This window comes from Clostridium sp. YIM B02506 (assembly GCF_022324845.1).
GTDB classification, from domain to species: domain Bacteria; phylum Bacillota; class Clostridia; order Clostridiales; family Clostridiaceae; genus Clostridium_T; species Clostridium_T intestinale.
Window position 1 is genome coordinate 57,672 of sequence record NZ_JAKGTG010000007.1, and the last position, 104,620, is coordinate 162,291.

Annotated in this window: 96 protein-coding genes and 1 pseudogene (1 of these 97 running past the window's edge); 30 read left to right on the top strand and 67 right to left on the bottom strand. The window is 30.1% G+C overall.

Features of this window, described 5'->3' with window-relative positions; all coding sequences use genetic code 11:
* The 3 genes from L1S49_RS07725 to L1S49_RS07735 all read left to right on the top strand — a co-directional run.
* A protein-coding gene (locus L1S49_RS07725; RefSeq protein WP_238903366.1) for a glycyl-radical enzyme activating protein crosses the window boundary here: on the top strand, positions 1-435 show its 3' portion. It extends 468 nt beyond the left edge of the window; only the last 435 of its 903 coding nucleotides appear in the window; the start codon falls outside the window, past its left edge; the stop codon is at positions 433-435.
* 5 nt (positions 436-440) lie between these two features.
* Entirely contained in the window at positions 441-2,834 is a 2,394-nt protein-coding gene (locus L1S49_RS07730; protein WP_238903367.1) for a glycyl radical protein, read from the top strand.
* 96 nt (positions 2,835-2,930) lie between these two features.
* The gene (locus L1S49_RS07735; RefSeq protein WP_238903368.1) at positions 2,931-4,304 is read left to right on the top strand and encodes an MATE family efflux transporter; all 1,374 of its coding nucleotides are present in this window, start codon (positions 2,931-2,933) and stop codon (positions 4,302-4,304) included.
* Positions 4,305-4,499: 195 nt separating this feature from the next.
* Here the strand turns inward: L1S49_RS07735 and L1S49_RS07740 are convergent, their stop codons facing one another.
* Together L1S49_RS07740 and L1S49_RS07745 are read right to left on the bottom strand one after the other, a co-directional pair.
* Positions 4,500-5,174 (bottom strand): hypothetical protein, encoded by a 675-nt coding sequence (locus L1S49_RS07740; protein WP_238903369.1) that lies wholly within the window; start codon positions 5,172-5,174, stop codon positions 4,500-4,502.
* Positions 5,167-5,715, bottom strand: coding sequence for a sigma-70 family RNA polymerase sigma factor (locus tag L1S49_RS07745; RefSeq protein WP_238903370.1), 549 nt, complete (start codon positions 5,713-5,715; stop codon positions 5,167-5,169). Before L1S49_RS07745 ends, L1S49_RS07740 begins: the two co-directional genes overlap by 8 nt.
* A gap of 247 nt (positions 5,716-5,962) precedes the next feature.
* On the opposite strand from L1S49_RS07745, the gene L1S49_RS07750 reads away from it, so the two are divergent.
* Positions 5,963-8,260, top strand: coding sequence for a collagen-like protein (locus L1S49_RS07750; RefSeq protein ID WP_238903371.1), 2,298 nt, complete (start codon positions 5,963-5,965; stop codon positions 8,258-8,260).
* A 262-nt stretch (positions 8,261-8,522) separates the two neighbouring features.
* Here L1S49_RS07750 and L1S49_RS07755 read toward each other — a convergent pair whose 3' ends face one another.
* Complete coding sequence (locus tag L1S49_RS07755) at positions 8,523-8,750, bottom strand: DUF4177 domain-containing protein (protein WP_238903372.1); 228 nt, start codon at positions 8,748-8,750, stop codon at positions 8,523-8,525.
* A 234-nt stretch (positions 8,751-8,984) separates the two neighbouring features.
* Between L1S49_RS07755 and L1S49_RS07760 the strand changes: the two genes are divergently transcribed.
* Positions 8,985-9,458: a MarR family winged helix-turn-helix transcriptional regulator gene (locus L1S49_RS07760; protein ID WP_238903373.1), complete on the top strand. Its 474-nt coding sequence runs from the start codon at positions 8,985-8,987 to the stop codon at positions 9,456-9,458.
* A gap of 469 nt (positions 9,459-9,927) precedes the next feature.
* Here L1S49_RS07760 and L1S49_RS07765 read toward each other — a convergent pair whose 3' ends face one another.
* From L1S49_RS07765 to L1S49_RS07790, 6 genes are all read right to left on the bottom strand, one after another.
* Entirely contained in the window at positions 9,928-10,083 is a 156-nt protein-coding gene (locus tag L1S49_RS07765; RefSeq protein ID WP_238903374.1) for a hypothetical protein, read from the bottom strand.
* Positions 10,084-10,337: 254 nt separating this feature from the next.
* Positions 10,338-12,377, bottom strand: coding sequence for a TniQ family protein (locus tag L1S49_RS07770; protein ID WP_021800258.1), 2,040 nt, complete (start codon positions 12,375-12,377; stop codon positions 10,338-10,340).
* A gap of 52 nt (positions 12,378-12,429) precedes the next feature.
* Positions 12,430-14,214 carry a TniQ family protein gene (locus tag L1S49_RS07775; protein ID WP_181601582.1) on the bottom strand — a complete coding sequence of 595 codons (1,785 nt, stop codon included), beginning with the start codon at positions 14,212-14,214 and terminating at the stop codon, positions 12,430-12,432.
* A 22-nt stretch (positions 14,215-14,236) separates the two neighbouring features.
* A complete protein-coding gene (locus tag L1S49_RS07780; protein ID WP_021800256.1) occupies positions 14,237-15,157 on the bottom strand; it encodes a TniB family NTP-binding protein in 921 nt (306 codons plus the stop codon).
* Positions 15,158-17,206, bottom strand: coding sequence for a Mu transposase C-terminal domain-containing protein (locus tag L1S49_RS07785; protein ID WP_021800255.1), 2,049 nt, complete (start codon positions 17,204-17,206; stop codon positions 15,158-15,160).
* On the bottom strand, positions 17,193-17,945 hold the full coding sequence (locus tag L1S49_RS07790) for a TnsA endonuclease N-terminal domain-containing protein (protein ID WP_238903375.1): 753 nt from the start codon (positions 17,943-17,945) through the stop codon (positions 17,193-17,195). The genes L1S49_RS07785 and L1S49_RS07790 overlap by 14 nt, the downstream gene beginning before the upstream one ends.
* Before the next feature lie 501 nt (positions 17,946-18,446).
* Between L1S49_RS07790 and L1S49_RS07795 the strand changes: the two genes are divergently transcribed.
* Positions 18,447-19,133, top strand: a complete 687-nt coding sequence (locus tag L1S49_RS07795) for a TIGR01906 family membrane protein (protein WP_021800253.1) — start codon at positions 18,447-18,449, stop codon at positions 19,131-19,133.
* Positions 19,134-19,241: 108 nt separating this feature from the next.
* On the opposite strand, the gene L1S49_RS07800 is transcribed toward L1S49_RS07795, so the two are convergent.
* Positions 19,242-19,535: a hypothetical protein gene (locus L1S49_RS07800; RefSeq protein ID WP_238903376.1), complete on the bottom strand. Its 294-nt coding sequence runs from the start codon at positions 19,533-19,535 to the stop codon at positions 19,242-19,244.
* Between the two features lie 287 nt (positions 19,536-19,822).
* On the opposite strand from L1S49_RS07800, the gene L1S49_RS07805 reads away from it, so the two are divergent.
* Positions 19,823-21,640, top strand: a complete 1,818-nt coding sequence (locus L1S49_RS07805) for a sulfite exporter TauE/SafE family protein (RefSeq protein ID WP_238903377.1) — start codon at positions 19,823-19,825, stop codon at positions 21,638-21,640.
* A 166-nt stretch (positions 21,641-21,806) separates the two neighbouring features.
* On the opposite strand, the gene L1S49_RS07810 is transcribed toward L1S49_RS07805, so the two are convergent.
* The 7 genes from L1S49_RS07810 to L1S49_RS07840 form a co-directional block, all read right to left on the bottom strand.
* Positions 21,807-22,208: a NusG domain II-containing protein gene (locus tag L1S49_RS07810; protein WP_238903378.1), complete on the bottom strand. Its 402-nt coding sequence runs from the start codon at positions 22,206-22,208 to the stop codon at positions 21,807-21,809.
* A gap of 224 nt (positions 22,209-22,432) precedes the next feature.
* Complete coding sequence (locus L1S49_RS07815) at positions 22,433-22,648, bottom strand: copper ion binding protein (protein WP_021800249.1); 216 nt, start codon at positions 22,646-22,648, stop codon at positions 22,433-22,435.
* A gap of 37 nt (positions 22,649-22,685) precedes the next feature.
* Positions 22,686-25,148 carry a heavy metal translocating P-type ATPase gene (locus L1S49_RS07820; RefSeq protein WP_238903379.1) on the bottom strand — a complete coding sequence of 821 codons (2,463 nt, stop codon included), beginning with the start codon at positions 25,146-25,148 and terminating at the stop codon, positions 22,686-22,688.
* A 31-nt stretch (positions 25,149-25,179) separates the two neighbouring features.
* The gene (locus tag L1S49_RS07825) at positions 25,180-25,446 is read right to left on the bottom strand and encodes a metal-sensing transcriptional repressor (RefSeq protein ID WP_021800246.1); all 267 of its coding nucleotides are present in this window, start codon (positions 25,444-25,446) and stop codon (positions 25,180-25,182) included.
* A 114-nt stretch (positions 25,447-25,560) separates the two neighbouring features.
* Positions 25,561-26,280 carry a hypothetical protein gene (locus L1S49_RS07830; RefSeq protein ID WP_238903380.1) on the bottom strand — a complete coding sequence of 240 codons (720 nt, stop codon included), beginning with the start codon at positions 26,278-26,280 and terminating at the stop codon, positions 25,561-25,563.
* A 156-nt stretch (positions 26,281-26,436) separates the two neighbouring features.
* Positions 26,437-27,798 (bottom strand): ATP-binding protein, encoded by a 1,362-nt coding sequence (locus L1S49_RS07835; protein WP_238903381.1) that lies wholly within the window; start codon positions 27,796-27,798, stop codon positions 26,437-26,439.
* Positions 27,799-28,518 (bottom strand): response regulator transcription factor, encoded by a 720-nt coding sequence (locus L1S49_RS07840; protein WP_238903382.1) that lies wholly within the window; start codon positions 28,516-28,518, stop codon positions 27,799-27,801. It abuts the gene before it with no gap.
* 163 nt (positions 28,519-28,681) lie between these two features.
* On the opposite strand from L1S49_RS07840, the gene L1S49_RS07845 reads away from it, so the two are divergent.
* The 7 genes from L1S49_RS07845 to L1S49_RS07875 all read left to right on the top strand — a co-directional run bounded on the left by L1S49_RS07845 (position 28,682) and on the right by L1S49_RS07875 (position 36,936).
* Positions 28,682-30,496, top strand: coding sequence for a sulfite exporter TauE/SafE family protein (locus L1S49_RS07845; RefSeq protein WP_238903383.1), 1,815 nt, complete (start codon positions 28,682-28,684; stop codon positions 30,494-30,496).
* A 150-nt stretch (positions 30,497-30,646) separates the two neighbouring features.
* Entirely contained in the window at positions 30,647-31,363 is a 717-nt protein-coding gene (locus L1S49_RS07850) for a response regulator transcription factor (protein WP_238903384.1), read from the top strand.
* Positions 31,360-32,748, top strand: a complete 1,389-nt coding sequence (locus L1S49_RS07855) for a HAMP domain-containing sensor histidine kinase (protein WP_238903385.1) — start codon at positions 31,360-31,362, stop codon at positions 32,746-32,748. The genes L1S49_RS07850 and L1S49_RS07855 overlap by 4 nt, the downstream gene beginning before the upstream one ends.
* 382 nt (positions 32,749-33,130) lie before the next feature.
* The gene (locus tag L1S49_RS07860; protein WP_238903386.1) at positions 33,131-34,831 is read left to right on the top strand and encodes a HAMP domain-containing methyl-accepting chemotaxis protein; all 1,701 of its coding nucleotides are present in this window, start codon (positions 33,131-33,133) and stop codon (positions 34,829-34,831) included.
* A 304-nt stretch (positions 34,832-35,135) separates the two neighbouring features.
* The gene (locus L1S49_RS07865) at positions 35,136-36,404 is read left to right on the top strand and encodes a hypothetical protein (protein WP_238903387.1); all 1,269 of its coding nucleotides are present in this window, start codon (positions 35,136-35,138) and stop codon (positions 36,402-36,404) included.
* A gap of 145 nt (positions 36,405-36,549) precedes the next feature.
* Positions 36,550-36,705 (top strand): hypothetical protein, encoded by a 156-nt coding sequence (locus L1S49_RS07870; protein ID WP_156337802.1) that lies wholly within the window; start codon positions 36,550-36,552, stop codon positions 36,703-36,705.
* Positions 36,706-36,771: 66 nt separating this feature from the next.
* The gene (locus L1S49_RS07875; protein ID WP_156337801.1) at positions 36,772-36,936 is read left to right on the top strand and encodes a hypothetical protein; all 165 of its coding nucleotides are present in this window, start codon (positions 36,772-36,774) and stop codon (positions 36,934-36,936) included.
* Between the two features lie 979 nt (positions 36,937-37,915).
* Here the strand turns inward: L1S49_RS07875 and L1S49_RS07880 are convergent.
* The 4 genes from L1S49_RS07880 to L1S49_RS07895 form a co-directional block, all read right to left on the bottom strand.
* The gene (locus L1S49_RS07880; RefSeq protein ID WP_238903389.1) at positions 37,916-38,980 is read right to left on the bottom strand and encodes a YncE family protein; all 1,065 of its coding nucleotides are present in this window, start codon (positions 38,978-38,980) and stop codon (positions 37,916-37,918) included.
* A gap of 211 nt (positions 38,981-39,191) precedes the next feature.
* A complete protein-coding gene (locus L1S49_RS07885; protein WP_238903391.1) occupies positions 39,192-39,581 on the bottom strand; it encodes a hypothetical protein in 390 nt (129 codons plus the stop codon).
* A 101-nt stretch (positions 39,582-39,682) separates the two neighbouring features.
* A complete protein-coding gene (locus L1S49_RS07890) occupies positions 39,683-39,814 on the bottom strand; it encodes a FeoB-associated Cys-rich membrane protein (RefSeq protein WP_238903394.1) in 132 nt (43 codons plus the stop codon).
* 27 nt (positions 39,815-39,841) lie between these two features.
* Positions 39,842-41,065: a C40 family peptidase gene (locus tag L1S49_RS07895; protein ID WP_238903396.1), complete on the bottom strand. Its 1,224-nt coding sequence runs from the start codon at positions 41,063-41,065 to the stop codon at positions 39,842-39,844.
* A 483-nt stretch (positions 41,066-41,548) separates the two neighbouring features.
* Here L1S49_RS07895 and L1S49_RS07900 point away from each other — a divergent pair, with 483 nt between their 5' ends.
* The gene (locus L1S49_RS07900) at positions 41,549-42,178 is read left to right on the top strand and encodes a recombinase family protein (protein WP_238903397.1); all 630 of its coding nucleotides are present in this window, start codon (positions 41,549-41,551) and stop codon (positions 42,176-42,178) included.
* Positions 42,179-42,347: 169 nt separating this feature from the next.
* Here L1S49_RS07900 and L1S49_RS07905 read toward each other — a convergent pair whose 3' ends face one another.
* From L1S49_RS07905 to L1S49_RS07965, 13 genes are all read right to left on the bottom strand, one after another.
* Positions 42,348-42,848 (bottom strand): GNAT family N-acetyltransferase, encoded by a 501-nt coding sequence (locus tag L1S49_RS07905; protein ID WP_238903398.1) that lies wholly within the window; start codon positions 42,846-42,848, stop codon positions 42,348-42,350.
* A 76-nt stretch (positions 42,849-42,924) separates the two neighbouring features.
* A complete protein-coding gene (locus tag L1S49_RS07910) occupies positions 42,925-43,548 on the bottom strand; it encodes a class I SAM-dependent methyltransferase (protein WP_238903399.1) in 624 nt (207 codons plus the stop codon).
* Between the two features lie 19 nt (positions 43,549-43,567).
* Entirely contained in the window at positions 43,568-43,708 is a 141-nt protein-coding gene (locus tag L1S49_RS07915) for a hypothetical protein (protein WP_238903400.1), read from the bottom strand.
* 13 nt (positions 43,709-43,721) lie between these two features.
* Complete coding sequence (locus L1S49_RS07920) at positions 43,722-44,159, bottom strand: MarR family transcriptional regulator (RefSeq protein WP_238903401.1); 438 nt, start codon at positions 44,157-44,159, stop codon at positions 43,722-43,724.
* Between the two features lie 157 nt (positions 44,160-44,316).
* Complete coding sequence (locus tag L1S49_RS07925) at positions 44,317-44,721, bottom strand: arsenate reductase ArsC (protein WP_238903403.1); 405 nt, start codon at positions 44,719-44,721, stop codon at positions 44,317-44,319.
* A 92-nt stretch (positions 44,722-44,813) separates the two neighbouring features.
* A complete protein-coding gene (locus L1S49_RS07930) occupies positions 44,814-45,308 on the bottom strand; it encodes an arsenate reductase ArsC (RefSeq protein ID WP_238903405.1) in 495 nt (164 codons plus the stop codon).
* An 83-nt stretch (positions 45,309-45,391) separates the two neighbouring features.
* Entirely contained in the window at positions 45,392-47,044 is a 1,653-nt protein-coding gene (locus L1S49_RS07935) for an FAD-dependent oxidoreductase (RefSeq protein ID WP_238903407.1), read from the bottom strand.
* 36 nt (positions 47,045-47,080) lie between these two features.
* Positions 47,081-48,151, bottom strand: coding sequence for an ACR3 family arsenite efflux transporter (gene arsB, locus L1S49_RS07940; protein WP_238903410.1), 1,071 nt, complete (start codon positions 48,149-48,151; stop codon positions 47,081-47,083).
* A 106-nt stretch (positions 48,152-48,257) separates the two neighbouring features.
* The gene (gene arsB, locus L1S49_RS07945; protein ID WP_275299549.1) at positions 48,258-49,334 is read right to left on the bottom strand and encodes an ACR3 family arsenite efflux transporter; all 1,077 of its coding nucleotides are present in this window, start codon (positions 49,332-49,334) and stop codon (positions 48,258-48,260) included.
* Positions 49,335-49,457: 123 nt separating this feature from the next.
* The gene (locus L1S49_RS07950) at positions 49,458-49,685 is read right to left on the bottom strand and encodes a DUF4177 domain-containing protein (RefSeq protein ID WP_238903412.1); all 228 of its coding nucleotides are present in this window, start codon (positions 49,683-49,685) and stop codon (positions 49,458-49,460) included.
* Between the two features lie 93 nt (positions 49,686-49,778).
* A complete protein-coding gene (gene arsA / locus L1S49_RS07955) occupies positions 49,779-51,521 on the bottom strand; it encodes an arsenical pump-driving ATPase (RefSeq protein ID WP_238903414.1) in 1,743 nt (580 codons plus the stop codon).
* A 21-nt stretch (positions 51,522-51,542) separates the two neighbouring features.
* Entirely contained in the window at positions 51,543-51,929 is a 387-nt protein-coding gene (gene arsD, locus L1S49_RS07960; RefSeq protein WP_238903416.1) for an arsenite efflux transporter metallochaperone ArsD, read from the bottom strand.
* 19 nt (positions 51,930-51,948) lie between these two features.
* Complete coding sequence (locus tag L1S49_RS07965) at positions 51,949-52,284, bottom strand: metalloregulator ArsR/SmtB family transcription factor (protein WP_238903418.1); 336 nt, start codon at positions 52,282-52,284, stop codon at positions 51,949-51,951.
* Between the two features lie 352 nt (positions 52,285-52,636).
* Between L1S49_RS07965 and L1S49_RS07970 the strand changes: the two genes are divergently transcribed.
* Complete coding sequence (locus L1S49_RS07970; protein WP_238903420.1) at positions 52,637-53,128, top strand: hypothetical protein; 492 nt, start codon at positions 52,637-52,639, stop codon at positions 53,126-53,128.
* A 278-nt stretch (positions 53,129-53,406) separates the two neighbouring features.
* On the opposite strand, the gene L1S49_RS07975 is transcribed toward L1S49_RS07970, so the two are convergent.
* The 4 genes from L1S49_RS07975 to L1S49_RS23400 all read right to left on the bottom strand — a co-directional run bounded on the left by L1S49_RS07975 (position 53,407) and on the right by L1S49_RS23400 (position 54,689).
* Entirely contained in the window at positions 53,407-53,694 is a 288-nt protein-coding gene (locus tag L1S49_RS07975) for a helix-turn-helix transcriptional regulator (RefSeq protein WP_238903422.1), read from the bottom strand.
* Positions 53,695-53,922: 228 nt separating this feature from the next.
* Positions 53,923-54,207 (bottom strand): DUF4158 domain-containing protein, encoded by a 285-nt coding sequence (locus tag L1S49_RS07980; RefSeq protein ID WP_238903425.1) that lies wholly within the window; start codon positions 54,205-54,207, stop codon positions 53,923-53,925.
* Between the two features lie 3 nt (positions 54,208-54,210).
* Positions 54,211-54,321, bottom strand: a complete 111-nt coding sequence (locus L1S49_RS23395) for a helix-turn-helix domain-containing protein (protein ID WP_343073971.1) — start codon at positions 54,319-54,321, stop codon at positions 54,211-54,213.
* Between the two features lie 92 nt (positions 54,322-54,413).
* Positions 54,414-54,689 carry a recombinase family protein gene (locus L1S49_RS23400; protein ID WP_343073973.1) on the bottom strand — a complete coding sequence of 92 codons (276 nt, stop codon included), beginning with the start codon at positions 54,687-54,689 and terminating at the stop codon, positions 54,414-54,416.
* Positions 54,690-54,838: 149 nt separating this feature from the next.
* On the opposite strand from L1S49_RS23400, the gene L1S49_RS07990 reads away from it, so the two are divergent.
* From L1S49_RS07990 to L1S49_RS08005, 4 genes are all read left to right on the top strand, one after another.
* Positions 54,839-54,958 (top strand): ferredoxin, encoded by a 120-nt coding sequence (locus L1S49_RS07990; protein ID WP_238903427.1) that lies wholly within the window; start codon positions 54,839-54,841, stop codon positions 54,956-54,958.
* A gap of 385 nt (positions 54,959-55,343) precedes the next feature.
* Positions 55,344-55,574, top strand: coding sequence for a heavy metal-associated domain-containing protein (locus tag L1S49_RS07995; RefSeq protein ID WP_238903429.1), 231 nt, complete (start codon positions 55,344-55,346; stop codon positions 55,572-55,574).
* A gap of 85 nt (positions 55,575-55,659) precedes the next feature.
* Complete coding sequence (locus tag L1S49_RS08000; protein WP_343073972.1) at positions 55,660-58,023, top strand: heavy metal translocating P-type ATPase; 2,364 nt, start codon at positions 55,660-55,662, stop codon at positions 58,021-58,023.
* A 228-nt stretch (positions 58,024-58,251) separates the two neighbouring features.
* Positions 58,252-58,617: a metalloregulator ArsR/SmtB family transcription factor gene (locus tag L1S49_RS08005; RefSeq protein WP_238903431.1), complete on the top strand. Its 366-nt coding sequence runs from the start codon at positions 58,252-58,254 to the stop codon at positions 58,615-58,617.
* A 104-nt stretch (positions 58,618-58,721) separates the two neighbouring features.
* On the opposite strand, the gene L1S49_RS08010 is transcribed toward L1S49_RS08005, so the two are convergent.
* The 3 genes from L1S49_RS08010 to L1S49_RS08020 all read right to left on the bottom strand — a co-directional run bounded on the left by L1S49_RS08010 (position 58,722) and on the right by L1S49_RS08020 (position 63,062).
* On the bottom strand, positions 58,722-59,081 hold the full coding sequence (locus tag L1S49_RS08010) for an IS66 family insertion sequence element accessory protein TnpB (protein WP_238903433.1): 360 nt from the start codon (positions 59,079-59,081) through the stop codon (positions 58,722-58,724).
* A gap of 439 nt (positions 59,082-59,520) precedes the next feature.
* Positions 59,521-62,493 (bottom strand): Tn3 family transposase, encoded by a 2,973-nt coding sequence (locus L1S49_RS08015; protein WP_238903435.1) that lies wholly within the window; start codon positions 62,491-62,493, stop codon positions 59,521-59,523.
* A 23-nt stretch (positions 62,494-62,516) separates the two neighbouring features.
* Entirely contained in the window at positions 62,517-63,062 is a 546-nt protein-coding gene (locus L1S49_RS08020) for a recombinase family protein (RefSeq protein ID WP_238903437.1), read from the bottom strand.
* A gap of 258 nt (positions 63,063-63,320) precedes the next feature.
* Between L1S49_RS08020 and L1S49_RS08025 the strand changes: the two genes are divergently transcribed.
* Positions 63,321-63,950, top strand: a complete 630-nt coding sequence (locus tag L1S49_RS08025; RefSeq protein WP_021800234.1) for a recombinase family protein — start codon at positions 63,321-63,323, stop codon at positions 63,948-63,950.
* Between the two features lie 60 nt (positions 63,951-64,010).
* Complete coding sequence (locus tag L1S49_RS08030) at positions 64,011-64,739, top strand: hypothetical protein (RefSeq protein WP_181601588.1); 729 nt, start codon at positions 64,011-64,013, stop codon at positions 64,737-64,739.
* A gap of 17 nt (positions 64,740-64,756) precedes the next feature.
* On the opposite strand, the gene L1S49_RS08035 is transcribed toward L1S49_RS08030, so the two are convergent.
* Complete coding sequence (locus L1S49_RS08035; RefSeq protein ID WP_021800232.1) at positions 64,757-65,059, bottom strand: helix-turn-helix transcriptional regulator; 303 nt, start codon at positions 65,057-65,059, stop codon at positions 64,757-64,759.
* Between the two features lie 389 nt (positions 65,060-65,448).
* Here L1S49_RS08035 and L1S49_RS08040 point away from each other — a divergent pair, with 389 nt between their 5' ends.
* Positions 65,449-66,138: a helix-turn-helix domain-containing protein gene (locus tag L1S49_RS08040; protein ID WP_021800231.1), complete on the top strand. Its 690-nt coding sequence runs from the start codon at positions 65,449-65,451 to the stop codon at positions 66,136-66,138.
* Between the two features lie 107 nt (positions 66,139-66,245).
* Here the strand turns inward: L1S49_RS08040 and L1S49_RS08045 are convergent, their stop codons facing one another.
* The 13 genes from L1S49_RS08045 to L1S49_RS08105 form a co-directional block, all read right to left on the bottom strand.
* Entirely contained in the window at positions 66,246-66,401 is a 156-nt protein-coding gene (locus tag L1S49_RS08045; RefSeq protein ID WP_021800230.1) for a hypothetical protein, read from the bottom strand.
* A 152-nt stretch (positions 66,402-66,553) separates the two neighbouring features.
* Positions 66,554-68,380 carry a glutamine--fructose-6-phosphate transaminase (isomerizing) gene (gene glmS / locus L1S49_RS08050; protein ID WP_238903439.1) on the bottom strand — a complete coding sequence of 609 codons (1,827 nt, stop codon included), beginning with the start codon at positions 68,378-68,380 and terminating at the stop codon, positions 66,554-66,556.
* Between the two features lie 519 nt (positions 68,381-68,899).
* A complete protein-coding gene (gene ilvC / locus L1S49_RS08055; protein WP_238903441.1) occupies positions 68,900-69,907 on the bottom strand; it encodes a ketol-acid reductoisomerase in 1,008 nt (335 codons plus the stop codon).
* Between the two features lie 19 nt (positions 69,908-69,926).
* Positions 69,927-71,597, bottom strand: a complete 1,671-nt coding sequence (gene ilvB, locus L1S49_RS08060) for a biosynthetic-type acetolactate synthase large subunit (RefSeq protein ID WP_238903443.1) — start codon at positions 71,595-71,597, stop codon at positions 69,927-69,929.
* A gap of 19 nt (positions 71,598-71,616) precedes the next feature.
* The gene (gene ilvD / locus L1S49_RS08065) at positions 71,617-73,275 is read right to left on the bottom strand and encodes a dihydroxy-acid dehydratase (protein ID WP_238903445.1); all 1,659 of its coding nucleotides are present in this window, start codon (positions 73,273-73,275) and stop codon (positions 71,617-71,619) included.
* Positions 73,276-73,280: 5 nt separating this feature from the next.
* Complete coding sequence (leuB, locus tag L1S49_RS08070) at positions 73,281-74,363, bottom strand: 3-isopropylmalate dehydrogenase (protein WP_238903448.1); 1,083 nt, start codon at positions 74,361-74,363, stop codon at positions 73,281-73,283.
* A gap of 101 nt (positions 74,364-74,464) precedes the next feature.
* Positions 74,465-76,057 carry a citramalate synthase gene (gene cimA / locus L1S49_RS08075; RefSeq protein WP_181601593.1) on the bottom strand — a complete coding sequence of 531 codons (1,593 nt, stop codon included), beginning with the start codon at positions 76,055-76,057 and terminating at the stop codon, positions 74,465-74,467.
* A gap of 35 nt (positions 76,058-76,092) precedes the next feature.
* Positions 76,093-76,608, bottom strand: a complete 516-nt coding sequence (ilvN, locus tag L1S49_RS08080; RefSeq protein ID WP_073021422.1) for an acetolactate synthase small subunit — start codon at positions 76,606-76,608, stop codon at positions 76,093-76,095.
* 701 nt (positions 76,609-77,309) lie between these two features.
* Positions 77,310-78,659, bottom strand: coding sequence for a phosphoglucosamine mutase (glmM, locus tag L1S49_RS08085; protein ID WP_021800222.1), 1,350 nt, complete (start codon positions 78,657-78,659; stop codon positions 77,310-77,312).
* A gap of 148 nt (positions 78,660-78,807) precedes the next feature.
* The gene (locus L1S49_RS08090; protein ID WP_238903450.1) at positions 78,808-79,641 is read right to left on the bottom strand and encodes an AIM24 family protein; all 834 of its coding nucleotides are present in this window, start codon (positions 79,639-79,641) and stop codon (positions 78,808-78,810) included.
* Between the two features lie 10 nt (positions 79,642-79,651).
* A complete protein-coding gene (locus L1S49_RS08095; protein WP_238903451.1) occupies positions 79,652-81,421 on the bottom strand; it encodes a M3 family oligoendopeptidase in 1,770 nt (589 codons plus the stop codon).
* 84 nt (positions 81,422-81,505) lie between these two features.
* Positions 81,506-82,732, bottom strand: coding sequence for an ABC transporter permease subunit (locus L1S49_RS08100; RefSeq protein WP_238903452.1), 1,227 nt, complete (start codon positions 82,730-82,732; stop codon positions 81,506-81,508).
* Entirely contained in the window at positions 82,732-83,643 is a 912-nt protein-coding gene (locus L1S49_RS08105) for an ABC transporter ATP-binding protein (protein ID WP_238903453.1), read from the bottom strand. The genes L1S49_RS08100 and L1S49_RS08105 overlap by 1 nt, the downstream gene beginning before the upstream one ends.
* Positions 83,644-83,957: 314 nt before the next feature.
* Here L1S49_RS08105 and L1S49_RS08110 point away from each other — a divergent pair, with 314 nt between their 5' ends.
* A complete protein-coding gene (locus L1S49_RS08110; RefSeq protein ID WP_238903478.1) occupies positions 83,958-84,317 on the top strand; it encodes a YmaF family protein in 360 nt (119 codons plus the stop codon).
* Positions 84,318-84,367: 50 nt separating this feature from the next.
* Here L1S49_RS08110 and buk read toward each other — a convergent pair whose 3' ends face one another.
* From buk to cdaA, 5 genes are all read right to left on the bottom strand, one after another.
* Positions 84,368-85,438 carry a butyrate kinase gene (gene buk, locus L1S49_RS08115; protein ID WP_238903454.1) on the bottom strand — a complete coding sequence of 357 codons (1,071 nt, stop codon included), beginning with the start codon at positions 85,436-85,438 and terminating at the stop codon, positions 84,368-84,370.
* Positions 85,439-85,457: 19 nt separating this feature from the next.
* Positions 85,458-86,363 carry a phosphate butyryltransferase gene (ptb, locus tag L1S49_RS08120; RefSeq protein WP_238903455.1) on the bottom strand — a complete coding sequence of 302 codons (906 nt, stop codon included), beginning with the start codon at positions 86,361-86,363 and terminating at the stop codon, positions 85,458-85,460.
* Positions 86,364-86,591: 228 nt separating this feature from the next.
* Positions 86,592-88,190 (bottom strand): FAD-dependent protein, encoded by a 1,599-nt coding sequence (locus L1S49_RS08125; RefSeq protein ID WP_238903456.1) that lies wholly within the window; start codon positions 88,188-88,190, stop codon positions 86,592-86,594.
* A gap of 16 nt (positions 88,191-88,206) precedes the next feature.
* Positions 88,207-89,424, bottom strand: a complete 1,218-nt coding sequence (locus tag L1S49_RS08130) for a CdaR family protein (RefSeq protein WP_238903458.1) — start codon at positions 89,422-89,424, stop codon at positions 88,207-88,209.
* Positions 89,391-90,248: a diadenylate cyclase CdaA gene (cdaA, locus tag L1S49_RS08135; protein WP_021800212.1), complete on the bottom strand. Its 858-nt coding sequence runs from the start codon at positions 90,246-90,248 to the stop codon at positions 89,391-89,393. Before cdaA ends, L1S49_RS08130 begins: the two co-directional genes overlap by 34 nt.
* A 158-nt stretch (positions 90,249-90,406) precedes the next feature.
* On the opposite strand from cdaA, the gene L1S49_RS08140 reads away from it, so the two are divergent.
* Positions 90,407-91,318, top strand: a complete 912-nt coding sequence (locus L1S49_RS08140) for a hypothetical protein (RefSeq protein WP_238903461.1) — start codon at positions 90,407-90,409, stop codon at positions 91,316-91,318.
* A 71-nt stretch (positions 91,319-91,389) separates the two neighbouring features.
* Positions 91,390-92,001, top strand: a complete 612-nt coding sequence (locus L1S49_RS08145; RefSeq protein WP_021800209.1) for a cell wall hydrolase — start codon at positions 91,390-91,392, stop codon at positions 91,999-92,001.
* A 23-nt stretch (positions 92,002-92,024) separates the two neighbouring features.
* Here L1S49_RS08145 and L1S49_RS08150 read toward each other — a convergent pair whose 3' ends face one another.
* The 6 genes from L1S49_RS08150 to ptsP form a co-directional block, all read right to left on the bottom strand.
* Positions 92,025-92,882 (bottom strand): NAD(P)/FAD-dependent oxidoreductase, encoded by an 858-nt coding sequence (locus tag L1S49_RS08150; RefSeq protein ID WP_238903463.1) that lies wholly within the window; start codon positions 92,880-92,882, stop codon positions 92,025-92,027.
* Between the two features lie 18 nt (positions 92,883-92,900).
* Positions 92,901-93,212 carry a thioredoxin gene (trxA, locus tag L1S49_RS08155; protein ID WP_021800208.1) on the bottom strand — a complete coding sequence of 104 codons (312 nt, stop codon included), beginning with the start codon at positions 93,210-93,212 and terminating at the stop codon, positions 92,901-92,903.
* 83 nt (positions 93,213-93,295) lie between these two features.
* A complete protein-coding gene (gene iadA / locus L1S49_RS08160; protein ID WP_238903465.1) occupies positions 93,296-94,474 on the bottom strand; it encodes a beta-aspartyl-peptidase in 1,179 nt (392 codons plus the stop codon).
* Between the two features lie 17 nt (positions 94,475-94,491).
* The gene (locus tag L1S49_RS08165; RefSeq protein WP_181601602.1) at positions 94,492-95,715 is read right to left on the bottom strand and encodes a tetratricopeptide repeat protein; all 1,224 of its coding nucleotides are present in this window, start codon (positions 95,713-95,715) and stop codon (positions 94,492-94,494) included.
* 165 nt (positions 95,716-95,880) lie between these two features.
* Positions 95,881-97,176 carry a homoserine dehydrogenase gene (locus tag L1S49_RS08170; RefSeq protein ID WP_238903466.1) on the bottom strand — a complete coding sequence of 432 codons (1,296 nt, stop codon included), beginning with the start codon at positions 97,174-97,176 and terminating at the stop codon, positions 95,881-95,883.
* Positions 97,177-97,432: 256 nt separating this feature from the next.
* Positions 97,433-99,049, bottom strand: coding sequence for a phosphoenolpyruvate--protein phosphotransferase (ptsP, locus tag L1S49_RS08175; RefSeq protein ID WP_238903468.1), 1,617 nt, complete (start codon positions 99,047-99,049; stop codon positions 97,433-97,435).
* Between the two features lie 368 nt (positions 99,050-99,417).
* Between ptsP and L1S49_RS08180 the strand changes: the two genes are divergently transcribed.
* Positions 99,418-101,421, top strand: a complete 2,004-nt coding sequence (locus L1S49_RS08180; RefSeq protein WP_238903470.1) for a sigma 54-interacting transcriptional regulator — start codon at positions 99,418-99,420, stop codon at positions 101,419-101,421.
* Between the two features lie 49 nt (positions 101,422-101,470).
* Here the strand turns inward: L1S49_RS08180 and L1S49_RS08185 are convergent, their stop codons facing one another.
* The gene (locus L1S49_RS08185) at positions 101,471-102,055 is read right to left on the bottom strand and encodes a DUF1836 domain-containing protein (RefSeq protein ID WP_238903472.1); all 585 of its coding nucleotides are present in this window, start codon (positions 102,053-102,055) and stop codon (positions 101,471-101,473) included.
* Between the two features lie 219 nt (positions 102,056-102,274).
* Between L1S49_RS08185 and L1S49_RS08190 the strand changes: the two genes are divergently transcribed.
* The 3 genes and pseudogenes from L1S49_RS08190 to L1S49_RS08200 all read left to right on the top strand — a co-directional run.
* On the top strand, positions 102,275-102,922 hold the full coding sequence (locus tag L1S49_RS08190) for a hemolysin III family protein (RefSeq protein WP_238903474.1): 648 nt from the start codon (positions 102,275-102,277) through the stop codon (positions 102,920-102,922).
* Positions 102,923-103,084: 162 nt separating this feature from the next.
* A complete protein-coding gene (locus L1S49_RS08195; RefSeq protein WP_238903475.1) occupies positions 103,085-104,344 on the top strand; it encodes a hypothetical protein in 1,260 nt (419 codons plus the stop codon).
* Positions 104,345-104,373: 29 nt separating this feature from the next.
* Positions 104,374-104,502: pseudogene (locus L1S49_RS08200) on the top strand (alanyl-tRNA editing protein AlaX-L); the annotation flags it as partial.
* Positions 104,503-104,620 lie beyond the last annotated feature (118 nt).

Genomic DNA, 104,620 nt, shown 5'->3' on the forward strand with positions numbered 1-104,620 from the left:
ACTACCCTAGAAACTACTGGGTTTGGAGATACAGATAAATTAAAAACTTTAAGTTTGTACACAGACCTTTTCCTATTTGACTTAAAACATGTGGATAAGTATACCCATAAAACTCTTACTGGAGTGGATAACTCTCTTATCTTAAAAAATCTTCAGCTTTTAAAAGATTTAAATAAGGAAGTTATTATTAGAATTCCTTTAATCACTAATCTAAATGACAGTATAGAAAATATTCAAAACTCCATAAATATAGCTAAAGAAAATAATATAAAAGAAATTCACCTTCTGCCTTATCATACTCTAGGTCTTGATAAATATAGACGACTTCAGAAAAATTATAATCTAGACCATATTGATAAGCCTATACCTGAATATCTTAATAAGCTTAAAACTCTCATAGAAGAGTCAAAAATAAAATGTATTATAGGGGGATAAGTATTATGAAACAATATGAAATTAAAAGTGAAAGAATAAAAAAACTAAGAGAATCCGTACTTTCACAAACTCCGATGGTATGCATAGAAAGAGCTAGATTTGTTACAGAAGCCTATAAAGAAAATGAAGCTGAGCCTGTATATATTAAAAGGGCTAGAGCTTTAGAAAAAACTTTAAAAAACATGCACATATATATTAAAGAAGGAGAATTAATAGTAGGAAATCAAGCTTCAGAGGAAAGAACAGCTCCAGTATTTCCAGAGTATGCTGTTGATTGGATGGAAAAAGAACTTTTAGAAAAAGGTAATTTCAACTCAAGAGATGGTGATAATTTTTATTTGCCAGAACAGTATAAAGAGGAACTTTTAGAAATCATACAATATTGGAAGGGAAAAACCTTAAAGGATAAATGTATGGCGATTATGCCAGAAGAGGTTAAAGTAGCATCCGAAATAAAGGTTATCCACGGAGAAGGAAATATGACTTCAGGAGATGGACATATAGTTCCTGATTTTGAGAAGGCTTTAAGATTAGGTTTAAGTGGAATCATAAAAGAAGCTGAAGAAAGATTATCTAGGGTTGATATAAGTGAAAATGATGCTTTTAGAGAAATTGCTTTCCTTAAATCTATTGTTATAGTTAATAAAAGTATCATAGAATTTGGAGAAAGATATTCAGCTCTTGCTTATGATTTAAGTTTAAAAGAGAAGGATGAAAATAGAAAAACTGAACTTCTTAAAATATCAGAAGTCTGCAAAAATGTTCCTAAAAATCCTCCTAAAAACTTCTATGAAGCTGTGCAGATGATATGGTTTGTGCACTTAGCAATTCAAATAGAAAGTAATGGTCACTCTGCTTCTTTAGGAAGAGTGGATCAATATCTCTATAAATATTATAAAAATGATAATTTAGATAAGGACTTTGCAAAAGAACTTCTTCAATGTCTATGGATAAAGCTCTACTCCATACTTAAAATAAGATCAACCTCTCATTCAGGTTATGGAGCTGGATACCCAACTTATCAAAACGTGACTATAGGTGGTTCTAATCCTGATTATTCAGATGCTGTAAATGAATTAAGTTTTCTAATTCTAGAAAGTGTGGGCGAAGCAAAACTTACTCAACCTAACCTTTCTGCAAGAGTTCATTTAAACACTTCTGAGAAATTTTTAAGAGAATGTACTGAGGTAATTTCAACTGGTTTTGGTATGCCTGCCCTTCATAATGATGAGATTATAATTCCTGCTTTATTAAATAAAGGAGTAAGCTTTAAAGATGCCTTCAACTATACTATGGTTGGATGTGTTGAGGTTGCCGTTCCAGGAAAATGGGGATATAGATGTACTGGAATGACTTTTTTAAATCTTCTAAAAGCCTTTGAACTTACTATAAATGATGGTTTAGATAAAAGAACTGGCTATACCCTTTTAAAGGGAAATGGAAGTTTAAAAGATTTTATTGATTATTCTTTCCTATGGAAAGCATGGGAAAAGAATATTGAATATTATACTAAACTTTCTGTAGTATCAGATAAAATAGCAGATACTATGCTTTTAGAATATCCAGATATCTTTTGTTCTTCCTTAATAGATGACTGTATAGAAAGAGCTAAAACTGCCAAAGAAGGTGGCGCTGTTTATGATATAGTATCAGGACTTCAGGTTGGACTTTCTAATGCCGCTAACTCTTTTGCCGCCTTAAAGAAAGTTGTGTACGAGGATAAAACTCTTACCTTAGAAGAGGTCATAAATGCTATAGAAACTGATTTCTCAGGACCTAAAGGAGAAAAGATACGAACCTTATTAGAAAATGCTCCTAAGTACGGAAATGATATTGACTATGTTGATTCCATAGCTTCAGATATTTATGATACCTATATTAATGAAATTTCTAAGTATAAAAATACTAGGTTTGGAAAAGGTCCTATTGGCGGTAATTATGGTTTATCAACCTCTGGTATTTCCTCAAATGTTCCTATGGGTTGTGTTACAGGAGCTACCCCTGATGGAAGAAAAGCATGGACTCCAGCTGCTGAAGGTTGTTCTCCAGTTCAAGGAACAGATATTAAAGGACCAACATCAGTGCTTAAAACTATATCAAAACTTCCTAATATTCTAATGACAGGGGGGCAATTATTAAATGTAAGATTCTCACCTGACTTAATAAATAACGATATAGGATTTCAAAAATTTCTTATGTTTATCAAAAGCTTTATAGCTATAAAAGGATGGCATATTCAATTTAATATAATGTCAACTGAAACTTTAATAAGCGCTCAAAAGAACCCTGAAGAGTATAGAGATATAATCGTAAGGGTTGCTGGATACTGTGCACAATTTATAACTTTAGATCCTACTACTCAAAACGACATAATAAGCCGAACTCAGCAGAGATTCTAATCTATATCCCCTAGAGGCGCTCTCTCATAGTTCAATGAGGCTTAACTAACTTTGATAATATTCTACTTAAGTATATAATTAATATGAGATTAAAATATGCTACGGAAGGATATTATTGAAGGTGCAAAAATGAAGTTTATTCGAAAAGATGTTATTAGCTTAACCCTACCAATATTGGCTGAACAATTATTCGTAATGTCCATGGGAATGATTAACACAATGATGGCTGGTCATATAGGAAAAGAGGCAGTTTCTGCAATTGGTATGGTTGATTCCATAAACAATATAGTAATTGCCTTTTTCTCTGCCCTTGCAGTTGGTGGAATGGTAGTTGTTGCTCAATTCGTAGGACAATCTAACATAAAAAAAGCAAATGCCTCCATGAAGCAAGCTCTTTACTCTTCTATACTTATATCAATATCTATTACTCTACTTATGTTTATCTTTAAGAAACTTATTCTTTCTTTCCTATTTGGCTCTGCTGAAGCTGAAGTTATACGTTCAGCAAATATATATTTATCTATTACTCTATTGACCTATCCCTTAATCACAATGGATCTTATTTGCAACGGAATCTTAAGAGGTGCTGGTGACACTAAAACTCCTATGAAGATAACCATATTTATGAATGTAATGAACGTTGTTTTTACTTTTGCATTTATAAATATTTTTAACTTTGGAATAATAGGCGCTGCTTTAGGTATAGCACTAGCTAGAAGCATAGGTGCCTTTATTGTTCTTGGCGTATTATTAAGAGGTTCAAGTATACTTAAACTAACAGAACTTAAAAAATTTAAATTTGATTTAGCTCTACTAAAACCAATTTTTTCAGTGGGTGTACCCGCTAGTATAGAATCTTTAGTGTTTAATGGAGGTAAGTTAATAACTCAAGTATTTATAGTAGGCATGGGTACAGCTTCTATTGCTGCAAATACTATAACTAGCTCTATTGGTGGAATGCTTAATATTCCTGGAAATGCTTTATGTATAGCCGCTACAGCTTTAGTTGGTCAACATATGGGTAAAGGTGAAACCGATGAAGCAAGCGATACTTTAGGTTATATAACCAAGCTATCAACTGTTTCTTTAATTGCTATGGCTTTAGCATTTTTACCTTTCTCAGGGTTACTTCCTAGATTATATACAAGTGATCGAGAAATAATTAACTTAGCAAGACGTGTGTGTATACTATATTCACTCTGTATTCCTATGTGGTCTATCTCCTTCGTCCTTCCTGCTGGGTTAAAAGGAGCTGGAGATGCAAAATACACAATGGTTACTGCCCTTATAGGAATGTGGTTATTTAGAATTACTCTTGGTTATTTTTTAGGAATCACCTTAAATCTTGGACTTATAGGAGTTTGGAGCGGAATGTTTATTGATTGGACTGTAAGGGGAACTCTCTACTTTGTAAGATTTAAAAGAGGTAAGTGGAAAGAGAAGCTAGTAATAGCAAGACTAGCCTGCTAATAGAAAAAGCTGTCATACTAAACAATTAGTAGGCAGCTTTTTCTATTACCCTAAGGAATATATATTTCTATCAATATAAGAATTTAAGAATATAACAATAAAAGAATATAAGAATATATAGTATTTATGCACCTTGCAAGGAATCTCAATTATAAATTTACTTTTAATATCAGAGTAAATATAATATCAACTTTACTAAGGTATGTTCCTTAAACTCTCCATAAATAATTTAAATGCATCAATCCCTATTCCAATAAAAGCTGCTAGGGCTATAACCGCCATTATCCATAAAAATATTCCAACCTTTGGTCTTTTTATTTCCTCAAAAGAGGAGTTTGTTCTTTCTCTTAAATACTTTATCATATCTAGAAAAATTTCTTTATTTTCTTTTTCAAAAGGTCTTGGAAACACATTTTTTCCATCTTTAAAGTTTAAGGAAATTGTGTCGCACTTCTCCCATAAATCAGTAAAGCTCTCTAAATTATTTATATCATTACTATACTCCTCTAAAACTTCGTAGAAATGATCCAACCTAAAAACAAAAATTCTCTTATTAGTTACAAATAAGCCCATATAAATAGCTACCTTGCCACCCCAATCACCTACATACCTTGCAAATATTTTTTTCTCAAGATAACTTTGAAGAACCATCATTTTATATTTAATACTCTCATCTTTTTCTAAATAACTTTTAACCTTTCTTTCTAATTCTATAAAAGCTATATTTCTTAACACCTTATCATTTTTTATTTTATATAAATCCTCTCCAATAGAATTACTTCTACTAATAGCTTTTTCTTCTAATTTTTTAATTTCTTCTTCACTATATTCAACAGAGTTTAAAAGTTCTAATACCTCTCTATCATTCATTAATCTCACCAACTATCTTTTTTAATTTTTTCCTAGCCCTAGATATTCTAGTATAGATATACTCTTCCGAGTAACCTGCTTCCTTAGATATTTCCTTAATTGAATCTCCTCTAAAATATCTTTTAATAAATATACTCCTATCTTTCTTGTCTAGTGTATTTAGAAGTTCATTAATCAACTCCAAATTTTCTATTCTTTCTAATTCATTTTCCTGATTGCTTACTAACTCATCATCATATTCTAGACTCTGATTATGATTTAAATTTTTCTTCTTAATGTCTATTGCCTTATATCTAGTTATGGCGATTATCCAATTCTTAAAACTGCCTTTGTCTAAGTTAAAACAATCTATATTAAACCAAATTGCTGTAAATACTTCATTATAACAATCTTCTATACTTTCCCTTTCGTAAGGCTCTATTAATATAGTTCCTGCTATATAATATATCAACTTACCATAGATATCCATCAGCTTCATAAGACTTTCTTTATCTCTTTTAATTATTCCATTTATAAGAGCACTTTCATGGTCGTATTTCACTATCATCACCTCTTTTAATGTCCTAATTTCCATTTCATTTATTTATTCTTTAATTAATACACTAATCTGTCATCTATAATAAAATATACACATATATCTTAATTCAAAATCAATATATGTGCATATTTTTTTAAGCAATAAATGTGTATATTTTATTTCACAATCAGTTAAATAAAAACATAATATAACAAGATGATATATTTTTTTTAATAGTATATCTTAATTTTTTAATATTCGGAGGAATACCATGAGTAATATAGCTTTACAAATTGAACGTTTAGCTGGGGGAAATGTAGATTCTGGATCAAGTGTTATATTTGATAACATTGTCTATAGTTCTGGAAATATTTCATATAACTCAGGTACTGGAGTAATAACCTTCAATGAAGCTGGACGATATGTTTTAGATTGGTGGGTAGCCACTCAAACATCTACTAGTCCAAGTTTTGTTGTATTTACAGCAGTTTCATCGCAAGGTGATAATCTTGAAGGAAATTCTCCTACCAAAACTGGAGAGGTTGTTGGAGTTGGTATTGTTGATGTAGTATCTGCACCTGTCACATTAACACTGGATTATACAGGTTCAGGAACTGTTATTCTTGGCACATCTGTGCCTGTTAAGGCAACTTTAGTTATAATACAAGATGATATTGTTGCTACAAGTGCTACCGGTGCTACTGGTATAACTGGTGCTACTGGCGAAACCGGCGCTACTGGCGAAACCGGCGCTACAGGGGCTACTGGTGCTACAGGGGCTACTGGTGAAACTGGCGCTACTGGTGAGACTGGCGTTACTGGTGCTACAGGTGCTACTGGCGAAACCGGCGCTACTGGGGCTACTGGTGAAACCGGAGTTACTGGGGCTACTGGCGAAACCGGCGCTACTGGTGCTACAGGGGCTACTGGTGAAACTGGCGCTACTGGTGAGACTGGCGTTACTGGTGCTACAGGGGCTACTGGTGAAACTGGCGCTACTGGTGAGACTGGCGCTACTGGTGAGACTGGCGCTACCGGTGAAACTGGAGCTACTGGTGAGACTGGCGCTACTGGCGCTACCGGTGTTACTGGTGCTACCGGTGAGACTGGCGCTACCGGTGCTACTGGGGCTACCGGTGAAACTGGCGCTACTGGCGCTACTGGTGAGACTGGCGCTACTGGCGCTACTGGTGAGACTGGCGCTACTGGCGCTACCGGTGCTACTGGCGCTACCGGGGTTACTGGTGCTACCGGAGAAACTGGTGCTACTGGTGTTACTGGTGAAACTGGAGCAACAGGTACTACTGGCGTTACCGGTGCTACCGGAGAAACTGGGGCTACCGGTGAGACTGGAGCTACTGGTGAAACTGGAGCAACAGGTACTACTGGCGTTACCGGTGCTACCGGAGAAACTGGTGCTACAGGTGTTACTGGCGCTACCGGTGCTACTGGGGCTACCGGGGCTACTGGCGAAACCGGAGCTACTGGTGAAACTGGCGCTACTGGGGAGACTGGGGCTACTGGCGAAACTGGGGCTACTGGGGCTACTGGGGCTACCGGTGAGACTGGAGCCACTGGTGAAACTGGTGCTACCGGAGTTACTGGTGCTACCGGCGTTACTGGAGAAACTGGGGCTACCGGTACTACTGGGGCAACGGGCGCTACAGGAGAAACCGGCGTTACTGGTGTTACCGGCGAAACTGGGGCTACCGGTACTACTGGGGCAACCGGAGAAACCGGCGCTACTGGGGCTACCGGTACTACTGGAGCAACGGGCGCTACAGGAGAAACCGGCGTTACTGGTGTTACCGGCGAAACTGGCGCTACTGGTGTAACCGGTGCTACTGGCGCTACTGGTGTTACTGGAGATACTGGCGCTACCGGTGCTACTGGGGCTACTGGCGCTACAGGAGAAACCGGCGTTACTGGTGTTACCGGCGAAACTGGTGTTACTGGAGCTACTGGGGCTACTGGTGCTACTGGCGCAACTGGTGCTACTGGTGAGACTGGTACTACTGGTGAGACTGGGGCTACTGGTGTTACTGGCGCTACCGGCGCTACTGGTGAAACTGGGGCTACTGGGGCTACTGGGGCTACCGGCGCTACTGGGGCTACTGGGGCTACTGGGGCTACTGGGGCTACCGGCGCTACTGGGGCTACTGGGGCTACTGGAGATCCCGGGTTATTATTCAATCAAAATGCAGGATCAATTGCTGTTTTTCCTCCATTAAATACGGAAGTTACAGTAAATACCCTTGCTGTACCTGTAACGATTGGAGAAAATTTGAAAATTGATCTCGCTGTTTCTATTGAAGCCGTTACTACTGCAAATTCTTCACTGACCTTTGAAGTAAGACTATATAGGGATGCAACTTTGATAAGCACAAGAACAATTCAAAGAAATATTTCAGCTGCTGGAACTCAAAGGTTCCCTATGGCTAACACCTTTGTAGATACTGCTGTAGCAACTACTACAAGCACTTATCAAGTTAGAGTAATCTTCACAACTGCAACTAATGTTACTTCGGCAACTGCTCTTAATAGGAATATCAATATAATTACTTTCTAATTTTTCTTAAAATATTAGCGTTCTTTAGTATCAATTACTAAAGAACGCTTTTTTATTTTATAAAACAAAATTTATATTTATGTAGTCTTATCTATTAATTCCTCTTGCTTTAATCTATAAAATCAATGTTAGAAATATTCCATAAACTTTTCCTAATAATAAAAACTCACATACTTCCTTTAGGAGAAAATATGTGAGTTTAGACTTATTATAACCTTTTAACTTATAGGCGAAATTAAATGCATAATTTATAAGTAACAAACTAATTATAGTTATTACTTTTTAAATTAAATAACTGCTTTTTTAATACAACAGAGTCTTCAGGTAATTTTGATGAATTTCCTAAAGATTGAGTTTTCTTCGGCATAATTCCAACTAATTCCCATCCATCTTTACCGTATTCATTTAATTTATCTTCAATAGTTGCTCCATTACCTGCATTTATGAATTCATCAACTGTAAAAACTTTGTATTGCCATTCAGCATTCATAATATCACTCCTTTTTATTTCATATTTATATTTTAATTAAATTTAAAAACTTTCCACTATACTTTATTTTAAAATTATAATAATATTTATTAATTAATATTTATTATTATATACTATTATTGTATTTTATTTCAAGCTTTTATTGTATTATTCCCATAAAAAAATCCATTCATTCCTTAATATTTTAATTTATGATGACTTGACAAAAGCGTATAGCAACCATATACTATTGACATGGATAAATTTATAAATAATAAACATGAAATTGCATATAATTCTCTGAATTTAGCGGTAGCCTTGACTGATCTTGATAAAAAAACTCGCTACTTTGGAACCGATGTACCGATTTTTCACTCTGAAATACATGTAATAAAGGTCATTGCCGAGAATCCTGGCATTCATGTAGGTGGACTGGCCGAGATTCTAGGAGTAACTAAAGGGAGTGTTTCCGAGATTCTTAAAAAGCTAGAGAGAAAGGCTCTGGTTATAAAAGAAATTGATGATCTTAATTTATCTAGATATTCGTTAAGTTTGACTGAAAAAGGTAAAAAAGCTCATAACAACCATATGCTTTATCATTCTGTTGTAAATAATATGGTTGAAGATGGACTACAAAATGCCTCAGAACATGAATTGGAATTTTTGTCAAACTTTTTGTCGACCCTAATAAACAAGGTTAAATTTTTTAGTGAAAATCTTGATGAATAAAATTTTTATGCAAGTGTATGGTTGCTATACACATTCTATTATATTTTAGTTAGGAGGTGTTAACATCAAAAGAAAAAAATCATCAAAGCCATATACAGCTTCTGATAATATTGAAGTGAGTGAGCAGAGATATAAACAAATACTTGAAGCTGATGAAAAGGCTTTATGGGTTATCTATAATTCTTTAGCCTCATGCGTTCCATTGGGTTTTTATCCATATGAATATCCAATATTTCCACCAGCCAACTCTTTTAATAAATAATAAGTTTAAAAATAATAAAATTTATAAATGCTTAAAAAAGTAATATGAATGAACAGTTTTACTTAAGTGTATAGTAACCATACACATTTTACCTATAATTTATTTAACTTTTTTCAACTTCTCTTGCAATAAATTCACTACAATATAAAAAACCACATACTCTCAGTATCTTGAGAATATGTGGTCTATCACCTTATAGTTTCAATATTAACCTATTAATTTTTCTAAATCAGCTATTATTACATTAACTTTTTCAAGTTTGCCTATAGCATAATCTTTTTCTATTAACCATTCAATGCCCATTTCTAAGCATCTTTTTTCCTCTTTATATTCATCTAATAATTCTACTAACTTATTACTCATAAACTCACCCCATATGAATATTTTTTAAATACTTTACACTAATAATACTAATGAATAAAAGTCATTATATTTGACAAAACTTATTGTAATAATAATTATTTATCTTATTTTACAATTCAAGTATTTATTTTATAATTGTGAATTATAATTATAAATGTCACTTAAATTAATGAAAAGCTATAAAATTATAATATTAATTTGACATAAATTATATTTCAAGTTGTCATAAACAGTTTAATTTATAATATCAACTGTCACTTCTTGTATAAATCATTACTTTCTAATAGTTTTCTTGTAAAAGAACCTAACTTTGTCTTACTAGAAATAAAATCACAATTTTTTCCTAATTTTATAGATATACTTCTGATTGTTTCTATTTCTCCATTTTCTTTGCTATGTAGGCAAATACTTTCTATTTGTCTTTTATAGTTTTCAATTTTTAATACTTTCTCGTTTTTATTATGTATATTAATTTTCTGTATTATAGCCTTTTTAAAATTAGGATAATGCCTTTTTATAAAAGAATTTTTTATTTCACAATAGCTGAATACTTCATGTATAGCCACCGCTTTATCCCAGTTTTTGTCTAGGTAATCTTTAAGTCTCTTAATTACATAAATATAATAATCCAGTTTTCTTTTATTTTTTTGAAGCATTATAGATATTTTGACAACTTTAATCAATTCATGTGTTTTTAAAACTTCATATGAAATTCCGGATTCTTTTCTTATGTTTTCATAATTTATATCAATATTATTTATCCAAAAATAATCTATTGTCTTTAGTAACTCTTTCTTCCAATCTTTCTTTTCCGGTCTATATGGTCGTTTTTTTAATGTATTAGTTTTTTCTCTTTCCATTAAAAAATTTTGTACTTCTGGTAACCAAAAATAATAATAAAATTGAAAATAACTCCATCCAAAAATCTTACTAGCTTTTCTACTAGTTAAACAACCCTTATTTAATAAAAATTCAATTTCATCTCTTATATTGTTGGGTACAATAATAGGTTTATTCAATTGAATGTCATCATTAAGTAAATTATTTATAATCAAATATGGAAAAATTTTTGTACATAAATCAGTACTAATACCTAGTAAATTAGCTATTTCTTTTTGATTTTTATTCTTTAAAACTAATTCTCTAACTTTATCTATATTATTAAATAAGTTTTTATTTAAAGGTTCCAGTATATTTTCTGCTAGATTATACCCAAATTTCATATAACACTGAGTACAAATAAATTTTCGAACTACTCCAGTATACTTTGACCGATATTTTCCTAGCATAACAATTTTATTGTTTTTACCAAAATAGTTACACCAGGGTGATAAGCATATAAATGTCTTTATTTTTGTATCTTCTTCTTTAATTAATGAATCAATATATAAACTAGGTATATTCATATTAGGCAAATCGCTCAGCAATATATTATTATTATTTGTTATTTTTCTTAAACTACTAAACGAAATTTTTGTTCCACTTTCATTAGTATTTATGAATTTAATAATATTATCAATTGTTCTTGGATGAAATTCACTTATATTATTTAAGCAAAATTTCTCTTCTTGCTTTTGAGCTATATATAACATAATTATTGCTAGTGACTGTTCAAAATTATATCCTGGGATTAATTTAACTAGTTTATTTCTATAGGTAAGTAAGAATTCCCAATTTTTATATGCAACTTCTTGTTTATCTAAACTTTTAAAATCTTCTTGCTTATTTTTTGACTCCCACAATAATGAATTACAATTATTACATCTATGATACTCCAATGAAGGACCAAAGTATCTTTGTTTTGTATTGCAAATACTACAATTGTTAATTAATTTTATTCTATGTATCTCACAAACCTCAATTTCTCTAATCTGCCAAATCAATTTGTAAATTCCATTCTCTTTTAGACATAATGGACAAAATCTTCTTGCCTCTTTAACTAAATCCCTATTAACATATATTTTATAAGGATTTATATTTGTATCAAAATTTATATTTAGTACATCAAATATATTTTTAAATGTCGCACTTTCAATTTCCTCTCTTGATTTATTAAATAAAAAACATATATCTTTTTCATTTAATATTCCAAATGGATAAATATCAATATTTGCTGCTATCTTGAAATAACTTGCTCTAGTATCTTTTATTTTATAGTGAATATTATAGGTTAATACTAAATATTTTAAAAATTCTCTGCAATCAATATTCATAGCTCTTGCTGATCTCATAATATATCCACTAAACGACTCTCCATTAATAATATTTAATCTTACTGGTAACCTTACATCCATAAAACTCCTCCCACTAAAAATTATTTTAGTTATATATATAACTAAAAAATTATTATTTCTGTATTGATTTATTATGCTCACTAATCTTATTAGTTATATATGAAGTAAGTTCAGGATAATTTCTCCATAGTATACTTCTTTGGATTTTTATATATTCATATACATTTTTAGTATTAATAGTCCCTGTTTCATGATTTTTCATAAATTCTTCTATTTTATCTCTTATAATTTCTCCCTTTTTTAATATCATCTCACTTTTCTGTTTACTTTTATAATCTGAAATTAACTTATTACATTTCCATTGTCTAATTGTTTCTGGAGATACTTTTAAGGTTCTACAAACTTCATTTAAAGTTATTATTGTATTATCTCTTAATAATTTTTCTAATACCTGAGTAACCTTCTTATTTCTACTTTCCATTGAAATCTTTTTATTATGTGTTACCTTTTTCATGTTAATATTCAACATTACTTCTTTATGAAATCTATAAAGTAAATATTCCCTATAATTGTCCCAATATTTTAATTGCATTACTTCTTTTAGGCTACTTCCTTTTTTTATTTCCTTAATAAATACATTTATTAAGTCGTCTTTTAAAATAATTGAGTTTTCATTTTTTAAATACATTCCTCTTGTATTAAAATATGCTAATAATCTTTTTAACTTATCTTTAGTAATACAGTTTTTATGTGCAAGATTCCCTAATGATAACTCTTTGCTCCAAGTATTACTCAATCTATTAAATCCATCAATAAACTCAGTTCTTTCAACTAACTTTCCTTTTTTGTCATATGCGTATTCACATCCACATACAGAGCAATACATATAGTATAAAAGTACATTATCATTTATAGATTTCTTATAACTTGTATTTGTCTTAATTAGACTACCTTCTACTTTATAATTTCCGCACCAAGGAGCCATACAACTTGCAATCGATAATTTAGTTTGTTTTGTATTTTCTATTGAGTCCATGAATTTTTTAGGTACATTTAAATTCAAAAAGTCTTGAATATTGATTTTATATTCCAATAATATCTTTATAACGGTAGATATATGTAATACTCTCCTATTCTTAGTAGTACCACGTGCATATTGCAATAACATAGGTATGAAAAACTTTTGTCTGCTTTCACTTTTAAGTATTTCTCTACTTAAATTTTTTTCTTTATTATTTATAATATATAAGATTTTATATGCTATTTCTTTTGAATTCATTTTATCGTATTCACCATATATAAGCGTGTTCCAAATTTTATATAAACAAACTTGTTCTTGCAAGAATTTGCTGTCGAGTTTTTCTATATCTATTCTTGCACTAATCTTATGCCCACATTTATTACAAATTCCCGCACTAATTACATCTTCATACGTGATTTTACTATTGCATTTAACACATTTACTTATAAGAGTACATCCATGTTTATCGCAAATTTTTATTTCACTAATTTTCCATATTAGTTTATAATACATTTTTTCTTTCAAGCATTTAGGACAAAAAGAAAACTCATTCCTTATGCTACCTGATATAAACCTCGATCTTTCAACTTCACTCCCATCACCAAACCTTTCTATAAATCTATAGAAAGTATTTTTCAGTAATAAATCAACTTTAAAGCCCAGTAATTTTTCAAGACCATTAATGTTTATATGTTTAAATGCTACCTTATCTATAATATTTATCTCGCTTAATTGTAAATATTCATTTTCAATTTTTCTTACACTATTTAATAAGTTTATTGTATTTAAGCCATTATCATTAGAGATTCTAATAAAATAGCTTGTAAGCGATTCATCTTGAAAAGGTTTAAATCTAATAGTTAGCTTATCTATCATATATTACACTCTATCTCCTATATTAATCTAAATAAATTGCCTTCTCAAAATCATCCATATTCATATCACCTACTATATTCTTATATGCCGTATATATTGTATCTACACTGAGTTTTGCTTTTGAGATATCTTTAAAGTCGTCATTAAATACACCAACCAACCTGTACGCCTCTTGAATCGTTCTAGTTATTATAGAAACTACTCCTTTACTCATGCTATAAAAAAGTTGTGGTATTTGAGTTTCTAAATCACCTAAGCCAATATATTCTATTGGATCTATTTGTTTTTCTATACTACTGAGAAACATACAGAATTCATCATCTAACTCATTAAATCTCTCGAGTTCTATTTTAGGAAATCGTCTAAAGTATTGAAAATTTAATTTTCTTAAATTATCAACTGGTGGAGTTCCTACGCATACTAGTGAAACACTAGCTACATTTCCAATATGTTTTATGGCATCCATAGCCTCTTGGAGTTTTACATATCTGCTATTCAATATATAATCCATTTCATCAAGTATTAACATTTCAACTTGTTGCTTTTCAAGCAGTGTAAATACCTGTCTTTTTGCATCACCTATGGACGGTCTATACATTATTTGTGGAGCACCAAGAGCTCTTATTATAGATTGATATAACTCTAGTACAGTAAATGGGTCAGGTAATTCTAAATAAACCACAGGCTTTATATCATACTCTACTCCATCTTCTATTTTTGTATAACCTTTATTCATTTCAGCATACTTTTTTATCATCTTAGTCTTTCCAACTCCTGACTGTCCTAGTATAAATAAGTTAGATTGACTTTCATTCCTACCATTAAATCCTCCCAAGCATCTCATGGATGATAATATGTCATATATTCTTTGTATCCTGGGATAATTAATATGAATATTTGCTATTCTTTCTGCGAAATTCCTTGCCTCTATATAGCTAGACATCTATTCCCGCTCCCTTTCTGTTTCAATTTTTTTAGCTTTTTTAATTATATCTTCTAGTTTCATATCGTTGTTATGCTTTTTAGGATTACTTACCTCTATCTTAACTTCAAAATTTGTTCTTTTTGATTGTTTTCTTATACTTCTATTTACCTTATACTTATCAGAAATAATTTGTTGTAGCTTAGTCATAGCTCTAATAACAGAATCTGATGTAATCATACCGTTTTTCTTCTTAATTCCTTCTTCTTTAACAAGTTCTAAAATCTTTTTATAAGTATATCTATTAACATTTATTAATGTTTCGTATGGCGGAGTTACTGCTTTTAGTTCAATATATTTATTCAGTTTTGGATTCAGTATATATATATGAGAAATATCATCTATATCATATTTTATTTTATATTTCTTATCTCTTCCCCCAATAAATTGAGAGAATTCTGAAGACTTATAAATTACATTTTCTAATCTTACGCCATCTCTTGTATAAGGCTTCATATCTGTAGCCATTAATTCAATCCTATAAAAATCCTCATCACTTTTGCTAATGAACTCCGGATACCCTGCTTTCTTAATACCTTCAATAAATCTAACTATCGGTATGTTTTCATATTTAGGCAGTCCACTATGCTCCGAACAATGATAAATATCTGTAATATAAATTGTTAAAAGTTCTGTAATATCATCTAATGTTAATGCAGCTGTTTTTTCAGGATCATATTCTCCAAGTTTTTTAACATTACTTTTTCTAGTTCCCTCAAGTCTATGTATTAATTCAGCATTTATAGTTCCAAATACTCGTTCAATTACTGCACCATACCTAGGAGTTCTTACAGGTCTATACTTCACATGAGACTTTAGCGTGTCATTTATCATCCTTTTAACTTCTGCACTAGTAAAATCAGGTCCATTATCTAGGAATATAGTATTCGGTATACCGAATATATCCCACTTATTTTCTGTACCATACTTTTCATTATCTTTAATAAATATGCCATTCTCAATTGCTTTTCTTACTCTATTTGCTGAAGGGGGCTCAAATGATATATATAAGCACCAAACCATCCTACTATAAACATCAATTCCTATTGTTATCCATGGTCTACCAACCACATATCCAGTTCTACTATCCATTATATCCATATCAAGTTCAGTATGATCGATCTCTACAACATGTAATGGATATAATGCATCATTATTAGAAAATTCTCTTTCGATATCATCATATATTGCTGCTGCTTCTTTAGAATTTCTTAGTCTAGATTTCAATTGAGGATTGATTCTATCTAGTAATTTATATATTGTAATCATTTTGGGAGGAGAAATATTATCTTTAAAACATTTTATTGCTATCGAATCATATATGTTTTTTTTACTTACTTGTTTAGTTGTAAGATACTCTCTTGATATTACATCTTCAATTATAGAAATGTATACGCTGTCAATTCTAACATCAATACTATCTAAAATAACGCTTGGATTTTTAGGATTATATATGTTTAATATTTTATTATCTGCTCTACCTATATATCCATTTCCTGTTCGTGGTACTAATCCCTCAACACCACTTTTCTCTTTGATATTTTCTGCTTTTCTATATGAAGCTAGATATCTTTTTATTGTTCTAACAGAAATAGAATTCTTTTCAGATATTCTATTAATAAGATCTTCTTGTTTCAATTCTGATAATTCTTCATCTGCATTTGTAAACTCGCTATAATATTCTCTAAATTCATAAATAGCCCTAATATCTCCTTCTTTTATAGCTTCAAGAACAAGTATTGGCTTTATAATTTCTGTTCTTTTATACGCAATGTCTTTTTTATTATCTGATAATGAATCGAATGAGTTATCATTTTTATAAACAAGTGACTTACTATTCTCTTGAACCAATAATGCATTTAAAACTAATTCACAGTAACTAATCATTATCGATACTCCATCTAAATCTACTCTTTTTATAAAAACATTAGGCGGATCTATTGATACTACTACATATTTCAATCCCAAATATATGACTTCTGAATTAATTTTAATTCTATTTATTCTCATTATTGATTACCTCTTTTAGATATTTATAATAATCTATATCTTCATAAAAACTTATATTGCTAAACTCTGATATTTCTTTTTCTATATTAACGAAAATATGTCCTATAGCTATCAAATGATATATTAATGGGATTAATATAAATGGATCAATCTTATCTGAAAGACTTATTACTAATTCATTTATAATTGTTTCTTTTATGCTTTTTGACCCCTTTATAAAAATAGGAATTAATCTAACGTATTCTTTTCTTGGCTTCAAAAAACCAGTAAGAAATCTAATGTTACTTATAAACCCGGTAGGCAGTAACTTAGGATAAATTACATTATAATCCCAATCATTTTCTTTAGCATATTTATGGCACTTATTATTTATAATTTTAAATTTATCGGTATTTTTACTTTGTGGATCTTTAACCTGATACAGAGATGGTCTCATATTATCTCTAAAAACTAACACATCTGGTACATGAATCCAACTTTTCTCAATACCAGTTATATCTCTATATTTAATTTCAATTTCCATTGGTTGAACATAGTATCTAACAGTTTTCTTGTCTAATTCAAGAATAGAATAAAATATAAACTCATTTATAGACTCATATTCTATTCTTTTATTCATCTTATTACTATAAAAAGACCCTATAATATGTGGAAACTTCCAACTTGATTTGTTGTTTACTTTTCTTTTAGGTTTAAACTTTATATCATATTTATCCCATAACGCCTTATCTGAATTCATTAATATCACCCATAATCTCTTTTAATTACTCCCCTCATATTTACTAATTACATTTACAATAATATCTTTATTTTTGTTCTCTTTTTATGTAAAATAGACTTTCTCTTTAATTAGCTTCAATTCTATAGTCTATATAAAAGAAAGACACCCCTTCTAGCTATGTATATTTGGGATGTCTAAATAAATATATTCATATATTATTACTCTAATTAAATTGATTAATTCTATATTATTTCAGCTCACTACCTATTATTGCCAAATTAGGGTGATACTATTCTTCTTACTTCATAACTACATAAATACTCTCTAACTATTAATAAAAGGATTGTATGTTTAATCCCTTAAACATAATTTCCCAAAGCCTTATTTGTCAACTTCACTAGTAAATACTTTTTTTAATATTTGTATTTTATATTCTTCTCAATTGATACTTCATATGATTTTCATATTTGTTTTCTATACTGAATTATGTAAACAAAACTTATTTTATGGAGGTATAAAATGAATCATCAAAGTTATATATATCAAATTAATAAGCCTAAAAAGAAAAATCATAAACTGTTGCAAATTATGTTCTCTATTTCTTTGAGCCTATTTATCATTTCTTCAGCTGTAAAGCTAACTTTATTATTTAAACCTTTATACTATTTTGACATACAATATTTAAATATTGTTGAGAATACTGGTTATAGTAAAGAAGATATAATTAAGAATTATAATTATGTAATTAACTATTTATTAAATCCACTATCTAAAGAATTTAAACTGCCTTCTATTTCATACTCAAACTATGGACAAATTCATTTTAATGATGTAAAAAAAATTTTTACATCAATTGATATTTTATTAATTGTAACTGGTCTTTTTAATATACTATCTTTCATACTTAATTTTAAAAATAAAAATATAAACTTTTTAAAACAAACCTATTCTATTTTAATATTTCTTCCAATAATTTTATTATCAGTATTTGTTGTAGATTTTGATTCTTCATTCACTACTTTTCATAAAATATTTTTCAGAAATGATTATTGGCAATTTGATCCTAAATTAGACCCTATAATTAATATTTTGCCTCAAGAATTTTTCCTTCACTCCGCTTTATTAATAGTATCTTTAATATTTCTAAGTATACTAATTTTAAGAATAGTCTATAGAAAACTTAAAATAAAATTAGAGCCACAATAAAATATCTTTTATTGCTTTATCTAAATAAATGAAAGAGAGAGACTTTAAACTATTAAAAAGTCTCTCTCTTTCACATATCTATAATAATCCGATTATATTATTTATCTATTAGTCTACGGACTTGTCTAATTTAGATATTTCTTCTTTATTGCTATCACTACAACAACTTCTTTTTTTATCCCCACCTAGCATCATAGGTATCATTCCAAGCATCATTAAAGGACATATAAATGGAATTATTCCTGAAACAAAGACTCCTGCTCTCGGACTAAGTCTAGATATAAGTGGTAAAAATGATAAGATAATTATAGGTAATCCACAACAAAGTGCCATGTGTAACATATGTTTTAATGGGCTATGGTTGTGCTTACCTTTTCTTTTATTACTTTTATTAAAATTCATGTATACCCCTCCATTATGATTTCTAAATAACTGAAATCATCTATATTATAGTTATATTTTAAATTACCTATATAAAGATATTATGAAGAAATATCTTTCCAATCAAATATATTTTTATATAATTTGTAAACCATTTTATTTATTTTCACCTTCATATTATCAACATAATTATTTTGTATAATTTTATAGGTTTACAGTATATTCCAAACTTTTAATGTATTCTAATTATGTATATAGAATTAATTCAATCACTAAAGTAACATTATAAGTTAATTAGGAGGATCTTTATGAGTATTAGAAAAGAAAGAATTAGAGTTTATGAAATGACCTGTACATCTTGCGAAAATCGGGTTGAAAAAGCTATCATGAAACTTGATGGTGTATTTAGTGTTAAAGCAAGTTATAGTAAACAGCTTGCTGACATTGAATATGATGATAATTTATGTAATTTAAGCAAGATTAAATCTGCAATTAAAAAAGCTGGTTATAGTACGCAAAGTTCTAATGACTATAAATTTATTGGGATTTTCATCGTTACAGCAGCTATAGTTATGCTTGGATTAAAAACTAGTGGTTTTGATATGGAAGCAAAACTTCAAAATGCTTCCTATGCCGTACTCTTTATAGTAGGAATTCTTACTTCAATTCATTGTGTAGGCATGTGTGGAGGAATAATGCTTTCTCAAAGCTTATCAATACAAAGCAAAAATAAACTTCAAGCTATTAAACCTGCACTTATCTATAATCTAGGAAGAGTAATATCTTATACTATTTTAGGTGGAATTATTGGTGCACTTGGTTCAGTATTCTCACTCTCAATTACCGCTCAGGCAGGAATGCAAATATTTGCAGGTGCATTTATGATTATAATGGGCTTTAATATGGCTGGCTTTAGTGCTTTTAGAAAACTTAATATTAAACTTCCCCATTCTATATGTAAAGTAAAGAATAAATCCGGTTCTCCATTTATTGTGGGTATATTAAATGGACTTATGCCATGTGGCCCACTTCAAACTATGCAGTTATTTGCTTTAGGAACTGGAAGTGCTACAAAAGGAGCTTTATCAATGTTCATGTTTTCATTAGGTACAGTACCCTTAATGCTAACATTTGGTGCTTTATCTGGATTGTTAAGTAAGGGCTATACTAAAAGAATACTAAAATTTAGTGGAGTTTTAATTATTATTTTAGGTCTTTTTATGGGTAATAGAGGTTTTGTTTTAGCAGGTATAAATCTTAATCCTTTAACTGCACTTGCTAGTACTACAGATTTATTAAATGGTAATTCAAGCTCTTCATCTAATTCTAATATATCAATAGCTACACTTAAAGATGGTGTTCAAGTTATTAATATGACTGCAGATAACAACGGATATACACCTAATGCTTTTTATGTTCAAAAAGATATTCCTGTAAAATGGATAATAGATGGAAAACAAATAAATTCTTGTAATAATTCTGTAGTAGCACAATCATTAAATATTCAAAAGAAAATAAAAAGTGGTGAAAATATTATAGAGTTTACCCCTGAAAATAAAGATATAAACTTTAGTTGTTGGATGGGTATGATACGGGGTGTTATTAAAGTTGTCGATGATCTTAATAGTGTAGATCCTTCAAAATCAGATCCTTCTATACCTCCAGCAAGTAATGGCCCTAGCTGTTGTGCAGTACCAGTCGATGAGGATTCTGATGAAACCTCATCAGCAAGTATTTATGGTAATGATATATCACTAGTTCCAACTGAAACATTAATCAATAAATCACGAATTTTCAATAATGAGCAGATTGCTCAATTCAAGGGTATTGGTTACGAATTACAACCTTTAGTGATAGTTACAGGAAATAGCGGAAAAACAAAACTAACTTTTGATTTAAATGCTTTTGATAATGCTGATGGAGAGTATACTATTATAGATGTCTCATCATGGGAAGAAGTCACTACCTTTACAGCTAAACAAGGTCTAAATGAGATAGTATTTAGCCCCAAAAAAATCGGTGGATATGCTATTTTTAGAGATGATAGTGTCTTAGGGGTGGTTGAAGTTGTTGATAATATAGATACAGCAGATTTAGAAAGAATTCGAAATACTTACTTGAGATAATCATGTTGTTTCTAGTATATCTTTCAAAAAAACTTTATTTAATATAAATATTTAAATAGTCTGTATGAACTTCACAGGGAGATCATAATGAAGTGATTACAGACTATATATTTTCGAAAATATATCAAAAGATCTTTTAACATCTTAAATATTCTAATAAATCCATCTAAAATGTTTGTGCGTCTATAGTATCCTCCTCAACCCCTTCAATTGTAACTATAATATTATTAGGCAGACATACAATACTTTGATAAGTATTATCAATCCATCCTATATCTGAGCAAATAGAGTTAGGACAAATTTCTTTACTCATTTCTAACATTCTTACTTTACTATCTTTAACTTCAATGTAGCCTATATTATTATTAAAATCTATCTGGTATGTTATACTTTCGCTAGATTTATTTAATGGAACTTTTTTTTCAACTTTATTGTCTATCTTAATAACAATATCAGTATTTTTCCTCTCTCCTTTTACAATCATAAAAATTCCTAATGGTAAAAAACTTAGTATTAAAAGCACTACTATAATTACCTTATCCAATATTTTAAATTCTAAAATTTTCATATTCATTTCCTCTCAAAACTTTTATATTATATCACCCTATCATAGTATTAATTTACTTTTTTCCTTATAGACTTAATCTTATTTTATAATTAATTCAAAATAATAAATTACAGTGTTTCTTAGAGTTATAAAGAAATACTTCAATCACTTACCCCTTGCTTCTTAGTATAAAATAAAAAGAGTTTTGATAATAATTTACTTTTATCAAAACTCTTAATTCTATACTATAGTTCTTCTATTCCTGCTACCTCATATCCTGCATCATCAATTGCAAATTTTATATCTTCATCATTTATATCCTTAGATGCTTCTAGTACAGCTGTTTTATCATCTAAAGTAACATTTACGCTACTTACTCCCTCTAACTCCATTAATGCCTCTTTAACATGATTAACGCAATGCCCACAGCTCATTCCTTCAACTAATATCTTCTTTTTCATTTTAATTCCTCCTAAATCTTATTTAATATTTTAATAATTATCTAGCTGGTTTAAATCTTTTTAATCTTAATGCATTCAGTAAAACTGATACTGAGCTAAAGCTCATAGCAGCAGCTGCTATAATTGGATTTAAAAGTGGTCCTCCAAATATATATAGTATTCCCATGGCAACTGGTATCCCTAGCGTATTATATCCAAATGCCCAAAATAGATTTTGCTTAATATTTAATATTGTTTTCTTACTTAATTGGATTGCTGTTGGTACATCCATAAGATCACTTCTCATAAGTACAATATCTGCCGATTCCATAGCGACATCTGTTCCTGACCCAATTGCTATTCCAATATCTGCTTGAGCTAGAGCCGGTGCATCATTTATTCCGTCTCCAACCATAGCTACTTTTTTGCCTTCAGCCTGAAGTTTCTTAACCTCATTAGCCTTATCTTGAGGAAGCACTTCTGCTAGAATTCTATCTATACCAACTTGTTTTGCTATAGCTTCAGCAGTTCGTTTATTATCACCAGTTATCATTGCTACTTCAATTCCCATATTATGAAGCTTTTCAATTGCCTTTTTACTATTTTCTTTAACAGTATCTGCAACCGCAATTATACCTGCTATTCTATCATCTATAGATATATACATTGGAGTTTTACCTTCACTTGCTAATTTATGTGAGGTTTCCTCTAAGTCTTCTAATGATATGTTACTCTCAATCATAAGTTTTCTATTTCCAAGCAAAATTGCTTTACCGTCTATCTTAACTTTTATACCATGTCCCGGAATTGCTTTAAAGAAATCAAGCTTTAAGATCTTTAATCCTTTTTCATCAGCATCCTTTACTATAGCTTCACCCAATGGATGTTCTGAACCTTTTTCTGCTGATGCTGCTAATTGAAGTAAATTATTTTCAGTTATTCCATTTGAAACAACAATATCTGTAACCTTTGGTTTTCCTTCTGTTATTGTACCTGTTTTATCAAATACTATTGTTTTTATCTTATGTGCAGTTTCTAGAGCTACCCCACTCTTTATAAGGACTCCATATTCTGCACCTTTTCCTGTTCCAACCATAATAGCTGTTGGAGTTGCTAATCCTAAAGCACACGGACAAGCTATAACAAGTACAGATATAAATATAGTTAAGGCAAATACCCCAGTTTCTCCGCCAAAGAAATACCATGCTAATGCTGAAATTATAGAAATTGAAATAACTACAGGAACGAAATATCCTGAAATTATATCTGCCATTTTTGCAATTGGGGCTTTAGATCCTTGAGCATCTTCCACTAACTTAATAATTTGTGCAAGAGCTGTGTCTTTACCTACTCTTGTAGCTTTATATTTAATGGTACCATTTTTATTTATACTAGCACCTATTATTTTATCTCCTATATTCTTTTCTACTGGAATACTCTCTCCAGTAAGCATTGATTCATCTACAGAAGTATTACCTTCAACTACTTCTCCATCTACCGGCATCTTTTCACCTGGCTTAACTACTATTATATCTCCTACTTCTACTTCATCTATAGGGGTTTCTATTTCTCTGCCATCCTTAATAATAGTTGCTGTTTTAGGGGCAAGTCCCATAAGTTTTTTTATAGCCTCAGAGGTTTTTCCTTTGGTAACAGCTTCAAGATACTTACCTAATAAAATAAGTGTTATAATTACACCAGCTGCTTCAAAATATAAATCATAAGCATAGTCTATATTTCCACCGAAAATTTGTACTATAGCAAATATTCCATATAAAAATGCTGCTGAAGTACCTATTGCAATAAGTGTATCCATATTAGGACTTCTTCTTAATAAGGATTTAAATCCTACTGTAAAGAATTTATGTCCTGCTATCATTACTGGCATTACTAATATTAATTGTATTATCCCAAAGTTTCTAGGATTCTTCATTGGGTCTATAATGTCTGGTAAGTGAAACCCAAAAGGTTCTCCAAACATATGCCCCATAGTTATAATTAGTAGTGGAACTGTAAATACTGCAGATACAATAAACTTTTTCCATAATAATTTTATTTCTTTTTCTTTTCTCTCTTTATCTTTATCCACAGTTGTTGTTTCTTCTTCTAAAGCTTTATAACCAGCCTTCGCTATAGCATTTTTAATATCTGAAACTCTAACTATTGAAGAATCATAGCTTATATTTAACTTTTCAGTTGCAAAGTTTACATTAGATTCAATAACACCATTTAGCTTTTTTGTAGCTCTCTCAACAGCCTTAGCACATGCTGCACAAGTCATTCCTTCTATTTTTAATGTTTTAGTACTAGAATCAACAATTGCCTTGTAACCGGCTTTTTCAATTGCAGATTGTATATCAGGTATAGATAATTTTGTTTCATCAAAATTAATGCTTAGTTTTTCAGTTGCAAAATTTACATTTGCTTCAGTAACTCCTTGAAGCTTCTTAGATGCTCTTTCAACAGCTTTTGCACATGCTGCACAGGTCATCCCCTCTATCTTCAATGACTTTATTGCCATATAAATGTCCTCCTTGCTAATCTTTTTATAATTATTTGTCTGTTATTTTAGATAAAATATCTATTATCTCGTCTATTTTCTCTTCTCCATTGTTTTTATTTATTGCATCTTTTACACAATGGTGCATATGCTGTTTTAAAATCAACATATTAGCTTTTTTTAAAAGAGCTTGTGCTGCAATGATTTGATTGGATATATCTACACAATATCTTTCATCTTCCGCCATTTTTATAATCCCTTCAATTTGCCCTTTAGAAGTTTTTAATGCCATCAAAGCTTTATTCTTATCTTGATTCATTATTCTACTCCTTCCAATGTATGGTTATTTACTTTTAGCTATATAAATCTATTCACTAACTTAGTCTAATCTCCCTACCCCACATATCAGGGGTGGTTTTTATATAAAAAAATATTATTCCTTTATATCGTATATTCTTACTATTTGATCTGGATTTGCTCCCATTCCCATATCATCATCACTTGCTTCTTTAAATACCCATCCACTGCCTTCAAGTTTGGTCACATCTAATCCAGCACTTACTAGTGGTGCTGCATTTAAAACAAATATCATATCTGCATCATTTAGTCCTAGTTTCTCTGTCCATTGAACTTCATTACCCTCTCCAAGTTTTAGAGCATAATGTTTTTGATCTTTATGATATTTTGCACTACCTGAAGCTTCTTTTAATAGCCTTCTCATTGAATCTTCTGAACCACTCGATTTTTGTTTTTCATCACTTACATTATAAGGCAAAATAAGTCTATTAGGTAAGTCTACTCCCATTTCATCCTTGCCTGCTGGTTCATATAGCCATTCATTTGAATCAAGCTTACTAATATCTAATCCAGCTTCCACAAGTGGATCAGATAACATTACCATAGCAAAGTCGGCTTTATTTGCAGACATATCTTTGCTCCATTCAAATTTTTCTCCTGTTGGTAGTTTAAATCCCCAATGTTGAAGTGCTTCATGAAAACCTTTATTATCTGGGTAAGCTTTAACAATTTCGTTAAATGATTTTAACGCATTATCCGATTCTTCACTTCCTGTTTGAGTTCTACTACATCCAACAAATGAAGCCACCATTAATGAAAATGTAATTATAGAAACCACTTTCTTTGTACTTTTCATATTATTACAACTCCTTTAGAAATTTCTTTATTCACAGCTATATAATAAATAATTCTTATGAAGAATATATGAAGAAGTCTTTCTTATGATTATTTAGTATATTAATAAAAACTCTTTCCCACAATTAATTTAGAAAGAGTTTTTAAAAAATAGATCTTATATTTTCGTAAGTCTATTGAATTTTATTATAAAAGTCGTCCCAATATTTTCTTTGCTTTCTACATCAATATCTGCAAAATGTAACTTTAATATACTCTTGACTATTGTTAGTCCAATACCAGTACCTTCTATATGATGTCTACTTTTATCTCCTCTATAAAGTCGCTCAAAGATGAATGGAAGATCTTCTTCCTTAATTCCCATACCTGTATCTTGAATTTTAACTGTTATGTTTGTATCATCTGCATATAGATCAATTTGAATTGTATCTCCACTTCTAGAAAACTTGATAGCATTAGATATCAAATTAATAAATACTTGCTTCAATTTATCCTTGTCTCCTATCAATGTATAATTATTATTAAAATCTACATTATAAACCATCTTGATCCCTTTATCTTTTGCATGAATATAAAACTCTCTAAATATTTCCATTAAAAATTCATCTAAAACTATTACTTGAAAATTTAGTTTAATACTTTCAGATTCGAACTCTTTTAGTGTATTTAAATTATCTAATAACTTACCGAACCTAATTACTTCTTCATTTAAGTAATTTAATCTTTCTGTAGTCACTGGAAAAATACCATCTATCATTGCTTCAAGATTGTTTTGAAGTATATTTAGAGGTGTTCTGATTTCATGCGATATGTCAGAAACTAGTCGTCTCCTAAGCACATCTTGATAATTAAGCTTTTTAGCTAATATATTTGTACTATTTCTTAGATTTTCTAATTCCTCAATGTTACTTTTAGTATTAGACTTTAAATCAAAATTTCCTTTAGATAAATTAACAGACATATTAACCGCATCTTTAATTGGAGAAGAGAATTGTTTGGAAAAATATAAGCTTACTATAAAAATAATTATTACAGTAATAATACCACTTATTGCAATACTAGTATTTATAGATGTTTTAAAGTTTATGTCTTCTTCACTTAATAGTAATGAGGAGTATTGACCTATATCAACAAATCCTACTACCTTTTCGTCTATTTTTATTTCATATGTATTAGAGGTATATACTCCCTTATCTTTCCCCATACTAGTAAACCTCATGTCACTAGGATTCATACCCCAAATAACATTTCTATTCTCATCAAAAAGAGTCAAACAGTAATTCCCCATATAAGCTTCATGAATTAACTCTCCTCCAGAGGCTTCACTCCATTTTCTATCTCTTTTATATATTTCTTTAAAATAGTCTACAATTCTCTCATATCTCTTATTTTGTGTATCTAACATATATTTATTAAATTGAATATTTATATTTATATTAACAAATAACGTTATAAGAAGTATTGCCGCAATAGAGGATGTTGCAAGTAATATACTTAATTTTCTTCTAATACTCTGCACTTATCTTTCACCACCAAACTTATATCCTACTTTGGTTACTGTTATAATATATTTAGGATTTCTACTGTCTTCTTCTATTTTCTTACGAATATTTTTAATATGCACATCTATGGTTCTATCATAACCTTCAAAGTCAATCCCAAAAACTTTGTTTATAATTTGTTCTCTTGATAAGACTTTCCCATTATTTATAACTAAAGTATACAGTATATCAAATTCATTTGTAGTAATTGAAATCGCTTCTCCATTTATTTTTACTATTCTTTTTTCATAGTCTATAATTAATTTTCCTTCATTGAATGATAGATATAAGTTATTTGTATTGTCCGAATCCAATCTTCTAAATAATGCATTTACCCTTGCAACTAATTCTCTTGGACTAAAAGGTTTGACTAAATATTCATCAGCACCAATATTTAATCCTTCAATTTTATCAGCTAATGAACCTTTAGCTGTGAGCATAAAGATGTGTACATCTGAGTTATTCATGTTAAATCTGTTTACTTCGGATGTATTTCTTATTATTTTACAAATTTCCTCACCAGATATATCTGGTAACATTAGATCAAGTATTACTAAATCGAACTCTTTTTCTTTAAATATATCAAGACCGCACCTTCCATTAACAGCAGTAAAAACTTCATACCCAGCTTTTTCTAAATAAGCTTTCAGTATCTCAGCCACCTTTTCTTCATCTTCTATTATTAAGATTTTATTCATGTATTTTCCTCCAAATTTATTTTCAAATAGTATGTTTTTAAAAGTATAACAATTATTTTTAAAGATTATATGAAGACATATTTAGTCTTCATATAACTTACATAATTATTTTATATATTTTACTTATAACTTAAAATATATGAGATAGTTATTGGAGGATTTTATGAGTATTAAAAGAGAAAGACTTAAAGTCTACGATATGACCTGTACATCTTGTGAAACTCGAGTTGAGAGGTCCATACGAAAATTAAATGGCGTATTGAATGTCAAAGCAAATTATACTAGGCAATCTGCTATAGTTGAATATGATGAAGATTTATGTACAATAAGAAAAATCAAAACAGCAATACTAAATGCTGGTTATAGTACTGAAAAATCTAATGTTTATAAGATTATTGGACTTCTTATTATAGTAGCTGCTGTTGTTCTACTAGGCTTAAATACTAGTGGTTTTGATATGGATTCAAAACTTAATAATGCATCTTATGCTGTGCTCTTTATAGTTGGTATTTTTACTTCTATTCACTGTGTAGGTATGTGTGGTGGCATAATGCTTTCACAAAGCTTATTAAAAGAAAATAAAAATAAATTTCAATCTATGCAACCGGCAATGCTGTATAATTTAGGAAGAGTTATATCTTATACTATTTTAGGTGGTATAGTCGGAGCTATTGGCTCAGTATTTTCCCTTTCAATTATGGCTAAAGCAGCTCTTCAAGTATTTGCTGGAATATTTATGGTTATGATGGGATTTAATATGGCTGGATTTAGTATATTCAGAAAATTTAACATTAAATTGCCCAGTTTTGCATGTAATAATGAAAATAAAAGCAGAACTCCATTTTTAGTAGGTCTTTTAAATGGACTTATGCCTTGCGGTCCGCTTCAGACTATGCAACTTTTTGCTTTAGGTACAGGCAGCGCTGTAAAAGGTGCCTTATCTATGTTTATATTTGCCTTAGGTACAGTTCCACTAATGCTGACATTCGGGGCAATATCAGGACTTCTAAGTAAAAGTTATACAAAGAAAATATTAAAATTCAGTGGAATTCTTATAGTGGTGCTTGGTCTTATTATGGGAAACCGTGGATTATCACTAGCTGGAATAAGTATTAACCCATTAAATTTGCTTTCATCAAAGATTGAAGAAATCACAACCACTACTGGAGATTCTAGTTCATCTACTAGTAACAAAAGCTCTGCTTCTTCAGATTCCTCAAATAAAGCAACTCTAGAAAATGGAGTTCAAGTTTTAAAAATGACTGCTAGTAGTAGGGGTTATACTCCAAGTGTATCATATATTGAAAAAGGGACACCTGTTAAGTTAATTGTTGATGGAAAGCAGCTTAATTCTTGTAACAGCACCTTAGTAATTCCTTCTTTAAATAAACAATTAAAACTTAAGAGTGGCGAAAATATATTAGAATTTACTCCTGGAAATAAAGATATTAAGTTTAGTTGTTGGATGGGTATGATTGGCGGAACTATAAAGGTGGTAGATGATCTTGATTCTATATCTGGAACAAGTAGTGACTCCTCTGGTGATGCCTCCTCCAAATCTAGGTCTCAAGAGATAAAAACAAGTATCTACGGTAATGACATAAGTAAAGTGTCCACTGATAGATTAGTGAAAAAAGCTCAAATATCTAATAAAAATCAAGAGATAATAATAAAAGGAATAGGATATGAGATAGATCCACTCATTATTGTAATTAATAAAGGTATTAACACCAATCTTTCATTAGATTTGACTTCTTTCGATAACCCTGAAAGTGCCTTTTTCATAAAAGATATGTATACAGGAGATCTAGTTAAAGAATTTACAGGGAAAAAGGAAGTTGTTGAATTACAATTTACTATAGATAGCTCCGGTCCATATGGAATATTCTATGATGGCCAATTACTTGGATTAATAGAATCAGTAAGTGACATGAATTCTACAAACCTAGAAGAAATTAGAAATAAATACATTAGATAAGCTTCTTTCATACCTTAAATAATTATTCTCTCTTTCAAAAGAAAGAAAATATAAAAGCTCTTACCTTATAAAAAAACTAGGTGCTCTCCCTAGTTTTTTTATTTATATTGACTATAATAATACTATACTACCCTAATTGGAGATGATACTGTGAATAATAAATATAAAATACTTATTGTTGACGATGAACAGAATATATTAGATGTATGTAAAGTCTATTTAGAAAAAGAGGGCTTTACTATAATTACTGCAATTGACGGTGAGTCTGCATTAAATATTTATAATACAGAGACATTACACCTTATTATATTAGACTTAATGCTTCCCAAAATTTCAGGAGAAAAACTGTGTACCACTATAAGAGAATCATCTAATATCCCGATTATTATGCTTACTGCAAAGGTTGACGAGAATGAACGAATAGAAGGAATATCAATGGGTGCTGATGATTATTTAACTAAACCTTTTAGTGTTCGTGAACTTGTTGTAAGGGTAAAAGCTCTACTTAAAAGAACCTATAAGAATACAATACCTGTAAATGATGTGTTGATTTTCAATAATGGTGATTTAGAAGTTGATATAAATAAAGTTATTGTTAGAAAACAAGGTTTAACTTTAAATTTAACAACCAATGAATTTAAAGTATTAACTACCTTTATTACAAACTATAATCAAGTGCTTACAAGAGAACAAATAGTAAATAAAGCATTTGGAATGGATTACGAGGGCTTTGATAGAACTATAGATACATATATTAAAAATATTCGTCAAAAAATCGAAACTAATCCAAAAGAACCAAAATACATAATAACCATTTATGGAATGGGTTATAAATTTATTGAAAATGTTGATAAGGTGATAAAATGAGATTGTCTTTAATAAAAAAATTATCCATAGCTTTTCTTATAACAGTTTTAGGCTCACTTATTTTAACTAGCTTTATTTCCAATTATTATGTAAATAAAAACTTTCAACAGTATTTAGTTGATGAGCATAAAGAGAAGGTTTATAGCATACTAAATCTTGTTGAGGCTGTCTATAGTGAAGAAGATAAGTTTACAAAGATAAATAAAGATGAAATACAAAGATATGCTGAGGCTCATGAATTTTATATATCCATTAGTGATTTAAATAATAATATAATATATTCATCTGGAAATGCCCACCTTCAACATAGAAATATGATGCAAAATATGACGGGCTCCATGATGAATAACTTTTCTACGATGAACCTTGGAGATTACAGTGAAAATGACTATACTCTGCTTAGTAACAATACAAACATAGGAACTATAACCATTGGCTATTTTGGAACATCATATCTATCTTCTGGGTCTGTTACCTTCATAAAAACATTGAATAAGTCGTTTATATTCTCTACTATAATTGCTTTATTTTTTGGATTTGTAGTTAGTATATTTATTGCAAAACAACTTTCAAAACCTATTGTTAATATAACTCAAACAGCGCACCAAATGAGAAATGGAAACCTTAATGTAAGATCAGTTAGTTCAAATACTAAAGAAATATATGAACTCTCTGATTCTATTAATTACCTAGCAGAAACTTTAAATAATCAAGAGATGCTTAGAAAAAGATTAACCTCAGATATTTCACATGAATTAAGAACCCCACTAACTACTCTCAAAACTCATCTAGAAGCTTTTATTGATGGTATATGGGAGCCTACTACTGAAAGATTACAGATTTTTTATGAAGAAATTGAGAGATTAACAAAATTAGTAGATAATTTACGTAATTTAGCTAAGCTTGAAGAATCTAACGTTAATCTAAATAAGATTAATATTAACATATCTAAGGAATTAGATAAAATTATTGATACATTTAAACCACTATATTTCAAAAAAAATTATGAATTAACTAGTTCAATACAGCCAGGTATAATTTTGTCAGTAGACAAAGATAGTTTTATGCAAATAATGAATAATCTACTTTCAAACTCCTATAGATACCTGAAAAGTAATGGCAAAGTTGAAACAATACTAAAGAAAGAAAAAGAAAAAATAATTATAGAGGTTATTGATAACGGAATAGGTATTCCTGAAGAAGATATTCCTTATATATTTGAAAGATTCTATAGAAGTGATATATCTCGAGCTAAAAATACTGGCGGATCTGGTATAGGTCTTACTATTACTAAAAGACTTGTTGAGTCTCATGATGGGAAAATATCAGTTAAAAGTAAACTTAATGAAGGAACTAAATTTATTATAGAGCTACCACTTAAGTGATTATTTGCTTAATTCTTTATAATTTCTACATAGTTTTTTGTTAAAATATAATTGTAATCAGTTGATATTCAGTTTTATTTGATTGGTTAATAACTTTTTCATTGTAGAATTATAAATTAAGTTTCTACATTTTCAGAAGCCTATTTCCCCTATAGGCTTCTGTATTCTTACAATCTTATATAAATACAAATCCGTAATAATCCTATCAAATAAACATTTTGATAGGATTATTATTTTAAATGTATTTACATAATTTCTACATAATTATTTTATAGAATATTCTTATGTAAAATGTGGTAATTAAGATTACTTATTAATAAAATGAGGTGGTCACTTATATACCCTATTTATATAAAACTACTATTTATTGGAGGAAATACATGTGAAATATACTATAAGAAAAAAATTATTCTTTTCCTTTGGAATCACTTTAAGTTTTATGTTTCTATTAGCCACTGTAGGATTATATGATATGAAGCAAATAAATCATAATGTTGAGGATATGTATAATAAAGTATCCGATATAAATTATATAAAAGATGCTCAATATTATGTAGCCAAAGTTCAGTTAGCTGAAAAAAATGTACTTTTATCATTAACATTAGAAGAAAAACAAGAACATACTATGCATCTAGATGATGCTTATGACAATGGAATAATTGAAAATTTAAATAAGTATAAGGAATCTACTCATGCTAATAGCATAGATATAGTAGATACTATAATAGACACTGTATCTAAAGTCAGATTACAACAAAAAAATGTAATTGAGAAAAGTATGCAAAATAATACCGATGAGGCTTTAGCTCTCTCAAAGGATAATTCTAAGTTATTTAAAAGTATAGAAGAAAAGATAGATATTATAGCTCAAAATAATATCGAAGAATCAAAACAAAAGTATGAGAGCAGTATGAATATTTACTATAACGTAGTAAAAGTTGTTATGATATTCTCTATAATAGCAATAATTATAAGTGCTATACTGACTATTCTTATATCTTCATCTATTTTAAGACCACTTCAAAAAAGTATCTCTTTTGCTAAAAACATAGCTAATGGAAACTTAACCGATCAATTAAATACAATATCTAAAGATGAATTAAGCATACTTATTACTGCCTTAAATAATACTGGCAAGAACCTCAAAGACATTGTAAGTAAAATAAAATTTACTTCTACTGAAGTTAATTCAGGTAGCGATCACCTATCATACTCTATTGATAGTATAACTAATGTAACAAATGATATAGGAAAGAAGATTATTAATATTACAGACAGTATAGAAAACATATCTAAAAGCGTAGAAGAAACAAGCATAAATATAGATTCAATATCCTTAAGCTCAAGCAGTGTTTCTAAACTTGCTATTGAAGCAAAAAATAATTCACTAACCTTTAGAGATTATTCATTTAAAGGTAAAAAATCCGTTGATATTGTAGTCTCTACAATGGAAGAAATTGAAGATGCAACAAAAAAAGTTAAAAATACTATAAGTGATTTAGATAGTTTATCTAACAAAATAAGTGAAATAACTTCAATGATAACTAATATAGCTAATCAAACAAATATGTTAGCATTAAATGCTGCAATAGAAGCCGCTAGGGCTGGTGAGCAAGGTAAAGGCTTTTCTGTAGTTGCTGATCAGGTTAGAAAACTAGCAGAAGAAAGTGCTTCGGCAGCATATAATATTGAAAATATGATTTTAGATATTAAATCTAAAATAGGTATTTCTGTTAGTAATATTCAGTTAACGGAAAGTAAGGTCTATGCTGGAACTTCTGTTGCAAAAGATACTGAAAAGCAAATTAATTATATAATACAGAATATGAACATATTAACTGATAATATAGAAGAAATATCTGTACAAGCTAATAGTCAGACTAAATCGACTGATAATATTGCACAAAACATGAATCAAATAGTTAAAAATACAAAGTTATTAAACCTTACTTCTCAAGATATAAGTTCAAGCGTTCAGGAGCAAATAGCTGTTATGGAAGAAATCTCTTCAACATCTACTAACCTCACTTCAATGACAGAGGATCTAAGCTCTATGGTTGAATACTTTAAAATCAATAATTAAATATAAGTCTAAAGTATTAAAAAGTAAAATATATCTCATTTATATATTTTACTTTTTATTAATTTACTTTAGTTATTATTTTATTATATATATGAATCTTTATTGGTAATATATGATATTAATAATTACTAGTTTATAAGATCTCTATATTATTAAATATTAACTTAAATATAAGTATTCAAGCCAAATAAATACTTTTTATCAGATATATTTTTTATAATTCTCATTACCATTTCATATAAATTATTTACATTTTATGTTATTCTATATTATATCATAATGTATATTATCGGAGGCATAAATAATGAGCGATACAAAATTAATTGAAATTGTTAATCAATATAAGGTAGATTCAGAATCAGTCTATAACACTTGGTTTATACATAATGAAACTAGAATGAAAGCTTTTCGATCTATTCGTCGAGGAGTAATTGATATTATTAATTCTATTAAAACTAACTCATTCGGAAATGATTTTAAAGGTTCTCCACTTGAATTTGTTTTAAAATGTATTACTGAACAAAAACAAGTTTTTGAAGGTGCTGCTCATCCATTCTATTGGAAACCAAAACTTAGAATTCCGGATATTTATGAGAATGAAGAAAATAAAATAATATTGGGACAATTCTTAGAATCTTGTTTATCAGCTAATAGTGCAGATAAGCTAATAAAAGAAATTGTAAAACTAGATAGTTATAAAATTAAAGGTCTAGGCCCTGCTGTAGCAAATATACTTTATTTTTTGCATCCTACACTAATGCCTCCGTTTAATACAGCTATGGTAAATGGTTTTAATGCTATATTTTCTGATAAAAAGAAACTTGGTTCATGGACTGATTATTTACAAATGAGAGAAGTAATTATAAGAACGAATGAAGAACTTAATCCATTATTGTCAAAAGACTTAGGTGCAATCTCTGGATTATTATTCGATATAGGTATTGGTAAAATTTCTTTGACTGAAAACTGGGAGGTATCACTAAAATTTGAAAAAGCTAAGTTAGAGAAGGCTTTAAATAAACGCCATCTCGAAGTCCAGAATGAAATTAAAGAAGAATCTGAACATCTTAAAATGCAGTTTTTATTAACTGAGATTGGTAATTCTTTAGGTTATGATGTTTTTGTTGCAATAAATGATAGGACAAGATCTCTTAATGGTAAAAGCTTGGAGTTTATTACTATTCCTGAACTACCATCTCTATCTCTTCCCAAAGAAGTCTTAAGGACAATATCACTTATTGATGTTATCTGGATAAATAAACAATCCAATGAAATTGAATGTGCTTTCGAAGTTGAAAAAAGTACTTCTATATACTCAGGAATTCTGCGATTAATTGATTTAGGATTATCACTAGGTTCAAAAGAATCTAATTTTTTTCTAGTAGCGCCTGATTTACGAGAAAAAGAAATAATTACGCAATTAAAACGTCCATCTTTCAAAGATATAGAATGTATCACCTTAAGATATATATTGTTTTCTAACTTATATAAAAACTGTGAGTCTTTATGTACATTTGGAGATGATTATAAAATATTATATAAGATTGCAAGTAAGGTTAATTCTTGTCTTTAAAATTGCATCTAAAAAGCTTTGATAATATAAGTCTTATCAAAGCTTTTTTTACTATATTTATAGAATAATATACACCTCCATAATTCCTCCATAATTCTTTTTTATAATTAATTTATAGATAAGAAAACATAAGGAGAGAATACTAATGATGAATTTGTTACGATACTTATTTAGCAAAAAATATAGAATAAATTATTCAAAAAAAATCTTAAATAATTACAATGATGCTAATGATAAGCTTGAACAAATATATAAAGATGTTCACTACACTCAAAAAGTATCAGAAAATCTATGTACTTAAGCTTCATAAGGGTATTAATTGATATAAGATTATAAACTAACTTGTGTAAATAAAGGAGGATATTAAATGATGAATTTATTAATATATTTATTAAACAAAAATTATAGAGTGAATTATTCCAAGAAGATTTTGAGTGATTACAATGAAGCTAATAAAAAGCTTGAACAAATATATGAAGATATTTATTACACTCGTAAAGTATCAGAAAATCTATGTGCTTATGCCTCATAAGGATATTAATTGATATAAGACTATGAATTAACTAAAGAAAACAGGGGGTATTGTTATAAAACTCAAGAAAATACTTTATATTATCTCACTCTCAATTATAATTATCGTTTTATCCTTAATAACAATAATTAAAATTAGTACTTATATTAATGATAATTATAACTTAACACTAAATAATGAAGAAATAGAAGACAAAGCCTCACTTAAAATATTTGCTACACCTTATATAACTAAAGAAAAAACTGGTGAATCTGAAGAGTTTGGTTCAATTGTCAATTCTATAGCAAATACAAATTCAAAGCTAGTTGAAACAATTGTCATTGATGCAGGTCATGGAGGGTATGATTCAGGTTCTATAGGAGTTATTGGTACAAAAGAAAAGGATGTTACATTAGAAATTTCTTTAAAACTAGGTTCTATCTTAGAAAAAAGAGGTTTTAATGTTCTATATACTAGAAAAAGTGATAAAGTTACTTGGCCTTCTGACAATAAACTAGATATATCAGCACGTGCAGATATATCTAATCAGGCAAATGCTGATATTTTTATAAGTATTCACCTAAATACTTTTAAAGACAAAAATGTTACAGGTACAGAGACATATTACAGTAAACTAAGCTCAGAAGGTAAAGAATTAGCTCAGTTAATTCAAGATGAGATTATAAAAAATGTTAAGTCTAAAAATAGAGGTATAAAGACAGAAGAATTTTCGATTCTAAAAAAAGTAGAAGCTCCTGCCATACTAATTGAGTTAGGTTATATCACTAACAAAGGTGAGGAATCTTTACTTATTAATTCGAATTATCAGCACACTCTTACTGAAGCTATTGCTACAGGTCTAAATAAATATTTGACCCCATAATATCAATAGCTTTGTAAAATTAATTGCCCTCACATTATTCTTATAATTTCATATAGATACAAATCCATAATATCCCTATCAAACAAATAGTTTGATAGGGATATTATTTTAATAACTTTATTCATTAATACTTATACCATTAGGTGTACTATCAACTGAAATAGTATCTATTATATTATTTGTACTGTTATCTATAACACTAACTGTACTATCATACATATTAGTAATATATACGAATTTATTATCAGAACTTACTACTACACCATGAGCTCCCTTTCCAGTTTCTATCGTTGCAACTACTTGTTTTGTTGTTAAGTCAACTTTTGAAACAGTATTAGAAGGATTCTTTTCAGTTCCTTGATTAGCAACATATGCATATTTATTATCTGGCGATAAATAAACTTGGGCTGGCCCTACTCCTACTGTAATTTTTTCAACTTTATCTGAATTCAAATCAACTATTGCTATAGAATTTTCAGCATTTATTGCAACCACTAATGTCTTGCTATCTTCAGTCACACCTGTAGTTACTGGAGTACTTCCTACCTTTATTTTTTTTATTTCCTTATTACCTACGATATCAACTACACTTACTGTGTCTTCTCCCATGTTAGCAATATACGCATATTTACTATCTGCTGATATCCTAAAACCATGAGGTCCTTTCCCAACCGCTATATTATTAATAAGCTTATAATTTTTAGCATTAATTATAGATACATTATTATCCTCATTATTAGTTACTAGTGCGAATTCACCATTCTTTGTAAATACTATATGTGCAGGATGTTTTCCCACCTCAACTTTTCCAATCTCCTTTCTAGTTTCAATATCATAAAAAAATGCTGATCCATTCATGCTCATGGAGCCATGCTCTGTTTTTCCTTCTTCCATCTTTACTGCTGAAGTATAAGCAAAAACTTTTCCATCTGGTGAAACCTGAATATTATGTGGTGACCCTTCATCTTTTATAGTTTCAACTACTTTATTCGTAGCAAGATCTATTATAGATATACTTCCACCTTCATTAGCTGTGAATATGTATGATATTTTTTTCTTTTCAACTTGAGCTTCTGTATTAGGTGTTTTAGTTTCCTCTTTTGCTGAGTTTCCGCAAGATACTAAAGCCAATGCCAGTAGTAAAGAACTTCCTATTACTTTAAAACATTTAGATTTATACATTTTTTCCTCCATTTTAGCTTTTATTTTATTAATTGATAATCACTAATTATAAATTTAAAACTATTTATTTACCATTAGGTTATCCTATCTGTCTTACAAATATGAATTTAAAATAAAGTTATATTATGGCTTATGAGTAGACAATGCACAAATACGGGCATAAAAAATGAGAATCTCAAATCATCATGAGATTCTCATTATAATTATTAGTTTATTCTTGAGAGTCTTGTGTATTTCCTTTTCCCATCATCGAGTTATGCATATTAATCATAACTTCTTTATCTACAGATTCCATCATTCTGCCCATTGATTCATAATCGTTATTTTTCATGATATCTATCATTTTATTATATTGTTCATCGGTCACATTATTCATAAACTCACTCATATATTCAAAGTCTCTATTTTCCATAGCATCAGCAACATTTTTAAATCCATTTTCTTTCATTATATTTATCATGCTATTTTTGTTCTTTTCAGACATCATTGATAACCTAATGTTAGATTTATTAGGAGCAATGTATTCTTTTGCATATGCTATCTTTACCAAACCTATTGTTAATACGGTTGTACCAATTAACGCTAAAAATCTTTTTTTCATATCTCAGCTCTCCTTATATTTAATACTTAGTCTATATACATATTCTAAGATACATTTATGGAGAGATTATGGAGAGATTATAAAAATGTAATTTATTCATATTACTTTTTATATTTTTCCTTCAATTCATTTCCTCCTTCACAACAACATGAAGATTTTTTTCTTATCTTCTTATATATTGTAAGAACAGAAAACAATACTATACCCATAGTAATTAAAACTTCTATAATCAATAAAAATACCCACCATAGTATTTTTCTCTACATTACTCTTCTAGCTGCATAGAATGACCAAACTTTTGATACTTTTACTACATCTCCTGTCTGAGGAGCATGTATCATTTGCCCGCCTCCTACATATATACCCATATGCCCAGGACTAGTAAATACCAAATCTCCTGGTTGTAGATCAGAATAACTCACAGGAACTCCATCATTTATTTGTGTAAATGTAGTTCTAGATATAGATATACCTACTTGTTTAAAAACATACTGTGTAAATCCTGAACAATCAAATACATTAGGACCAGTAGCTCCCCAAACATATTTAGCTCCTAGTTTGCTATAAGCTATGGAAAGTAACGTTGAACTTGATGCTGAACCCGTCACAGGTGCAGCATTCCCTCCCCTACTTAATGTAGTCACTGGTGCTTGTTTTTGCTGAACCAGAGTTTTTGCTTTTTCAATTAAGTTTACTAACTCACCATCAATCTCTGAACTCTTAACATTCTTTCTTAACTCCCTCAAAGTTGAAATAGCATTATTCAAGTCATTAACTGTACTACCAGAATTATCAATTATAGTTTTAAATGGCTTATATAGTTCTCTCTCTGTTGTTGCTAAATCACTGGCAAATTTTTCATACTCTTCTTTAGCCTGATTTATGTATACCATTTGTTCTTCTTTTTTCTTATTCAGCTCATCCAATTTAACCTTATTATCCTTATTTAATAATTCAATTTCTTGAATATTACTTTCTAAGTTGGATATATGGTCATTATACTCTTTTTGTTTATCCTCAAGATCACCTATAATTTGTTTATCTAAGCTCATTATTTTTCCAACAGCTTGAGCTTTAGCAATTAAATCACCTAAACTATTAGAACTTAATAAAATTCCAATATAACTTGCTTGTCCACCAGATTTATAAAGCGCCCGCATTCTTAAGCCAAAGATTTCTTCTTTTTCTTCTAATTCTTTTTTTGTTTCTTGTATTTGTTTCTTTACGCTTTCTATTTGATTATTTGCATCTGCAATTTTCCTAAGATTTTCCTCTACAGCTATAGCTATTGGCTGTATTTGCATATCTAGCTCGTCTGCTTTATTTTGTAGTTCCGCATACTTGCTTTCAGCTTCTGATACCCTTTCGCCCTTTTCATCAAGTATTTGCTGTTGTTCTTCTGTTAAAGGTTCAGCCAATACTTGTATACCTGTTCCAAATAATAGTGAAACAATAAGTAAAGCTGATATTGCTTTTTTCTTCATAACATCATAGTATTACTATAATAAATTAGTAATACCCTTCCTCCCCTCAATTGTTTATTAAATTATCTGCAACAATAATTTTTTTATTTCTGTAATACTGTTAACTCATCTCATTTCCATTTAAGAGAATTAACTAATTACTTTTCTTAATCATACTACTCATTCTACCTATATTTTTCTTCATTTTTAATAGATAAAATTTCTTCATATAATTTTATATAAGTTTACTATTTTTATATGAAGATATAATGAAGATATAATATTCTTGAATTTTTTAAGGTTTCTTAAAAATAACTCATATAACTTTTATATTTTGTAAACTAATGTCTATAAATCAATAGATTTAATGGACACTTTTTCATATCCATATAATTAAGATAATTAGTACTAGCTATTTAAAAAAGTGTCTACAAAAAAACTATATGATTTCACAGACCATATACATAATTTATGTTATTCTATAATATATAAGGGTGTGATTATTTGATATTTGGATACGTAAGGATAAGTACAAACAAAGAAAGTCAAAAAACTGATCGACAATTAATAACACTGAGAAACTATTCTGAAGATAATAATTTTATTTTTGATAGAATTTTTGAAGAAAGAATTAGTGGTACAGTAAAAGCAGAAAACAGACCCCAGTATGATGAGTTAAAAAAACAACTAAGAAAAGACGATATAATAGTTATCACAGATATAGATCGTTTAGGCAGAAGCGCTGATGATGTTATGATGGAATTAAAGATTTTAAAATCTAAGAAAATTAAGGTCGTTGCATTAGATGTTCCTCACATGAATGAATGGAATACTATAAATAACAATAGCTTATATGATATGATAATAGACATTGTTATAACTTTAAAGGCACATATGGCACAACAAGAAAGAGAGAAAACAGTTTCTAGAATAAATCAAGGGTTGCTTGTTGCTCGAGAGAAAGGAACAGCTCTTGGAAGACCAAAGGTATCATTACCAAAAGATTTTATCAAAGAATACAATAAATTTAAAAATGGAGATTATGGAAAGATAAGTGCTAAAGGTTTTGCTAAAATGTTAGGTATAGGCAGATCCACATTATATAAATACATAAATATCTATGAAGAGATTTAACTAAAACTAGCTTTTTAACTATTAAATATACTGTTCAATCCAGAAACCTAAATACTTAAATAATAAAAAGAAAGTTATAGATATAGGATAGTTAGTATAAGTTTCTACTAATCCTATATCTTTTTATATAATTTATCAAAGTTCATCTTCTATTCGTAATTATAATCATTTAAATCATTCCGGCAATATTACTTCTTCTTTCAAGCAATACAACATCATGCCATGTTCCATTAGGCATTTTAGCAATTCTTTCTCTTGTACCAATTTCTCTGAAACCGCATTTTTTATGCATTTCTATACTTCCACAATTCTCTTTTATAATTGAACAATATAATGTCCAAATTCCATTTTCTTCACTTTGTTCAATTAAACTTTTTAGAAGACTTGTTCCTATACCATTTCCTCTATACTCCGCTTTTATATATATGCTTACTTCAACTACTCCCTCATAACAACTTCTACTAGAAGTTGGTCCTATAGACACCCAACCTAATATCTCATCATTAGAACGTGCTACTAATCTACCTATTTCAAGATGTCCTTTATCCCATGCTTCCCAGGTAGGAACTTCATTTTGAAATGTTGCTAACCCTGTATTAATCCCCTGTAAGTAAATCTCTTTAACTTGCTCCCAATCTTCTGATCTCATTTTTTCAACTTCGTAGTTCATCTCTATTCCCCTTTTTACTAAACTGAAAGTATTTAAATCTTACAAATATCCTTTTGTATTAATACTTTTTTACCTATTACTTTTCACCACAAGCAATAAAAATACTTATACTAGCTTTTTCGCATCCACAAGTTGATTCAGCACAACAATTCCCATCAATACTTCTAACCATGATATTTTCTAAACCTGCTGATGATAACCAGTTTTCAATATCATCTCTCCTAAACCCCATCCATCTATCATGATGCTCAGTTTTTAAAAATTCAAAATCATGTTCATCAAGGTCAGTAATAACTAGCTTACCACCAGGTTTAAGTATTCTTACCATTTCTTTAATTGCGAGTAATGGTTTTTCTACATGATGAAGATACATATTTGCCATAGAATAATCAACTGTATCATTTTTAATTGGTAAGTTTTCTGATTCACCTTGAAGATACGCTATTCCCTTAAAAGAATTGAACTTTTCTCTCATCTGTTCAATCATTTCTTCCGATCTATCTACCGCTATGACAGTCAATCCTTTTTTAATCAATCCTTCCGTTATAAAACCAGTGCCTGCACCAATATCAGCTGCTAGTTGTCCTACTTTTACCCCTGCAACTTCATACGCCCTATCTCTAACTTCTTCTGAAAAAAAATCTTTTCTAATAGTATCCCACTGATTAGCTACATTTTGAAAATAGACTTTACTATCCATCTACTAATCCCCCTATTAATTAACAACAAAATCTATATTTATTTTTTATATTCTTCTTACATTCAATCTCACAAAAATCACTCAATACTTTTTCTCTATCATTTTCTGAAGCTATACAATATAACAATATAGCTGCAATTACTAATCCACCTATTAACATAACTTATCCCTCCTTAATTATTAAGTTCACTTTTATTTATAGCTTCAATAAGTATATCTATACTGTCTAACACTTGTTGTCTTTTTCCTTCTGGAATCTCATCATATATCTTCTTAAAATAATTACTCATATCATTTTCAATTTCTTCAAAAATTTTATACCCTTTATCTGTAAGTGATATTGTTACATACCTTCTATCCTCAGGATCTATATCTCTCTTAGCTAAATCATTTGAAACAAGATTATTTACTGTTCTACTCATTGTGCTATTTTCTAAATTTAATAATTCAGCCAATTGATTTAAGGAAATATTATTTGCTCTCCCTATTTCTACTAAAGCATGGCATTGAGACATTGTTATTTTGCAACATGAGTATCCATTATCTTGTAAAACACCAAGTTTTCTTTCTAGTATTCTTATTGATTCTCTTAATTTTTTTGCATTAATCATAATTAACTACCTCCTACAACTATTGTACTATCTAATAGTTGTATATTGCAATTATCATTTAAAATATTTTGATAAACTAGATTTATTCTTTCTATTAATTAAAGACTCCTACAAGTATTTAATTACCATACTTATAGAAGTCTTTAGTGAAACTTTATTAAATTTCATTATTCAATATTCTAAGTTTTAAATCATCAACTTTTTCTTTTATAGTTTTAGCTGTTTTTATAAACTCTTCGTCATCTTTGCCTGTCGGATCATCTAATCCCCAATCTTCTGTATGTCTAGCAGGTAAGAATGGACAAACTACATTGCATCCCATCTTTACTACAATATCTACTTCTGGTATATCTGTTAATAGTTTAGATCTATGTGATTCATTCATATCAACCTCATACAAATCTTTTATTATTCTAACAGCATCTTGATTAATTTGATCCTTAAGTTCAGTTCCTGCTGAGTATGCTTCAAAAACGTCAGAAGCGTATAATTTACTTATGGCTTCAGCCATTTGAGATCTACAAGAATTGTGAACACATATAAATGCAACTTTTGGTTTCATAATTTTATCCTCCAAATCATCCATATTCTCCATAATAGTTTTAAAAACATATTGGAGAATATTAGCCTAGTTCATGTATATTTATATCTAAATTATTTACAACACTCTTTACCATACTCATCTTTTAATATATTATCTAATTTTTCCTTTATAGATGCTCTATCTAACTTTTCCATAGGCAAAGAAAGAAGTATGTTAACTCGTGTAATTAAGTCATTTTTTAACCTTTTATACTGTTTCAGAATCTCTTCATCAGTACCTTCAAAATATTTTGGATCAGGCAATCCCCAATGGGCTTGAATAGTATCACTACTAATGTTTGGGCATTGATTTCTCATTTTATCACATAGAGTTATTACAAAATCAAATTCTTCATCTAGAAAATTATCTACTGACTTAGTTTCGTAATTAGTTATGTCTATACCTAGTTCTTGCATTGCAAGTAGAGCATAAGGGTTAACATCCTTTGCAGGACAGCTTCCTGCACTATATGCAATAAACTCACCATTTCCCTTTGAATTTAGTATAGCTTCAGCAATTTGACTTCTAGCAGAATTTTGTGTGCAAAGAAATAATACTTTTCTCATTATAATAAGCCTCCATCAAAATTATATTTAGGTACTCTTATAGTTCTTTATTTATACTAATCCTCATAAAACTATTGTTACTATTATTCTTTCATTATTTTCGAATAGTTCTTATTTCCACCAGACAAATTATATACATTTTTGAATCCCATGTTTAATAATATATTTTGGGTAGCATTACCTGTAACACCTTTATTGCAGTAAGTTACTGTAAGCTTTTGTTTATCAAGTGAGTTTGCTTTTTCTCTTAATTCTTTGTGAGGTATATTTATTGCTCCATCTACATGTGATACCTCATATTGATTTGGTTCTCTTGTGTCTATTACAATTAGATCTTCATTATTATTTATTTTTTCTTGTAATTTATTAGGGGTAATTAACTTTCTATTGCTATTTATATCATTAGTTAATATCATTCCAGTGTACATAACTGGATCTTTTGTTGTTGAAAACGGTGGAGCATAAGCTAAATCTAGATGGAATAAATCGCTAACCTTAGCTCCAAAAGTAATGGCAGTAACAAAAACATCTATTCTTTTATCTACTCCCGCTTTTCCTACTATTTGTACTCCTAATAACTTTTCAGTCTTTTTATCAGCTACGGCTTTTATAAGCATTTCTTCACCATGATAATAGGGAGGTTTATCTGGCTTAATGTTATGGGATACACTAATATCGTAGCCTTCATTTATTGCATCTATTTCAGTTAGCCCCGTTTGAGCTACTACCATATCAAATATTTTGAATATACCTGTTCCTAAGATACCTCTAAACTCTAAATCTCCACCGGTTATTTGATCTCCAGCGATTCTTCCCATTTTGTTTGCAGTAGATCCAAGTGGTCTGTATAAGTGTTTTCCTGTAACTATTGAATAGCTTTCAACACAATCTCCACATGCATATATATCTTTAATGTTTGTTTGCATCTTATTATTTACTTTAATAGCTCCAGTTTCACCTATTTCTACTCCAGCATTTTTAGCTAGTAAAACATTGGGTCTAACACCTGTAGCTACTATTACCATATCAGTCTCTATACCTTTACCACTTTTTAAGAAAGCTTTTGTAATAACTGAATCACCTTCAAATTTTACAACTCCATCATTTAATATTACCTTTACTCCATGTTTTGCTAGATTATCTTTCAAATATAGTGATACATCTTTATCTAATGGTTTCATTAGATGATCTTCCATCTCAACTACAGTAACATCTATTCCAAGTCTTTTTAGATTCTCAACCATCTCAAGACCTATGAATCCTGAACCTACAACTAGTGCTTTCTTCGGTTTATTTTTCTCAATATAGTTCTTTATTTTATCTGCACTTATAACATTCCTAAGTACAAAAACATTATCTTTATCTATACCTTCAATTCTAGGAAATATTGGTGTCGCTCCAGTTGAGATAACTAATTTATCATACTTTTCATTAAAAACTCTATTATCTATCAAATTTTTAACTTTTAATTCTTTTGCATTTACATCTATATTTAAAACTTCATGTTGTGTAAATATATCGACATTGTACTTATTCTTAAAGAACTTAACGTCTCTAGGTACTAATTGTTCTCTCTTTTCAATTTCATTTCCTATGTAGTAAGGGAGTCCACAAGATGAATAGGATATTTCCTCCCCCATTTCAAATATTTTGATTTCTGCATTTTCATCATTTCTTCTAGCCTTAGCAGCTGCCGATGTTCCAGCTGCAACAGCACCTATTATTAATATTTTCATAAGTCATCTCCTTTTTAACTAAAGTAACTTAATATTTTAACTACTTCTAATTGGTAAACCATTTTTATCAAAATACTTTTTTTTAAATATTAATGCTAAATTCACTAATCCAATCATAACCGGTACTTCAATTAGTGGTCCTATAACGGCTGCAAAAGCTTGGTCTGAATGTATCCCAAAAACAGCCACAGATACGGCAATTGCTAATTCAAAATTATTACTTGCTGCTGTAAATGCAAGAGTAACTGTTTGATCATACTTAAATCCTGATTTATAAGACATATAAAAACTAATTAAAAACATAATTGCAAAATATATAAGAAGTGGAATAGCTATTCTTATTACATTAATAGGATTGTTTATAATTTCTTGACCTTTAGTAAGAAACATTATCATTATTGTATATAAAAGAGCTATTAGAGCTAATGGCGAGATACTAGGTATAAACTTTTCTTCAAACCAATCTAATCCTTTAGCATTTACTAGAACAAATCGTGTTAAAAATCCTGCTAAGAAAGGAATTCCTAGATAAATTAGTACACTTTTTGTCACTTCAAACATCGATATATTTATAGAAGTATTTCCCCAAGATAATCCTAACCAATTAGGAATTACGTTGATAAACAAATATATATATGCCGTATACATTAGTATTTGAAATATAGAGTTAATTGCTACTAATGCAGCACAATACTCATTATCACCTTTCGCTAAAGTATTCCAGACTATTACCATGGCTATACATCTAGCTAACCCTATTATAATTAATCCTACCGCAAATCCAGATAAATCAGGTAAAAATATAACAGTAAGAATAAACATTAAAATTGGCCCTATAATCCAATTTTGTATAAGAGATAAAATAAATACTTTTTTATCATTCTTTACCTTGCCCATTTTCTCATACTTTACTTTCGTTAATGGTGGATACATCATAATAATTAATCCTATAGCTATAGGCCATGAAATTGTACCTGTACTCATTTTTTCAATGCCTGTAGCTGTATTAGGAAACAAATATCCTAATACAACTCCTAAAAACATTGCAATAAAAATCCAAACTGTTAAATATCTATCTAAGAAAGATAGCTTACTTTTATTCTCCATTTTTACATCTCATCCTTCATATAATTATCATATATTTTTACTACATTTCTAATAGTAAGCTATAGTATATCTAATCAAATAAATTATTAATTACTTTTACTATTATCTAATTTAACAAATCACTTTTATCATTCCTCGCAGTTGGAAACCAGTGTTTTGTGCCATTGGCAATTTTAACAAGAATCAGCATAATGGGAACCTCTGTTAAAACTCCTACAGTGGTAGCCAATGCAGCAGGTGAGCTAGTTCCAAATAAAGCTATTGCTACTGCAACAGATAATTCAAAGAAATTTGATGCTCCAATCATTCCTGCAGGAGCTGCAATATTATGAGGTAACTTCAATCCCTTACATGGTAAGTATGATATAAAGAATATAAAAAATGTCTGAATGGTCAATGGTATTGCAATCAAAAGTATGTGCAATGGATTATTAAGAAATACCTCACCTTGAAATGCAAACAATAAAATCAGTGTTAGTAACAAACCGATAGTTGTTATATTATCAAATTTAGGCAAAAACTGTTTCTCAAAATATTCAATACCCTTTTTCCTTGTCATAAATATTCTTGTAATAATTCCGCCTGCAAGTGGTATTACAACGAATAATACCACAGATAAAATTAATGTATCCCATGGTACTGATACATTGCTAACACCTAAAAGGAACTTAACAATTGGTACAAAAGCAACCAGAATAATTAAATCATTAGTAGCTACTTGAACTACAGTATATGCAGGATCACCTTTTGTTAGAGTACTCCAAACAAATACCATCGCCGTACATGGTGCTGCTCCAAGAAGCACAGCTCCTGCAAGATATTCTTTAGCAAGATCTGGAGTAATAAAATTTTTGAAAATTACATAGAAGAAAAATGATGCAAAAGCGTACATTGTAAAAGGTTTAATAAGCCAATTAGCCACCCATGTAACATATAACCCCTTAGGATTTCTCCCAACATTCTTAATACTTTTAAAATCCACCTTCATCATCATTGGATAAATCATTATCCAAATTAGTATAGCTGTAGGTACTGATACCTTAGCGTATTCAAACTCATTTAAAAATGAAGGAATGCCAGGTAAAAATTTACCTATAAAAACTCCTACTATCATGCAGAAAGCTACCCAAATAGTCAAATACCTCTGAAAAAAACCGATACCTTGAATTTTTTCTTTATTCATTAAAATCACCCCTTACTGTATATATCTGCACTAATTTATACTTTATATAATTAATGATGTTTTTTATAGAACAGTTTTTGTAAATATTTATCTAATATATAAACAAATCATTTATATTAATCTTTATATATAATTGTTGCTTTTAAGCTTGTGATAGGCCTTTTTTAATATAATTGAATCGCTATCTATCCCTGATGGAACTCCTAATGATTGAGTTTGCTTGTTTATAACCCCTACAAGCTCCCATCCATCTTGACCATATTTATTTAACTTTTCTTCTAATGTTAAATTATTATCTATACTCATAAATTTATCCAGTGTAAAAACTTTATATTTCCACTCTGTATCCATAATCTCACTCCTTTTAATTTCTATCTTTGTTCAACAAAAACTGTCCTAGAATATTCAATTACTATGCTTGAAGCATAGTATTGAAAATTACTTTTAATCTAATAAATTCAAAAGTTCACTTCCTTTTATTTCTTCTGCCTTCCATTCAATCACAGCAAAATTTCCATTAGCTATTTCATTAACTTTATTAATCCAAGGAATCTCATTATTAGCTTTTGCCTTTAAAATCTCATTAGTAGTATTGGTTGCATATAAGCTTGAATTTATAATCCACCACTTGCTATTTATTCCAGCACGCTTTAAATCATCTTCTAGTCTTTTTGCTTCATAAACAGGAGTTGTTTCAGCTAATGTTACTATAACTACTTCTGTTTCAGCTTCATTTCTTAATCTAGGTAAAAGTTTTTTTACTGATTCAGGAATATCTCCTTGAGATCTTTCTATCTCTCTATGATAGCTCTCAGTTGAATCTAGCAATAAAAGAGTGTGTCCAGTTGGTGCTGTATCTATAACAACTATTTCATTTTCAGATTTCTCAACTATCTCTGCAAAAGCTCTAAATACTGCTATTTCTTGAGTACATGGAGATCTTAAATCTTCTTCAACATATTCTAAGTCTTCTTCACTCATGGTTTCTCTAGCTTTTTTTAAAACTTCTTGTGTATACTTTTCTAATTCCTTTTTCTCATCTATATTACTTAAGGTAATTCCATAACTTTCATCTAAAACAAATTTAAGATGATGAGCTGGGTCAGTAGTAGTTAAGTGTACTTTTTTACCTTTATTAGCTAAACCTAATGCTATAGCTGCAGCCATTGTTGTTTTTCCTACTCCACCTTTTCCCATAGTAAATATAACTTTCTTGTTAGAATTATATAAATCTTCTATTACCTCATTTAACTTAGGTATTTCATTAACATCTAACTTTTCATGATTATATTTTATATTATCTTCTTTTAGAAATGCTCTTAAATTCTCAATACCTGTTATATTGTATGGTCTTAAAGGAATCTCAAAGGTTTCTAAATTCTTTAAGTGTTCTGGTATATCATCTAAAGCAATTTTTTGTTTATTAAATATATTATTTGATAATTCATCATCAGGATTTTTAAGAACTCCATTTATAACAATGATTTGATTGTTTACACCAATATCCTGAAGTTCTTTTGATGCTCTTTCGGCTTCTTTAAGTGGTGAATCCTCTGGTCTAGATACTAGAATAAGAGTAGTTAAATCTCCATTTGCAAGAGTTTTAACTGCATTTTTATAAATCTCTTTTCTATCTTCAAGACCTGCTAGTTGACCTAGACATGATGCCCCATGTTTGCTTTCACTTATAAAGTTACTCCAAGCTGATGGAAGTTGTAACATTCTAAGAGTATGGCCTGTAGGCGCTGTATCAAAGATTACATGATCAAACTCATTTTTCACCTTATCATCTGTTATAAAGTTTGAGAATTCATTAAAAGCTGCAATTTCAACTGTACAGGAGCCTGATAATTGCTCTTCCATATTCTTAATAACTACATCAGGAAGTTTTCCTCTATATGGTCCTACAACACTTTCTTTATATTCTTTTGCAGCTTCTTCTGGATCAAAGTTTGCAACAACAAGGTTTGGAACTTCATCTATTTCTACCCCTTTATTGTTTAAAGTAGTACTGAAGACATCTTGTAAATTTGATGCTGGGTCCGTACTTACAAGCATGATTTTTCTCCCCTGATCAGCTAGTGTCATAGCAGTAGCACAAGCTGTTGAAGTTTTTCCAACACCACCTTTACCTGTAAAAAACAAATATTTAGTTAGTTTAATATCATTTAAATCAAATTTATTCAAATTGAAAATCCCCTTTCTATTCTAGCAACAGCCATCCTTACATCCACAGCTTTTAGGTTTAAGCTTCATCTCTGCTTTTTTAATAGAAACCTTAAGATAATCTTCTGGAATCTCTAAATGCTTACAAAATTCTTCATTTGAAAGATAACCTTTAGTTTTAACAACTTCACCATCTACTAAAGTTACAGGAAGAGTATCTACTCCATCACTATTTAAGATATCATTAATAACTTTATTATCTACAAAAGCTTGTGGATTACTAGATAAGTTATGTCTTTCAACAACTACACCATTGTTTTTTAAGTTATTTAATACAGTTGAAACTCTTAATAATTCTGGATCAACTCCTGGTCCACATACTCCAGTTGAACAACACATAGCAGGATCAAAAATAATCATTTTTTTCATAATTAGCAACTCCTTAAATTTATATTTTATCATCACATTTATTTTCATTATCTGAGTCTTTACATATGCAATCATCAGTATCGGTAATAATACCCATTAAATATAAGACTAGTTTGTTAGCACTTGAAACATCTAAAGAATAGTGACTCCATAGGCCCTCTTTTCTAGATTTAACAAGTCCACAATCAATTAATACTTTCATATGATGAGATAAGGTTGGCTGCGTAAACTCAAAATTCTCCAATATATCGCAGGCACATTTTTCACCACAAGATAAAATATCAATTATTTTTAGTCTACTGGCATCTGAAAGAGCCTTAAAAACTTTAGCATTCTCATCATAACTATTTTTCATAAAATCACTCCTTATATAGACGACTATCTATATATAATATAGACCACTATCTATATAGTGTCAATAGTATCTTTGTTAAATTTAGATTCATCTAGATATTATATTCATATTTATCTATATATAAGTATTTTATTCTTTTATTTGCTAAATGTTACAAAAATAAATAGAGTAGAAATCAATTAATGGATTTTAATAAATATTTTGGAAGAAATCATATATAAGTCTCGTTAAATTAATCTTTAATTTTAACTTACTAAAAATAATTATTCCCTTAAACTGAATAGTATAGAAGTAAAATATGATATAATTTTATAAATTAAACTGAGGTAAATGAAAGGAAATCAGATAACTTATGATCTTTCTAAATTGGTTATGGAATATAGTAACAAGTACAATATTTACAACTGTTATCATAGGAGTGTTAGTGTTTATTATTGGTCAATTTATTTTAAAATTTTTAATTGAACCTTTATCAGAGTATAAAAGATTAAAGTCAAAAATAGCATATGCTTTAGTCTTTTATGCAAATATGTATTCTAATCCTACAGAAATTACAGAGGAATTTATAAAAGATATTGAGGCTGTAAAGAACTTAGAGGAAGCAAAATTTTACATGAGAAATCTATCAGCAGAATTTTCAGGTTGGTTACAGGTTATGCCTTTTTACGGTTTTTTCAGTATTATTAGAATTATTCCTTCAAGAAAAAAAGCAGATGAAGTACGAGGATATTTAATAGGAATCTCAAACAGCTTAGCTTATTCTAAGGGAGTAAGTATGCATAATCTTATTGATGCGAATTATAAAAGACAGCAAAAAATATCTAAAATATTGAAACTTCACTAAATAGCAAATTTATATCATCTTACAAAAAGAATACTACTTAATATCTTATAATCAAAAAAATTATGAAGAAAAACTCCAATAACTTAAATATTGGAGTTTTTACCATTGCAGCATATTATAAAAAAATATATCTTAATATTTTTAATAGATTTAATTTTTATACTAAATAAATTTTCATTTTATTAATTAATCATTCTTTGAATTAATCAATAGTTTTTATTTCAATAAAATAATATTTTCTACTATATCCATTAGTATACTATCTATAATTACTAGGCTTATAAACATTCCTCTAAATTAATTTTCACTCCTAATGCGACTGTATATCTTAAAAACACATCCAATCTAACATCACTATTTATATTTTCTATCTTTGATATTACTTTTATTGGTATACCACTTCTTGATGCTATTTCTTCTTTAGTTAAATTTAAACTTTTCCTTATATCAACAAGACTTTTAATTAACTCATATTTGTTATGAAAAAAATCTGCATCTTTTTTTAAACTCGGATTTTTTTTTAATTCTTCTTCTAATGATTTTGTAAAATCTACTTCACCAAACATACGAATCCTCCTTCTATATGATTAAAGCGTTCCATCTAATCGTAATTATATTATAGGGGTCCAGAGCACAATTCGTGCAAAAGTAACGCTAAGAAAATTAGGCTTCCATAAATTACAGTATATGCATTTATGGAAGCCTTTTTACTGTCCGTTTTTGAAACAGTAATTTACTAATAGAATAATACTTTATTTTCATGTTGGAACTATTACACATTTCCATTATAAAATTTACAATAGAACGAAGTGAAGGAAAAAAGCGAGAGGATGGAATAGAATTACAAAAAAAATAGCATATGTATGCATAAAATACTTCTGTTTCGATAATTTTAAACTATTAGCATATTGTACAGCAAAACCAAGTCGGTTATAATCCCTTCTATGCCGATTAATAATTTCAATATCATTTTCATTTAGTGTATAATGCCTTGCAATTTCCCATTCACTTATATTCTGAGGTATTTGAGTAAATTCAAGTCGTTGTTCTTCCGTTAATAATATTTCAGGAGTTGCCATAGATTACACATCCTTCTCATTAATTCTTTTTTCAGTATATTTATATAAACTTGTTTTACTTATATCAGTTGCTTTTGTAATCTCTGAAATAGAATATTCTTTGCTATCATACATTTTCAAAGCTAATTCAACATCTTTATTAGGCTTTGATGGTCTCCCACCCTTCCTTTCCCTGGCTCTTGCACTTTCAAAGCTTCCTTGGTCCTCTAACTTATCAAATCTCTCTCAAACTGACTTATACCAGCAAATAATGTAAACATTAGCTTCCCTTGTGGAGTAGTAGTATCAATCCAAGTTTCCTTTAAACTCTTTAGATCAACTTTCTTTTTTTCTAACTGCTCCATAATCCCAAATAAGTCCTTTGTAGATCTACTCAAGCGAGTAAGGTCACAAACGACTATTACGTCACCAGGTCTAATATTATCAAAAAGCCTATCAATCTCAGGACGTTCTTTTTTAGTACCTGTAATTTTTCGAGAAATATTTTGTCACACCCACAAGCTTTTAATTGATCTATTCGCCTATCTAAATTTTGTTTACTTTTACTTACTCTCCCATATCCTAAAAGCATAATCTACCTCCATATTAGTTCTTTCAAATATACAAAATAATATATAAGGAATTGAATTTCATGAAGGCTTTTTTTGATAAGAATCGTTGTATTTTCTGTGGGATGTGTGGAGGAATTTGTTCAGATGTTTTTAGAGCTGATTTTGACAACAAAGCTGTAGCGTTAGATTTGAACTTATAGGAGAGCTACTCTTTTTGCACGATATGCAGAAGCAGTGTGCCCAGTTGGAGCCATATCAATTAAGGTATCACCTTAACAGAAAATAGACAATGTTAACAATAAAGAAATATAAAAGTCCTTGAATACTTAATGCGTATTTAAGGACTTTTAGTTTGTGATTTCGACGGTAATACCCTGACCAAGATCCCTCCACCACAAACAATGTTTTTTGTGCTTTATTGGGTGCAGCCCAATTCTATTGAAACCCAACAGGGCGTAAAACACCTTTATTGTATTTTTTACACAAAATTATAAATCTTATATTGACAACTGCATAGAAATATTAGACAATAATATATGAGCATATGAGCATATGGGCAAATATAGAATATTGGAGGATATCAAAATGAACGTAAAAAAGGAATTATTCTTACAAGGTTTAAATTGTGAAAATTGTGCAGGAATCATTAGAGAAAAGGTTAGTCAGCTCGAAGGTGTAAACTCAGCTAAGATAAATCTTGACGATAAAATACTTAGCATAGAAATTAATGATGAGGATGTATGGAATAACATTTTAATGACTACTAAAAATATTATTAAAGATAAAGAGCCACATGTAGTTGTTACTGAAAGATAATTAATAGATATCTAAAATAAATCAAATACTATTATAAATAGCTTATTGTTAGCTATTTATAATAATATTAATAGGAGGCGTTGTAGTGAGTACGAGTAGTAAGAAAGAATTTATTTTGGAAGGATTAGGTTGTGCAAACTGTGCAGCTAAAATGGAAGATAAAATCAAGCAACTAAATGGAGTCTCAAATGTATCGATAAATTTTATGAATAAGACATTATCCATAGAAATAGATAATTCCTCTAAGCCAAAGGATATTGTAGAAAATGTAAATAACATAGTGAAAAGTATAGAATCTCATGTAATAGTTAAGGAAAAGGAAACAGAAACAATAGATAAGAAGGTACTTTTGCTAAAGGGACTTGGTTGCGCAAATTGTGCATCTAAAATTGAAGCAGAAGCAAATAAGCTAGATTTTGTAAAAAGTGCTTCAGTAGATTTCGTTTCAACAAAACTTAACATTGAGCTCAATAGAAAAATAAATATAAATTCTATAGTAGAATCTGTAGATAGTATTGTTAAGAAAATAGAACCAGATGTAGTAGTAGTTTATGAAGAACAAGATAGGAGAAGTACCCCAAAAACTGAGGAAGAAGAAAATGGTACTAAGAAAGAGGCAATCAGGCTAGGAATTGGGGCAGCCTTTTTCATTGCAGGTAGTATTCTAAATCTTTCCTTCTGGCCCGAGTTAATTATATTTTTAATAAGTTATATTATAGTTGGTGGAGAAATAGTATTAAAAGCATTAAAGAATATAACTAGAGGACAGATATTTGATGAAAATTTCCTAATGAGTATAGCAACGATTGGTGCATTTGCTATTGGAGAGTTTCCAGAAGGGGTAGCGGTTATGCTATTCTATCAAGTAGGAGAACTATTCCAAGATATAGCAGTAAATCGTTCAAGAAAATCTATTGCAGCATTGATGGATATAAGACCTGATTATGCAAATTTAAAGGTTAGCAATGAAATTAAAAAAGTATCCCCAGAAGAAGTTAGTATTGGTGACATAATCATTGTAAAACCAGGAGAAAAGATACCACTAGACGGAAAGATTATAGAAGGAAACTCTATGGTAGATACTTCTGCATTAACAGGAGAGTCAGTACCAAGGGAAGTAGAAGTTGGAAATGACATACTGTCAGGTTGTATTAACAAAAATGGTGTATTAACTATAGAAGTAACTAAAGAATTTGGTGAGTCAACTGTTGCAAAAATACTTGATTTGGTTCAAAATGCAAGCAGCAAGAAAGCACCAACAGAAAACTTTATAACAAAGTTTGCTAGATACTATACACCAGTAGTTGTTATAGCTGCATTGCTGTTAGCAGTAGTACCACCATTAGTTGTTCAAGGAGCAACCTTCTCTCAATGGATATATAGGGCTTTAGTATTCTTAGTAATTTCTTGCCCTTGTGCCCTAGTTGTTTCTATACCTTTAGGTTTCTTTGGAGGTATAGGGGGTGCATCGAAAAACGGAGTGTTAATAAAAGGAAGCAACTACTTAGAAGCACTTAATGATGTAGATACAGTAGTTTTTGACAAGACAGGAACCCTAACAAAAGGTGTATTTAAAGTTACTGAAATAAATTCAATTAAGGGCATCAACAATGAAGAATTGTTAGAGTATGCTGCATATGCTGAAAGTTACTCAAATCATCCTATTGCACATTCTATATTAAAAGCATACGGTAAAGAAATTGACAAAGAGAAAATAGAGAATTACGATGAGATTTCTGGTCATGGAACTAAAGTGAAGTATAGAGGAAAAGAAATATTAGCAGGTAATGTAAAATTAATGAAGAAAGAAAATATTTCTTATAATCAAGAAGAATTAGCTGGTACAGTAGTTCATATGGCTGTGGATGGAAAATATGCTGGATATATTTTAATCTCAGATGAAGTAAAAGAAGATTCAGCGGCAGCTATAAAGGCACTAAAAAGTGTTGGCGTTAGAAAAATAGTTATGCTTACCGGAGATAATAAAATCGTAGGACACAAAGTTGCTAAGCAATTAGGTCTAGACGAGGTATATGCTGAATTGCTTCCAGACCAAAAGGTTGAGAAAGTAGAGATGTTAGATAAACAGAAGACACCTAATAGAAAGTTAATTTTTGTAGGTGATGGAATAAATGATGCTCCTGTACTCGCTAGAGCAGATATCGGTGTAGCTATGGGTGGACTTGGTTCTGATGCAGCAATTGAGGCAGCAGATGTTGTTTTAATGACAGATGAGCCTATGAAATTAGTAACAGCAATTAAAGTCGCTAAGAGAACTAGACGTATAGTGCTGCAGAATATTATATTTGCACTAGGCGTTAAGTTTATAGTGTTAATACTTGGAGCAATAGGTATAGCATCTATGTGGACTGCTGTATTTGCTGACGTAGGGGTTTCAGTGTTAGCTGTTATAAATGCTATGAGAGCATTAAAGGTAAATAAACTATAATATATTTTATAAGTCTGCGGTAAATAAGCTGCAGACTTATATTGTGAGTAAGTTTGTATTAAAGCATTAACTGAATAGATTAACACTAAAGTAGATAATAAGATTAAAAATATGGATATTATATTTAAGGAAACTGTACATGATGCTACTACAATTGACGCTTTGAATTTGTATTAGTATAATTATTGAATAGGACTTTTAACTTAAAGAAGAAGGGGGTGCAATTTATTGGAAAATAAGATTAATATAGATAACTGTAGTTGCACTATCATACATGAAGAAATTATTGAAAGTGTTAGAAAGAATGTATTAGGGGAAGATGTATTAAACAATCTATCGGAACTGTTCAAGTTGTTTGGAGATACAACAAGATTAAAAATACTAGATGCTCTCTTTCAGTCAGAAATGTGTGTTTGTGATATATCAGCTTTACTTGGAATAAGTCAATCAGCAATTTCCCATCAGTTACGGACATTAAAGCAAGCTAGATTAGTAAAAAACAGGAAAGATGGCAAAGTGGTATATTATTCTTTAAGTGATGATCACATAAAGCACATATTTGATGAAGGTCTAATTCATGTTAAGGAAAACTAAAAAGATAACTAAATTATAACTATAAAATTATTTGTTTATTAAATAGTCAGGTATATAAAACTGGCTTTTTTTGTGTAAATTATACTTTATCAAAACCAGATGCATCATTTAACATCTGCCATCACCCTCATAACCATGGAAAGCAATTCCTCGGAAACAGTGTTAGAGAGTTCTAGAACGTTATCTCCGATATGAATACGCATGTCTGCCACAAAAACAGACATATTCTTTGAAAAAGAACCAGCCTGAACTGGTAGTTGTACAAAATTTGACGGTCTTTTGGACTCGGTTTTTTCTAGAGCACAGTATGCCACCTCTCTGATCCGGTGCTGCCAGTAGTAGAATTGTTTTTCATTCACATTGTTTTCAATACACCAGGATTCAATAGCTCTTCCACTGTTGCGGCATTCACGTACAATTGGTGTCCATTGCGCCAAACGCATTTCATGAGTAATCTTATCCATCGACACCTCCAAAAACTAAAGAAGTCGCTTTGAAAAACTAGTAGTTTTCTGAAGCATGGATTGATTATCTCAAAAATGAATGTCAAATACGAGGTACGCAAGGTTTACCGTTTACATAGTGACATCTAAAAAGGATAGCGTAGTAAATTTAAAAGCCTATGATAATCATATTTATGATTATTGTAGGCTTTAATTTTACTTCACTCTCTTAAAGGGGGTGAAATCTATCATTTTTACAGGACAAACCCCTTAAAGGGGGTTTTGTCGGAAATGTTGGCTGCACCCCTGCTATAAACGCACAACTTAAAAAAGGAAGTGAAGGAAATAAGCCACCTATAAAATATATTAATGTATTTTATAGGTGGCTTATCATTATTTAATAAAAAAATTATTCAGGAAAAAGAACATAGGTTATGAATGCTTTATCATTTTATTTAATTTAAATATCTTTTAAAGGTCTTAAGTTATTAAAATCATACTCATTATCTGAATAAAAGTTATATTCTCCAACAAAATTAATATGCTCCCATGCTAATGGTGAAATATTCTTTAATAGTTCCTCGTTGAAAGGTTCTTTTTCTTTTAATTTCTCTATAGCTTTGGAAAGATACACTGTATTCCATAATGTGATAGCATTTATTAAAATATTTAAGGCACTGGATTTTTGTAGTTGATCTTGCATAGCTCTTTCATGAAATTGTCCATTTTTACCAAAGAAAAGTGCTCTAGCCAGTGCATTCATAGCCTCACCTTTATTAAGTCCTTTCTGAATTCTCCTTCTTAAAGATTTATTTGAAACATAATCTAAAATAAATATTGTCTTTTCTATTCTACCTAGCTCTCTTAAAGCTGTAGCTAAGCTATTTTGTCGTGAGTAAGAACCAATTTTTGACATTATTAGCGACCCTGAAACTCGTCCTTCTTTTATTGAATAAATTAATCTTAAAACATCATCGTAGTTCTCTTTAATAACTTTAGAATTTATCTTGCCTTTAAGTATTTCTTCAAGATTACTAAATTCATCTACTTTCTCTATAGCATATAACTTTGAATCAGATAAATCTCTGAGTCTAGGCGCAAATCTAAAGCCTAATATGTGAGTTAATCCAAATATCTGATCTGTATATCCAGCAGTATCAGTATAATGTTCCTCAATATTCAATTCTGTTTCATGATGAAGTAACCCATCAATTACATGAATAGCATCACGTGAATTAGTATTTATAACCGTTGAGTAAAAGCTTGAATATTGGTCGCTAGTAAACCTATATATTGTTGCACCTCTTTCAGAGCCATAGTGTGGGTTATGACTAGAATTTAGTGATGCTACGGCATTCTGAACCCTCATTCCATCAGATGATGATGTAGTACCTTGCCCCCAATATTGTGAGAGCTCTTGATTATATTGAAAATTAACAATAGTTGCCTCGGCTTTATTCATTGCATCATCATACATTCTCCAATTTGATACATTAGAAAGTTGATTATAAGATATTTTTTCTGTTGTTGCTTGTGCCATCTTATTAAGTCCTATATTTGTTCCTAATGCCATTAGTGTTGCCATTATGATTGTTTTATCATCTTCACTAGGTTCTTTACTTGTTGACGCATGGATAAATTGTTTTTCAAAATCTGTCCAATTTGATACCTCAATAAGTAAATCAGTAAGGTTTATACTTGGTACAATTGAATACAACTTAGAACTAAGCTCTTTTGCTTCATCAGGAGTTCCTTTACCTAGCCTGGATAATACAAATTTATCTTTATCAATACTTACACCTTCCAATGTTTCAATATTTTCAGATAACCATTCTAGTTTTTCATATAAGACTTGACTTCTTTCTTTTAAATACTCATCAACTGATAATGGTATTTTCATATTATGCATTGAGCTCAGCTTATACTTTTTCCATTCTTCTTTTGACATAAGATAACCTTCAAAATCCTTATATTGCCTGCTTCCAACAATAGAAATATCACCAGAACGCACTGCATTTCTAAATTCAGTAAAAGCAGCTAGTTCATAATATTGACGATTTATGTTACCATCTTCATCATAAACATGCTTTTCCCATCTCTTTGGAACAAAATCAAGAGGAGCACCCTTCGGTATTTTCTTTTTATTTGAATTATTTACTTCAGCGATAGTTTCTAAAGCATTTAGTATAGGTTTTGCAGTATTAGAGGCACTAAAATTTAAAGATTTGATGAGTACTGGAGTATATCTTCTAAGCCTTCTATATTGGGTATGTAACAAGTCTAAATAATCATATTCTTTAGGTCTTGCAACTTCTGAAGCATCATTAACTGAATTTATAAATTCAGTCCAAGACATAACCTTTTCAATTTCTTTGAATGGATCTATACCTTTTTCTTTAGCTTCAATTAATACCTTTCCTAGTTTTGCATAATGATTGATTCCTATATTTATTTTCTTTCCATTTTTCTTTAAAAGCTCTTCTTGAGCTTTTCTTCCATTAGATTGAAGTGTTGTTATTTGGGTATCATGAATATAAAAGGCTTGATCTATAAAATCTTTTTGTAAATTCAATAGATATATCACTAAAAGACCATATTTTTTGAACTCGTCAAAACGCTTAAAATCATAGGAGTCATACTTAGAAGATAACCTATATAATTCTTTTTCTTTATTGTTATGAATATCTTTTAAATCTACTTTTAAGTCTATAGAATCTATGTATTCTAATCTCTTTATTATTTCTAAAAATGTTTCTGGTGAAGCTTTACCTGGTATATCTCTAAGCCAAGATAATCTAGTCTTAATTTGCAGTTCATCAACTAAAAGAATTTTATCCAGTAGTTTTTTTTGAACATTATTTAAATATCTATGTATGTTTCTAAATATATTATGTTCTAAGTGTTTCCTAGCTTCCCAAACTATTTGTTCAATTGTTCTTATGGAGGGAAGTATTATTTTATCCTGTTTCAGAATGTTTACAACCTGATTTACAAGATAAAAACCATTATTGGTTGCTGAGGCTTTTTCTAAAGCCTTATTGAAGATAAATTCTTTAAGGCTATTATCAAATTTTCTATATCCAAAACTTTCACATATCTCATTCAAGTGATCAGATTTAGTATTTTTCCTAACTTCTGTTAAATATATCTTAAATAGTGAAAAATCCATATCTAGTTGTTTTGAAACAACTTGAATAATGTTTACTGGAATTACATCAAAATCAGATATAGACCAGCCTGAATGACGTAAAATAGTTAATTGTACAGCAAAGCCTAGCCTATTATAGTCACCCCTATGCTTATTTATTAAATCTATATCTTCAAAGGACAGTGTGTAATATTTACTTAACTCATCAGCAGTTATATTTTCAGAAAGATTCATAATCTCTAATCTTTGATTATTTGTTAATAATTCTCTTCTGTTTAAATACATTTCATGTATCCTCTCTAACTTCTTTAATTAATATATCTATATAAAGTAGCTCTTGATATATTTAATATCTTGCATATGTCTTTTATTGAAGTAGTGCTGTCATTATATAAGGTTTTAGCTATAGTTATTTTGTTCTCATCCATGATTTTAGGTCTTCCACCTAATTTGCCTCTAGCTCTGGCAGACTTCAAACCTGCATTGGTTCTTTCTCTAATAATATCTCTTTCAAATTCAGCTAAAGCGGCAAATATATGAAAAATAAGTTTTCCGCCACTAGTTGTTGTATCTATTTTTTCATGTAAACTTAAAAAACCTATATTCTTTTCACTTAACTGATTTATTATTTCTATTAACTGCTTAAGAGTTCTTCCAAGTCTATCTAATTTCCAAACCACAAGAACATCTCCTTCTCTGAGGTAACTTAAAACTTCATTTAACCCAAATCTTTCTGTATAAGCTCCGCTTGCTACATCTGTAAAAATCTTTTCGGACCCAATTTCTTTAAGAGCGTCTAGCTGTAATTCTAATTTCTGTTCTTCAGTAGATACCCTAGCATATCCTATTAGCATTTTTAATTCTCCTTTGTATTAAAAGTCATATAATTAATCTAGTTTTGATGTTTTGATTTTGAGATAAGTTTATATATATATTTTACATGAAAATTAGGTGTTTTTCTATTTTAAAACTACTGTTTCAAAAACCCTCGTTTATTAGACAGTAAAAAGGCTTCCACAAATACATATACTGTAATTTATGGAAGACTAATTTTCTTAGCGTTACTTTTGCACGAATTGTGCTCTGGACCCCTAATATAAGGATGTGATTATTTGATATTTGGATACGTAAGAATAAGTACAAACAAAGAGAGCCAAAAAACTGATCGGCAATTAATAACACTAAGAAACTATTCTGAAGATAATAATTTTATTTTTGATAGAATTTTTGAAGAAAGAATTAGCGGTACAGTAAAAGCAGAAAATAGACCGCAATATGATGAGCTAAAAAAACAACTAAGAAAAGACGATATAATAGTTATCACAGATATAGATCGTTTAGGCAGAAGTGCTGATGATGTTATGATGGAATTAAAGATTCTAAAATCTAAAAGAATTAAGGTGGTTGCATTAGATGTTCCTCACATGAATGAGTGGAATACTATAAATGATACTAGCTTATATGATATGATAATAGACATTGTTATAACTTTAAAAGCACATATGGCACAGCAAGAAAGAGAGAAAACAGTTTCTAGAATAAATCAAGGGTTACTAGTAGCTCGTCAAAAAGGGACAGTTCTTGGAAGACCTAAAGTATCATTACCTAAGGATTTTATTAAAGAATATAATAAATTCAAAAATGGAGATTATGGGAAGATAAGCGCTAAAGGTTTTGCTAAAATGTTAGGTATAGGCAGATCTACATTGTATAAATATATAAGTATTTATGAGGAAATGTAACTATATTCTTGTTCTAACAATTTAGTATGTAAATTATATGAAATAAAGTGAGGATGTTTTATGGAAGCTTTAACCTTAAAATTAGTAAATTTTATTCTATCAATTAACTTACAAAGTGTTTATTCTGTATTATTAGGTGCAATTATATCTGCTTATATTAGTTATAGATTTACTAAATGGAGAGAGAATCAAAGACTTAAAATTGATTTACAGATAAAAACTACTGATATGCTTATAGATATTATTAAAAACTTTAATACTTCAGCTTCGATTATGACTAGCAAAAATTTTGTGTTCTTTAACATTTATAATTCAACCTTAGAATCTAATAAAATTGATGATTCACTAGATAAGATTAATAACGACTTTAAAATAATTCTAATTAATCAAGCTAAAGAAAATGCTATAAATAACTTTGAAGAATATCGTGAAATATGGATCAACTATAGTAAAGCTTTTATGCCTATAATTTCTATTCTTGAATCTAGAGAAGTTATATTAAATAAGTTTGTAAATGACAAGGATGAGTTAATTGATGAATTTCAAAAGCTCATTGATCTTCAAAATGACTTTACGACATTATATTATAATGATATATCCAATAAAATACTATTTAATCAACTTATAGCTGATACTAGCTTAGAAAAAGTAAATAAATATCAACAAAAGTTTATGGATCAATGTATATATGTAAGTTGTAAAGTTTTGGATTTACAGGTTAAGTTACAAAATGAATTTTTAGGTAAATTATTTAAATATAAGGTTCAGCCTAGAAAAGAAAATAAATAAAGATGAATGTTAAAAAATTAACGTTCATCTTTATTTTCTAAATATCCTAAGTGAAGTTTTATTCCTAATGCATTTGTATATCTTAAAAACAAATCTAAGTCTACATCATTATTAATACTTTCTATTCTTGATACCACTTCTAATGGAATTTCGCTTCTAATTGCCACTTGTTCTTTAGTTAGGTTCAAGCTTTTTCTTATATTAATAAGTGATTTAATTAATTCATATTTATCACTAAAAATTTCTGCATATTTTTTTAAATCTGGATTATCTTTTAAATCCTTTTCTAATGATTCAGTAAAATTGACTTTATTAAACATGATTTATACTCCTTTATATAATTTAAACAATTTACAACTTATTTTTTATATTTTGTGTGCTATAAATTAATCTTAACTAAGTATAGTTTGCTTAATATATTATTATCTCAGCTTTCTCAAGTTTTCCTATATCATAATCCTTTTTCACCAGTCAATCAATGGCTATTTTTAAATATCCCTTTTCTTCTTTAATTTATCATTCATAAACCCATCTAATATCAATCTTAATATATATTAACTTATTTATCAGAAATACTCAGCCTTCCTACCGTTATGTCCATGACCCCTCATACGACTACATAAGCTTTAATGTTTCATGAAAATAACTCTTCCACATTCCGTTTAAACGGAATATAATTATTATAAGAATATCACACAGGAGGTTATTTATGCTTAATTCTAAAGAAAATATTGAATACGCTAAAAGATTAACAGGTTTTTCGGGTACATGCTTCGGAGATGAAGTGGTGTTGTTAGATGATAATACTAGATTTTACGTAGGTAATCCATTTTCCCTACATATAACAAATGATTTTATTAAACTATATCGTGAAATCGATGAGAAAGTCTTAGTACAAAAATTTCCTTATATTAAGGGCTCACCATTAGACCATGTATTTACTCAATCTGAAGCTGCATATCTATATAATAAGGATGAAGGTACTGTAAGGCATGCTATAATGAACGGTACTTTTGAAGATAACGAATATAAAAAATCAGGAAGAATCACACTTATAACTAAACAAGCTATGGAAAGAGTTTATAAGTCAAGAAAATCTAGTATGTTAACTGCAGATAGAGTCCTTGGATTCATTCGTGAAGACTCAAAATTAGTGGACATTATCTTTGATGAAAAGGATCTTGTTAAAATCGTTGGATCAATGTTAAAAAAATATAAAATAACTCATACTGAAGTTTGGCAAAATCCATCTATGTTTAAAAGCATACGGGTATATAATGGCCCTGAAGACCTAGTAATGATTTTTTTCTTTAAGGAGGTAAAAACTAAGCTTATAAAGAGAACTATGTATATCTTTGAAGATATTACCTTAGGTGAATCTCCTATAGAATTCTATTAAGTAGTCTTGAATAAAAGCAAAATCTTAAAAATTGTTTATTTATTAAAATAAATAAAATCATATATTCTCATATTTATGAGAATATATGATTTATTGTAGTTTAAGTTTTATAATAATAACTTTTCAAGATCCGCTATTATTATATTAACTTTCTCAAGTTTTCCAATTGCATAATCTTTTTCTACTAGCCATTCAATTCCCATTTCTAAACATCTTTTTTCTTCTTTATATTCAGCTAATAATTTTTCTAAATTATTGTTCATAAATACACCCCACATACACTTTATATAGAAAATAAATTTTCATAATTCATTTTTTATGACAATAACATTTATAACTTGTGTCAATATTAATTATATTTTATGACAATATTAATTATAACTCACAATAATATAACAATTTTATATCATAAAAACTATTCTACTGTAACTGATTTTGCAAGATTTCTTGGTTTATCAACATCAAGACCTTTATCTTTAGCTATATAATAAGCCATTAATTGGTGAGGTATAACTGCTAAAACTGGTGCTAATAAATCGCTTGTTTGTGGAATTTCTATTGGATAATCTAAAGATTCCATAATCTCTGTTTCTCCTTCATAGCAAATTCCTGCTATTTTAGCTCCTCTTGTTACAACTTCTTTTATATTACTAACCATTTTGTCTATTAACTTTCTTTGAGTTAGTGTAGTTATAACCATTGTTCCTTCTTCTATTAAAGCTATAGGACCATGTTTTAATTCTCCACCTGCATAAGCTTCTGAATGGATATAAGTTACTTCTTTTACTTTAAGAGATCCTTCTACACTTATTGCATAGTCTACTCCTCTTCCTAAATAGAATATATCTTTCTCCATATAGTGTTCTGCTGCAAATCTTTGAACTATATCTTTGTTATCTATAACTTGTTTTGCTTTCTCTGGTAAGGTAAGCATTTCTTTTTTAATTTCTTCAATCTCTTCTGCTGTTAATGTTCCTTTTAATTCAGCAATATAAAGTGCTAATATATCAAATGCTATTAACATTGTAATATAAGCTTTTGTTGATGCAACTGCAACTTCTGGCCCTGCCCAAGTGTATATTACATCATCTGCTTCTCTTGATACTGAGCTTCCTACTACGTTAGTAATAGCCATAACTCTAGCGCCTTTTTTCTTAGAGTCTCTTAATACTGCTAAGGTATCTGCTGTTTCTCCTGATTGGCTTATAACTATTAATAAAGATTTATCAGTTATTAATGGTTCTCTATATCTAAATTCAGAAGCTATATCCACTTCAACAGGTATTTTTCCCCATCTTTCTATAACTGTTTTTCCTACTAATCCTGCATTATATGCTGTTCCACAGGCAACTACAAATACTTTATCTATTTTATCTAAATCTTCTTTTGTAAGAGAGATATCATCTAGTTTAATTTTTTCACCTAAGGCAATTCTTGAAGTCATTGTATCTCTTATTGCTTTTGGTTGTTCATGAATTTCTTTTATCATGAAGTCTTCATATCCACCTTTTTCTGCTGCATCAGCATTCCAAGTTACGTGGAAAACATCTTTTTCTACTTTATCTCCATCTTCATTATATAAAGTAACTCCATTTTCATCTATTACAACAAATTCTTTATCTTCTAATAAATAAACATCTCTAGTATAGTTTAAAACTGCTGGAATATCTGATGCTATGAAGTTTTCGCCTTCACCTAAACCAACTATAAGAGGGCTGTCTTTTCTTACTGCTACTATTTTATTTGGTTCATTTTTAGATATTACTCCTATAGCATAACTACCTTCCATTTTCTTAGTAGCTTCCATAACAGCTTCTAATAAGTTTCCTTTGTAGTAGTAATCAACTAAGTTAGGTATTACTTCTGTATCAGTTTCTGAAAAGAATTTATACCCTTTACCTTTAAGCCATTCTCTTAATCTTCCGTAGTTTTCTATTATACCGTTATGAACTACGCTGATTGTTTCGCTTTCATTTGAATGTGGATGAGAGTTTACATCTGATGGTTCTCCATGAGTAGCCCATCTAGTATGCCCTATTCCTAATGATCCTTCTATAGGATTTTTTTCTAATTTATCTTCAAGATTTGCTAATCTTCCTTTACATTTACTTATTTCAATTTCTCCGTTATTTAATACAGCAACTCCTGCTGAGTCGTATCCTCTATATTCAAGTTTTGATAATCCTTCTACTAATATATCTGAAGCTTTTTTACTTCCTAAATAACCTACTATACCGCACATATTTTTCACCTTCCTTTTTGCAATCATTATAATTTTTGTATTTTTTTACTAAAAAAGGGTATAAAAATACTAGGGTCCAAAAGCCCTAGTTTTTTTGCTTTAACACCTGATAGGATTTGTGCTAGAAATTGCTCCCTAGTTTTGTCCTTTCGTTAACGGTAGTGCGATACCGTGGGGCACCCGCCGAAATATTCGATAAACCCCAACCCTCGTCAACTTAAAAAGTATATACCCGATCCCTTCTTAAGTTCTGGCGCTTGTATAAAATTTTCTTGAAACCTTGTTTTTTCTTACTCTATATACATCCCACCTTTCACAAATATATCATTACACTTTCATATTTTATCATATACACTTACAAAAGCAAGTGATTTTTTATCATATACTAATATTTATGCAAATATTAAGAAAAATGTTACTTTATATTAACAATATAAAAAGCCTAGAGACTTTATATCTTTTGGCGAAAGATTTGTGAGAGAATCAAGTTCTCTTGTCCCTAGGCTAATTAGCTATTTTTTATTGTTCTAATTTGTTTTCATTGATCCAAGACATCATTTCTCTAAGTTCTTTTCCAACTTTTTCTATTTGATGTTCTTTTTCTATTCTTCTTCTTGCATTAAATGCTGGTCTGTTTACTTGATTTTCTACTAACCAGTTTTTAGCAAATGTACCATCTTGAATTTCATGAAGTACTTTTTCCATTTCCTTCTTAGTTTCAGATGTTATTATTCTCTTACCTACTGAATAGTCTCCATATTCAGCTGTATCACTTATAGAATATCTCATCAAGCTCATTCCACCTTGATACATTAAATCAACGATTAATTTCATCTCATGTAAACACTCAAAGTAAGCATTTTCTGGAGCATATCCAGCTTCAACTAAAACTTCAAATCCTGTTTTTATAAGTTCTGAAACTCCTCCACATAAAACAGCTTGTTCTCCGAAAAGATCAGTTTCTGTTTCATCTCTAAATGTTGTTTCTAAAACTCCAGCTCTAGCTCCACCTATTCCATTTGTGTATGCTAATGCTAATTCTTTAGCGTTTCCAGTGTAATCTTGGTGTACAGCTATTAAACACGGTACTCCTGATCCTTGTGTATATGTTCTTCTAACCATATGTCCTGGTCCTTTTGGAGCAGCCATAAATACATCTACATTTGCAGGAGGAACTATCTGTCCATAATGAATATTAAATCCATGAGCAAATACTAAAGCTTTTCCTTCTGTAAGATTTGGTGCTACTTTTTCACTATATAATTTAGCTTGTTTTTCATCTGGTACTAATATCATTATTACGTCTGAAGTTTTAACCGCTTCTGCTGTATCTAAAACTTTTAATCCAGCTGCTTCTGCTTTTTCCCACGATTTACTACCTTCATATAATCCTACTACAACATCTACTCCACTTTCATGAAGGTTAAGTGAATGAGCGTGTCCTTGACTTCCATAGCCTATAACTGCAACTCTTTTTCCTTTTAATAATTCAAGATTTGTGTCCTTTTCATAATACATTTTTGCCATTTTAGCTCCCCCTTATTATTTATACATCTTCTTCATATATGATTTGATTTATAAGTGCTCCTGGCGCAACCATTGGGAACACCTTTTTATCCTCATGCACCCTATAGTCAATAACTACTGGCACTGAAGAATTGATGGCTTCTTTTAAAACAGGTTCTAATTCTTCCCTTTTTTCTACTAAGTATCCTTTTCCTCCATAAGCTTCAACAAGCTTAACAAAATTAGTCCCTCTGTTTATACTGGTATGAGAGTATCTTTCTTCATAGAAGAAATTCTGCCACTGTCTTACCATTCCTAGTGCATTATTGTTTACTATTATAGTAATTACTGGCGCTTTTTGAGCGTAGGCAGTTGCAAGCTCATTACAGTTCATTGCAAAACTCCCATCTCCAGCAATATTAATAACTAATTTATCTGGATTTCCAACCTTACTTCCTATAGCTGCCCCAAGTCCAAAACCCATAGTTCCAAGGCCTCCAGAAGTTACAAATCTTTTGGGTTTCATATGTTTATAAAATTGCGACGCCCACATCTGATGCTGACCAACTTCTGTTGTTATTATAGCTTCTCCATTTGTGAGGTCATTTATTTTTTCAAATAAAAACTCTGGAGTCAATTCTTCTTTTTTACTATTTAAATTCTTCACAGAATCCTTATATCCTTTTATTTTTTCTGTCCATTCATTATTATTTTTCTTTTCTACAAGCGGAATAAGTTTTCTTAATGTTTCCCTTACATCTCCTATTACACTAGCATCAACTTTAACATTCTTATTTATCTCTGCTGGGTCTACATCTAGATGAATTATTTTAGCTCCTTCAAGATTAGAATTAGAGCTTATAACTCTATCACTAAATCTTGAACCTATTGCTATTAATAAATCACATTCCCAAGCTCCTAGATTAGAAGCCTTAGTCCCATGCATACCTATCATTCCTGTAAATAATGGATGAGTTACTGGGAATCCTCCCATGCACATTAATGATGTAGCTGTAGGAGAATCTATCTTTTCTGCAAATTCCATCAATTCTTCCGATGCATCTGCTCTGATTATTCCTCCACCTGCATATATAAATGGTTTTGAGGATTGATTTATTAGCTTTGCTACTTCATCTAGAGCCTTATCTGTTATGAACTCAGTTTTTCTCTTAACTTTCACTGGTTCTTGTTTTATATATGCACCCTTTTGTGCACTTATATCTTTAGGAATATCTACAAGCACAGGACCTGGTCTTCCTTCTTGAGCTATTCTAAACGCTTCTCTAATAATATCAGCTAATTCATTAATATCTCTCACCATAAAATTATGCTTTGTAATAGGAAGGGTTATTCCCGTAATGTCAACTTCCTGAAAACTATCCTTACCAAGTAATGGTCTGGTTACATTCCCTGTTATTGCAACCATAGGTATAGAATCCATATAGGCAGTAGCAATTCCTGTTACTAAATTAGTTGCTCCTGGTCCTGATGTTGCCAGACAAACCCCAACCTTCCCTGTACTTCTTGCATATCCATCTGCAGCGTGAGACGCACCTTGTTCATGGCAAGTCAACACGTGTCTTATATCATCCCTGTATTTATATAAAGCATCGTATATATTTAATACTGCTCCTCCAGGATAACCAAATATAGTATCTACTCCCTGCTCTATTAGACATTGTATTAGTATCTCTGAACCATTTAATAACATTTAGCCCCCTCCTTATAAATTATTTAAATACAGCTCCTTTGCTGGCAGAACTTACAAGTTTGGCGTATCTTCCAAGATATCCATCTGTCACTTTAGGTGGTGGGCATATCCACCTGCTTCTTCTCTCAGCTAATTCCTCTTCTGTAACATTAACCTCTAATTTACCTTCTTGTATATTTATAGAGATTATATCTCCTTCTTGAACTAAAGCTATTATTCCACCTTCAGCTGCTTCTGGAGATACGTGACCTATTGCTGCTCCTCTAGTAGCACCTGAGAATCTTCCATCTGTAATAAGTGCTACAGAAGAATCTAATCCCATACCTGCTATTGCTGAAGTTGGAGATAACATTTCTCTCATACCTGGACCGCCTTTAGGGCCTTCATATCTTATTATAATTACATCCCCACTTTTAATTTTCCCTCTCCATATAGCTGCTATTGCATCTTCTTCAGAGTCAAATACTCTAGCTGGTCCTTCATGAACCATCATCTCTGGAAGTACAGCTGACTTTTTAACAACAGCTCCTTCTAAAGCAAGATTTCCTTTTAACACCTGAATTCCACCAGTTTGGCTATATGGTTTATCAATAGGTTTAACAACATCATAATCTCTAACTACTACATTTTTAATATTTTCCCCAACTGTTTTAGTAGTAGCAGTGATTCCATCTAAATACAATAGATCCTTTTTGGATAATTCATTCATAACTGCTTGTATTCCACCTGCAAAATATAAATCTTCTATATGATTATCTCCTGCTGGTGCAAGCTTACATAGATTAGGTGTTTTAGAACTTATCTCATTTATCATATCTAAATTAAGCTCTAATTTAGCCTCGTTAGCTATAGCTGTTAAATGAAGTACTGAATTAGTTGAACAGCCTAGTGCCATATCTACAGTTAATGCATTTCTTAAAGTTTTATCTGTAACTATATCTCTTGGTTTTATATCTTTTTTAACTAAGTCAAGTATTGCCATTCCAGCATTTTTAGCTAATCTTATTCTATCTGAATAAACTGCTGGAATTGTTCCATTTCCAGGAAGACCCAATCCTAGAACTTCAGTTAAACAATTCATAGAGTTAGCTGTAAACATACCTGAACATGAACCACATGTAGGACACGCACTTGACTCCATATCACATAAGTCTTCTTCACTCATCTTGTTTGCATTATAAGCTCCAACTGCTTCAAACATAGTAGAAAGAGAAACTGCTTTTCCCTTAAACTTTCCTGCAAGCATTGGCCCACCTGATATAATAACTGATGGGATATTTAATCTAAGTGCTGCCATTATCATACCTGGAACTATCTTATCGCAGTTAGGTACTAAAACTAATCCATCAAATTGATGAGCTCTTGCCATACATTCTATTGAATCAGCTATAAGTTCTCTGGTGCATAATGAATATCTCATCCCTTCATGCCCCATAGCTATACCATCACATACTCCTATAGTTGGAAATACTACTGGGGTACCTCCTGCAAGCAATACTCCACTTTTAGCACCATTCACTATTTTATCTAAGTTAACATGACCTGGAATAATATCATTTTGTGAACTTACTATTCCTATCATTGGTCTTTTCATTTCCTCATCTGAAAATCCTGCTGCTCTTAAAAGTGATCTATGAGGAGCCTTATCAGCTCCAAGTTTTATCTTATCGCTTCTCATATTAATTACTTCCCTTCTTTTATATAATTAACTACAAGTTCCCCCATTTCCTTAGTACCTATAAGTTTCATCCCTTCACTCATTATATCTCCAGTTCTATAACCTTCTTCTAAAACCTTCTCTACAGCTTTTTCTATAAGTTCAGCTTCCTCTACTAAACCAAAAGTAAACTTTAGCATCATAGCTGAAGAAAGAATTGTTGCTAATGGATTTGCAACTCCTTTTCCTGCTATATCAGGAGCTGAACCATGAATAGGTTCATACATACCAAAAGAGTTTTCCCCTAAACTAGCTGATGGTAACATTCCTATTGAGCCTGTAATCATTGACGCTTCATCTGATAATATATCTCCAAATATATTGGAAGTTAAAATAACATCAAAACCTCTTGGATTTCTAACTAATTGCATTGAGGCATTATCCACATACATATGTTCCAAAGTTACTTCTGGATAGTCCTTATGAACTTCCTCAACTACTCTTCTCCATAATCTTGAACTTTCTAATATGTTAGCCTTATCTACAGAAGTCACCTTCTTGTTTCTTTTCATAGCAGTTTCAAAAGCTATTTTTGCTATTCTCTTTACTTCAGAAGTTGAATACTTTTCAGTATCTGTTGCTATTTCCTCTTCTCCTTCTTTCCATAAAGCTCTTTCTCCAAAATAAATTCCTCCTGTAAGTTCTCTAATAACGCAGATGTCTATTCCATCTCCTATTATTGAGTCTTTAAGTGGAGAGGCATCTCTTAAGGATGAATAAAGCACTGCTGGTCTTAAGTTACAATAAAGATTTAATCCTCCTCTTAGTCCAAGTAAAGCTTGCTCTGGTCTTATTTTAGCTGTTGGATCATCCCATTTAGGACCTCCTACTGCGCCTAAAAGTACTGCATCACTATTCTTACACACTTCTAAAGTTTCCTCTGGAAGAGGTGTTCCTTTTTCATCAATAGCAATACCACCTGCTAATACATACTCATAGTTGAACTTATGAGAGTATTTACCACCTACTACATTTAAAACTTTCACTGTTTCTTCAATAACTTCTGGTCCTATTCCATCTCCTGGTATAACCGCAACTTTATATTCCATAATTAGCCCCCTAATATTTAAAAATATTTTTTATTTATTTAACTAAATTATTTATAATTTTTCCATAAACTCTAGGAATGATTCCCCTCAGCATCACTCCCTTAAAAATACATCCTTACTTTTCTTTCAATATCTTTTATTAACTTATATTCAATAGAATCTACAAGAGCTATCCAGCTTGCTTCAATAATATCTTTAGACACCCCAACAGTAGTCCAATGTTCTAGCCCATCAGTAGATTCAATTAATACTCTAACAGATGCTTCTGTAGCTGACCCTGCATCTAAAACCCTAACCTTATAATCTATAAGCCTAACATCCTTAAGCTGTGGATAGAAAATTTCTAAGGCTTTTCTTAAGGCTTTATCTAATGCATTAACTGGCCCATCGCCTTCTGCTACAGTCATTTCTTGTTTTCCTTCAACATTTATATTAATTAATGCAGTAGATGTAAAATCTCCTTTTAAAGATGGATGTTCTCCAATTACTTTAAAATTATTAAGTTTGAAGAAAGGCTTGTACTTTCCTATAACTTTTCTTATAACCAATTCTACAGTTCCTTCTGCTCCTTCAAATTGATATCCTTGATGTTCAAGTTCCTTAAGCTTATCTATAATAGTTTGTACTTCCTTACTGTCTTTAGACATATTAGGAAATATCTTTTGAACCTCTTTAAGAATTGTACTTTTTCCACTAACCTCAGAAACTAAAAATCTTCTCGAATTTCCTACAGCTTCTGGATTTATGTGTTCATAAGACTTAGACATCTTAATTACTGCATCTATATGCATTCCACCTTTATGAGCAAAAGCTGAGTTTCCTACATAAGGTGCATAGTCTTTAAGTGTAATATTGGATATTTCTGAAATTATTAGTGCTGCAGTTTTAAGCTTATTAAGTGCCCCGTCCTCTAAAACCTTCATCCCCATTTTTAGTTCTAAAGTTGGTATTATAGCACTTAGATTTGCATTACCGCATCTTTCACCTATTCCTATAAATGTGCCTTGTATATGATTTGCCCCAGCACTTGCACTCATTATAGAATTAGCTACTGCCATTCCCATATCATCATGACAGTGTATTCCAATACTTCCTCCAACAAGCTCTCTAACTTCTAAAGTTATCTTTTCAACCTCTGTTGGAAGGGTTCCTCCATTAGTATCACAAAGTACTATTACATCTGCCCCAGCTTCCTTTGCAACCTTTAAGGTTTCTAGTGAATATTGCTTATTGCTTTTATATCCGTCGAAAAAATGCTCCCCATCAAATATTACTTCTTTTCCATTCTTTTTTAAGAATTCTATAGACTCTTTTATAAGTTTTAGATTTTCTTCTAAACTTGTCTTTAATATATCTATAACATGAAAATCTGAACTTTTCCCAAATATAGTTACAGTTTCCGTATTAGCTTCTAAAAGATCTTTTAGATTTTTATCTTCCTCAACTTTAACCCCTAACCTTCTAGTACTACCAAAAGCTACTATCTTGGTGTTTTTAAGATTAAGTTCATTAACTCTCTTAAAAAACTCCATATCCTTAGGATTTGAACCTGGATTTCCAGCTTCAACATAATGTACTCCTAAATCATCTAATGCTTTAGCTATTTTTAACTTATCCTCTACTGAAAATGAAATTCCTTGCCCCTGTGCCCCATCTCTCAGGGTTGAATCTAGAATAAATACTTCATTGCTCATTGCTAAATCACTCCTAATAACAAACTTTCCCCAAATTAAGTTTCAAAATATTCAGAATGAGAGCTTATATCTTTTTCTCCTCTTTCTAGTGCTGTAAGACCAGTTCTAACTATTTCTTTTATACCATAGTCATCCATTAGTTTAATAAGTGCTGCTACTTTACTTTCATCCCCAGTTAGTTCAATAGTTAAAGTCTCCATGGAAATGTCTATAACCTTACATCTAAAAATCTTAACTATCTCATTTATAGCTGCTCTTTGATTAACATCTGCATTTACCTTTATGAGAACCAATTCTCTATAAACAGAAGAATCTGGATCTAATTCTATAACTTTTTTTACATCTTCAAGCTTAGCTAATTGATTTTTAACTTGCTCTACGATATCACTGTCCCCATTCATAGTTATAGTCATTCTAGATAACTCTGGATTTTCGGTTCTTCCTACGGTTAAACTATCAATGTTATATCCTCTTCTAGAAAATAGCCCCGCAACCCTACTAAGTACACCAGAATAATTCTTTACAACTACTGATAAAACATGTTTATCCATAGTAATCCCCCTTTTTTTGTGTAAATAAAACCCACCTTAATGATATAATCATTATAGGTGGGAATATAATCATTCTATATACCGCCTTTAGTATAATATCACTCGGTTCTAACAAACCCTTGCTTTTAACGGGGCTTACCGGAGATCGCTTACTCACTAATTAATGAAATTAGTTTTCTGGACTCTGCTCTGGAGTGATATCTGTCTAGTAAAAGTATCGGTTTTCACCAACCACCGACTCTCTGAAACTTTAAATTCCAAACAAAAGTCTCCTTCTTAGCATTTCTTTTTACTACTAAATATTAACTTAATAAATCCTTATTTTTAATTTATTGTACTCTCTGATATGAATTTAGTCAACACATTCTTTATTCTTTATTTATTTAATAATATTTATTCATTTTTCTTAATAAATTAATATCTAAAATCCACAATTTTCTTACTAATCAGAATAATCTCTTGTGAATTATTTATCTAAAGCTTTAATTTATGTTCGTAAAAACCTCTATTTTTCGTGTCTATTTTTGTCGATTTTCTTTTACTCTTATCGTTTTCTCTGTACTTATCTATTCTATCCTTAACCCCATGAGGTTATGATAATTCTACTTATTATGTTATAATATATATGACTTGATTTCATGTTTCAAGTCCCCCAATGTTAAAAGGCTGAGTTAATTTCTTAACTCAGCCTTTTAACGTTTCTAACTATTAGCTTTTTGCTCTATTAGAGCTCCTAGTTCTTTAGCCATCTTATCTATCTCTTCTTGATTTTCTCCTTCTAGCATAACTCTTACTAGAGGTTCTGTGCCTGAAGGTCTTATTAGAACTCTTCCACATCCATGAAGGGCTTTTTCTATTTTTTCTATTTCATTTTTAATTTCAGTATCTTTTTCATGAATATCTTTTTTATCATTTGGAACCTTAGCATTAATTAATACTTGAGGTAAGTCCTTCATTATCTTAGCTAACTCACTTAAACTTTTTTTGCTTCTTTTTATGGTTGAGGCTATTTGAAGTGCAGTTACTAATCCATCCCCAGTAGTATTATAATCAAGGAAAATTACATGTCCAGATTGTTCTCCACCTAATACATGACCACTCTTAAGCATTTCCTCTAATACATATCTATCTCCAACCTTAGTTATAGAAGTTTTTATCCCTTCTTTTTCGCAAGCAATCATAAGTCCTAAATTACTCATAACCGTTACAACTAAAGTGTCATCTTTTAGTCTTCCAAGTTCTTTAAGATGTTTTGCGCATATAGTCATTATGAAATCTCCATTAACAAGATTTCCTTTTTCATCTACAGCTAAACATCTATCTGCATCTCCGTCAAAAGCGAATCCAACATCACAGCCTTTCCTTACCACATAGTCCATAAGTTCTTCTGTATGAGTTGATCCACAGTTTTCATTTATATTAGTTCCATCTGGAGTATTATTTATAACATAAACATCTGCTCCTAATTCTCTAAAACATTTTACAGCAGCTTCATAAGCAGCTCCATTTGCACAGTCTAACGCTACCTTTAATCCTTTTAAATCTACAGATATTGTATCTTTTGCAAAATCTATATAATGTTCTAAAGCAGCAATTTCATGAATTTTTCTGCCTAGGTTTTCTCCTGTTGGTGATGGTACATCTTCAAAATTATTTTCTATAACTCTTTGAATTTCATCTTCCAATTCATCTGAAAGTTTTAATCCCTTATCATCAAAAAATTTAATTCCATTATATTCAACTGGATTATGGGAAGCAGATATCATTACACCAGCATCAGCCCCATATTTTCTAGTCAAATAGGCAACTGCTGGGGTAGGAATTACATCTAAACATACAGCTTCTGCACCTACCGAAAGTATTCCTGCAACTAATGCAGATTCTAACATATCTCCTGATATTCTAGTATCTTTTGCAACTAATATCTTAGGTTTATGAGTTCCTTCTGTTAATACATAAGCTCCTGCTCTTCCTAAGTTATAAGCTAAAGTTGCTGTAAGCTCAGTATTTGCTATTCCTCTAACACCATCTGTTCCAAACATTCTATCCATAAAAATTTACCTCACTCTTTCATTAAGTAATTCAATCCACTTATTATTATACAAAATAAAAGGGAATCGTCAATGTAAACACTTTTCTTTTTTAAGTTTTTAAGGACTTTAATGAAGTTCTTCGAACTTCTACAGGACAGAGGGGCAACTATACTTCAGTATTGCTATTTCCCTGAGGATTGCTTTGATTTTGAAGTGGCTCCATTGCCAATTTATCATAAACAGATTTAGTGGGAATAAGCCATACTTGCCCAGTGCCTCTATATACGTTCAAAAACCCTTCACCAGATGTTACTGAACCTACTATAGATTTAGCTGCTTTTTCTACTGTAAAATCTATATTTCCGCTTCTAAGCATAACAAAATTACCATCAACCTTAAGTGTATCATCTATCAATGTACACTTAAAGACTTCTTTTTCTGGTACAGGAATCTCTAGTACTATAATTCCACTTCCTGAAAGTTTAGTTTGAAAATATCCTTCATTTCCAAGAGCCATTGAACTTAAACTCTTAACTCTAGAAACCCCTACTTCTACATTACTTTCACACGCAAAAAAAAGTCCATCATCAACTATTATCTCTTCATCTTCAAGCTCTAATAGTGCAAAATGTCCAAAGGAGGGCTCTAAAAACATTTCCCCTGTTCCTTTGTACATTGGCTTAAACATGGTTTCTCCTGTGACCTTACTAGCAAAAAATTTCTTACCAAGGCCTAATACTCCCCCTACATTAGAGTGTATTTCTATATCACCCTTCATATAGCTTAATACACCAGATTCAAGAGTTACTGCACTACTATCTAAAAGTATCCTTACTTGTTTAAGCTTAATCCCAGAATCTTTCATAAACTTAAATTTTATAGCATCTTCTATCCTATTTCCTCCTTCTAGAGCATCATACTCAAGAACTTGAAAAACAGAATCACCTGCCATATCACTAAGCATAGTAAGCTTGTTAGTAATATTTAATGAAGATCTCATAATACACCTCTTAACTTAATTTAATAAATTCCTCAATATCTTCTTCAATAGTTTTAAGGGAAGCTCTCCAAAAATCTACATTTCTTATATCAATGTTCATTACCTTAGTAACATCTGCTAACTTATTTTTTCCTGTAATTGATAAAAGTTCTTCATAAACTTTTGGGAAGTCTTTTCCACTTTTTAGATACTCTGCATAAAGACCTTTTGAGAATAATAATCCAAATGCATAAGGGAAATTATAAAAATTACTGTTTGCATAATAATAATGAGGTTTCCAAGTCCACATATAAGGATGTAAATATTCTGGATCTAATCCATCACCATATGCCTCTCTTTGAGCGTTCACCATAATTTCTTTTATTTCTTTAGCTGATAATGCTCCATTTTTTCTTCTCTCAAACAATTCACTTTCAAATAAAAATCTTGAATATATATCAACAATTACTTGTGTGCAACCACTTATTTCTGTTTCTAATATAGATAGAGCTTCTTCTTTGCTTCCAGCTTTTATACCAGCTTTCATCACTATTGTTTCACAAAAAGTTGAAGCTGTCTCCGCTATAGGCATAGGATAATCTGCATTAAGTACCGCTTCATTTTTAAGACATTCTCCATGAAAACCGTGACCTAATTCATGGGCCATTGTAACAACGTCATTAAAGGAGTTCCCATAATTTAATAAGAATCTGCTTTCTCCTAGAAAATGAAGATTTTCGCAAAAAGCTCCTCCAACCTTACCTTCTTTAGGCATAACATCTATCCAGTTCTTATCAAAAGCCATTTTAGCAAAATTAGCTAAATTATCACTAAATGTTCTAAAATTATCTTCAACAAACTTCTTTCCCTTTTCATAAGAAAACTCCATATCAGCATCTGAAATTGGTGCATAAAGTTCATAGAAAGGAAGTCCGTTTTTATATCCTAATAGTTCTGCTTTTTTTCTTAAATACTTTCTGAAAATAGGTAGAGATTCCTTCATAGCTTCAAGCATAGCATTTAAAGACTCTTCATCCATCCTTGAATTAATTAAAGACATTTCTAAAGGGGATTTATATCCTCTTAAATCACTTATAGTTAGAACTTCCCCCTTAATTGCATTTAAGGCCGCAGCTACCCCATCTTCTATCTTTTTATAAGATTCAATCTCAGCTTCATAAGCTACTTTTCTAACTTCTTTATCTTTATCATGAGCCATGTTTAAAACAACTGTAAGGGGCACTTCCTTCTTTTTACCTTTAATATTCAACTCAACTCTGTGATTTGATATTAAAGAATCTTTAAGCTTTAACCAAGCATTAGAACCTGTATTTTGCATTTTCGCTATAACTTTCTCTTCTTTTTCACTTAAAATGTACTTGTTTAGCTCAACTTTTTCTTTTAAGAAAAATTCATATTCTTTCAGGAAAGGCGATTTTTCTAGAAGCTCATCTATATTAGATATTCCTCCTATCCATTTCTCTATCTTCGCATCTGACTCTGCCATATTACTTACATTTTGATTAAGTATATCTGAAGCCTTTAGAGCCTCAGTGTTTTTAGTATTAACACTTAAAGAAAGCTCTATAAATGATCCTAACTTGAAAAAGAAATTTTTCAAAGAACTTGTTTTGTTTATATATTCATGCAGTTTATCTATTACATTATCATAACTTGTAGTTGTATTATTAACCCATGAGTTATAGTCTTCTATTAATGTATTTGTTTTTTGAAGATCACCTTTAAATTCATTACTTTCAAAAGATGAATATAGCTCTTCTAAACTCCAATTTAAACTCATATTTTATTCCTCCTAAATTTCTATAATTATAATTTTTATTATATCATAATTTTATCCAATTATAGAGGAATAAAACCTTACTTATTATATTAATATATCTCTCTTTGTAAATGTTACGTGAGAAATGATGTAGAAAACAATCGTACTTATCAAAAGTAAACCTATACTAAAACCTATAGTTATATTCGGATTATTATATTGTAATGCAATACGCCCACTTAATATTTGGCTAGCATCACCATAAGTAGTGAATAGGTAATGAGATATCTTCTTCATAGGGGATAATATTTCTGTAAGTATTTGAATAAGTACAGTTATCGATGTTGTTACTGCCATTGATATCATACTAGTTTTAACTAAAGATGATACTAAAAACACAAATGCACAACATGCTATTATAAATAGTGCCTGCATAAAGAATGTTCTTATCGTAAAATTCCAAAGAGGTATTTGTTCACCCGTTCCAGCTATCTGAACTAAAGGATGCACGCCATCCTGAAGCTGACTCATATCAAATTCATATCTAGCACCAAACATAGTTGGCACTCCTGAATATCCGAATCCTCTTAACAATCCAACTAGTAAAAAGGCAACAGTCTCAATAGATAGTATTAAAGTTACACAACTTATTACTACAGCTATAAACTTTGATAATAAAACTTTACCTCTAGATACTGGCTGAATAAGTAAAAACTTCATGGTTGCTGGAGTAAATTCTCCCGATACCATATCACTCATAAATAAAGCTATCCCTACAGCTAAAAATATCATCCCCAAAGCCGACATAACTGTATCCATAAAATTAAAGCCTGTTACATCCCATGAGTTTATTGGTTTTAAATTGTTGTCCTTATAATAGTTAAGTTTGTCTAAATCTGATTGTATGCTTGCTTTATATCTATTTGGAAGGGTTTCATCCTTTAGCTGATCTTTTAAGTCATCTATCTGAATATTTAACTCATCTTTCCAGTTATCTTTAATTGTTCCATTATCTATTTGTTTCTTTAGTGTATCGATAGTAGTTTTATTCTTTTCTATTTGCTCTTTCATTTGCAATTTCCTTGTTTCTAATGAAACATCTGAACTGGAATTTGAATCTAAATTCTTAAGATCTTCTTCCATCCACTTATTGTTTTCCTGTAGTTGACTCACTCTACCTTCTGGGGAATTTATTTGATTCATTCTTTTTTCATTAATATAGCTACCAACAAAAAGCATGGCTACAAAAGCTACAAATAGTATTGATATTACATATGTCTTTCCTCTACTGAATATTTTTTTTAATTCATTCCTTATTAACGTAAATAGCATTATCTTACTCCTCCTTCAACAAGTTCCATATATCTTTGTTCTAACCCTTTATGTCTCTTATAAACCTCTACTATCTCTATATCTTCCTTGACTAATTGTTGTACAAGTTTAGGAGAATATCCTTTGGGCACAGAAACCACAACTTGGCTATCAAATATATTTACACTATTTACAAACTTTAAGTCCTTCATTAGACTCATAGCTTTATCATCTGCTGTTGTAACAACAACTAAAGTTTCTTTTTCTGTTGCCAATCCATCTTCATTTATTTTTTCTACAGACTTTATCTCCCCTCCATTTATAAAAGCTACTCTGTCACATAAGTGTTGTACCTCACTTAATATATGTGAAGAAACAAAAACAGACATACCTCTTTCTTTAGCAGCTTTTTTTACTATTTCTCTAAAATCTAATATTCCTGATGGGTCTAATCCATTGGTAGGTTCATCTAAGATCATAAGTTTAGGATTACCAAGCAAAGCAGCTCCAAGTCCTAATCTTTGTTTCATTCCTAAAGAATATTTCTTAACTTTATCCTCTATTCTAGTTCCCAAACCTATTAGATCTATTATTTCTTCAACGTCTTTTTTAGGTATTTTTCTTATTCTAGCTATCTGCATTAAGTTTTCTCTTCCTGATAAATACCCATATAGCTCTGGATTTTCAACTACAGCTCCTAGGTTAGCTAAAGCCTTCTCTCTTTCTTTTTGTATATCATGTCCTGTTATCATTATATGCCCTTCATTTGGCGCTATAAGACCTACAAGCATTCTTATAGTAGTTGTTTTACCTGCTCCATTTGGTCCTAGAAACCCAAATATCTCTCCTTCTTCTACCTCAAAAGAAATATCTTTTATTATTTCTCTTTTTCCTAATCTTTTTTTAAGATTCTTTACTTCTAAAACTTTCATATTTTCCTCCCTGTATATAAAATCTAATAAAATTAATAGTTCATTAATAATGTTACCCTTAATTTCTTTCAATATAGTTATTAATATCTTAACTTTTTCTTATTTGCTTATTAATAAAAACTTACAGTATCTTTATTAGATATATCTTTCAACATATTGTGACATGATTCATATAATATATTACTTAACAATGGAGGTGCGCCATGATTAATAATACAATTTCCGATTTTATGAATTCTTTAGACGATTTTTCTGATTTACAAGATAGTAATTGTGATTGCAGAAGAAAGAAATGTAAACCTAAGTGCTTTAAAATATGTGAATATGATTGTGATTGTGAAGATAAATGCGAAGATAAATGTGAGAGACAAAGACATGTTCATGAATTTTTGGGAAGTACTAGACTAGCTAACTATGTTGGTGGTGTTCATAACCATCGTTTTGCAGGGGTTACTAGTCAAGCTATTCCTTATGGAAATTCACATGTTCATAAGATTTCTGTTAATACAGACTATTTTTCTGATCACTTTCATGGTATCTGTGTAGTTACCGGTCCAGCTATAGATGTAGGTGGAGGAAAGCATGTACATCTAGTTCAAGGATTTACAACTGTATCAGAATGCCATAAGCATAGTTTTATATTTACTACTCTAATAGAAAACCCTATACAATAAAAATTTAAAAGAGGTTTTCTGCATTTTGCAGAAAACCTCCTCATTTTATATTATTTATATTCTTTTGCTTTTTCTTCGTTATCTAATACTCTTATAGTCCCTTGAGCTAAGGCTAAAAGTTCATCTTCTCCTGGATAAACTATTATTGGAGCTATCCAACCTGCTTTTTTAGTTACATCCCTAACTATATCCTTACTATACGCTATTCCTCCAGTTAGAATAATAGCATCCACTTTTCCATCAAGTACAACTGCATATTCACCTATTGCTTTACAAACTTGATATGCAAAAGCATTATATATAGCTGTAGATTTTTCGTCACCAGCTTTAACAGCATCCTCTACTACTCTAGCATCATTAGTGTCTAGATATGCTACATACCCACCATTACCTACTATTTTCTTATAAAGTTCTGCTTGTGTATACTTTCCACTGAAGCATAGTTTTATTAAGTCTCCAGCTGGAGTAGACCCAGCTCTTTCTGGAGAGAATGGACCTTCTCCATCTAATGCATTATTTACATCTATAATTCTACCAGCTTTATGAGCACCTACAGATACTCCTCCGCCCATATGAACTACTACTAAGTTAACATCTTCATAAGCCTTTCCTTGCTCTTTTGCATATCTTTTAGCTACAGCTTTTTGATTTAAAGCATGGAATATTGATTTTCTTGGCAGTTCTGGAACTCCTGAAAATCTTGCTACATCCTCTAATTCATCAACGACAACCGGATCAACTATAAATGCTCTTACCCCGACTTCTTTAGCGATTTCATTAGCTAATATAGCGCCTAAGTTAGAAGCATGTTGTCCATATTTAGCTAGCTTTAAATCTTCAAGTAAAGTTTCATTTACTTCATAAGTACCACCAGGGATAGGTTTAAGCATTCCACCTCTACCTACTATAGCACTTAAAGTTTCTATATCAAAATTATTTTCTTTTAATGCTTCAAGTATTATTCCTTTTCTAAAATCTTTTTGAGCATATATAGATTCGTATTTACCTATTTCTTCTGCAGAATGTCTTAGTGTTTTCTCAAAAACTTCCTTTTCATTTTCATAAACACCTATTTTAGTTGAAGTAGAACCAGGATTTATTATTAGTAATTTATAAGCCATGATAGCATCTCCCTTATAATTATTTACTTTCTGCTACTAATGCAGCTAAAGCTATTGAATTAACTTTAGTTTCAACAGAGTCTGCTCTAGAAGTTAATATAACTGGTGATGAAGTTCCTACTAAACAGCCCCCATTTCTTGAGTGAGATAGATATGTTAAGCATTTATACATAACATTTGCTGTTTCTATATCTGGAAGCAAAAATACATCTGCTTTTCCTGCTACTGGACTATTTATATTCTTATGCTGAGCCGCTTCCTCTGAAAGTGCATTATCAAGTGCTAAAGGACCATCAACTATACATCCCTTAATTTGTCCTCTTTCACTCATTTTTGATAACATAGCTGCATCTATAGTTGCTTTCATATCGGTATTAACTACTTCAACTGCACATATTGGTGCAACCTTAGGTACTTCTATGCCACATGCATGAGCCACCTTAACTGAATTGTTTATTATATCAACTTTTGCTTTTAAATCTGGGTAAGTATTAAATGCTGCATCTGTTAAAAATAAAAGTCTATCAAACTTATCTATATCAAAAACAGCTACATGAGACATTAATTTACCCGTTCTTAATCCAACCTCTTTATTTAAAACACTTCTTAAAAAAGTTGCTGTATCTACTAATCCTTTCATAAGCATATCCGCTCTACCTGTAGAAACTAACTGAACTGCAAATAAAGCTGCTTTTTTTGCATCTGCTTCGTGGATAATTTCAAATTTAGTTAAATCCATATCTAACGTTTTAGCTATTTTTTCAATTTTCCCCTTATCCCCAACTAATATAGCATCTGCAATTCCTTGCTCTTTAGCAACTTTTATAGCTTCAAGTACTGGTTCATCTTGAGCTACAGCTACAGCTACTTTTTTTCTGCTTACACTTTGTAATTTTGATAATAATTCATCAAAGTTTTTGCTCATGTATTACACCTCTTTTATAAATTTATTAATATTTCAATGTTTAATTAGCATTTTTTAGAATATTATTAATTATAATCCATATTTATTGTTAATTTTATAACAATAAAGAGTAAAATTTTTTCCTATCTCTATTCTATCAGAAAAAAATACTAAAGCTCCTTTTTTCAGAATATTTAAATTAATCTTTTTTAACTAGGCAATTAATTTTTACTAATTACCTAGTTAATATTAAATTGGCTTAAACTCTTTAATTATATTCTCAGCTGCTTTTATTCCATCTACAGCTGCTGATATTATTCCACCAGCAAAACCCGCACCTTCTCCTGTTGGATATAGTCCTTCTACAGATACACTTTCAAGTTTTTCATTTCTTTTCATCCTAACAGGTGCTGATGTTCTAGTTTCAATGCCTGTCATTACAGCATCTTTATCCCCAAAACCTTTTATCTTTCTATCAAAAGCCGTTAATCCTTCTTTCAATCCATCAATAACATAGCTTGGTAGACATTTACTCATATCAGTTAACTCATAAGCAGGCATATAGCTCGGTTTAACATTTCCAATAAGTTTTGATCTTTCTCCTCTTAAGAAATCTCCCACTAATTGTACTGGAGCTATGTAATCCCCGCCACCAGCCTCGTAAGCTAGTTGTTCATATTTTCTTTGAAATTCTATTCCTGATAAAGGCGATTTTGTATCAAAGTCTTCTGGTCCTACTGTCACAACAATAGCCGAATTTGCATTTTCTTCACTTCTAGAATTATAACTCATGCCATTAGTAACTAATCTATTTTCCTCAGAAGCTGTTGCAACAACTAACCCTCCTGGGCACATGCAGAAAGAATATATTCCTCTTCCTGTTTTTTCACCTTTATGTGTTAATCTATATTCAGCTGCCTTTAATCTTGGATGTCCAGCATATTTACCATATTGATTCCTATCTATAAGCTCTTGAGGATGCTCAACTCTTACCCCTATTGCAAAAGGTTTTTGTGCCATGTCAACACCTATTTTATGAAGCATTTCGTAAGTATCTCTTGAGCTATGTCCTATTGCAAGTATCAATCTTTCACAAGGTATAATATCCTCATTTACTTTTATAGCTTTAACTTTTCCATTTTCTATTGTTATATCTTTAAGTAGTGAGTTAAAATGAACTTCTCCACCTAACTCTATAATTTCATTTCTTATTTTCTCAACAACCTTCTTTAATACATCTGTTCCTACATGAGGTTTAGCTTTATATAAAATCTCCTCTGAAGCTCCACCTTTAACCAATGCCTGCAATACATAATCACATCTGTAGTCTTTTATTCTTGTAGTTAATTTTCCGTCTGAGAATGTTCCTGCTCCACCTTCTCCAAATTGAACATTAGATTCCTTATTTAGTATTCCCTTTTCCCAAAATAGTTCTACAGTTTTGCTTCTTTTATTAACTTCTTCTCCACGTTCAAATACGATAGGCTTATATCCATTTCTAGCTAATAAAAGTGCTCCAAACAAACCAGCTGGTCCCATTCCTATAACTACAGGTCTATTTTTTAGCTTTTTATCACCAATACTTAAATTATCACTATAGTCCATATCCTCTAGCTTTACATCTTTATCTTTAAGCTTGTTTACAATTGACATCTCATTTTCTATTTCTACATCTATACAATAATTAAATTTTATTAAATCTTTTTTTCTAGCATCAATTGATTCCTTCACTATTTTTATTTCTGGTACATCACTTAAAGGTATATTTAATTTTTTAGCCACCTTTTTTTTTAATAATGAAGTATCCTCTTCTATATTTAAGCTTAAATTATTTATCCTAATTGACATATTTCCTCCTCTAAAACTACTGTTCTTTTTTTGTTATAGTAGCTTTAACTTTATCATTAGATGTTATAGTTATATTCTCTATTGAATTATCAAAAGTTATCTTAGGTGAAATATCATAACTTCCTTCTATTAAAGAAGTTAAATCAACCTCTCCTTTAAACATATTAACATTTACCTTGTTTACGCTGCTCTCATTACCTTTTACAGTTACCTTAACCTCAGTTTTACTTAAAGCCGAATTATAATTATCTCCTAATCCTTTAGAAATTAGAGAAACCGAGAAATCCTTAGAGATTATCTTCTCTACTTCCACATTTACAGATACAGTATTATCTACACTCTGTACACCTTCTGGTAGACTTAACTTTACGCTGATATCTGTTGTGGTAGTTATTTTAGATAAATCTATGGCTTCAGTATATACTTCAGATATTTTATCAGTTATGTCTTTATCTCCTTTTAACTCTATATAGGTTTTAGAAGGAGTTATAGCTTTTATTGCCAAGTCACTCCTTAGTTGCCCTGAAGTTTTAATGCTTACTTTAGCCGGCTTTAACTGTCTTACTGGAACGGTTATATCAACTGTAGATGGTTGAATAGTTACATTTTCGACTACTTTATTTTCATCATCTACAGCTTTTAGCTGTACCGTAGAGAGTAAATCAGAATCTAAACTTTTAAATTCTCCTTTAGCTACTACATTTTGAACTGAATTAACATATTCTGCTGGCCCAGATATATTTACCTTGTTATAAGACAAAGTGGTCTCCCCTAAATAATATCCACTTTTAGCTGTTAATGTTAACTCCTGCTTTATTGATACACTTCTAGTCTGAAGTTCATCAATCACTATATTTACTTTCAAATTACTACTCTTTTTAATATTTATATTATCTGGATAATCTACTATCTCTACAGGTACGCTGTTTTCACCCTTTTTAAGTACATAATCTCCTAAATCTACGGTTATTTTAAACTGATCTCTCTTTACAGAATAAAGCTCTGATCTAGGTCCCTCCAGCTTCAAGTCTACATAAACAACTTGATTTGGCGATAAAGTTAAACCTGAGTTATTAAGTGCTGTTTCATTTATTAGTTCAACAGGTACCTTATCTAGATTATAGGTGGTGACAGGATTTTCTACATTCGATATGTAAAGCCATAATCCGAAGGAAAGTACTAAACAAATTAGTTGTATTATTATTTGTCGTTTTTTACTACTTTTCTGATCCATACTTTCACCCTTTCTCCTGCTGTTTTAACTCGCTTACTCTGTTTATTTTCTATAACCTTAACTAAAATAGTCCTTAATTTTTCTTTATCATAATTTCTAGTTAATCTTCCATTGATAGCTAAGGAGATGGTACCAGTCTCTTCCGATACTATTATTATTATTGCATCACAAATTTCAGATAATCCTATTGCTGCTCTATGTCTTGTTCCTAATTTCTTATTAATATCATTATTTGAGGTTAGCGGTAAAACACATCCAGATGCAACTATTCTACTATTTTTAATAATTGTAGCACCATCATGTAGTGGAGTGTTAACTACAAAGATATTTTCAAGCATAGCCGATGAAACCAATCCATCTATCCTAGTTCCACTGGCCATAAAGTCTCCTAAGCCTGTACTTTGTTCAATTACAATCAAAGCTCCTGTTTTAGTTTTTGCTAATGCATCTACTGCAATAACTACTTCATTTATAGTTTTATTTATTTCTTCTTTATCTTGTACTGTATGAATATCATCAAAAGCACTTCTTCCCAAATGCTCTAAAGCTCTTCTTATTTCAGGTTGAAATATTATTACTATTGTTAATACTCCAATGGTAATAGTTTTATTCAAAATAACATATAACATGTTCAATCTAAGTACATAGCTAATAGGAATAAGTACAACTATAAATAGTATTCCTTTCAAAAGCTGCTCAGCTCTAGTATCTTTAATAAGCATATAAGATTTATAGAATATATACGCTACTACTAGAATATCTAAAACGGACCAAACTGATATATTTTTAATTGTATTAATAGTTAAATTTATGAACTCGTTCAAACTCTTCACCTCCAGCTAACCCTTATGTATATCTTAGATTATACACCAATTTTTACATTCTTAGTATCATTCCTGTCACAAATTTGTATAAAGTAATCATTAAATCAATAGGATTAACATAATATTAAATATACTTATTATAGAAATGGGGGATTTAAATGAAAATTAAAAATAATCTTCATTATATTATTCTTATAATCGTCTTGTTTATGCTTGTTACTTATATAGGATTTGATTATTTTTCTAAATCTAAAAACACTTCATTGATACCATTTACTATTTCATCAATTAACAACTCCTATAATGATTTAGATGGAGTTAATTATGACTTTGATAATATCGTTGAAATATGTAAAGAAAACTTAAATGCGATTAGTTCTTTAAAAGCTAAGGATAGAGACTATTCAGAACTACTTAACAATTATAACTCTTACTTTACTAGTTTTATATCACTAAAAGATAACAAAAATCCTGCTTCTAATTATATTATCGTACTAAATTCATTATTAGAAACCCTTGAAGACATTAAAAGTTATTATTCAAACGATGATACTTCTTCTACTATAAAAAACTTTCAATCTTTTTATAAATACAATAGAACTTTTTTACTTAAAGAACTTGACTCTGCTAAAAAATCTCTTAATGCTGAGATTACTAATTCTATAACAACCGATTACTCTAATTCCATGAATAAATTTTATTCAACCTTATCAGCAATATGTCAGAACTTAACACCAGCTCTTCAAAGATGTTATGATAACAAATCAACTGTAGATAATATACTTAATGATGTTTATATAAAACAGGCTGATATCAAAACACTAAAAGAAGAGATAACAAAAGTATCTATACCGCCAGAATATTATTCAAGTTTTGAAGGGCTACAAGAGTTAATAAAGCTATGTGACATATATTTAGAATCCATGAGAGAGGTATTGGTTGCAGAATCCTCTTCTCCTTCTTATGATAAGGAACTTAAAGACATATATGAAAATCCATTTTCAAAATATGATGACTTAACTATAAGACTTTCCGAATACAGAGAAAGTAATTCTCCTATAATCAAATAAATTTTATGTATTAATATCTTTTTTTGGGTTAAACTACCTTAGAACAGGGTTTATCCAAAAGGAGGAGAAATATGAAGAAATTCTATTTATTTTTATTCTTCTTTTTAACCTTTTTCTTTTTTTTAGGTGGTTACAGGGCATATTCTGTAGAGAAAATAGTCCCTAAGGATTTGACCAACAATATAAGTCTTATGGATATTGACAGCATAAATGGGGAGAGAAGATTATTAACCATTAATAAAAATGAGACTAAAGATTTATACAAGGAAAAAGAAGAAGTTGTTGAAGTTTTTTCTTACAACAACAAAACTCTGTATATTACAGAAGACGACTTAAATTTAATGGCTAAAATTGTTCATGCGGAATCAAAAGGGGAACCTCAGCAGGGTAAAATTGCAGTTGCATCTGTAATTTTAAACAGGGTAACTGACCCTAAATTTCCGGACACTATAAGAGAAGTCATAATGCAAAAAAATGCATTCTCTTGTGTTGTAAATGGAGAGATTAATGTAACTCCTAATGAAGCATCATACGCTGCTGTTTACGATGCTATTAAAGGAGTGGATCCAACAAACGAAGCCTTGTTCTTCTACAATCCATCCATAGCAACTTGTAGTTGGATGAAGAATGTAGAAAAGAAAAAAGTAACTAATATCGGACATCATGTTTTCTTCTGTACTTAAAAAAGGTCGCTTATAGCGACCTTTTACAATTTACTTACATATGAAACTGCATTAAGCGCAGCTATCAAACCTTCTCCAGCAGCTTTTATATACTGGTGCGGTCTTCCTACACAGTCACCTGCTGCAAAACATCCCTTTAAATTTGTAGCCATATTCCTATCAACTTTAATATGTCCATCTTCAACTTCTAATCCAGGAACTAATTGATCTGGAGATATAGCATCTCTTAAAAAGAATATTCCATCAGTTATGATTTCTCTATTTTTAAGTTTAAGTTTCTCTACTTTACCTTCGCCTACAACCTGCTCAGGAGTATCAAATACAACTTCTACTTTTTCACTTAATGCATAAACTCCTTTATACATAGGTATATAATAAACTTTTGAAGCCAGCTCACTTACATAATTAGCTTCTTCTTCACTTTCAGTATTATACCCCACTATGGTAACAACTTTTCCTTTATACAAAGGAGCATCACAGGTCGCACAATATCCAACACCCTTGCCTAATAGATTTTCTTCTCCATCAATAGGTTTCGTATATTCCACACCTGTAGCTAAGATTACAGAACTAGCTTCATAAATCTTATCATTAACCATTAGTGCATAATAATCTCCCATAGCATATATGTTATTGACTCTTTCATAATTAATACTTATGTGCATTTCTTTAATATGCTTTTCAAAAGAATCCTTAAGTTCTGTACCTTTTATGCCTGGAAGTCCTAAATAGTTATTTATTTTAGGAGCTTTAGTAAGCTTTGTACTAAACTCCTTATTTCCAAATATTATAAAATTTTTATTTCTAATTTTGGCATTTATAGCAGCTGAAAGCCCTGCAGGACCAGTTCCAACAATAGCTATATCATATCTCTCACTCATAATATATCTCCCAACATATTAAATGTGTTTTTTAAGTTCGGCTGCAAGAACCTCTTTAGGTTTAAAACCAGTTATAGAGTTAACTAATTCTCCACTTTTAAATACCTTTAGAGTTGGTATTGTTGTTACTCCATACTCGTTAGCTAAAGCCGGATTCTTATCAACATCTAGTTTCACGAACTTTACAGCATCCATATCTTGAGAAAGAGAGTCTAATACAGGAGCTAGCATCTTACATGGACCACACCAAGTCGCCCAAAAATCAACTACCACAACTCCATCGTGTTCTTTAACCTCTTCATTAAAATTATTTACATCTACTTGTAACATATTTATACCTCCTTATACCCCCTTAGGGTATTATATGGTATTAATTATAGATTTAGTTTTTCTATTTGTCAACAAAATATATGTCAGCTCTTTTCAAAGGTTCCTTTGATTAATACCTCTTTATTTTTCATTAATATCTTCCCTTTGGCTATAACAGTATCTATTTCTAAATTATCTTTATCTAAAAGAAGAATATCTGCATCTTTACCTTTTTCTATAAGCCCTTTATTCTCCAACTTTAAAATATGTGCTACATTAGAAGTAACTACTTGAAGCACATCCTCTAGCGGTAGTTTTTCTATTAATACAGCATCCTTAAATTCCCTATATAATGATTCTGGTAAACATATACCTACACCTATTATTTGATTTCTTTCATCAAATACTGGTAAACTACCATTACCATCAGAAGAGAAACTTATTTGTTTTAAAGGAACTCCCTCACTTAACATTCTTTTAAGTCCATTACTTGCCTTTACCTCATCTTGTTCTAGGTGTTCAGGATCAGAGGCTGTAGTTAAATCTACATATCCACCATCCTTAGCATATTTTATAGCATCTATAAAAAGTTTCTCATTTCTATTAACATGAGTTGGAAGTAATTGCTCTAAAGGTATTTCCCCCTCTTCTTTTACTCTGAAAAGATAGTTCATCTTATTATTTCCATTACCTAAATGTATATTTACAATTCCTGCTTTACCAGATAAAAGTCCGCCTACTCTAGTATCTGCAACTACTTTTATAAACTCACTATAAGTAGCTTGAGAACTTCTACTGTCACTTATAGCAACTTCTCCAACTCCTATAACCTTTTGCAGAAGAATTATATCATTTTTAATGTTCTCAGTAGCTGTAATAACAGGTATATCATAAGATCCTGTATAACAATATGTTGTTATACCTTCTTCCTCTAAAGCATAAGCTTTAGCTAAAAGTGCTTTTAAGTTTCTAGTGATTCCATCCGTTCCTATACATCCAACTACAGTAGTGGTTCCAGCTTTTATAAATTCACCTAAAGATATTTCTGGCGTCCTGCTTTTAAATCCATCTTCCCCACCAGCTCCCATTATATGTACATGAGAGTCAATAAATCCTGGAACAGCTATAAAGCCCTCTCCATCTATAACATCAATTTCTAAAAAATCCTTTGGAATTTTAATGCTATCATAAATCCCTTCAATTTTGTCATTGGCAAGTACTATAACTTTCCTACCTTCATATTTTGGTGCATATAGCTCTACATTCTTTATGATTTTTATCATTGATGTACCTCCTAAAACTATTGTCCTAATATTTCCTTAATATTAGAGTTATTATACATGGAGTTACTGTATGTATCTTTGATAATTTGAGCATATTTTTTACTTTCTTCCTTATTTATATCTTTATTTATCATAGCTAATTTATAAGTTACCTCTGCTCTATAATCACCATCTGCAAATTCATTTAAGTAATACTTATATTGCTCTATTGCTTTATCATACTCCTCCAACTTTTCATAACAAGAAGCTATCATATAAGCAACATGAGGTCTTAAATAGTTTCCCTCACTTATACTATACGCTTTCTCATATTCTTTTATAGCATTCCCAAAATCTTTAGATTTAAATAATGTATTTCCTTTATCATAAAAATGTTTTACTCCCTCTAAATCTAACAATTCTTTAGATTGACTATATAGCTTCTTTTGATTAGTATCTAAGGTGTTTTTATCCACATCTTTGATAAATTCACCAATTTTTTCGTAATCCTTGCTAGATATATAGCTCTTTAAATCATCCCAATTCTTAACAGTCAATTCCTTTTTAACTAATTCATCAATTTTTGCATCATTTTCTTTTTGTTCAGCACTTTCATTAATAGTTATATCACTGCTTGTATTATCTTTTCCTTTAATCATTGAACTTATAGGCTTTATTAATACAACTATTGCTAATACAACTACTAACGAAGCTCCTATAACTATTTTTTGCTTTTGAGTAACCTTTGGTTTTTCTTCTGGGAAATCAGCTATTTCCTTTTTTAATTCCTTTAACTCTTCATTATTTCTATCTTTTTCTGCTACTTTTATTAAATGAAATTTAGCTTTATCTTGTTCACCTAGTTTAAGGTAACATTTAGCTATTAATATGTTTACATTTATAAAATTAAAGTCACTCTCTCTACATTCTTCTAAAATCTCTAAAGCTTCTTTGATTTTTGTTTTATTAAATAAGGAATTTGCTTGAACATACATCTCTAATTTATTAGAATCTTCCTCTAAAGAAATTAAATATTTTTTAGCAGTTTCATCGTCATTAAAATCCTTACATATCTTCCATGTAGCTTTAGCACCTTCATAATCACCTTCTATATATAACAATAAGCCTTTTAAATTAATTAATGCAGCATTTGAAAGCCCTAATGACATCCCTATTTCGCATACATCTAAAGCCTTTTCTAAGTTACCATTTGAATAATGTTTCATTGCTCTATTATAAAGTTTACTTCCTTCATTTTTCATTATTAACATCACCTCAACATATTTCTACATAAAATTATATCATATATAAAAAACTAGATGGTTAACAAAATGAAAAACATTGTAGGAAATTTAAGGATTATATAATAAAACATCACAAAAAAGAGCTTTATATCTATATTATTGATACAAAGCTCTTTAAATATATTATTTACTATTAAAACTTTCTATTCTAAGTATATTATCCACACTTTCCAAAGAGTCTAATTCCTTTATTCTATCTACGGAATTCATTAAATCTCCCTCTTTAGTATGGTGAGTTATTATAACTAATGAGGCACTATCTGCTTCTCTCTCTCTTTGAATGATTGATCTCATACTTACATTATTTTTACCAAAGATAGTAGTTATATCTCCTAATACTCCTGGTTTATCTTTTACTGTTATTCTTAAATAATACCTTCTATTAACCTCTGACATAGGTTTAAGATTTCTTTCCCATAAATTATTCTTTATAGCAGAATAATTTTCTAGATTACTTTCGTTTCTTAATACAGAAAGTATATCTCCAACCACAGCTGAACCAGTTGGTAAATCTCCTGCTCCTCTTCCATAAAGCATTAAATCTCCTACTGCATTTCCTTTAATGAATATAGCATTAAAAGAATCATAAACATTTGCTAGTGGATGAGTTTTAGGTATAAGAGTTGGATGTACTCTCAGCTCTAATTCTCCATTTACATCTTTAGCAATAGCTAAAAGCTTTATTACAAAACCTAATTCCTTAGCATATTTTATATCCATAGAATTTATTTTAGTGATTCCTTCTCTATAGATATCTTCATATCTTATCTTAGTTCCAAAGGCTAAAGATGATATTATAGCCAACTTATAAGTAGCATCATATGCTTCTATATCTGATGTTGGATCTGCTTCTGCGTAGCCCTTTTCTTGAGCTTCTTTTAAAGCATCATCAAAATCCATGTCTTCTAGTTCCATTTTAGATAATATATAATTAGTTGTTCCGTTAACTATTCCATAAAGCTGTTCAATTTTATTTGCAGCTAAACTTTCATTAACCCCTTGAATTATAGGAATTCCTCCTGCTACTGAAGCTTCATAATAGAACATTACACCTTCTCTATCTGCCGCTTCAAATAACTCCTCTCCTTCAGTTGCTAAAACCATTTTATTAGCTGTAACTACATGTTTTTTCTTACTCATTGCCTCTAACATATATTCTTTGGCAGGGTTTACTCCTCCCATAAGTTCTACAACTATCTTTATTTCTTTATCTTCTACTATGTCTAAATAATTTGTTGTTAATATTTCATCTAGAACTTCTACCCCTCTAGCTTTATCTTTATCTCTAACTAGAATCTTAGAAATTTCTACATCATAACCAGAACGCTTTCTTATCTCTTCTCCGTTCTCATTAATTATATTCCAAACTCCTCTTCCTACATTACCTAAACCTAATAAGGCAATCTTTATCTTTTTCATTACGCTCCCCCTTTTTATTTAATAAAACACCCCAATGAAATAAATAAAAAGTCAAATATAAATTATATTATATCTATATTTTAAATAAAATTCCACATAAATATTCCTATAAAAAAATATACGTTACCTTCTATAGCAATTTTCATCTTTAAATGTCCGAACATTCGAATGTTCGGACATTTAAAGATAAAAAAAAGAAGAAGTGATTTCTCACTTCTCCAATACGCATTTTGATTAAAGAGCTATCTATATATATCTATTGCTCCATTATTAATTTTTTAGCATTTAGCATTGATGAAGCACTCATTGAGAACTCATCTAAGCCATATTCTACTAGTGTAGGTATAGCTGTTTCATCGCCAGCCATTTCTCCACACATTCCTACCCACTTACCATGTTTGTGTGCACCATCTATTGTCATCTTTATTAATCTTAACACTGCTGGGTGCATTGGGTTATATAAGTATGATACTTTTTCACTCATTCTATCAGCAGCAAGTGTGTACTGAATTAAATCATTTGTTCCTATTGAGAAGAAGTCAACATGTTTTGCTAGTTCATCAGCATAAACAGCTGCAGCTGGAATTTCAACCATGATACCCCATTGAATTTTATCTGAGTATTCTTTTCCTTCAGCTTTTAACTCAACTTTACATTCTTCTACAACTTCTCTTGCAGCTTCGAATTCTTCTAAGCCAGAAATCATTGGGAACATTACTGCAAGATTTCCATAGATAGAAGCTCTTAATAAAGCTCTTAATTGAACTTTAAATATTTCTTTTCTATCTAAACAAAGTCTTATTGCTCTATATCCTAAGAATGGATTCATTTCTTGTGGTAATGGTAGGTATGGAAGAGTTTTATCTCCACCGATATCTAAAGTTCTTATTACAACTTGTTTTCCTTCCATTTTTTCAAGAACATATTTATATGATTCATATTGTTCATCTTCAGTTGGAGCACTATCTCTATCCATATATAAGAACTCAGTTCTGAATAGACCTACTCCATCTCCACCGTTTGCTAATACTTGAAGAACATCTTCTGGCTTACCGATATTTCCACACACTTCAACTCTTTTACCAGCTTTAGTAACTGTTTTAACATCTACTAATTTTCTTAATTCTTCTTGTTCTTTTAAGAAATTTTCTCTTTTAGCTTTATATTCTTCTATTGTAGCATTATCTGGATTTATGATAACATCTCCATTTATACCATCAACTATGATTGTATCTCCAGCTTTAACAGAAGTAGTTATATCACCTAATCCAACAACAGCAGGAATTTCTAAAGTTCTAGCCATTATCGCAGAGTGAGATGTTCTTCCTCCTATATTAGTTAAGAAAGCTATTACCTTACTTCTATCTAATTGAGCAGTATCTGAAGGTGTTAAGTCGTGTGCAACAACTATTGTATCTTCTTCAGTTATAGAGAATGCATCCCCGCCTTTTCCTGCAAGGTTAGCTATTATTCTGCTAGATACGTCTTTTATATCAGCTGCTCTTTCTCTCATGTATTCATCATCCATAGATTCGAATATCATTACAAATGTGTTAGTAACACCTTCTACAGCCTTCATAGCATTTAAGCTATTGTTTTCTATTTCCGCTTCCATTTGTCCACTGAATTCTGGATCGTCAAGAAGTGTTATATGAGCTTCAAATACAGCTGCTTTTTCTTCACCCATTTCTTTAGCAGCTTTTTCTTTTATTTTCTCTAATTGAGCTTTTGATGCGTCTAATGCTATATGTAATTTTTCTTTTTCACCTGCTATATCACTTACTTTTTCATCAGTTATAATTATTTCTTCATGTTCTTGTATATATGCTTTTCCTATAGAATAACCTTTAGAAGCTGCAATTCCTTTTTTCATACTAGAATTCCTCCTTATAAAAATAGCTATTAGCTTATATATTTCTCAATAAATCACCATATAAATAACAAGCAATTATAATGCCAAATATATTGTTTTCAATGCAAACAATAATATTATAACACACTTTTTTAAATTTATATGAAATGTAAATGTTTTTATAGTAAATGTATATTCACACTTTTAACTTTATTTTACAATTACTTAATATTTTGTTGAAAAATTTATCCTAAATTTAAATTTTCCTGATACTTTTTATCAAGAAAATACAAAACCCTTGCTATATTAAGGGTTTATGTTAAAATTATATTGTTGATATTTTTTATCAACCCTATCATTTTTGATAAATTTTATCAAGGAGTGGTCTTATGTATACAAAATCTATATCAATTTTAGACCCCAACGGACTTCATACTAGAATTGCAGCCATGATAGTTAATAAAGTAGATAAGCTAAAATCTAAATATAATGTTAATCTTTATATTCAAAAGCCACCTAAAACTGACTGGCTTGGAGTTTCTATGCTTGCTCTACTTTCTTTAAAGGTTCATTATAAAGAATCTATAAATATAGGGGTAAAAGAACATACCGAAGCTGCTACAGCTGCGCTAGATGAGCTTTATTCATATATACTAACTAAGGTTAATCTTAATTCCTCTATGATGGAACAAATTGATGTATTCATAGAAGAGAGTAAAATAGCTAACGAACAAATTTTAGACTCTATTCCAATAGGAATCGTTGTAATTGACTTAAACTCAAATATAACTTACATAAATGATTATGCTCTTAAGGTATTTGAAAAGGAACATGTTAAATCCATAGGTAAATCTATTGAAAAGATAGTACATAATACTAAACTGCCTAATATAATAGCTAATCCTCAAAAGCAATTTGGGCAGATTCAGCATATAAACGGAAAGATTATCACAGTAAATCGCAGTCCTATTTTTAACAACTCCAAACTTATTGGTGCCTGTGGAGTTTTTCAAGATGTATCTGACATAGTCGGCATGAAGGAATTAAATGAAAAATTCAAAAAAATCCTTGAAAGTTCCCATGACCTAATTTGCTTTGTTGATGAGAATGGTTTTATTAATTATACTAATCCTGCTTATGTGAATTATTTAGGGGATAGTTCCAACTATTTAGGCAAAAGCATTTTTGATATATCCCAAGATGGATTGAGAGTTAAAGTTTTTAATACTAAAGAAAGAGTTGAAAATGTTGTCCATACAAAAAATAATATAGATATTATTTCTACAGTCACTCCTTTATTTATAGATGGAGAATTCAAAGGAGTTTTATCTACCTCTAAGGTAATTTCTGAGATGAAGGACTTAGTTAATAAACTAGAGTTATCTGAAGAACAACTTAAGTATTATAAAGAAGAGCTTTTAAAACACACTCTTAACTCAAAAGCTTTCAGCGGAATAATTGGAATAAGTTCCTCTTTAAAAGATATTTTATATATTTCTCAAAAAGCTTCTGAAAGTACTTCTACAGTTTTAATACGAGGTGATAGTGGAACAGGAAAAGAGCTTATAGCTAGTGCTATCCATCAAAATTCAAATAGAAACAATAAACCTTTCATAAAAGTGAATTGTGCTGCTATACCTGATAACTTGTTAGAAAGTGAATTGTTTGGTTTCGAGAAAGGTTCCTTTACAGGTGCAATTAAATCAAAACCTGGTAAGTTTACTATAGCTGACGGCGGAACTATTTTCTTAGATGAAATAGGCGATATGCCACTATCTATGCAAGTGAAGTTACTTAGAGTTCTTCAAGAAAGAGAAGTTGAAAGCATAGGTGGAATTGCACCACAAAAGATAGATGTTAGAGTAATTGCTGCAACTCACAGAAACTTAGAAGAAATGATTAAAAACGGAGAATTTAGAGAGGATTTATATTATAGACTTAATGTTCTATGCATTCAACTTCCTCCACTAAGAGATAGAAAAGAAGATATTCCTGATTTAGTAGAGTTTTTTATACACAAAATGAACTCTCGATTAAATAAAAATATAAAAGGAATAACTAAAGAAGCTTTAAATCATCTTATAAATTACTCTTGGCCTGGTAATATACGTGAGTTAGAAAATATAATTGAAAGAGCTATTAACCTATCTTCAAGAGACATAATAACTCCAAGAGATCTCCCCTACTATTTTAGAGAAGATGGAAAACATAAAGAAAGTCTCTTACCACTTGATCAAGATGAACTTCTAACCTTCGAAGAGTACGAAAAGATAATTATAGAAAAGGCAATGAAAGTCTATGGTAGTTATAATAAGGCAGGCAAAGCCTTAGGTTTAACTCATAGAACCATATCTTTGAAGTGTAAAAAATACGGAATTGAAGTTAATAGATAGGGTACAGGAGGCTGCATCAATGAGTTTTAACCTCAAATGCAACCTCCTTTTATTTATCTGAGCTATTTATATCATCAACTACCTTCTCTGCAAGCCTTCTATAAAAGTTACTCATATTAACTAATGAGCTCAATAAAATTAATTTCCTATTAAATCCATCTAATACACCCTTTTCAACTTTAAGTTTATCTTCTATGTATTTTAACCTATCTGCGGCACTCTCTTTAAAAAGATTTACATCTTCCCCATATACTTCAGTGTAATCTCTGTATAGACTTCTTATGTCGTACTCTTCATTATTATTTAAAGTTGAAACTATAGGAGTTAAAACTTTTTTTATATCACTTATAGATAAAGAACCCTTCAATTCATATATAAGAGATATAAGTATCAGATGTTCTTTAGAATATTTTTTGTTTTTTATGGGCATAAATATTTTATCTTTTGCATAGTTGTTAATCATAGTTTTGGTTAAAACTTTATCTTCTTCATTCCTTAAAGTTTTATTGTATTTATTTTCGAATAACTGAATTACTTGATCCATGTATAAATCTAGCTCTGGTATTTCATCTAATTCAATAATTTCATCTAAATACAAATTATCTATCAGATTATCTAATTCATTTTTATCCATGTAAACCTCCAAGGTGTAGTTTTATTTACTACATTCTATTATATTTATATCATATACTTTCTAAATTATCGACATTAATTGTAATTTAATATTACTGTAAGAAAATTTTTTAATAAATATGGTAATATATTATTGACATATGGATATAATACCATCATAATATAATCAAGATACAACATAGTTATTATAACTACATGTTGTCACTAGGAGGTTTTGATCATGAATAAATACATTAGAGAACCTATAAATGGACTAACTCATTTATTTGGTGCTATTGCTTCACTTGTTGGATTAATTGCTATGATCGTTAAAATAGCATTTTCCGCAGCCACACCTTTAAATATCACTGCAGTAATAATATTTGGTATTAGCATGATACTGCTTTACTCTGCTTCTGCTACTTATCACATGGTTATTGCTTCTGACAAAGTAATAAGCTTTTTAAGAAAACTTGACCATTCAATGATTTTTGTACTTATTGCTGGTTCCTATACTCCTTTCTGCTTAATTGCTCTAAAAGGCGTTACAGGTTGGGTATTATTTTCAATTATAATGACAATAGCTGTTCTTGGAATATCCTTTAAAATGATTTGGTTCAATTGTCCTAGATGGCTTTCAACTTTAATATATATACTTATGGGATGGATAGCTGTATTTGCTATAGTTCCCCTATATTCTGCCATATCTCTTAATGGAGTTTCTCTTTTAGTATTAGGTGGAATTTTATACACAGTTGGTGGTGTAATTTATGCAGTAAAGCCAAAATTCCTAACTTTTAAACACTTAGGGTTTCATGAGATATTCCACATCTTCATTTTGTTAGGTACATTATCTCATTATTTTTGTATATTTAAATATGTTTTATAGTAAGCTGTTATGTCTGGAGGTAGAGATTCATCCCTACTCCAGATTTTTTTATTTCAGAAAAAATTAAGATATCCTTATGAAAAGTTTTATATACTTACGGTCTTATTAAGCCTTCTATTATGATAAAATAGTATTAATTACTTTGGAGGATATTTGAATTTTATGACTTATTTTATTAATATAGATTTTTTAAATTCTCTTTATAGAGAACTTTGGTGGAATTCTAGTGCTGAGTTAAACTTTAATTTAACTTCTAATGATTACTGGAATAAGATACAGAAGGAAAAACTTTTTAATTCCCAAATTGATATATTTTTAAAACATATCAATCAATTTCCCGAAGATCTTAATAGACGATTGGAATGGAAAGAAGATTTTTATAAACTTATTGATTCTACCATTTATAAAAATGAAATGTTCAGTCTAGGTACTTTAGATAAAACAATGAAGGAAGAATTTATAACTAGTACTAAATTATTTATTAAAAAATGCAGAAGTTTAGATTCTTCATTATCTTTTGAAGATATAGGGCAAGCTTTAAGAAACGTATGGATAGTTAACATTTTTCAAAAAATTTTAAATCTCCCAATGAAATTAACTGATGCTATTTCAGGTTACAGCCTTCTTTATCCCTACACCGATAATTTTTTAGATGATACTACTGTTGATTTAACCACAAAAAAAACTTTCAACTTGAATTTTTCTAAAAGGTTAAAAGGAGAACCTGTAATTTCAAAAAATCCCAATGAAGATATTATTTTTGACTTAGTTTCGCATATAGAATCGGTATTTAATCGCGAGTCTTATCCACTTGTATATGAGAGTCTTCTACTAATTCACAATGCACAAGAAAGAAGTCTGCTTCAACAAGATGCAATTACCCTTCCATATGAAAGTGATATACTTGGTATATCCATTGAAAAAGGAGGCACTTCTGTTTTAGCAGATGCTTATTTAATAGATGGTTCACTTACTAAAGAAGAGGAAATCTTCTCCTATGGCTATGGCTTTTTCCTTCAACTCTGTGATGATCTTCAAGATATAAAAAAAGATTTAGAGAATAATCATATGACGATAATGTCTCAACTAGCCGGTAAATACCCTTTAGACTCAATTACTAATAAACTGATTAATTTAGTATACTATGTAGTTGATACAGCTGATTGTTTTAAGTATTCTAAATCTAATGAGTTAAAAAAACTCATTAAGGATAATTGCATTCAAATGATATTGTTTGCTATTGTTGATAACAGAGAATATTATTCTAAAGAATATATAAATACTATCGAAAAATACTTACCTTTTAGACTTTCTTATATTAAGAATATAAAGAGTAAACTAAGTAAAAAATTTAAAACCCTTAGTTCCTCTTACTATGGTCTGTCTTTAGAAGAAGTGTTTTTGTTTCTACTAGAGGATTAATTCTTACTCAAATTAAAAGGAGATACTAAATGGAAAAACTTTATTACCATAATCAATACGAAAAAACTTTTACTGCAGAAGTACTTGAAGTAATAGAAAAAAATAATGAATTTCATATAAAACTTGATAAGACCTACTTTTATCCTGAAGGAGGAGGCGCACCTTCAATGTCGTCAACTTAGCATAGTATAAATAATAAAATCACGCATAAATAAAAAAAATTAAGCTATTTACATTAAAAAATGGTATAATTAATAGACCTACTGGAAAAGTAGA

Bases quoted from the DNA above. Each gene is read 5' to 3' on its own strand.
- L1S49_RS07825 (WP_021800246.1), bottom strand. From the start codon at position 25,446: ATGAATCAAGATAAGAATAAAGCTTTGATGGCATTAAAAACTTCTAAA.
- L1S49_RS08090 (WP_238903450.1), bottom strand. From the start codon at position 79,641: ATGAGATCTTCATTAAATATTACTAACAAGCTTACTATGCTTAGTGAT.
- L1S49_RS07910 (WP_238903399.1), bottom strand. From the start codon at position 43,548: ATGGATAGTAAAGTCTATTTTCAAAATGTAGCTAATCAGTGGGATACT.
- L1S49_RS07875 (WP_156337801.1), top strand. From the start codon at position 36,772: ATGATGAATTTATTAATATATTTATTAAACAAAAATTATAGAGTGAAT.
- L1S49_RS08185 (WP_238903472.1), bottom strand. From the start codon at position 102,055: ATGGATAAAAATGAATTAGATAATCTGATAGATAATTTGTATTTAGAT.
- L1S49_RS07730 (WP_238903367.1), top strand. From the start codon at position 441: ATGAAACAATATGAAATTAAAAGTGAAAGAATAAAAAAACTAAGAGAA.
- L1S49_RS07735 (WP_238903368.1), top strand. From the start codon at position 2,931: ATGCTACGGAAGGATATTATTGAAGGTGCAAAAATGAAGTTTATTCGA.
- L1S49_RS07895 (WP_238903396.1), bottom strand. From the start codon at position 41,065: ATGAAGAAAAAAGCAATATCAGCTTTACTTATTGTTTCACTATTATTT.
- L1S49_RS07790 (WP_238903375.1), bottom strand. From the start codon at position 17,945: ATGAATTCAGATAAGGCGTTATGGGATAAATATGATATAAAGTTTAAA.
- L1S49_RS08035 (WP_021800232.1), bottom strand. From the start codon at position 65,059: ATGTTTAATAAAGTCAATTTTACTGAATCATTAGAAAAGGATTTAAAA.
- L1S49_RS07975 (WP_238903422.1), bottom strand. From the start codon at position 53,694: ATGTTTGGTGAAGTAGATTTTACAAAATCATTAGAAGAAGAATTAAAA.
- L1S49_RS07995 (WP_238903429.1), top strand. From the start codon at position 55,344: ATGAACGTAAAAAAGGAATTATTCTTACAAGGTTTAAATTGTGAAAAT.
- L1S49_RS07780 (WP_021800256.1), bottom strand. From the start codon at position 15,157: ATGTCTAGCTATATAGAGGCAAGGAATTTCGCAGAAAGAATAGCAAAT.
- L1S49_RS08105 (WP_238903453.1), bottom strand. From the start codon at position 83,643: ATGAAAGTTTTAGAAGTAAAGAATCTTAAAAAAAGATTAGGAAAAAGA.
- L1S49_RS07930 (WP_238903405.1), bottom strand. From the start codon at position 45,308: ATGAGAAAAGTATTATTTCTTTGCACACAAAATTCTGCTAGAAGTCAA.
- L1S49_RS07885 (WP_238903391.1), bottom strand. From the start codon at position 39,581: ATGAAAAAAAGATTTTTAGCGTTAATTGGTACAACCGTATTAACAATA.
- iadA (WP_238903465.1), bottom strand. From the start codon at position 94,474: ATGATAAAAATCATAAAGAATGTAGAGCTATATGCACCAAAATATGAA.
- L1S49_RS08140 (WP_238903461.1), top strand. From the start codon at position 90,407: ATGAAAATTAAAAATAATCTTCATTATATTATTCTTATAATCGTCTTG.
- L1S49_RS07990 (WP_238903427.1), top strand. From the start codon at position 54,839: ATGAAGGCTTTTTTTGATAAGAATCGTTGTATTTTCTGTGGGATGTGT.
- L1S49_RS07740 (WP_238903369.1), bottom strand. From the start codon at position 5,174: ATGAATGATAGAGAGGTATTAGAACTTTTAAACTCTGTTGAATATAGT.
- L1S49_RS07815 (WP_021800249.1), bottom strand. From the start codon at position 22,648: ATGAAAAAGAAGATATTAGTTGAAGGAATGAGCTGTGGGCATTGCGTT.
- L1S49_RS08165 (WP_181601602.1), bottom strand. From the start codon at position 95,715: ATGAAAAATGAAGGAAGTAAACTTTATAATAGAGCAATGAAACATTAT.
- L1S49_RS07970 (WP_238903420.1), top strand. From the start codon at position 52,637: ATGATCTTTCTAAATTGGTTATGGAATATAGTAACAAGTACAATATTT.
- L1S49_RS23395 (WP_343073971.1), bottom strand. From the start codon at position 54,321: ATGTATGATAGCAAAGAATATTCTATTTCAGAGATTACAAAAGCAACT.
- L1S49_RS08130 (WP_238903458.1), bottom strand. From the start codon at position 89,424: ATGGATCAGAAAAGTAGTAAAAAACGACAAATAATAATACAACTAATT.
- L1S49_RS08030 (WP_181601588.1), top strand. From the start codon at position 64,011: ATGGAAGCTTTAACCTTAAAATTAGTAAATTTTATTCTATCAATTAAC.
- L1S49_RS08190 (WP_238903474.1), top strand. From the start codon at position 102,275: ATGAATAAATACATTAGAGAACCTATAAATGGACTAACTCATTTATTT.
- ilvB (WP_238903443.1), bottom strand. From the start codon at position 71,597: ATGTTATTAAATGGTTCAGAGATACTAATACAATGTCTAATAGAGCAG.
- L1S49_RS07870 (WP_156337802.1), top strand. From the start codon at position 36,550: ATGATGAATTTGTTACGATACTTATTTAGCAAAAAATATAGAATAAAT.
- L1S49_RS08145 (WP_021800209.1), top strand. From the start codon at position 91,390: ATGAAGAAATTCTATTTATTTTTATTCTTCTTTTTAACCTTTTTCTTT.
- L1S49_RS07830 (WP_238903380.1), bottom strand. From the start codon at position 26,280: ATGAAAAGTACAAAGAAAGTGGTTTCTATAATTACATTTTCATTAATG.
- L1S49_RS07865 (WP_238903387.1), top strand. From the start codon at position 35,136: ATGAGCGATACAAAATTAATTGAAATTGTTAATCAATATAAGGTAGAT.
- L1S49_RS07920 (WP_238903401.1), bottom strand. From the start codon at position 44,159: ATGATTAATGCAAAAAAATTAAGAGAATCAATAAGAATACTAGAAAGA.
- L1S49_RS07785 (WP_021800255.1), bottom strand. From the start codon at position 17,206: ATGAGAATAAATAGAATTAAAATTAATTCAGAAGTCATATATTTGGGA.
- L1S49_RS08150 (WP_238903463.1), bottom strand. From the start codon at position 92,882: ATGAGTGAGAGATATGATATAGCTATTGTTGGAACTGGTCCTGCAGGG.
- L1S49_RS08170 (WP_238903466.1), bottom strand. From the start codon at position 97,176: ATGAAAAAGATAAAGATTGCCTTATTAGGTTTAGGTAATGTAGGAAGA.
- L1S49_RS07915 (WP_238903400.1), bottom strand. From the start codon at position 43,708: ATGTTAATAGGTGGATTAGTAATTGCAGCTATATTGTTATATTGTATA.
- L1S49_RS08100 (WP_238903452.1), bottom strand. From the start codon at position 82,732: ATGCTATTTACGTTAATAAGGAATGAATTAAAAAAAATATTCAGTAGA.
- L1S49_RS07855 (WP_238903385.1), top strand. From the start codon at position 31,360: ATGAGATTGTCTTTAATAAAAAAATTATCCATAGCTTTTCTTATAACA.
- arsB (WP_275299549.1), bottom strand. From the start codon at position 49,334: ATGAATAAAGAAAAAATTCAAGGTATCGGTTTTTTTCAGAGGTATTTG.
- L1S49_RS07845 (WP_238903383.1), top strand. From the start codon at position 28,682: ATGAGTATTAAAAGAGAAAGACTTAAAGTCTACGATATGACCTGTACA.
- buk (WP_238903454.1), bottom strand. From the start codon at position 85,438: ATGGCTTATAAATTACTAATAATAAATCCTGGTTCTACTTCAACTAAA.
- L1S49_RS07770 (WP_021800258.1), bottom strand. From the start codon at position 12,377: ATGGATGTAAGGTTACCAGTAAGATTAAATATTATTAATGGAGAGTCG.
- L1S49_RS07805 (WP_238903377.1), top strand. From the start codon at position 19,823: ATGAGTATTAGAAAAGAAAGAATTAGAGTTTATGAAATGACCTGTACA.
- ptb (WP_238903455.1), bottom strand. From the start codon at position 86,363: ATGAGCAAAAACTTTGATGAATTATTATCAAAATTACAAAGTGTAAGC.
- L1S49_RS07925 (WP_238903403.1), bottom strand. From the start codon at position 44,721: ATGAAACCAAAAGTTGCATTTATATGTGTTCACAATTCTTGTAGATCT.
- L1S49_RS07880 (WP_238903389.1), bottom strand. From the start codon at position 38,980: ATGTATAAATCTAAATGTTTTAAAGTAATAGGAAGTTCTTTACTACTG.
- ptsP (WP_238903468.1), bottom strand. From the start codon at position 99,049: ATGAAAAAAGGAATTGCAGCTTCTAAAGGTTATTCTATAGGAAAAGCA.
- L1S49_RS08045 (WP_021800230.1), bottom strand. From the start codon at position 66,401: ATGAACAATAATTTAGAAAAATTATTAGCTGAATATAAAGAAGAAAAA.
- glmM (WP_021800222.1), bottom strand. From the start codon at position 78,659: ATGGATAGAATGTTTGGAACAGATGGTGTTAGAGGAATAGCAAATACT.
- L1S49_RS08125 (WP_238903456.1), bottom strand. From the start codon at position 88,190: ATGTCAATTAGGATAAATAATTTAAGCTTAAATATAGAAGAGGATACT.
- L1S49_RS07980 (WP_238903425.1), bottom strand. From the start codon at position 54,207: ATGGCAACTCCTGAAATATTATTAACGGAAGAACAACGACTTGAATTT.
- ilvC (WP_238903441.1), bottom strand. From the start codon at position 69,907: ATGGCAAAAATGTATTATGAAAAGGACACAAATCTTGAATTATTAAAA.
- trxA (WP_021800208.1), bottom strand. From the start codon at position 93,212: ATGTTACAAGTAGATGTAAATAATTTTAATGAAGAGGTTAAAGAACAC.
- arsD (WP_238903416.1), bottom strand. From the start codon at position 51,929: ATGAAAAAAATGATTATTTTTGATCCTGCTATGTGTTGTTCAACTGGA.
- L1S49_RS07775 (WP_181601582.1), bottom strand. From the start codon at position 14,214: ATGATAGATAAGCTAACTATTAGATTTAAACCTTTTCAAGATGAATCG.
- L1S49_RS07905 (WP_238903398.1), bottom strand. From the start codon at position 42,848: ATGAACTACGAAGTTGAAAAAATGAGATCAGAAGATTGGGAGCAAGTT.
- L1S49_RS08015 (WP_238903435.1), bottom strand. From the start codon at position 62,493: ATGTATTTAAACAGAAGAGAATTATTAACAAATAATCAAAGATTAGAG.
- L1S49_RS07965 (WP_238903418.1), bottom strand. From the start codon at position 52,284: ATGAAAAATAGTTATGATGAGAATGCTAAAGTTTTTAAGGCTCTTTCA.
- leuB (WP_238903448.1), bottom strand. From the start codon at position 74,363: ATGGAATATAAAGTTGCGGTTATACCAGGAGATGGAATAGGACCAGAA.
- ilvD (WP_238903445.1), bottom strand. From the start codon at position 73,275: ATGAGAAGCGATAAGATAAAACTTGGAGCTGATAAGGCTCCTCATAGA.
- L1S49_RS07800 (WP_238903376.1), bottom strand. From the start codon at position 19,535: ATGAATTTTAATAAAAGTAATAAAAGAAAAGGTAAGCACAACCATAGC.
- L1S49_RS07765 (WP_238903374.1), bottom strand. From the start codon at position 10,083: ATGAGTAATAAGTTAGTAGAATTATTAGATGAATATAAAGAGGAAAAA.
- L1S49_RS07760 (WP_238903373.1), top strand. From the start codon at position 8,985: ATGGATAAATTTATAAATAATAAACATGAAATTGCATATAATTCTCTG.
- L1S49_RS08180 (WP_238903470.1), top strand. From the start codon at position 99,418: ATGTATACAAAATCTATATCAATTTTAGACCCCAACGGACTTCATACT.
- cimA (WP_181601593.1), bottom strand. From the start codon at position 76,057: ATGAGCAATGAAGTATTTATTCTAGATTCAACCCTGAGAGATGGGGCA.
- L1S49_RS07810 (WP_238903378.1), bottom strand. From the start codon at position 22,208: ATGAAAATTTTAGAATTTAAAATATTGGATAAGGTAATTATAGTAGTG.
- L1S49_RS07950 (WP_238903412.1), bottom strand. From the start codon at position 49,685: ATGGATACAGAGTGGAAATATAAAGTTTTTACACTGGATAAATTTATG.
- glmS (WP_238903439.1), bottom strand. From the start codon at position 68,380: ATGTGCGGTATAGTAGGTTATTTAGGAAGTAAAAAAGCTTCAGATATA.
- L1S49_RS07820 (WP_238903379.1), bottom strand. From the start codon at position 25,148: ATGGCAATAAAGTCATTGAAGATAGAGGGGATGACCTGTGCAGCATGT.
- ilvN (WP_073021422.1), bottom strand. From the start codon at position 76,608: ATGGATAAACATGTTTTATCAGTAGTTGTAAAGAATTATTCTGGTGTA.
- L1S49_RS08095 (WP_238903451.1), bottom strand. From the start codon at position 81,421: ATGAGTTTAAATTGGAGTTTAGAAGAGCTATATTCATCTTTTGAAAGT.
- L1S49_RS07795 (WP_021800253.1), top strand. From the start codon at position 18,447: ATGAATCATCAAAGTTATATATATCAAATTAATAAGCCTAAAAAGAAA.
- L1S49_RS07750 (WP_238903371.1), top strand. From the start codon at position 5,963: ATGAGTAATATAGCTTTACAAATTGAACGTTTAGCTGGGGGAAATGTA.
- arsB (WP_238903410.1), bottom strand. From the start codon at position 48,151: ATGGAGAATAAAAGTAAGCTATCTTTCTTAGATAGATATTTAACAGTT.
- L1S49_RS08010 (WP_238903433.1), bottom strand. From the start codon at position 59,081: ATGGATAAGATTACTCATGAAATGCGTTTGGCGCAATGGACACCAATT.
- L1S49_RS08020 (WP_238903437.1), bottom strand. From the start codon at position 63,062: ATGCTAATAGGATATGCTAGGGTATCTACTGAAGAACAGAAATTAGAA.
- L1S49_RS08040 (WP_021800231.1), top strand. From the start codon at position 65,449: ATGCTTAATTCTAAAGAAAATATTGAATACGCTAAAAGATTAACAGGT.
- L1S49_RS07840 (WP_238903382.1), bottom strand. From the start codon at position 28,518: ATGAATAAAATCTTAATAATAGAAGATGAAGAAAAGGTGGCTGAGATA.
- L1S49_RS07755 (WP_238903372.1), bottom strand. From the start codon at position 8,750: ATGAATGCTGAATGGCAATACAAAGTTTTTACAGTTGATGAATTCATA.
- L1S49_RS07935 (WP_238903407.1), bottom strand. From the start codon at position 47,044: ATGAAAATATTAATAATAGGTGCTGTTGCAGCTGGAACATCGGCAGCT.
- L1S49_RS08195 (WP_238903475.1), top strand. From the start codon at position 103,085: ATGACTTATTTTATTAATATAGATTTTTTAAATTCTCTTTATAGAGAA.